Origin of the sequence: Vibrio sp. 1-2 (7-a), from assembly GCF_013048515.1 — a bacterium.
Taxonomy (GTDB): domain Bacteria; phylum Pseudomonadota; class Gammaproteobacteria; order Enterobacterales; family Vibrionaceae; genus Vibrio; species Vibrio diabolicus.
In genome coordinates this window covers 115,343-230,152 of record NZ_VHSQ01000004.1, presented here as the reverse complement: position 1 = coordinate 230,152, position 114,810 = coordinate 115,343, and the positions used below count along the sequence as shown (strand labels likewise).

123 protein-coding genes and 1 riboswitch (2 of these 124 only partly in view) are annotated in these 114,810 nt (G+C 43.5%); of the genes, 38 read left to right on the top strand and 85 right to left on the bottom strand.

The window, feature by feature from the left end:
- The 4 genes from pdxA to apaH all read left to right on the top strand — a co-directional run.
- Window positions 1-516: the 3' portion of a 4-hydroxythreonine-4-phosphate dehydrogenase PdxA gene (pdxA, locus tag FKN08_RS13640; protein WP_047009044.1), read on the top strand. The gene continues 483 nt to the left of window position 1, outside the view; the window shows 516 of its 999 coding nt (coding positions 484-999); its start codon lies off the left edge, out of view; the stop codon is at window positions 514-516.
- A complete protein-coding gene (gene rsmA / locus FKN08_RS13635) occupies window positions 513-1,322 on the top strand; it encodes a 16S rRNA (adenine(1518)-N(6)/adenine(1519)-N(6))-dimethyltransferase RsmA (protein ID WP_170892325.1) in 810 nt (269 codons plus the stop codon). The genes pdxA and rsmA overlap by 4 nt, the downstream gene beginning before the upstream one ends.
- Before the next feature lie 75 nt (window positions 1,323-1,397).
- Window positions 1,398-1,778 (top strand): Co2+/Mg2+ efflux protein ApaG, encoded by a 381-nt coding sequence (gene apaG, locus FKN08_RS13630; RefSeq protein WP_005379668.1) that lies wholly within the window; start codon window positions 1,398-1,400, stop codon window positions 1,776-1,778.
- Window positions 1,779-1,793: 15 nt separating this feature from the next.
- On the top strand, window positions 1,794-2,600 hold the full coding sequence (apaH, locus tag FKN08_RS13625; protein ID WP_170892324.1) for a bis(5'-nucleosyl)-tetraphosphatase (symmetrical) ApaH: 807 nt from the start codon (window positions 1,794-1,796) through the stop codon (window positions 2,598-2,600).
- A 268-nt stretch (window positions 2,601-2,868) separates the two neighbouring features.
- Here apaH and folA read toward each other — a convergent pair whose 3' ends face one another.
- From folA to rplU, 6 genes are all read right to left on the bottom strand, one after another.
- On the bottom strand, window positions 2,869-3,348 hold the full coding sequence (folA, locus tag FKN08_RS13620) for a type 3 dihydrofolate reductase (RefSeq protein ID WP_124007407.1): 480 nt from the start codon (window positions 3,346-3,348) through the stop codon (window positions 2,869-2,871).
- A 9-nt stretch (window positions 3,349-3,357) separates the two neighbouring features.
- A complete protein-coding gene (locus tag FKN08_RS13615) occupies window positions 3,358-3,831 on the bottom strand; it encodes a threonine/serine exporter family protein (protein WP_005392295.1) in 474 nt (157 codons plus the stop codon).
- Window positions 3,831-4,631 (bottom strand): threonine/serine exporter family protein, encoded by an 801-nt coding sequence (locus FKN08_RS13610; protein WP_005392296.1) that lies wholly within the window; start codon window positions 4,629-4,631, stop codon window positions 3,831-3,833. Before FKN08_RS13610 ends, FKN08_RS13615 begins: the two co-directional genes overlap by 1 nt.
- 195 nt (window positions 4,632-4,826) lie before the next feature.
- Entirely contained in the window at window positions 4,827-6,002 is a 1,176-nt protein-coding gene (gene cgtA, locus FKN08_RS13605) for an Obg family GTPase CgtA (protein WP_005383091.1), read from the bottom strand.
- A 206-nt stretch (window positions 6,003-6,208) separates the two neighbouring features.
- Window positions 6,209-6,466, bottom strand: coding sequence for a 50S ribosomal protein L27 (rpmA, locus tag FKN08_RS13600; RefSeq protein ID WP_005383095.1), 258 nt, complete (start codon window positions 6,464-6,466; stop codon window positions 6,209-6,211).
- A 20-nt stretch (window positions 6,467-6,486) separates the two neighbouring features.
- On the bottom strand, window positions 6,487-6,798 hold the full coding sequence (rplU, locus tag FKN08_RS13595) for a 50S ribosomal protein L21 (RefSeq protein ID WP_005383096.1): 312 nt from the start codon (window positions 6,796-6,798) through the stop codon (window positions 6,487-6,489).
- 256 nt (window positions 6,799-7,054) lie between these two features.
- Between rplU and ispB the strand changes: the two genes are divergently transcribed.
- A complete protein-coding gene (ispB, locus tag FKN08_RS13590) occupies window positions 7,055-8,026 on the top strand; it encodes an octaprenyl diphosphate synthase (protein WP_005392297.1) in 972 nt (323 codons plus the stop codon).
- Window positions 8,027-8,115: 89 nt separating this feature from the next.
- Here ispB and FKN08_RS13585 read toward each other — a convergent pair whose 3' ends face one another.
- Window positions 8,116-8,307 carry a hypothetical protein gene (locus tag FKN08_RS13585; protein ID WP_005392299.1) on the bottom strand — a complete coding sequence of 64 codons (192 nt, stop codon included), beginning with the start codon at window positions 8,305-8,307 and terminating at the stop codon, window positions 8,116-8,118.
- A gap of 113 nt (window positions 8,308-8,420) precedes the next feature.
- The gene (gene mdh, locus FKN08_RS13580) at window positions 8,421-9,356 is read right to left on the bottom strand and encodes a malate dehydrogenase (protein ID WP_170892323.1); all 936 of its coding nucleotides are present in this window, start codon (window positions 9,354-9,356) and stop codon (window positions 8,421-8,423) included.
- Window positions 9,357-9,715: 359 nt separating this feature from the next.
- Between mdh and argR the strand changes: the two genes are divergently transcribed.
- The 4 genes from argR (at window position 9,716) to FKN08_RS13560 (ending at window position 14,917) form a co-directional block, all read left to right on the top strand.
- Entirely contained in the window at window positions 9,716-10,186 is a 471-nt protein-coding gene (gene argR, locus FKN08_RS13575; RefSeq protein WP_031780246.1) for a transcriptional regulator ArgR, read from the top strand.
- A gap of 405 nt (window positions 10,187-10,591) precedes the next feature.
- Entirely contained in the window at window positions 10,592-11,560 is a 969-nt protein-coding gene (locus FKN08_RS13570; RefSeq protein ID WP_005392302.1) for a TAXI family TRAP transporter solute-binding subunit, read from the top strand.
- 295 nt (window positions 11,561-11,855) lie between these two features.
- Window positions 11,856-14,435: a TRAP transporter permease gene (locus tag FKN08_RS13565; RefSeq protein WP_170892322.1), complete on the top strand. Its 2,580-nt coding sequence runs from the start codon at window positions 11,856-11,858 to the stop codon at window positions 14,433-14,435.
- A gap of 44 nt (window positions 14,436-14,479) precedes the next feature.
- A complete protein-coding gene (locus FKN08_RS13560; RefSeq protein WP_005392306.1) occupies window positions 14,480-14,917 on the top strand; it encodes a universal stress protein in 438 nt (145 codons plus the stop codon).
- A gap of 63 nt (window positions 14,918-14,980) precedes the next feature.
- On the opposite strand, the gene FKN08_RS13555 is transcribed toward FKN08_RS13560, so the two are convergent.
- On the bottom strand, window positions 14,981-16,057 hold the full coding sequence (locus tag FKN08_RS13555; protein WP_170892321.1) for an alkene reductase: 1,077 nt from the start codon (window positions 16,055-16,057) through the stop codon (window positions 14,981-14,983).
- A 92-nt stretch (window positions 16,058-16,149) separates the two neighbouring features.
- Here FKN08_RS13555 and FKN08_RS13550 point away from each other — a divergent pair, with 92 nt between their 5' ends.
- Window positions 16,150-17,097 (top strand): LysR family transcriptional regulator, encoded by a 948-nt coding sequence (locus tag FKN08_RS13550; RefSeq protein WP_054867221.1) that lies wholly within the window; start codon window positions 16,150-16,152, stop codon window positions 17,095-17,097.
- A gap of 18 nt (window positions 17,098-17,115) precedes the next feature.
- On the opposite strand, the gene thiQ is transcribed toward FKN08_RS13550, so the two are convergent.
- The 5 genes from thiQ to mpl form a co-directional block, all read right to left on the bottom strand.
- Entirely contained in the window at window positions 17,116-17,820 is a 705-nt protein-coding gene (thiQ, locus tag FKN08_RS13545; protein WP_170892320.1) for a thiamine ABC transporter ATP-binding protein, read from the bottom strand.
- Window positions 17,820-19,406, bottom strand: a complete 1,587-nt coding sequence (thiP, locus tag FKN08_RS13540; RefSeq protein WP_170892319.1) for a thiamine/thiamine pyrophosphate ABC transporter permease ThiP — start codon at window positions 19,404-19,406, stop codon at window positions 17,820-17,822. The genes thiQ and thiP overlap by 1 nt, the downstream gene beginning before the upstream one ends.
- A gap of 41 nt (window positions 19,407-19,447) precedes the next feature.
- A complete protein-coding gene (gene thiB, locus FKN08_RS13535) occupies window positions 19,448-20,440 on the bottom strand; it encodes a thiamine ABC transporter substrate binding subunit (protein ID WP_170892318.1) in 993 nt (330 codons plus the stop codon).
- Between the two features lie 71 nt (window positions 20,441-20,511).
- A riboswitch (TPP riboswitch) is annotated at window positions 20,512-20,648 on the bottom strand.
- A 37-nt stretch (window positions 20,649-20,685) separates the two neighbouring features.
- Window positions 20,686-21,321, bottom strand: coding sequence for a flavin prenyltransferase UbiX (locus tag FKN08_RS13530; protein WP_006742964.1), 636 nt, complete (start codon window positions 21,319-21,321; stop codon window positions 20,686-20,688).
- Window positions 21,322-21,325: 4 nt separating this feature from the next.
- Complete coding sequence (mpl, locus tag FKN08_RS13525) at window positions 21,326-22,684, bottom strand: UDP-N-acetylmuramate:L-alanyl-gamma-D-glutamyl-meso-diaminopimelate ligase (RefSeq protein WP_170892317.1); 1,359 nt, start codon at window positions 22,682-22,684, stop codon at window positions 21,326-21,328.
- A 312-nt stretch (window positions 22,685-22,996) separates the two neighbouring features.
- Between mpl and fbp the strand changes: the two genes are divergently transcribed.
- Together fbp and ppa are read left to right on the top strand one after the other, a co-directional pair.
- Complete coding sequence (gene fbp / locus FKN08_RS13520) at window positions 22,997-24,013, top strand: class 1 fructose-bisphosphatase (RefSeq protein ID WP_005392321.1); 1,017 nt, start codon at window positions 22,997-22,999, stop codon at window positions 24,011-24,013.
- Window positions 24,014-24,140: 127 nt separating this feature from the next.
- Entirely contained in the window at window positions 24,141-24,671 is a 531-nt protein-coding gene (gene ppa / locus FKN08_RS13515) for an inorganic diphosphatase (protein ID WP_170892316.1), read from the top strand.
- A 77-nt stretch (window positions 24,672-24,748) separates the two neighbouring features.
- Here ppa and FKN08_RS13510 read toward each other — a convergent pair whose 3' ends face one another.
- From FKN08_RS13510 to FKN08_RS13495, 4 genes are read right to left on the bottom strand one after another with little or no spacing between them, the layout of a single operon-like run.
- Window positions 24,749-25,111 carry a DUF2799 domain-containing protein gene (locus tag FKN08_RS13510; protein WP_170892315.1) on the bottom strand — a complete coding sequence of 121 codons (363 nt, stop codon included), beginning with the start codon at window positions 25,109-25,111 and terminating at the stop codon, window positions 24,749-24,751.
- 49 nt (window positions 25,112-25,160) lie between these two features.
- Entirely contained in the window at window positions 25,161-25,508 is a 348-nt protein-coding gene (locus FKN08_RS13505; RefSeq protein WP_012841162.1) for a gamma-glutamylcyclotransferase, read from the bottom strand.
- Window positions 25,509-25,553: 45 nt separating this feature from the next.
- Window positions 25,554-29,318 carry a translocation/assembly module TamB domain-containing protein gene (locus FKN08_RS13500; protein ID WP_170892314.1) on the bottom strand — a complete coding sequence of 1,255 codons (3,765 nt, stop codon included), beginning with the start codon at window positions 29,316-29,318 and terminating at the stop codon, window positions 25,554-25,556.
- Window positions 29,315-31,027 carry an autotransporter assembly complex family protein gene (locus FKN08_RS13495; RefSeq protein ID WP_046874047.1) on the bottom strand — a complete coding sequence of 571 codons (1,713 nt, stop codon included), beginning with the start codon at window positions 31,025-31,027 and terminating at the stop codon, window positions 29,315-29,317. The genes FKN08_RS13500 and FKN08_RS13495 overlap by 4 nt, the downstream gene beginning before the upstream one ends.
- Before the next feature lie 167 nt (window positions 31,028-31,194).
- On the opposite strand from FKN08_RS13495, the gene msrA reads away from it, so the two are divergent.
- On the top strand, window positions 31,195-31,833 hold the full coding sequence (gene msrA / locus FKN08_RS13490) for a peptide-methionine (S)-S-oxide reductase MsrA (RefSeq protein WP_104971215.1): 639 nt from the start codon (window positions 31,195-31,197) through the stop codon (window positions 31,831-31,833).
- Window positions 31,834-31,919: 86 nt separating this feature from the next.
- Here msrA and FKN08_RS13485 read toward each other — a convergent pair whose 3' ends face one another.
- Complete coding sequence (locus FKN08_RS13485) at window positions 31,920-32,120, bottom strand: DUF1107 domain-containing protein (RefSeq protein ID WP_012841164.1); 201 nt, start codon at window positions 32,118-32,120, stop codon at window positions 31,920-31,922.
- A 214-nt stretch (window positions 32,121-32,334) separates the two neighbouring features.
- Here FKN08_RS13485 and FKN08_RS13480 point away from each other — a divergent pair, with 214 nt between their 5' ends.
- From FKN08_RS13480 to FKN08_RS13450, 7 genes are all read left to right on the top strand, one after another.
- Window positions 32,335-32,886: a YtfJ family protein gene (locus tag FKN08_RS13480; protein WP_005392336.1), complete on the top strand. Its 552-nt coding sequence runs from the start codon at window positions 32,335-32,337 to the stop codon at window positions 32,884-32,886.
- A gap of 236 nt (window positions 32,887-33,122) precedes the next feature.
- On the top strand, window positions 33,123-33,422 hold the full coding sequence (locus tag FKN08_RS13475; RefSeq protein ID WP_005392338.1) for a DUF2607 family protein: 300 nt from the start codon (window positions 33,123-33,125) through the stop codon (window positions 33,420-33,422).
- A 134-nt stretch (window positions 33,423-33,556) separates the two neighbouring features.
- Window positions 33,557-34,222, top strand: coding sequence for a DUF2796 domain-containing protein (locus FKN08_RS13470; RefSeq protein WP_170892313.1), 666 nt, complete (start codon window positions 33,557-33,559; stop codon window positions 34,220-34,222).
- Window positions 34,223-34,274: 52 nt separating this feature from the next.
- Window positions 34,275-35,003, top strand: a complete 729-nt coding sequence (locus FKN08_RS13465) for an ABC transporter ATP-binding protein (RefSeq protein WP_170892312.1) — start codon at window positions 34,275-34,277, stop codon at window positions 35,001-35,003.
- Complete coding sequence (locus FKN08_RS13460; RefSeq protein ID WP_053809471.1) at window positions 35,000-36,259, top strand: ABC transporter permease; 1,260 nt, start codon at window positions 35,000-35,002, stop codon at window positions 36,257-36,259. Before FKN08_RS13465 ends, FKN08_RS13460 begins: the two co-directional genes overlap by 4 nt.
- 4 nt (window positions 36,260-36,263) lie before the next feature.
- Entirely contained in the window at window positions 36,264-36,758 is a 495-nt protein-coding gene (locus tag FKN08_RS13455) for a DUF3299 domain-containing protein (protein WP_012841166.1), read from the top strand.
- A 322-nt stretch (window positions 36,759-37,080) separates the two neighbouring features.
- Entirely contained in the window at window positions 37,081-37,986 is a 906-nt protein-coding gene (locus tag FKN08_RS13450; RefSeq protein ID WP_170892311.1) for a TIGR03899 family protein, read from the top strand.
- Window positions 37,987-38,075: 89 nt separating this feature from the next.
- Here FKN08_RS13450 and cysC read toward each other — a convergent pair whose 3' ends face one another.
- The 5 genes from cysC to cobA all read right to left on the bottom strand — a co-directional run bounded on the left by cysC (window position 38,076) and on the right by cobA (window position 43,987).
- Window positions 38,076-38,693, bottom strand: coding sequence for an adenylyl-sulfate kinase (gene cysC / locus FKN08_RS13445; protein ID WP_065644941.1), 618 nt, complete (start codon window positions 38,691-38,693; stop codon window positions 38,076-38,078).
- Window positions 38,694-38,717: 24 nt separating this feature from the next.
- Window positions 38,718-40,442: an SLC13 family permease gene (locus FKN08_RS13440; protein WP_005392351.1), complete on the bottom strand. Its 1,725-nt coding sequence runs from the start codon at window positions 40,440-40,442 to the stop codon at window positions 38,718-38,720.
- 252 nt (window positions 40,443-40,694) lie between these two features.
- Window positions 40,695-42,125, bottom strand: coding sequence for a sulfate adenylyltransferase subunit CysN (cysN, locus tag FKN08_RS13435; RefSeq protein ID WP_047009026.1), 1,431 nt, complete (start codon window positions 42,123-42,125; stop codon window positions 40,695-40,697).
- Window positions 42,126-42,143: 18 nt separating this feature from the next.
- Window positions 42,144-43,052: a sulfate adenylyltransferase subunit CysD gene (gene cysD, locus FKN08_RS13430; RefSeq protein ID WP_005379592.1), complete on the bottom strand. Its 909-nt coding sequence runs from the start codon at window positions 43,050-43,052 to the stop codon at window positions 42,144-42,146.
- A 59-nt stretch (window positions 43,053-43,111) separates the two neighbouring features.
- A complete protein-coding gene (gene cobA / locus FKN08_RS13425; RefSeq protein ID WP_170892310.1) occupies window positions 43,112-43,987 on the bottom strand; it encodes a uroporphyrinogen-III C-methyltransferase in 876 nt (291 codons plus the stop codon).
- 275 nt (window positions 43,988-44,262) lie between these two features.
- On the opposite strand from cobA, the gene cpdB reads away from it, so the two are divergent.
- Window positions 44,263-46,224, top strand: a complete 1,962-nt coding sequence (gene cpdB, locus FKN08_RS13420; protein WP_170892309.1) for a 2',3'-cyclic-nucleotide 2'-phosphodiesterase — start codon at window positions 44,263-44,265, stop codon at window positions 46,222-46,224.
- 97 nt (window positions 46,225-46,321) lie between these two features.
- Complete coding sequence (locus FKN08_RS13415) at window positions 46,322-46,900, top strand: cyclic nucleotide-binding domain-containing protein (protein WP_012841168.1); 579 nt, start codon at window positions 46,322-46,324, stop codon at window positions 46,898-46,900.
- Window positions 46,901-46,943: 43 nt separating this feature from the next.
- Here FKN08_RS13415 and dbpA read toward each other — a convergent pair whose 3' ends face one another.
- A complete protein-coding gene (gene dbpA, locus FKN08_RS13410; protein ID WP_047009023.1) occupies window positions 46,944-48,323 on the bottom strand; it encodes an ATP-dependent RNA helicase DbpA in 1,380 nt (459 codons plus the stop codon).
- A 142-nt stretch (window positions 48,324-48,465) separates the two neighbouring features.
- Between dbpA and FKN08_RS13405 the strand changes: the two genes are divergently transcribed.
- Window positions 48,466-48,927, top strand: coding sequence for a GNAT family N-acetyltransferase (locus FKN08_RS13405; RefSeq protein ID WP_046874180.1), 462 nt, complete (start codon window positions 48,466-48,468; stop codon window positions 48,925-48,927).
- A gap of 81 nt (window positions 48,928-49,008) precedes the next feature.
- Here FKN08_RS13405 and FKN08_RS13400 read toward each other — a convergent pair whose 3' ends face one another.
- The gene (locus tag FKN08_RS13400; RefSeq protein ID WP_046874056.1) at window positions 49,009-49,605 is read right to left on the bottom strand and encodes a LysM-like peptidoglycan-binding domain-containing protein; all 597 of its coding nucleotides are present in this window, start codon (window positions 49,603-49,605) and stop codon (window positions 49,009-49,011) included.
- Between the two features lie 232 nt (window positions 49,606-49,837).
- On the opposite strand from FKN08_RS13400, the gene FKN08_RS13395 reads away from it, so the two are divergent.
- Together FKN08_RS13395 and FKN08_RS13390 are read left to right on the top strand one after the other, a co-directional pair.
- Window positions 49,838-50,458, top strand: a complete 621-nt coding sequence (locus FKN08_RS13395; RefSeq protein WP_005392370.1) for an FKBP-type peptidyl-prolyl cis-trans isomerase — start codon at window positions 49,838-49,840, stop codon at window positions 50,456-50,458.
- A 153-nt stretch (window positions 50,459-50,611) separates the two neighbouring features.
- Window positions 50,612-51,091, top strand: a complete 480-nt coding sequence (locus tag FKN08_RS13390; protein WP_012841172.1) for a DUF2780 domain-containing protein — start codon at window positions 50,612-50,614, stop codon at window positions 51,089-51,091.
- A gap of 135 nt (window positions 51,092-51,226) precedes the next feature.
- Here the strand turns inward: FKN08_RS13390 and rplQ are convergent, their stop codons facing one another.
- From rplQ to rpmE, 29 genes are all read right to left on the bottom strand, one after another.
- On the bottom strand, window positions 51,227-51,607 hold the full coding sequence (gene rplQ / locus FKN08_RS13385) for a 50S ribosomal protein L17 (RefSeq protein ID WP_005383141.1): 381 nt from the start codon (window positions 51,605-51,607) through the stop codon (window positions 51,227-51,229).
- A 26-nt stretch (window positions 51,608-51,633) separates the two neighbouring features.
- On the bottom strand, window positions 51,634-52,626 hold the full coding sequence (gene rpoA, locus FKN08_RS13380; protein ID WP_005383143.1) for a DNA-directed RNA polymerase subunit alpha: 993 nt from the start codon (window positions 52,624-52,626) through the stop codon (window positions 51,634-51,636).
- A 24-nt stretch (window positions 52,627-52,650) separates the two neighbouring features.
- Window positions 52,651-53,271, bottom strand: a complete 621-nt coding sequence (rpsD, locus tag FKN08_RS13375; RefSeq protein ID WP_005383146.1) for a 30S ribosomal protein S4 — start codon at window positions 53,269-53,271, stop codon at window positions 52,651-52,653.
- Between the two features lie 27 nt (window positions 53,272-53,298).
- Window positions 53,299-53,688, bottom strand: a complete 390-nt coding sequence (gene rpsK / locus FKN08_RS13370) for a 30S ribosomal protein S11 (protein WP_001118870.1) — start codon at window positions 53,686-53,688, stop codon at window positions 53,299-53,301.
- 18 nt (window positions 53,689-53,706) lie between these two features.
- Window positions 53,707-54,063 carry a 30S ribosomal protein S13 gene (gene rpsM / locus FKN08_RS13365; protein ID WP_005383154.1) on the bottom strand — a complete coding sequence of 119 codons (357 nt, stop codon included), beginning with the start codon at window positions 54,061-54,063 and terminating at the stop codon, window positions 53,707-53,709.
- Between the two features lie 149 nt (window positions 54,064-54,212).
- Window positions 54,213-54,326, bottom strand: coding sequence for a 50S ribosomal protein L36 (gene rpmJ, locus FKN08_RS13360; RefSeq protein ID WP_000868186.1), 114 nt, complete (start codon window positions 54,324-54,326; stop codon window positions 54,213-54,215).
- 38 nt (window positions 54,327-54,364) lie between these two features.
- A complete protein-coding gene (secY, locus tag FKN08_RS13355) occupies window positions 54,365-55,699 on the bottom strand; it encodes a preprotein translocase subunit SecY (protein WP_005379562.1) in 1,335 nt (444 codons plus the stop codon).
- Between the two features lie 20 nt (window positions 55,700-55,719).
- Window positions 55,720-56,154, bottom strand: coding sequence for a 50S ribosomal protein L15 (gene rplO / locus FKN08_RS13350; protein WP_005383155.1), 435 nt, complete (start codon window positions 56,152-56,154; stop codon window positions 55,720-55,722).
- Window positions 56,155-56,159: 5 nt separating this feature from the next.
- On the bottom strand, window positions 56,160-56,336 hold the full coding sequence (gene rpmD, locus FKN08_RS13345; RefSeq protein ID WP_005379565.1) for a 50S ribosomal protein L30: 177 nt from the start codon (window positions 56,334-56,336) through the stop codon (window positions 56,160-56,162).
- 7 nt (window positions 56,337-56,343) lie between these two features.
- Entirely contained in the window at window positions 56,344-56,847 is a 504-nt protein-coding gene (rpsE, locus tag FKN08_RS13340; RefSeq protein ID WP_004745894.1) for a 30S ribosomal protein S5, read from the bottom strand.
- 14 nt (window positions 56,848-56,861) lie between these two features.
- Entirely contained in the window at window positions 56,862-57,215 is a 354-nt protein-coding gene (gene rplR / locus FKN08_RS13335) for a 50S ribosomal protein L18 (RefSeq protein WP_005379568.1), read from the bottom strand.
- 9 nt (window positions 57,216-57,224) lie between these two features.
- Window positions 57,225-57,758, bottom strand: coding sequence for a 50S ribosomal protein L6 (gene rplF / locus FKN08_RS13330; RefSeq protein WP_005392377.1), 534 nt, complete (start codon window positions 57,756-57,758; stop codon window positions 57,225-57,227).
- A 13-nt stretch (window positions 57,759-57,771) separates the two neighbouring features.
- On the bottom strand, window positions 57,772-58,164 hold the full coding sequence (gene rpsH, locus FKN08_RS13325) for a 30S ribosomal protein S8 (protein ID WP_005379572.1): 393 nt from the start codon (window positions 58,162-58,164) through the stop codon (window positions 57,772-57,774).
- Between the two features lie 29 nt (window positions 58,165-58,193).
- On the bottom strand, window positions 58,194-58,499 hold the full coding sequence (gene rpsN, locus FKN08_RS13320) for a 30S ribosomal protein S14 (RefSeq protein WP_012841173.1): 306 nt from the start codon (window positions 58,497-58,499) through the stop codon (window positions 58,194-58,196).
- A 17-nt stretch (window positions 58,500-58,516) separates the two neighbouring features.
- Entirely contained in the window at window positions 58,517-59,056 is a 540-nt protein-coding gene (gene rplE / locus FKN08_RS13315; protein WP_005379573.1) for a 50S ribosomal protein L5, read from the bottom strand.
- A 23-nt stretch (window positions 59,057-59,079) separates the two neighbouring features.
- Entirely contained in the window at window positions 59,080-59,397 is a 318-nt protein-coding gene (gene rplX, locus FKN08_RS13310; RefSeq protein WP_005379574.1) for a 50S ribosomal protein L24, read from the bottom strand.
- Between the two features lie 13 nt (window positions 59,398-59,410).
- Window positions 59,411-59,782 (bottom strand): 50S ribosomal protein L14, encoded by a 372-nt coding sequence (rplN, locus tag FKN08_RS13305; protein ID WP_004410450.1) that lies wholly within the window; start codon window positions 59,780-59,782, stop codon window positions 59,411-59,413.
- A 162-nt stretch (window positions 59,783-59,944) separates the two neighbouring features.
- Window positions 59,945-60,199: a 30S ribosomal protein S17 gene (gene rpsQ, locus FKN08_RS13300; RefSeq protein WP_005379575.1), complete on the bottom strand. Its 255-nt coding sequence runs from the start codon at window positions 60,197-60,199 to the stop codon at window positions 59,945-59,947.
- Complete coding sequence (rpmC, locus tag FKN08_RS13295; protein ID WP_005379576.1) at window positions 60,199-60,390, bottom strand: 50S ribosomal protein L29; 192 nt, start codon at window positions 60,388-60,390, stop codon at window positions 60,199-60,201. The genes rpsQ and rpmC overlap by 1 nt, the downstream gene beginning before the upstream one ends.
- On the bottom strand, window positions 60,390-60,800 hold the full coding sequence (gene rplP, locus FKN08_RS13290; protein ID WP_005379577.1) for a 50S ribosomal protein L16: 411 nt from the start codon (window positions 60,798-60,800) through the stop codon (window positions 60,390-60,392). The genes rpmC and rplP overlap by 1 nt, the downstream gene beginning before the upstream one ends.
- Before the next feature lie 11 nt (window positions 60,801-60,811).
- On the bottom strand, window positions 60,812-61,510 hold the full coding sequence (gene rpsC / locus FKN08_RS13285; RefSeq protein WP_005383161.1) for a 30S ribosomal protein S3: 699 nt from the start codon (window positions 61,508-61,510) through the stop codon (window positions 60,812-60,814).
- 18 nt (window positions 61,511-61,528) lie between these two features.
- A complete protein-coding gene (gene rplV / locus FKN08_RS13280) occupies window positions 61,529-61,861 on the bottom strand; it encodes a 50S ribosomal protein L22 (protein WP_005383164.1) in 333 nt (110 codons plus the stop codon).
- Between the two features lie 10 nt (window positions 61,862-61,871).
- On the bottom strand, window positions 61,872-62,150 hold the full coding sequence (rpsS, locus tag FKN08_RS13275; protein WP_004394525.1) for a 30S ribosomal protein S19: 279 nt from the start codon (window positions 62,148-62,150) through the stop codon (window positions 61,872-61,874).
- 21 nt (window positions 62,151-62,171) lie between these two features.
- Entirely contained in the window at window positions 62,172-62,996 is an 825-nt protein-coding gene (gene rplB, locus FKN08_RS13270) for a 50S ribosomal protein L2 (protein ID WP_005383168.1), read from the bottom strand.
- A gap of 15 nt (window positions 62,997-63,011) precedes the next feature.
- Complete coding sequence (gene rplW / locus FKN08_RS13265; protein ID WP_004398471.1) at window positions 63,012-63,314, bottom strand: 50S ribosomal protein L23; 303 nt, start codon at window positions 63,312-63,314, stop codon at window positions 63,012-63,014.
- Window positions 63,311-63,913 carry a 50S ribosomal protein L4 gene (gene rplD / locus FKN08_RS13260; RefSeq protein WP_005379556.1) on the bottom strand — a complete coding sequence of 201 codons (603 nt, stop codon included), beginning with the start codon at window positions 63,911-63,913 and terminating at the stop codon, window positions 63,311-63,313. The genes rplW and rplD overlap by 4 nt, the downstream gene beginning before the upstream one ends.
- Window positions 63,914-63,930: 17 nt before the next feature.
- The gene (gene rplC, locus FKN08_RS13255; RefSeq protein ID WP_005379555.1) at window positions 63,931-64,560 is read right to left on the bottom strand and encodes a 50S ribosomal protein L3; all 630 of its coding nucleotides are present in this window, start codon (window positions 64,558-64,560) and stop codon (window positions 63,931-63,933) included.
- Window positions 64,561-64,574: 14 nt separating this feature from the next.
- A complete protein-coding gene (gene rpsJ / locus FKN08_RS13250; protein ID WP_004410492.1) occupies window positions 64,575-64,886 on the bottom strand; it encodes a 30S ribosomal protein S10 in 312 nt (103 codons plus the stop codon).
- Window positions 64,887-65,341: 455 nt separating this feature from the next.
- Window positions 65,342-65,563, bottom strand: a complete 222-nt coding sequence (gene rpmE, locus FKN08_RS13245) for a 50S ribosomal protein L31 (RefSeq protein ID WP_005379546.1) — start codon at window positions 65,561-65,563, stop codon at window positions 65,342-65,344.
- A 295-nt stretch (window positions 65,564-65,858) separates the two neighbouring features.
- On the opposite strand from rpmE, the gene priA reads away from it, so the two are divergent.
- The 7 genes from priA (at window position 65,859) to rraA (ending at window position 74,661) form a co-directional block, all read left to right on the top strand.
- Complete coding sequence (gene priA, locus FKN08_RS13240) at window positions 65,859-68,060, top strand: primosomal protein N' (RefSeq protein ID WP_152812848.1); 2,202 nt, start codon at window positions 65,859-65,861, stop codon at window positions 68,058-68,060.
- Between the two features lie 304 nt (window positions 68,061-68,364).
- A complete protein-coding gene (cytR, locus tag FKN08_RS13235; protein WP_254901949.1) occupies window positions 68,365-69,393 on the top strand; it encodes a DNA-binding transcriptional regulator CytR in 1,029 nt (342 codons plus the stop codon).
- Between the two features lie 224 nt (window positions 69,394-69,617).
- A complete protein-coding gene (gene ftsN / locus FKN08_RS13230) occupies window positions 69,618-70,166 on the top strand; it encodes a cell division protein FtsN (protein WP_017820300.1) in 549 nt (182 codons plus the stop codon).
- Between the two features lie 115 nt (window positions 70,167-70,281).
- Window positions 70,282-70,833: an ATP-dependent protease subunit HslV gene (hslV, locus tag FKN08_RS13225; protein WP_005383176.1), complete on the top strand. Its 552-nt coding sequence runs from the start codon at window positions 70,282-70,284 to the stop codon at window positions 70,831-70,833.
- A 23-nt stretch (window positions 70,834-70,856) separates the two neighbouring features.
- Window positions 70,857-72,188: an HslU--HslV peptidase ATPase subunit gene (gene hslU / locus FKN08_RS13220; RefSeq protein WP_170892308.1), complete on the top strand. Its 1,332-nt coding sequence runs from the start codon at window positions 70,857-70,859 to the stop codon at window positions 72,186-72,188.
- A 972-nt stretch (window positions 72,189-73,160) separates the two neighbouring features.
- A complete protein-coding gene (locus FKN08_RS13215; protein WP_005383178.1) occupies window positions 73,161-74,078 on the top strand; it encodes a 1,4-dihydroxy-2-naphthoate polyprenyltransferase in 918 nt (305 codons plus the stop codon).
- Window positions 74,079-74,154: 76 nt separating this feature from the next.
- Entirely contained in the window at window positions 74,155-74,661 is a 507-nt protein-coding gene (gene rraA, locus FKN08_RS13210; protein ID WP_005397954.1) for a ribonuclease E activity regulator RraA, read from the top strand.
- A gap of 135 nt (window positions 74,662-74,796) precedes the next feature.
- Here the strand turns inward: rraA and zapB are convergent, their stop codons facing one another.
- A complete protein-coding gene (gene zapB / locus FKN08_RS13205) occupies window positions 74,797-75,039 on the bottom strand; it encodes a cell division protein ZapB (RefSeq protein ID WP_005379536.1) in 243 nt (80 codons plus the stop codon).
- A 348-nt stretch (window positions 75,040-75,387) separates the two neighbouring features.
- Here zapB and glpX point away from each other — a divergent pair, with 348 nt between their 5' ends.
- The 3 genes from glpX (at window position 75,388) to FKN08_RS13190 (ending at window position 77,913) form a co-directional block, all read left to right on the top strand.
- A complete protein-coding gene (gene glpX / locus FKN08_RS13200; RefSeq protein WP_005383180.1) occupies window positions 75,388-76,395 on the top strand; it encodes a class II fructose-bisphosphatase in 1,008 nt (335 codons plus the stop codon).
- 386 nt (window positions 76,396-76,781) lie between these two features.
- Window positions 76,782-77,402: a metalloregulator ArsR/SmtB family transcription factor gene (locus tag FKN08_RS13195; protein ID WP_170892307.1), complete on the top strand. Its 621-nt coding sequence runs from the start codon at window positions 76,782-76,784 to the stop codon at window positions 77,400-77,402.
- A gap of 160 nt (window positions 77,403-77,562) precedes the next feature.
- Complete coding sequence (locus FKN08_RS13190) at window positions 77,563-77,913, top strand: DUF3135 domain-containing protein (protein WP_170892306.1); 351 nt, start codon at window positions 77,563-77,565, stop codon at window positions 77,911-77,913.
- Here FKN08_RS13190 and FKN08_RS13185 read toward each other — a convergent pair.
- The 3 genes from FKN08_RS13185 to FKN08_RS13175 form a co-directional block, all read right to left on the bottom strand.
- Window positions 77,907-78,197, bottom strand: coding sequence for a GIY-YIG nuclease family protein (locus FKN08_RS13185; protein WP_086046481.1), 291 nt, complete (start codon window positions 78,195-78,197; stop codon window positions 77,907-77,909). The two genes, FKN08_RS13190 and FKN08_RS13185, sit on opposite strands and share 7 nt — an antisense overlap.
- A 227-nt stretch (window positions 78,198-78,424) precedes the next feature.
- The gene (locus FKN08_RS13180; RefSeq protein WP_170892305.1) at window positions 78,425-78,847 is read right to left on the bottom strand and encodes a DUF805 domain-containing protein; all 423 of its coding nucleotides are present in this window, start codon (window positions 78,845-78,847) and stop codon (window positions 78,425-78,427) included.
- Window positions 78,848-79,063: 216 nt separating this feature from the next.
- Complete coding sequence (locus tag FKN08_RS13175) at window positions 79,064-79,411, bottom strand: 5-carboxymethyl-2-hydroxymuconate Delta-isomerase (protein ID WP_170892304.1); 348 nt, start codon at window positions 79,409-79,411, stop codon at window positions 79,064-79,066.
- 269 nt (window positions 79,412-79,680) lie between these two features.
- Between FKN08_RS13175 and tpiA the strand changes: the two genes are divergently transcribed.
- A complete protein-coding gene (gene tpiA / locus FKN08_RS13170) occupies window positions 79,681-80,451 on the top strand; it encodes a triose-phosphate isomerase (protein WP_005384863.1) in 771 nt (256 codons plus the stop codon).
- 95 nt (window positions 80,452-80,546) lie between these two features.
- On the opposite strand, the gene FKN08_RS13165 is transcribed toward tpiA, so the two are convergent.
- The 14 genes from FKN08_RS13165 to tviB all read right to left on the bottom strand — a co-directional run bounded on the left by FKN08_RS13165 (window position 80,547) and on the right by tviB (window position 97,346).
- Window positions 80,547-81,713 carry a nucleotide sugar dehydrogenase gene (locus tag FKN08_RS13165; protein WP_170892303.1) on the bottom strand — a complete coding sequence of 389 codons (1,167 nt, stop codon included), beginning with the start codon at window positions 81,711-81,713 and terminating at the stop codon, window positions 80,547-80,549.
- A 152-nt stretch (window positions 81,714-81,865) separates the two neighbouring features.
- Window positions 81,866-83,965 (bottom strand): YjbH domain-containing protein, encoded by a 2,100-nt coding sequence (locus tag FKN08_RS13160; RefSeq protein WP_170892302.1) that lies wholly within the window; start codon window positions 83,963-83,965, stop codon window positions 81,866-81,868.
- Window positions 83,966-84,133: 168 nt separating this feature from the next.
- Window positions 84,134-86,122, bottom strand: a complete 1,989-nt coding sequence (locus FKN08_RS13155; RefSeq protein WP_170892301.1) for a nucleoside-diphosphate sugar epimerase/dehydratase — start codon at window positions 86,120-86,122, stop codon at window positions 84,134-84,136.
- Between the two features lie 281 nt (window positions 86,123-86,403).
- On the bottom strand, window positions 86,404-87,579 hold the full coding sequence (locus FKN08_RS13150; protein ID WP_170892300.1) for a DegT/DnrJ/EryC1/StrS aminotransferase family protein: 1,176 nt from the start codon (window positions 87,577-87,579) through the stop codon (window positions 86,404-86,406).
- Between the two features lie 33 nt (window positions 87,580-87,612).
- Complete coding sequence (locus FKN08_RS13145; RefSeq protein ID WP_170892299.1) at window positions 87,613-88,251, bottom strand: acetyltransferase; 639 nt, start codon at window positions 88,249-88,251, stop codon at window positions 87,613-87,615.
- Complete coding sequence (locus tag FKN08_RS13140) at window positions 88,244-88,840, bottom strand: sugar transferase (RefSeq protein WP_170892298.1); 597 nt, start codon at window positions 88,838-88,840, stop codon at window positions 88,244-88,246. The genes FKN08_RS13145 and FKN08_RS13140 overlap by 8 nt, the downstream gene beginning before the upstream one ends.
- Window positions 88,824-89,948: a glycosyltransferase family 4 protein gene (locus tag FKN08_RS13135; protein ID WP_170892297.1), complete on the bottom strand. Its 1,125-nt coding sequence runs from the start codon at window positions 89,946-89,948 to the stop codon at window positions 88,824-88,826. Before FKN08_RS13135 ends, FKN08_RS13140 begins: the two co-directional genes overlap by 17 nt.
- 108 nt (window positions 89,949-90,056) lie before the next feature.
- The gene (locus FKN08_RS13130) at window positions 90,057-91,133 is read right to left on the bottom strand and encodes a glycosyltransferase (RefSeq protein ID WP_170892296.1); all 1,077 of its coding nucleotides are present in this window, start codon (window positions 91,131-91,133) and stop codon (window positions 90,057-90,059) included.
- 14 nt (window positions 91,134-91,147) lie between these two features.
- Window positions 91,148-92,287 carry a hypothetical protein gene (locus FKN08_RS13125; protein WP_170892295.1) on the bottom strand — a complete coding sequence of 380 codons (1,140 nt, stop codon included), beginning with the start codon at window positions 92,285-92,287 and terminating at the stop codon, window positions 91,148-91,150.
- A 28-nt stretch (window positions 92,288-92,315) separates the two neighbouring features.
- Window positions 92,316-93,362: a hypothetical protein gene (locus FKN08_RS13120; RefSeq protein ID WP_170892294.1), complete on the bottom strand. Its 1,047-nt coding sequence runs from the start codon at window positions 93,360-93,362 to the stop codon at window positions 92,316-92,318.
- A complete protein-coding gene (locus FKN08_RS13115; RefSeq protein WP_170892293.1) occupies window positions 93,359-94,483 on the bottom strand; it encodes an oligosaccharide flippase family protein in 1,125 nt (374 codons plus the stop codon). Before FKN08_RS13115 ends, FKN08_RS13120 begins: the two co-directional genes overlap by 4 nt.
- A 55-nt stretch (window positions 94,484-94,538) precedes the next feature.
- The gene (locus FKN08_RS13110) at window positions 94,539-95,561 is read right to left on the bottom strand and encodes an NAD-dependent epimerase/dehydratase family protein (RefSeq protein WP_170892292.1); all 1,023 of its coding nucleotides are present in this window, start codon (window positions 95,559-95,561) and stop codon (window positions 94,539-94,541) included.
- An 86-nt stretch (window positions 95,562-95,647) separates the two neighbouring features.
- On the bottom strand, window positions 95,648-96,022 hold the full coding sequence (locus FKN08_RS13105; protein ID WP_047009463.1) for a four helix bundle protein: 375 nt from the start codon (window positions 96,020-96,022) through the stop codon (window positions 95,648-95,650).
- A gap of 43 nt (window positions 96,023-96,065) precedes the next feature.
- On the bottom strand, window positions 96,066-97,346 hold the full coding sequence (gene tviB, locus FKN08_RS13100; protein WP_006742489.1) for a Vi polysaccharide biosynthesis UDP-N-acetylglucosamine C-6 dehydrogenase TviB: 1,281 nt from the start codon (window positions 97,344-97,346) through the stop codon (window positions 96,066-96,068).
- An 871-nt stretch (window positions 97,347-98,217) separates the two neighbouring features.
- Between tviB and FKN08_RS13095 the strand changes: the two genes are divergently transcribed.
- Window positions 98,218-99,543, top strand: a complete 1,326-nt coding sequence (locus tag FKN08_RS13095; RefSeq protein WP_170892291.1) for an MBL fold metallo-hydrolase — start codon at window positions 98,218-98,220, stop codon at window positions 99,541-99,543.
- 137 nt (window positions 99,544-99,680) lie between these two features.
- Window positions 99,681-100,763 carry a UDP-N-acetylglucosamine--undecaprenyl-phosphate N-acetylglucosaminephosphotransferase gene (wecA, locus tag FKN08_RS13090; RefSeq protein WP_170892290.1) on the top strand — a complete coding sequence of 361 codons (1,083 nt, stop codon included), beginning with the start codon at window positions 99,681-99,683 and terminating at the stop codon, window positions 100,761-100,763.
- Window positions 100,764-100,824: 61 nt separating this feature from the next.
- Here wecA and FKN08_RS13085 read toward each other — a convergent pair whose 3' ends face one another.
- The 12 genes in view from FKN08_RS13085 to FKN08_RS13030 are tightly spaced (at most 26 nt apart) and all read right to left on the bottom strand, a layout consistent with a single transcriptional unit that may run on beyond the window.
- The gene (locus tag FKN08_RS13085; protein ID WP_170892289.1) at window positions 100,825-102,030 is read right to left on the bottom strand and encodes a glycosyltransferase family 4 protein; all 1,206 of its coding nucleotides are present in this window, start codon (window positions 102,028-102,030) and stop codon (window positions 100,825-100,827) included.
- On the bottom strand, window positions 102,030-103,160 hold the full coding sequence (gene wecB, locus FKN08_RS13080; RefSeq protein ID WP_170892288.1) for a UDP-N-acetylglucosamine 2-epimerase (non-hydrolyzing): 1,131 nt from the start codon (window positions 103,158-103,160) through the stop codon (window positions 102,030-102,032). Before wecB ends, FKN08_RS13085 begins: the two co-directional genes overlap by 1 nt.
- Before the next feature lie 20 nt (window positions 103,161-103,180).
- Entirely contained in the window at window positions 103,181-104,284 is a 1,104-nt protein-coding gene (locus FKN08_RS13075; protein WP_170892287.1) for a capsular polysaccharide biosynthesis protein CapF, read from the bottom strand.
- Window positions 104,285-105,322 (bottom strand): polysaccharide biosynthesis protein, encoded by a 1,038-nt coding sequence (locus FKN08_RS13070; RefSeq protein ID WP_170892286.1) that lies wholly within the window; start codon window positions 105,320-105,322, stop codon window positions 104,285-104,287.
- Window positions 105,323-105,324: 2 nt separating this feature from the next.
- On the bottom strand, window positions 105,325-106,515 hold the full coding sequence (locus FKN08_RS13065; RefSeq protein WP_249373431.1) for a CDP-glycerol glycerophosphotransferase family protein: 1,191 nt from the start codon (window positions 106,513-106,515) through the stop codon (window positions 105,325-105,327).
- Between the two features lie 23 nt (window positions 106,516-106,538).
- Complete coding sequence (locus FKN08_RS13060) at window positions 106,539-107,570, bottom strand: acyltransferase (protein ID WP_170892284.1); 1,032 nt, start codon at window positions 107,568-107,570, stop codon at window positions 106,539-106,541.
- A gap of 9 nt (window positions 107,571-107,579) precedes the next feature.
- Window positions 107,580-108,647: an EpsG family protein gene (locus FKN08_RS13055; RefSeq protein ID WP_170892283.1), complete on the bottom strand. Its 1,068-nt coding sequence runs from the start codon at window positions 108,645-108,647 to the stop codon at window positions 107,580-107,582.
- 26 nt (window positions 108,648-108,673) lie between these two features.
- Window positions 108,674-109,684, bottom strand: coding sequence for a glycosyltransferase (locus FKN08_RS13050; RefSeq protein ID WP_170892282.1), 1,011 nt, complete (start codon window positions 109,682-109,684; stop codon window positions 108,674-108,676).
- A gap of 5 nt (window positions 109,685-109,689) precedes the next feature.
- Window positions 109,690-110,811: a polysaccharide pyruvyl transferase family protein gene (locus tag FKN08_RS13045; protein WP_170892281.1), complete on the bottom strand. Its 1,122-nt coding sequence runs from the start codon at window positions 110,809-110,811 to the stop codon at window positions 109,690-109,692.
- A 1-nt stretch (window position 110,812) separates the two neighbouring features.
- Window positions 110,813-112,546 (bottom strand): thiamine pyrophosphate-binding protein, encoded by a 1,734-nt coding sequence (locus tag FKN08_RS13040; RefSeq protein ID WP_170892280.1) that lies wholly within the window; start codon window positions 112,544-112,546, stop codon window positions 110,813-110,815.
- A 6-nt stretch (window positions 112,547-112,552) separates the two neighbouring features.
- Window positions 112,553-113,614: an NAD-dependent epimerase/dehydratase family protein gene (locus FKN08_RS13035; protein ID WP_170892279.1), complete on the bottom strand. Its 1,062-nt coding sequence runs from the start codon at window positions 113,612-113,614 to the stop codon at window positions 112,553-112,555.
- Window positions 113,614-114,810: the 3' portion of a polysaccharide biosynthesis protein gene (locus FKN08_RS13030; protein WP_170892278.1), read on the bottom strand. It continues 327 nt past the right edge of the window; only the last 1,197 of its 1,524 coding nucleotides appear in the window; the start codon falls outside the window, past its right edge; it ends in the stop codon at window positions 113,614-113,616. The genes FKN08_RS13035 and FKN08_RS13030 overlap by 1 nt, the downstream gene beginning before the upstream one ends.

The window sequence follows — 114,810 nt, the reverse complement described above, 5'->3', positions numbered from 1 at the left end:
GTGGCGCTGGTCACAACACATATTCCTTTAGCATATGTGTCCAAAGCGGTCACCGAAGAGCGATTAGAAAAAATCATCGATATTCTTCATAAAGACCTTGTAGAAAAGTTTGCTATCGCACAACCAAACATCTACGTTTGCGGGCTTAACCCTCATGCTGGCGAAGATGGCTGCTTAGGTCGTGAAGAGATCGAAACCATCACTCCGACACTGGAAAAGATTCGACAAGAAAAAGGTATCAACCTGATCGGCCCTTTGCCGGCAGATACCATTTTCAATGAAAAATATTTAAATGATGCTGATGCTGTTTTAGGCATGTACCACGACCAAGTGTTGCCAGTATTAAAATACAAAGGCTTTGGTCGTTCAGTAAACATTACTCTTGGTCTACCTTTTATTAGAACATCGGTGGATCACGGTACTGCATTAGATCTGGCAGGGACAGGTCAAGCGGATACAGGGAGTTTCCGAACAGCGCTCACGCATGCGATAGATTTGGTAGAGAAGAAACAATGAGAAATGATGTCCATTTAGGACACAAAGCGCGTAAACGTTTTGGTCAAAACTTCCTGAACGATCCATACATTATTGATGGAATCGTATCAGCGATTAACCCAAAACCAGGTCAAAACCTGGTTGAAATCGGTCCTGGTCTTGGTGCAATCACTGAGCCGGTAGGTCGTGAAGTGGATAAATTCACGGTCATCGAACTGGACCGCGATCTGGCAGAACGCCTACGTACTCACCCTGACCTGGCGGATAAGTTGACCATCCATGAGGGTGACGCTATGCGTTTTGACTTCACTCAATTAGTGAAGCCAAACAACAAGCTACGCATTTTCGGTAACTTGCCGTACAACATCTCTACACCATTGATGTTCCACCTTTTTGAATTCCATAAAGACATTCAAGACATGCACTTTATGCTGCAAAAAGAAGTGGTAAACCGCCTAGCCGCCGGCCCTGGCAGCAAAGCTTACGGCCGTTTAACGGTAATGGCTCAGTACTACTGTAAAGTGGTACCAGTACTGGAAGTACCGCCAACGGCATTCGTTCCACCACCGAAAGTGGACTCTGCCGTTGTTCGTTTAGTGCCATATGAAGAGCTACCATGCCCTGCGAAAGATCTGCGTTTGCTGGATCGCGTTTGTCGTGAAGGCTTTAACCAACGTCGTAAAACAGTTCGTAACTGCTACAAATCGTTGTTAAGCACAGAAGTACTAGAAGAGCTAGGTGTTAATCCAAGCATGCGTCCAGAGAACCTGACGCTAGAACAATTCGTCGCGATGGCGAACTGGCTTGCGGATAACCCACAGCACTAAGAACTCAAACGATAAGCCAAACCCTTGCCGGTTTGGCTTATCATTATTGGGATATTACGTTTCTGAGGAGTGCACATGGACGTCATTCAACCTTGCATCAAAATTCAAGTTCACACCAAATACATCGAAGAACAGTCCAATCCTGAGCTACAACGCTACGTTTTCGCCTATATCATCACCATCAAAAACCTTAGCCAACAAACCGTGCAGTTAGTGAGCCGTCGCTGGTTAATCACAGACTCGAATGGCAAGCAAATGACGGTTGAAGGTGATGGCGTGGTGGGTCAACAACCCTTTATTCCAAGCAATGATGAATACACGTACAGTAGTGGAACCGCATTAGAAACTCCTGTCGGCGTTATGCAAGGGCACTACAAAATGCTGGATGAAAAAGGACAGGAGTTCATCACCGAAATTGAACCATTTCGTCTTGCTGTTCCAAATGTTTTAAATTAGTAAATTGGAGATTCAGTGGCTACCTATATTGTTGGTGATATTCAAGGCTGTTTTGATGAATTGCAGCGACTACTAGAACAAGTCTCTTTCTCTGCGAAAAAAGACCAACTGTGGCTCGCTGGTGATTTGGTCGCCAGAGGGCCTAAATCACTAGAAACTTTACGCTTTGTGAAGTCGCTTGGCAAAAGCGCAACCGTTGTGCTTGGTAATCACGACCTTCACCTGCTCGCCGTTGCTCACGGGATAAAAAAGGTCAAAGACAAAGATAGGACCGCACCTATTTTCACGGCACCCGATAAAGAAGAGCTATTGGCATGGCTAGCTCAGCAACCTCTTATGGCCGAGCATGACGAGTTCGTGATGTGTCACGCTGGGATATCACCACAGTGGAATCTAAAAACCGCAAGAAAATGTGCCCGCGAAGTTGAACGCATCATCCAAAGTGAAGAGCTGCCTTGGCTCTTAAAAAACATGTACAGTAATCAACCTGATTCCTGGCATGACTCTCTACAGGGTTTGGACCGATACCGTTATATTATCAATGCTTTTACGCGGATGCGCTTTTGCTTCCCCGATGGTCGTTTGGATATGGATTGTAAACTACCACCACAACAAGTTTCCGGTAACGAACTTATTCCATGGTTTGATGTACCTCAGCGCGTTCACCTCAATAAAACGGTGTTATTTGGTCACTGGGCTGCACTACAAGGCCATGTAGACGAAGAGATCATCGGTCTGGATACTGGCTGTGTTTGGGGCGGAAGCCTAACCATGATCCGTTGGGACGATAAGAAAATCTTTACTCAGGATGCGTTAAGTTAAACACGGAATAATAGTCGATAATCCATCGTAGGGAGAATGCCTGTCACCTAACATCTCCTGTAGGGTCATTCCAGCGAGCCTTAGCGAGACTAGGAATCTAATATCCGCACGCTGCGGGTAGATAGAGATACCTTTGACAACAAAGTACTCGTATAGAAGACCCTGAATCACGCTCCTCCGTCGCTTTCAGGATGATGGCAGGCCGGGATGGCCGCTCGCTGTTATACGAACGGCATTACCGTATTAAATACGCTGTTTTAATCTCGAATTACTTTTCTAACACAGTAAAGCGCATGTTGTAGGCGTTCTTCTCATCCGCTTGATACGTTTCTGAGTAGGTTTCCTTAAATTGATCTCCCCAGTCTGGGAACTGAGTATCACCATCAATCGCGGCTTCAATGTGTGTTACATACAGTTTATTGGCCATCGGCAGACAAGCTGCGTAAATCGCCCCACCACCAATGATCATCACTTCTTCCACGTCACCAGCAACTTCTAAAGCTTGCTCAATCGATGTTACGGTAGTGACACCTTCGATCTTTAGTGTCTCATCTCGGCTGATAACAATATTCAAGCGACCAGGTAAAGGGCGACCAATAGACTCATAGGTTTTGCGTCCCATCACAACCGGTTTTCCCATGGTACAACGCTTAAACCAAGCGAAATCGGCGGGAAGATGCCAAGGCATTTGATTGTCTTTGCCAATGATGCGATTGTCGGCCATCGCGGCAATCATACTAATGATCATGTTAGGTCCTTATACAATTGGTCTGCGGCGATAGAATAACAGCCCTGGAACAGCAAGACCAACAGCCAAACCTGCAATAATAAACATGGCCTTAAGAAAGTTCTCCATACAAGTTGCAACGAGCTCAGGTGAATAACCAATATGGTTGATCTCAACCATGGCTATCATTGCTTTGTAAGCAAACACGCCAGGTACCATCGGGATCAAAGCTGCCACAGTGAACACTTTTGGGTGCGCGAGAAAGCGGCGAGACCAGTATACCCCGATCATCCCAACTAGCGTCGCGGCAAAAAAGGTCGCCCATTCAATGGGAATACCAAACTGCATCATCAAATAACGGCTGCCGTGTCCAATCGCGCCGCCAACAGCGCAATACACTAAAGCTCTTTGTGGCACGTTAAAAACTAGTGCAAATCCAACTGCGGGAATCGCAGCGAAAAACATGTCATTCAGCAGTCCAAGCATCAAATCAAACAAACTCATTAGATTGCCCACCCCCAAATTCCAGTAACGCTCATCGCAGCAACGATGCCCAAACACGTCGCCAACGTCAGTAAGCTGGCCATCACAAACCGGGCAATACCCATGTTAATGTGCCCTTTCAGCATGTCTGCCACCGAGTTAATCAACGGGAAACCCGGTACGAGCATTAATACCGACGATGCCATTGCAACGGTGGGCAGATTACCGATTTGGTAGATTTCAGCTTGCGCAGAAATTAAGGTCGTGACAAAGGCGGTCGCTGCAAAGTTCAGTAAAGGATTAAAGTGACGATGACCAATTTCTTGGCGAACGATCATGCCACCAGCTGATGCTAAAAAGGTCATAACAAATACCCCCCAATCGCCACCAGCCAGATGACTGAATGCCGCACATGACAAGCCAATCATAAACACCACCAGCCAGCGGTTATAACGCTCTGGACTGATGGCGTTCAGCTTTTTCTGCGCCATGGTTGCATCGAGCAGCCCACGCTCCATCATGATGCAGATACGTTGAATTTGCGTAATAACGCGCATATTAATGCCACGATCGGCACAACTTCGGGTAGTGGTGATGCAGTGTCCATCCATTACCGTCGTTACAACCAGTGCATTGGCTGATAGCGCAACCGCAACTTCATTAACCCCACAAGCAAGGCCAATACGGCGCATAATATCGCTCACCAGAGTACTTTCAGCACCATGAGCGAGTAGCATTTGCCCGGCTTGGGCAACAAGGCGAGAAATAGATCGTTGAGTGGATACCGCCAACTCTCCAGACGGTATGGTTTCTAGAGTCATAAATCAGTCTAATTCCTTTTAGGGTGTTGCTCATTCATACGCGAGAGGTCCAAACTAACCCTCAAAAATCACGACGTATCGGCTATTGTGCCGTAAATCACACCATCTAAATATGATTTAGATACAAAAAAAGCCGCAATAAATAATTGCGGCTTAATGAATTATAGACAAACAGGCATTGTTTGACGGTTCTGATTAGTCACGAACGTAGACAACGTGACCGTCATCTTCTTCATCGTCCCAGTCATCCCAATCGTCGTCGTCATCTTCAGTGATAACGTCTTTACCCGCCATCGCATCTTTATGGTAGTCATCCCACATGAAGTTAACTTTATCTTCTTCAGCCACTTCTTCCTCTTCGCGAGGTAGATTATCCATAAAGTCAGCCAGTTTGTAACAAAGCTCTTTAGTGCCGTTACGGTTGATCGCCGAGATCTTAAAGTACTCGTCTTCCCAGCCTAGTGCGTCTAAGATTTCTTGGATCTTCTCATTCGCTTCTTCTTCAGGCATTAAATCAACTTTGTTGAATACTAACCAGCGTGGCTTGCTTGCCAGTTTTTCACTGTATTGCTCTAGCTCATCAATGATCGTTAGTGCATTTTGCACCGGATCAGACTGATCAATTGGCATAATATCGATCATGTGCAGCAACACTCGGCAACGCTCTAAGTGCTTCAAGAATCGAATACCAAGACCAGCGCCATCTGCTGCACCTTCGATAAGACCTGGAATGTCTGCAACAACAAAGCTTTTCTCTGGTACGACACTCACTACGCCCAAGCTTGGGATCAACGTCGTGAATGGGTAATCAGCGACTTTTGGTTTTGCTGCTGAGACTGCGCGGATAAAGGTTGATTTACCTGCATTAGGTAGACCAAGCATACCAACGTCAGCAAGGAGCAATAGCTCAAGGCGAATTTCACGTACTTCACCTTTTGTGCCTAATGTTCTTTGACGAGGCGCGCGGTTTACTGAAGATTTGAAACGCGTGTTACCTAGACCGTGCCAACCGCCTTTTGCGATCATCACTTTCTTACCGTGTTCAGCAACTTCTGCCACGATTTCATTTGTGTGGATATCCACTGCGCGCGTACCTACAGGCACACGAAGAACGATGTCTTTGCCACGTTTACCAGTACAGTTACCACCGCGGCCATTCTCACCACGCTCCGCTTCGTAGAAGCGCTGGAAACGATAATCAATCAGAGTGTTAAGGTTTTCATCGGCTTGGATATAAACATCACCACCGTCGCCACCATCACCGCCATCAGGGCCACCTTTAGTGATGAATTTTTCACGCCAGAAACTCACAACGCCGCTACCGCCGTCGCCAGCCTGAACTTTTACTACCGCTTCATCTACGAACTTCATCTTTTACTCCGACTACTTCGTGCGTGGATTAAATCTACTTTGTCATCTGACAATTTTAGCAGATGACAGATCTAAGCTCCCAGCCCACAAATAAGGTGGAAACGAGAAACTTCGATATGTCGACTGCCATAAATAAAAAACCCCGCCGATTCGGCAGGGCTTTTGAATTCAGCTTAAAGCTATTAAGTAACTTGGTAAAAACCTAATTACTCAGCTTCGATGCTTACAAACTTACGGTTCTTAGGACCTTTCACTTCGAACTTCACTTTACCTTCAGTAAGAGCGAATAGAGTGTGGTCTTTACCGATACCTACGTTGTTACCAGCGTGGAACTTAGTACCACGTTGACGAACGATGATGTTACCTGCAAGTACAGATTCACCACCGAAACGCTTAACACCTAGACGTTTGCTTTCTGAATCGCGGCCGTTACGAGTAGAACCACCAGCTTTTTTGTGTGCCATTGTTAAACTCTCCTAATAGATTAAGCGTTGATACCAGTGATCTTCACTTCAGTGAACCACTGACGGTGACCCTGTTGCTTACGAGAGTGCTTACGACGACGGAACTTAACGATTTTAACTTTATCGCCACGACCGTGTTGTACAACTTCAGCAACAATTTTGCCGCCCTCTACAAGAGGAGCACCAACTTTGATGTCTTCGCCGTTAGCAACAAGAAGAACTTTATCAAATTCTACAGTTGCACCAGTTTCAACGTCTAATTTCTCTAAACGAAGAGTTTGACCTTCGCTTACACGGTGTTGTTTACCACCAGATTGGAAAACAGCGTACATATTTTACTCCGCTTTTTCCGCACAGCCTTTCTTGAGGGTGTGCGCTAAACTAATCATCAATAGGGCGCAGATTCTACAGAATAGATGCTCCTATGACAAGCCATATTTTGAAAAAATTGGCGAAAAGCTAATCGCCAAAGAAAAGTGCGGCAATCATGCCCTTTAGTAATGTATTAATCAACGTTTTTTAGTGTATTATTCGACAATTATATAAATCGAATAAGCCTTGCAGGGTCTAACTTCAGCCGGATATACGATGGATTTTAAAACTATCCAAGCGCTTACTGCCGATGACATGGCAAAAGTGAATGAAACAATTCAAGCCCAACTTAATTCTGATGTCTCTTTAATCAACCAGCTCGGTTTTTATATCGTGAGTGGTGGAGGCAAACGTCTGAGACCGCTTTTAGCGATACTGTCAGCCCGCGCACTTGGTTACCAAGGCAACGGTCATACAATGGCAGCTGCGTTTATTGAGTTCATCCATACAGCGACTTTGCTGCATGATGACGTGGTCGACGAATCAGACATGCGCCGCGGTAAAGCAACTGCGAATGCTGCATTTGGCAATGCTGCTAGCGTGTTAGTTGGGGACTTTATCTATACTCGCTCATTCCAAATGATGACGGAGCTAGGATCCATGAAGATCCTTAAGCTAATGAGCAACGCCGTAAACGTTATCGCCGAAGGTGAAGTTCAGCAGTTGATGAACTGTAACGATCCTGACACGACAGAAGAAAGCTACATGCAAGTCATCTACTCTAAGACGGCACGCTTATTTGAGTCTGCAACTCAAATTGGCGCAATCTTAAACGATGCTCCTGAGCATGTTGAAATCGCAATGCAAAATTACGGTAAGTATTTGGGTACTGCGTTTCAGCTTATTGATGACGTCATGGATTACACCTCTGATGGCGAAGACATGGGTAAAAATGTGGGGGATGATTTGGCTGAAGGCAAGCCAACTTTGCCTCTACTTCACGCTATGCGTAATACCACGCCAGACAATGCCCTCATGATTCGCGAAGCAATTGAGAAGGCCAATGGCATGGATCGCTTAGAAGAAATTCTCGCGGTGATGAAAGAGGCCGGATCTCTGGAATACACGACGCAAAAAGCACTAGAAGAAGCAGACAAAGCAATCGAAGAACTATCAGTATTGCCGGAATCTGAATACAAGCAAGCGCTTATTACTCTGGCTCATGTCGCGGTACAACGCACAAAGTAATCATAGCAACCCATAACGCAAGACTTAAAACAAAAAGGAAGAGCAAGCTCTTCCTTTTTTGTATCTGATACCTAATGCCGTGATAGGCGCTAGTAATATCTGTCACTACCACCATGCAGTTGTGGGTCATCTTCTATTTCATCAAAGCTAACCGCAATCTGCTGATCAGAGCCTTGTTTCGACAACAGTACCGTCTCTGCTTCACGGTCGACCACCAATATCGTACCTACGCCCTGCTGACACTCAACAACCATGCCTTTACGGATTCGACTTGCTTCCATCATCTTCTCCTTCACCACGTTGTTTTGATCAAGTAATTTTACGAAGCAGAGAAGCCAAAGATCAAAAAAGCCGATCATTTTGATCGGCTTTCTTCTTATTCGAGCTTTCTAGATTACTTTGCGAATTCAACACCAATGTTGATGTCGCCATTTAGTGTTTCTAGCATACCGTCTAGTGCAGACTTTTCGTAGTCGCTGAGTTTGCCGTAGCTTAGTACTTCTTCTACGCCTTCTTTACCCAGTTTCACAGGCTGTGCGAAGTAAGTCGCATGTTCACCGTCGCCTTCAACGTATGCACATTCAACTACGCCTTCTTCACCTTGAAGAGCACGAACTAGAGACAGACCAAAGCGACATGCAGCTTGGCCCATTGATAGTGTTGCACTACCACCACCCGCTTTCGCTTCTACAACTTCAGTACCTGCGTTTTGAATACGTTTCGTTAATGCTTCTACTTCTTCAGGTGTAAACTCAACGCCTTCCACTTGAGACAGTAGAGGTAAGATAGTTACGCCAGAGTGACCACCGATAACAGGTACGCGAATGTCACCTGGATCTTTGTCTTTTAGCTCTGCAACGAATGTTTCTGAACGGATAACATCCAGTGTTGTTACACCGAACAAGCGACGCTTATCGTAAACACCCGCTTTTTTAAGTACTTCAGCGGCAATTGGCACTGTTGTATTTACCGGGTTTGTGATGATACCAACACAAGCTTTCGGACAAACAACCGCAATCTTCTCCGCTAGCGACTTAACGATACCAGCATTTACATTGAATAGATCCGCGCGATCCATACCAGGCTTACGAGCAACACCTGCAGAAATCAGCACAACATCCGCATCTTCTAGTGCTGGAGTAGGATCTTCACCCGCGTAACCTTTGATAGAAACTGGCGTCGGGATGTGGCTAAGATCAGCAGCCACACCAGGAGTTACTGGAGCAATATCGTATAGGGCTAAATCAGAACCAGCAGGAAGACGGTTCTTAAGTAGAAGGGCCAGGGCTTGACCGATGCCACCAGCGGCACCAATAACGGCTACTTTCATGTAGTTCTCCTTGAGAGTATTTCTCTTATAAACGTATTCGTAGGGTAGTTTGTAACCAACTTAAATAAAGCTATCGGAATCACAACTTGATTACAATCAATTAACGCTAGCTTTGCGACCTCGCGCAACTCGCTGTTACCGTGCTACAAATGGGGCTTGGATTATTCTTTTATTCTGTTGAAATGACAAGGAATTCAAGAAAACAAAAACAGCCCTACTTCATATAGTTAAAGAATTCCATGTGGTATATAGTTTACAGTGACGTAACTAACATAATACTGGGACTCTTTGGCACCGCATGAATATATATGCGAGAATATGCAAAATTGCTGACCCGTAATAAGAGATTCGTAATGACTATGCGCAATTCAGAAAAACAAGACAACTTAGTCCGCGCCTTCAAAGCCCTATTAAAAGAAGAGAGCTTTGGCTCACAGGGTGAGATTGTTGATGCACTCAAACAACAAGGATTTGAAAGCATTAACCAATCGAAAGTATCACGCATGCTGACTAAATTTGGCGCCGTCCGCACACGCAATGCAAAAATGGAAATGGTTTACTGCCTTCCTGCTGAGCTAGGCGTACCGACTGTAAGCAGCTCTTTGCGTGAACTGGTGCTAGACATTGACCATAACGCGGCATTAGTTGTTATCCATACTGGCCCTGGTGCTGCGCAGTTGATTGCTCGCTTGCTTGACTCACTGGGTAAATCCGAAGGTATTCTTGGTGTTGTTGCAGGTGATGACACTATCTTTATCACTCCAACGATGGCGATTACGACTGAACAGTTGTTCAAATCAGTGTGTGAACTGTTCGAATACACTGGCTAAGTTCTTTCACATTTAGATCAGCTAACTCTTTGTGGGCTATAAAAGAAATCTCATTTTGTAGCCCATGATTTATGTAAATTTTTTGCTTATCCAGACCATTATTCAACCACCTGTTTTGTGATTAACATCACGCAATTGATCTTTTTCACTTCGTTCACTTAATACTTATTAAGTGTTTGTTATAAAAAGAATTAAATCACAAATCTAACGCTATCCTCCTGCACAAGATTCAGACTTATCAACTATAACATTTAACAATTGGATAATTTTCTGCCAATTTTTTGTTATGATTCGCTCGCTTTTTCAAACGATTGGATTGGAAAAGATGCCGTTTCCAAATAGGAAACTCCAGAAGTGATTTATGGTTATTTCCGGGTAAATAATGAATATAAGGAAGGGAAATTCATGGCATTTAACAAACTTCTCAAAGTAGGCGCTATCGCTGCAGCAGTAATGGGTGCAGGCGCAGTTAACGCTCAAGAGTTTATTACTATCGGTACTGGCTCTGTTACAGGTGTTTACTACCCTACTGGTGGTGCTATCTGTAAATTGGTCAATAAAGGTCGTAAAGAACACAACATTCGTTGTTCAGTAGAATCGACTGGCGGCTCTATTTACAACGTTAACACTATCCGTGCTGGCGAGTTAGATTTTGGTATCGTGCAATCGGATTGGCAGTACCACGGCTACAACGGTACGAGTAAGTTTGCGGAACAAGGCCCGTACAAAAAGCTACGTGCAATGTTCTCTCTTCATACAGAACCTTTCAACATCATTGCTCGTGCAGATTCAGGTATCGAAAACGTTGAAGACCTAAAAGGTAAGCGCGTAAACATCGGTAACCCTGGCTCTGGTGACCGTGCAACCATGGGCGTTGTTATGGAAGCGATGGGCTGGACAAACGACAGCTTCAAATTGGCTTCTGAGCTAAAGGGCTCTGAGCGTTCCCAAGCACTTTGTGACAACAAAATTGACGCATTCATTTACATGGTGGGTCACCCGAACGGTTCAATCAAAGAAGCAACAACATCATGTGATGCTAAGCTAGTTTCTGCAACTGGCCCGAAAATCGATAAGATTGTTGCTGATAACCCATACTACGCCTTTAGCTCAGTGCCAGCTGGCATGTATCGTGGCACAGACAAAGACGTAAACAGCTTTGGTGTTGCGGCAACGATGGTTACAACAGCAGACGTTTCAGACGATGTCGCTTACAACGTTGCAAAAGCCGTGTTTGAAAACTTCGATACGTTCAAACGTCTACACCCTGCGTTTGCAAACCTGAAAAAAGAAGACATGGTGAAAGCGGGTCTATCTATCCCTCTTCACCCAGGTGCAGAAAAATACTACAAAGAAGTGGGTCTACTTAAGTAACTTCCTCAGACTCCAAATTCACAGGCAGGAAAAGATGGTTTTCTGCCTGTTTGAGCATGCAGGTTGTAGCACGTGCTAACTGCATGCTTCATTCGCCAGTTTTCTTCCGAAAATTGCGAGTTCATACCCAAGAAAAACTTAAACGCCGCCTAGCAGAGTCTCCAAAATTCAACACTTTGAGTTCAGGCAGCAAAATACTCGAAAGCAAACTTCGCTCCATTCGCTACACTGATAAAGGCGAAGTGTGGTTCTCGATAAAAATCCGACAGGACCATCAATAATAAGGAAAAAGTACATGGCGACGAATCAAGCTCCGTCACAAGATGTGCAAGAAATGGTGGCTCAGGCAGACACAGGTGCACGTAGCCCCTCGGGAATGCAAGGACGAATCCTTTGGTTTGTTCCTCTGTGTTGGTCACTATTTCAATTATGGTACGCATCTCCGCTACCATTTATTTTTAATTTCGGCGTACTGAACGACACGGAAGCGCGATCAATCCACCTCACTTTCGCGATCTTCTTGGCTTTCACTGCTTATCCAGCGATGAAAAATTCCCCTCGCGATCATATCCCTCTTGTCGATTGGATATTGGCGCTAGCAGGTAGTTTTTCTGCGGCATATATTTACCTTTTTTATACCGAGCTAGCTGGACGTTCCGGTGCACCAACAACGGTAGATATCGTCGTTGCTGTCATCGGTATGGTTCTCCTTTTAGAAGCAACACGCCGAGCGCTCGGTCCACCACTGATGGTGGTTGCTGCTGTCTTCCTTACTTACACCTTTGCTGGCCCTTACATGCCCGATGTCATCGCGCATAAAGGAGCGAGCTTAAACAAGGCCATGTCTCACTTATGGCTAACAACGGAAGGTGTATTTGGTGTCGCATTAGGCGTTTCAACCTCTTTTGTGTTCTTGTTTGTATTGTTTGGCGCCATGCTGGAACGCGCTGGCGCAGGTGCTTACTTCATTAAAGTCGCCTTTTCTTTACTGGGTCATATGAAAGGTGGTCCTGCAAAAGCGGCCGTTGTTGCATCTGGTTTATCCGGGCTTGTTTCTGGCTCTTCAATCGCAAACGTGGTAACCACTGGTACCTTTACCATTCCATTGATGAAACGTGTCGGTTTTCCGGGCACCAAAGCGGGAGCCGTTGAAGTTGCTGCCTCAACCAATGGTCAGTTAACGCCACCAATCATGGGCGCGGCGGCATTCTTGATGGTGGAATATGTCGGTATCTCATACGTTGAGGTGATTAAGGCTGCCCTACTTCCGGCACTTATCTCTTACATCGCTTTGATTTACATCGTTCACCTTGAGGCGTGTAAAGCGGGTATGACAGGTCTTCCTCGTCGCCACAACCCAACGTTAGTGCAAAGTTTGCTTTCCTTTACTGGCACAATCTTAGGACTGTGTGTGATCAGCGCATTGGTTTACTACGGAGTGGGTTGGACGAAAGATGTCTTTGGTGATGCCGCGACGCCAATTGTTACGGTTGCCCTGTTAATTGCGTACGTTGGCTTGGTGAAGATCTCAGCAAATCACGTGCAAGATGGCGCAATTGAGATTGATGCAGAGTTAACAGAAGTACCTGATCCTGGCCCAACGGTTAAATCTGGTTTGCACTATCTACTGCCTATCGTTGTATTGGTTTGGTGTCTGACTGTAGAGCGCTTCTCGCCAGGTCTTTCAGCATTCTGGGCAACGGTGTTCATGATTTTCATTTTGCTGACTCAGCGTCCATTGATTGCTCTGTTATCAAGGCAAGGTGACATGATGCAGCAAACCAAAGATGGCTTCGTTGATCTGGCTGAGAGCTTGGTTGCTGGCGCTCGTAACATGATTGGTATCGGCGTTGCAACGGCAGCGGCAGGTACCGTGGTTGGGGTCGTCACCCTAACGGGTATCGGCCTGGTCATGACGGACTTCGTTGAGTTTATCTCTGGCGGTAGCATCATTCTTATGCTGCTGTTTACCGCAATAATTAGCTTGGTTCTTGGGATGGGTCTACCGACAACGGCGAACTACATCGTCGTCTCTACGTTGATGGCACCGGTTATTGTCACGCTAGGTGCAGCACATGGCTTGATCATCCCACTCATTGCGGTGCACTTATTCGTTTTCTACTTTGGTATTTTGGCCGACGACACCCCACCCGTAGGTCTTGCGGCATTTGCGGCGGCTGCGATTGCTAAATCAGACCCAATTCGTACAGGTATCCAAGGCTTTACTTACGATATTCGAACCGCCATTTTGCCATTCATGTTTGTGTTCAATACCCAGCTACTGTTGATGGGGATAGACTCTTGGTGGCATTTAGCACTCACTGTCATCTCATCGATCATTGCGATGCTGATCTTCTCCGCCGCAACACAAGGATGGTGGTTCACGCGTAACAAGTGGTGGGAAACCGTTCTATTATTAGTACTGACATTTTCGTTTTTCCGTCCTGGTTTTTGGTGGGACATGCTGTATCCAGCGAAAGTTCTTTCTCCTGGCGTTGAGGTAGCTCAAATCACGGAAACGCTAAATGTAGGAGAATCATTGGAGCTACGTGTTGCCGGCGAAAACCTTGAAGGCGACTACATCGAGAAAACGGTTCGTCTTCCATTCGAAGACAGTGCGACAACAGCGGAAGCACGTATTTCGTCTATGGGTCTGATGCTGACCGAAAGCGACAACAAAATGATTGTCGATATGGTCGAGTTTGGTAGCCCGGCAGAGTCTGCAGGTATCGACTTTGATTGGGAGATCAAGTGGGTTATCCAAGATGCAGAACGTCCGATGAAAGAATGGGTATTTGTGCCATGCTTAATGATTTTGCTGGGGCTTGCCATGAACCAAAAACGTCGTGCTCGTAAGGAACAATTGAGCGCATAACCGATTTGGCCCCGAGGACAAGGGGCCTTAGTGAGAGACATTGAATGTACAAACAAATTCTTGTTCCGGTTGATCTAAATGACCAAGGCTTTTCAGACCGAGCGGTTGAACTAGCGGTTTGGCAGGCAAAGCAAGCGAATGCGCAAATCCACCTTCTAACAGTACTACCTGGTATTCACATGTCGATGGTTGCTACATACTTCCCAAAAGATGCAGCAGCCAAAATGAAGCAAGACGTGAAGCAGCAATTAAAAGCTTTCGCCAATAAGCATATTGCTGAAGATGTTGTGTACCAAGTGCATGTTGCTGAGGGCAAAGCCTACGCGACGATTCTTGATTATGCAGAGCGCTTGGGCGCTGATCTCATCATTATGCCAAGTCACAAGCGTTCTAAAATCAATAAAGTAATGCTTGGCTCTGTCGCAAGTAAGGTCGTGGAATATTCTCCAATCAATGTGATGGTCGTGAAACCGCAAGGTTAAACAACTAAAGAAACGAAAAAGGACGCTAACATTAGCGTCCTTTTTATATTGAACAAGTAAGGATTATGCCATTACTGGGTAATCGGTATAACCTTCTGCTCCACCTAAATAAAAGTGCTCAGGTTTTGCCTCATTAAGAGGTGCATTTTTCTTAAATCGCTCAACTAAATCAGGGTTGGCGATAAATGGAACGCCAAATGCGACCACATCAACTTGATTTTCTGCAATTGCCGTTGTCGCTTCTTGTGCACTGTAGCCCACGTTCGCCATTAAGTGACCTTGATAGTTTTCGCGTGCTGGCTTGAGAACATCTGCTTTTTGTACGCCCTTTAGATCCGCACGCATCACGTGCCAATAAGCAAGATCGAAAGCATTAAGTTGCTTAGCTAAGTAACGAACCAAGCCAACCGGATCGCTGTCTTTCATATCATTAAATCCATTTAATGGTGATGTGCGCAGCCCTACTCTTCCAGGTCCCCATACCTCGACCACTTCTTTAACTATCTCAAGTAAGAAATGAGCACGATTTTCGACCGAGCCACCGTACTCATCAGTACGTAAATTCGATCCATCACGAAGAAAGTTATCGATAAGATAACCATTGGCGCCATGTATCTCGACCCCATCAAAGCCGGCTTTCTTGGCGTTTTCTGCACCTTGTTTAAACGCCGCAACAATGGAAGCTATCTCATCCACTTCGAGTGCTCGTGGTACCGTATATGCTTGCTTACCCGAAGGGGTATGGACTAATTCATCACGAATGGCCAATGCGCTCGCCGCTACAGGTGTTTTTCCTTCATTCAGATCAGGATGACAAGCTCGTCCCGCATGCCAAATTTGCAGTACAATCTTACCGCCTCTCTCATGAACCGCATCCGTTACCTTTTTCCAAGCTGCAATTTGTTCTTCGTTATAAATGCCCGGCTCTGCCATGAAAGCAGACGTACCTTCCATCACCATGGTGCATTCAGCAATGATAAGTCCGGCACTCGCACGTTGAGCGTAGTATTCAACCATAAGGTCATTAGGAATATGGTCTGCGCCAGCACGAGCTCGCGTTAAAGGCGCCATAATGGCACGGTTATCTAATGCTAATTGACCGAGTTCGATAGGAGAAAATAAGTCTACAGAGTTGGACATGGTGTTTACCTCAAATGACAATAACTTGATGGCTAAGGATGAGGTTCCAGACTATAATCAGATTAATATTGAAACAATATGGATAATTGAAAGTGATTGTTCGCAATTTAGAAACAATTGACTTTAGAACGCTTTCTATCTTTGTCACAAGCTGTCGACTACTGAGCTTAACCAAGTGCGCGCTGGAGTTAAACCTACCAAAATCTACTGTTAGTAAAGCCATAACCAAACTCGAACAACACTTTGAAGCCAAACTTCTAGAGCGCACAACCCGAAAGTTAGTGATCACCGAAGCTGGCCAAATGGTTTTAGAGCGTGCTGCAAGCTTAGTTGAGGAATTTCACTCGATTGGTCAAGACGTTCAGGAAATGGAACAGCAGATCCAAGGTCGGCTTCGCATTGCTGCGCCACCAGCCTTGGACGCGTATATGGCTGAGCACATCTTTTTACCATTTTTAAAACAATGGCCAAAAGTACAAATTGCGTTAGAAGCATCGAACGATTTTGTTGATCTGTTTTCACACGGTTTTGATATGGCAATTCGAGTCGGCCAGATCGTCGATGATCGACTGATTGCTAAAAAATTGGGTTACACCACCCGAGTATTGGCCGCCAGTCCTGAGTATTTAGCTGAGTGTGGCGTACCTAAAACGCCAGAAGATCTGACAACACACAACTGTTTGAGATATCAGTATGTTTCAGAGATAGGCCCTTGGACGTTGATTTCGCAGGACAGCACCGTCAACGTCTCGGTAAGCAGTAACTTCTCTAGCACCACCGTAGAAGCGGTATTAAAAGGCGCACTCAAAGGACTAGGCATCGCTAACTTACCTATGCAAAACATGACGCAAGAGCTAGAAAATGGCTCCTTAGTCAGAGTCTTACCTCAATGGCACACGGTACCAATGCCCATTTATTTAGTCTATCGTCCTGGCGCAAACCGAACGCGACGAGTACAAGCGATGATTGACCATATCATGAGCCTAAGATCTCAGTTTGAATTTGGTCCTCGACATGGTTTGTGTTGCGGTGAAGCATAATCCCGCCACCATTGAGCATTAGCGTGCGGCTCGGATAAATGCCGCAAGCTTCTCACTAGTATGCTGTTCACTCAATGCAGACATACTATCCGCCGCTTCCACTTTGCCATCAGCCACAAACACAAAGTGGCTGGCAATGGCTTTGGCATCGCTTAAATGGTGCGTGACCATCAATACGGTTATTCCCCGCTCTGCCGCCAGTTTTTTTACCAAGCTCAGCATCTCTTCACGTAAAACCGGATCAAGCGCCGAGAAAGGCTCATCCAACAGCCACATAGGATGAGGCTGAACAAAACAACGCGCCAAGGCAACACGTTGACGCTGCCCTCCAGAAAGGTGCTCAGGCAAACGGTCGAGGTACTCAGCAACACCAACCTGCTGCGCGGCTTGTTCAACCTGACGCTTTTGGTCTACAGTGAGCTTCAGCCCTGGGTGTAAACCTAAGCCAATGTTGTCACGCACCGACAAGTGAGAAAACAAGTTATGCTCTTGGAACAGCATGGAGAAAGGACGCTGATAAGGCTCTTTACGCACAATCGACTCACGATCAACCCGAATGTCACCTTGGTCAGGATGGATAAACCCAGCCACCAACGCCAGCAAAGTCGATTTTCCAGCCCCACTTGGTCCCATCAGCGACACTATCTGACCTTGCTCAATCGTTAAGTCAAAACGAAACAGCTCACGTTGGTAGGTGTACTGCACATCATCCAACACTAACATTACGCTCTCTCCTTCGTTTTCAATACTTTCTCAATCAAGGCAAAACAGCCCACACTCAACAACAACAAGGTCACCGATACCACCGCAGCCGCGTCCATCTGATAGCTGCCAAGCAGCTGGAATAAATACAGAGGTAAAGTGCGGAACTCTTGTCCGCCAAACAACGCGATAGCACTTAAATCGCCAATCGCAAACATAAAGCTGATCGCAAACGCATGTGCGAATGGCTTGCGCAGCGCCTGCCACTCCACCACTTTAAAGCGTTGCCAGCCACGCATGCCTAAGCTGGCACACACATACTGGTACTGTTGCTCAATATGCAGCATTGGCTGTGCCAGCGTTTTGATCACGTAAGGCAAAGCCATCAAACCGTTCACCAAAATCACAACAAAAAACGCCAAGCTAAAAACATCGGTAAATGATCGCAACAGCAAGAATAATCCGGTGCTAATCACCAAACCTGGCGTCACCAAAATAATGGTGCCGATTAACTCAATCTGATCAGCTCGCGTGTTTTTGTACTGCAAACGCCAACGACGACTAGTCAACAATATGGACACGCCCGCAGCGACCGCAAGCGCACTGGCTAACCCTGCCACTTTGAGTGAGTTAGATAACGCAGACCAAAAACGTTCATCGGTTAACACCGTCCAAACTTGTTGGTTGATGCCACTCAGTAACACCATCAATAACGGTGGTATCACCAGTAAAAAAGCACCTATGATCCAAAAGCTATCCCAAGCTTTTGACCCCCCATGATCCTTCGTTAAATATTGCTGTACCGATGTGCTGCCAGCACTGATAGAAACAGGCTTTGTTAACTTCTGCACTCCAATGGCAAGCAGTCCACATAACAGCATCTGCCACAGCGCCAATAACGCCCCAGCTTGTAAATCAAAATCAAACTTAATCGCTTGATAAATGGCCAATTCAATGGTGGTAGATTTTGGCCCGCCCCCCAACGCCATTACAGTGGCAAAACTGGTGAAGCACAACATAAATACCAAGCCACAAACGTGGGGAAGTTGCTGCCTTAAACGCGGCCATTCCACCCAACGAAACTTATTCCAATGGTTCATACCTAAATGCGCACACAGCTTATGTTGCTCGGCAGGAATAGATTCTAATGCTTGCAACAGCAAGCGCGCCGCGTAAGGTAAATTAAAGAACACATGGGCGAGTAAAATGCCGTTCAAACCGTAAATAGAAAATGGCAGTTTGCTATCGAAACTCTGTAGCCACTGCGCTAACAAACCGCTGTTGCCATAAATCGCTAACAGCCCGAAAACACCAACCAAAACAGGCAAAACTAGCGTCGATGCAAACAGCTTAAGCAGTAATGACTTACCCCAAAATTGGCGACGTGAAAGCGCGTGCGCAACTGGAATGGCAAAGCCAACACTGAGCAATGTGGAAAGAAAAGCTTGGTAGAAGCTGAACTTGGTGACATGCTGATAATACGGGTCGTCCCATAACACAGACACATCAAGTGAAGGGGCTTGAACAATCAAAGCACCTAGGGCAGAAACAACAAAGGTCGTGATGATCATCGCGACCCCTAAACCTATTTTTGGAACAGAATTCAAAGGTAAAACCTATCTCATTCAGATGAGGGGTGGAACGTCAGCTAAAACGTCAGTGCGCTTTGCCATTCGCGAATCCAAGACTTACGCATTTTTGCCACTTCATCAGCACTAAAGCTCAACGACTTGCTTGGAACGCTCAAGGTTTCAAAACCTTTAGGTAACTCAACGTCAGTAACTGGGTACATCCAGTTGCCCGTTGGCATCGCTGACTGGAACTCATCACTTAAAATGAAATTCATAAATTGATCAGCAAGTTCTGAATTTTTTGCCCCTTTCACTTTAGCGGCGACTTCAACTTGCATGTAGTGACCTTCAGCAAAATTCGCCGTCGCAAACTTTGAATCGTTTTCCGCAATTAAGTGGTACGCTGGTGACGTGGTGTAAGAAAGCACTAAGTCCGACTCGCCGTTAAGGAACATGGAATACGCTTCTGACCAACCTTTCGTGACCGTTACGGTTTTGCTCGCTAGCTTCTGCCACGCTTGCGTCACATCGTCGCCATAGATGGATTTCATCCACAACATCAAGCCTTGGCCCGGCGTTGACGTACGCGGATCTTGATAAATCACTTTCAAATCGTCGCGCGTTTCCACCAGCTCTTTCATGCTTTTCGGCGGATTAGCCAGTTTCTCTGTGTTGTACACAAATGCGAAGTAGCCGTAATCGTACGGTACAAACGTCGTGTCGCTCCAACCGTTTGGTAACACTGTATTAGCCGTATCCACATTGTGCTCGGCAAGCAGAGCGGTTTTCTTCGCTTCGGCCATCAGGTTGTTATCCAAACCTAACACGATGTCGGCTTTGCTATTACCGCCTTCAAGACGAAGACGATTCAGGATCGATACACCATCGTCCAACGCTACGAAGTTAACGTCACAGCCACATTTTGCTTCAAAAGCTTGCTCGATTTTAGGACCTGGTCCCCAATCTGCGGCAAAAGAATCGTAGGTATAAATAGTTAGTGGGTTTTCAGCAGCAAACGCTGAAGTTGAAGTAATTGCAGCTAAGGCAATCAGACTTGAAGTGGTTTTCACTGCTCGCTCTCCATGAGTATTTCAGAGAAATAAGTTGAGCGGCACAGGGTTGAGGCGGCTATTAAGGACTTCCAATATCCAGACTCAATTCCTACGCCAGCATTATCTGGTTCAGGTAATACGGGTCCCTAGTAAAGCACTTAGGTCTCAGCGCCCAAATGCATTGATTGACTCAATGCTAAATAGGTTTGCTCCCCGATGAGTTGGGTGGATTGTAAAGGTATTTGAGTGGTTACACAATCAGCTCACGAACGCTGGTCATAACCCCAACGAGGCACTAAACCTTGCTCAATACCTAAGTGGTCGAGAATTCTCGCCACCATAAAATCCACTAAGTCTTCAATGCTCTTTGGCTGATGGTAGAAACCCGGAGCCGCTGGCATGATGGTGACGCCCATTTGCGATAGCTTGTGCATGTTCTCCAGATGCAGCGTTGAAAATGGTGTTTCGCGAACGACGAGCAACAACTGCCCACGCTCTTTCATCACCACGTCAGCGGCGCGCTCAATCAAGTTATCCGACATACCATGCGCGATCGCCGCAACACTTCCTGCTGAACATGGGCAAACCACCATTTGCTTGGGTGCCGCAGAGCCAGACGCTACCGGTGAGAACCAGTCATCTTTACCACAAACGGTGATGTTATTTGGGTCACAGTTGAGGTGTTCCACCAACGCTTGCTTTGCGGCTTCTGGCCCACTTGGCAGCTTAAGGTTGTGTTCGGTTGCCATCACGACACGAGCCGCCGAAGAGATCAGAACGTAGACATGATAATCCGCCGCGACCAAACATTCTAAAAGTCGCAGACCATAAGGCGCACCAGATGCTCCAGTTAACGCTAAAGTGATGGCTTTTTCTGCTTGCTGCTGTTTGTTTTGCATAAAATCAGGCTTTTTGTTTAAGTTGCTCGAGAATCTTGCCGTGAATACCGCCAAAGCCACCATTACTCATCACGAGGATTTGGTCACCTGGCTGCGCACGTTCAACGATTTTCGCTACAAAGTTATCGATGTCAGCGTCAACAAAAGCAGGTTGCTGACATTGTTCCGCGATATCTTGCACCGACCATTCGATGTTGTCTGGTTGGAATAAGAACACTTCATCTGCACTGTGTAGCGAATCCGCGAGTGTGTTTTTGTGCACGCCGCGCTTCATAGTGGCAGAACGAGGTTCCAACACGGCAAGAATGCGTTTTTCGCCTACCTTGTTACGCAAACCACCGACGGTGAGTTCAATTGCCGTTGGGTGATGCGCAAAATCATCGTAAACCGTCACACCTTGCTCTTCACCTTTGAACTCAAGACGGCGCTTGGTGTTAATGAAACGGCCCAGAGCCTGACACGCAAGCTCCGGCGTTACGCCAACGTGTCGCGCCGCGGCAATCGCCATTAACGCATTATCAACGTTATGATCACCCACCAAATCCCACTCGACGGTACCGACCTTCTCGCCTTGTAGAGCAACTTCAAATTTTGAGCCATCGACCACTAATTTGTGCGCTTGCCAGTCGCCATCAACACCTGAAAACTGCTTTTCTGTCCAGCAACCACGCTCTAATACATCCGCCAAAGCTTGGTCTTGCTTCGGAGCTAAGATTAAGCCATTGCCGGGAACCGTTCGCACTAAATGATGGAATTGGCGCTTGATCGCCTCTAGATCATCGAAGATGTCAGCATGATCAAACTCAAGGTTGTTCATGATTAAGGTTCGAGGATGGTAGTGCACAAACTTAGAACGCTTATCGAAAAAAGCACTGTCATATTCGTCCGCTTCAACGACAAAAAACATGCTTTCTCCCAAACGAGCAGAGACTCCAAAGTTACCAAGAACTCCACCAACTAGGAAACCAGGTTGATAACCGCAGTCTTCGAGTATCCAAGCCAGCATGCTCGACGTGGTCGTTTTACCGTGTGTACCCGATACCGCCAATACCCAGCGATCGTGCAGCAAAAACTCGTTGAGCCACTGCGGACCAGAGGTGTAGCGCATGTTGGTATTGAGCACATGTTCAACACATGGGTTACCACGGCTCATGGCATTACCAATCACCACAAGGTCTGGTTGAGGGTCGAGTTGAGACGGGTCGAAGCCTTCAATAATTTCAATACCTTGAGACTCAAGCAACGTGCTCATCGGTGGGTAAACGTTGGCATCAGAACCAGTGACTTTATGCCCTAATTGGCGCGCTAAAATCGCAGCGCCGCCCATAAATGTGCCACAGATACCCAAGATATGAATGTGCATAAACTAAACCTTGTAATGCGTTCTTTAATGCTTTCATTATCGCGATCACAACCAGAAAAGCGAGAGACTTTAGCCTTCTTCTTGCAGTCCCTTTCACAAATATGACAAGGTTGAACACAGACTGTACAACCTCTTGCTTACTGATGAATACCTCAAACAAGTCTACAAATAAATTGAGATCTCAAACAGTTACTTCATTACCATTAAAAAGATCTGCGACTTAAACTTACATCCAGCGCAATCGTTTAACATCCATAAAGAGATGCTCACTTGCGCACTACCCCCAATGAAATGAAAATGTAAGGATTAACCATGTCAGGACTGCGCACCCTAGGCGAGTTCATTGTCGAAAAACAAGCGGATTTCCCCCACGCTAGCGGTGATCTATCATCCCTTTTAGCCTCCATTCGTTTAGCTGCAAAAATCGTTAACCGCGAAATCAACGCAGCGGGTCTCGGTGATATCACTGGTGCTGTAGGCACGGAAAATGTCCAAGGTGAAGACCAGCAAAAGCTCGATGTTTACGCGAACGATAAGTTCAAAGCCGCGCTTGAAGCTCGTGACCAAGTGTGTGGCGTTGCCAGTGAAGAAGAAGACGAAGCGGTTGCTTTCAACAAAGAGCTCAACCAAAACGCCAAATATGTGGTACTGATGGACCCACTTGATGGTTCTTCTAACATCGATGTGAACGTCTCTGTCGGTACTATCTTCTCTATTTATCGCCGTGTTTCACCTATTGGCACACCAGCGACAGAAGAAGATTTCCTTCAGCCTGGTCATAAGCAAGTTGCCGCTGGTTACGTGATTTACGGTTCATCAACCATGTTGGTTTACACCACGGGTAACGGCGTAAACGGCTTTACTTACGACCCATCTATCGGCAGCTTCTGCCTTTCTCATGAAAACATGATGATTCCAGAAGAAGGCAAGATTTATTCGATCAACGAAGGTAACTACATTCGCTTCCCTCAAGGGGTGAAGAAGTACATCAAGTACTGCCAAGAGAATGTGCCAGAAGACGGTCGTCCATACACTTCTCGCTACATTGGCTCATTGGTTGCAGATTTCCACCGCAACTTACTGAAAGGTGGTATCTACCTTTACCCAAGCACACAAAGCCACCCACAAGGCAAGCTACGTCTGCTTTATGAATGTAACCCAATGGCGTTCTTAATTGAGCAAGCGGGCGGTATTGCATCAGACGGCGTCAATCGCATCATGGATATCAAACCAACCGAATTGCACCAACGTGTGCCTTTCTTTGTTGGTTCTAAGAACATGGTTCGCAAAGTTGAAGAGTTCCTTGAACTGCACCGCGACGAAGAATAATTTCAGACCTTTGTCCAACGCGGCAGGTGTTTACCTGCCGCGTTTTTGTCGCTAAAGTGAAACGCGAATTTATCATCAGATGAAGCCGCTTCTGTGTGACTCATCGTTAATGAAAAGGAATATTCTAATGAGCTTAAACCATGTGCCAGCAGGCAAGTCGCTGCCTGAAGATATCTATGTCGTGATCGAAATTCCTGCAAATGCAGATCCAATCAAGTACGAAGTAGATAAAGACTCTGGTGCGGTATTTGTCGACCGTTTCATGTCTGCACCGATGTTCTACCCATGTAACTATGGCTACGTGAACAATACCCTGTCTCTTGATGGCGACCCAGTCGACGTACTGGTACCAACACCATACCCACTTATGCCAGGTTCAGTGATTCACTGCCGTCCTGTTGGCGTTTTGAAGATGACGGATGAGTCAGGTGAAGACGCAAAAGTGTTTGCGGTTCCACACACCAAAATCTCGAAAGAGTACGATCACATCCAAGATGTGGACGATATCCCAGAACTACTGAAAGCGCAGATCACGCAATTCTTTGAGCGTTACAAAGAGCTTGAAGCAGGTAAATGGGTGAAAGTGGATGGTTGGGCAGATGTTGCTGCCGCTAAAGCTGAAATCCTAGAATCTTACGAGCGCGCTCAGAAAAAATAAGCATCACTGCTGCTGATACAAAATTAAAAAGAGCAGCTTTAGGGCTGCTCTTTTGCTTTTCATCTTGTGTAAGTCAACTAGATAGGTGCGCCTGCAGATGACATTCGGCCGGCGTCATAGTCATGCTGAAAGAAGGGGTCTAGGTCATCACAAATACCAAAATACGGACGCCCGATAACACCAAGCATATACGCGCTTTGTTCACAATACTCTTGCTTCCCTTGCTGATAACCCGTTTGATAGGCCATGATCAGTTCAGGCGTAGCATGATTAGTACCATCCAGTGCAGCGATACGATCTTCAGATAAAACTCTTAATCCATCTAAGGCAGACTGCTTACCAAACACTTGCCAGTCGGTAGCATTACTCGAGGTCGGCAGGGTTGTTTGCGCGCATGCGGCAAGAATCAACGCCATTGATCCAATTACGAATACCTTCATCATGACTCCTTAGTGACCAGCTCGTCGCTATTGATAATGTCAGTATAGCTCACACCTTTTGACACCAATCTCCGGAAGCGATTTCTTCGGTCAGTTGTTCGGTATCTTGATACAAGTAGATCCAAGCTTGGCCAAACGGCGTGACGATACTCTCTCGACGATACTCTACTGGCACATCTTCCAACTTATCTAGCTCGGATAAGGTTTCATCATCAATCAGATACACTTCACCTTGTATCGAGCGCTGCCCGACAGACAACGCGGGATAAGGACCTAAGTCATAAAGTGCGAACTGAGCATCCGTTTCATGCTGACCAAGAAACTGGGCCGAGCTCAGAAAGTGATGATTACACTCTCCTTTACGCAAGGTCCCATATACAAAAACTAAATGCTGCATAACCACTCCTTAGTCATGAACTTTATGTACGCAGACGAACAAGCTCTAATCGAACTCAAATTGATAGAGTAGGTCAACCGCACTATCTACACCAGAAACCGCCTCTAAATACAGATCTTGCATCAATCGATAACGCACAGTGAACTCGCCTAGTGAGTTAAAGATGCCGACGCCGTATTTCACCTGTAATCCCGGCAGAATGTAACCACTGACGGTCACTTGAGAATCATCGCCCGACCCCGCCGTATCCAATTGTAAATCTTGAACCCCAAAGGCTTCACCGATTTCACCAACCACGCGTCCACTCTTTGCCAAACTTAGGCCAATCAACGTGGTCGTCATAGCATTGCCTCCCGCTTCGCCATCAATGTCTTGACCGCGAAGTAGGTAAGAGAGCGCATTCGCTTGAGGCATCGCTGGCTCAGAGAATATCTCCACATTTGGATCCGATGCTGGTCCTGTTACACGCACACCAGCAATCACGTCATCTTGGGTATTATCTGGGTTTCGAATCGCCTTAATAGAAACGTACGGCTGATCTGCCGGACCATTCATTAAGATCTTACCTTCTTCAATCACCAAATCCTGACCAAAAGAACGGTAAGAACCGTCGACGATATTAACCTCACCAACGATGAACGGACCTTTATCTTTCTGTGTCACATTGAGGTTACCTTTCAGACCACCTTTCAAGCCAAAGGCGGCCAGTTGGAAGTCATCACCGATCTTAATGTTGATATCCGTTTCAACATCAAATGGCATTGGCTCGATATCACTCACAGGCTGTAAGTTCTGGTCCAAAATCACGGTGTCGCTTGAAACACCAACCGCACTTGGTGGCAGCTCTTCAACCACAACTCGTCCCCAAGGCAGATTAATATTACCTTCGACCTTAGCAAGCTGCGGTGTGACATCAATAGTCATGTCCGGCTCAACTTTGATTTTTACCATTGGTGGAAGATCCACCTGAAGCTCTTTCGCAAATACGCGCGCTTTGGTGTGCCAATTTTGTAGATCCTGCCAATCGGCCTCACCGGTCACTTCCAACTCACCATCTGGCGTCATGATACCCGCATCAAGATCCGCTTGGTGACCTTTAAAGTTGATCGCGACCTGACCGGAGTTAATGTCTATCGGCGTGACTTCACCTTGTAGCTTCATTTGATCAATCAAGAACTGACCGTTGACTTTAGGGTGCATAACATCACCAGATATCGCCAAATCAGTATTCATGTTCGCTTTGAATAGGCTGTACTCACCTATCAACGGCGCTAAGAAATCCAGATGGAATGTCGATAGCGAGACCTTACCGTCAATCTCAGGCTGCTCAGACGTTACATCGACTAAAGAAACCTGACCTGATAAGTCACCGTTGTCTCTCACATCAAATAACCACTCAGCATCTAACTTGTCTTTTGCCAGCGCCGCTTTAAAGCTAAAGCTTTCCCAACCAAGAGTTATCGGCTGCTCTAGTGCTTGCTCTACTTGACCTTTAGGCATATCAACGTTCACCGTGACTTCCGGCTTCATCTCTGGTGCCCATTTTGCTGTTGCTTGCGCGTTGACCGACCCTTGTAATTTCGTCTCTGGCGGCAGGAACTGCTTGATTTGTTCAAAGTCAAAGTCGTTCACGGCTAACTTGGCTTCGCCACTTTGACCAACACTAATATCTTCGGTCAAACAAACACTCGAATTGGCTTGCAGCCAACAATGTGCTTGAACATCAGCGATTTGTTTATCAATGTTGACTTTAACCGCCGTCGATTTCTGCAACGCCCAAGGTCCCTGCGGCGTGCTCAAAGTAAGACGACGCAATGCACCATCCCAGATCATTTGCGGCTTCTGTATGAATGAGCCTTCAATTTCTAAGCTGGTTGATACAATGTCAGACACCACATCTAGCGTCAGTTGGTGCAATTTTTCATCCCCAGAGACTTCAAGGTCTGCACTATCAACTTTAATGTCGTCGTAGGTAATGTTGTTCGCAATGAGGCTTAAGTTCGCTTTCTGTGCTGGCAGAGGCGTCACATCCCCCTTCAAAGTTATGTTTTCGACGTTCGCTTGCTGCTGCCAGTTCACTTGATTTAGCGCTAGGTCTAATTTGATGTCAGGCTCTTTCAAGCTACCACGCAGCGCCACGTTGCCTTGCATCTTACCCGCTAGATCCGGAACACTTTTAGCAAAATCGGGGAAGTTAACCTCAACATCCATTAATATCTGCTTATCAATTTTACCCTTGGCACTCAATTGGTTAGGGCCATGAGAAAGCGCTAAACCTTGCGTGGTAAGCTGAATGTCTTCACCTTTGCCATTCTTATCAGACGCTTCCAGTTGGCCTTCAACATTCAGCGGATAACCGCGCAAAATGCCATCGATATCTAACTTAGGTAAACTGACTTGCCAACCTCCTTGTTCTGTTAAAGAACCTGAAGTCGAGAGGCTACCACTGATATCGCCTTCCGCTTCTTCCCATTGAAGCCCTGGTTGAATATGTTGCAAATTAAGGTCAGCTTGCCAGTTGATTGGCGCAGCCCAATTCGTCATCACCTGACCGGATAGCTCACCGCCCAATGTTTTGACTACCAGGCTTTCAAGATCGATTTGCTCTAATGTGCCTTTGCCGTTTAGTGCAACATCTACAGCAGGAATATCTTTACCCGAAGCTTGTGTTTCTAGTGCCACGGTGTATCCGTCCAGGGAACCTTTTGCAGATAAACTTGGTACCGATACTTGATAATCACTTTGACCGATTAACGGCCATTGCGCTTGCACATTTTTGATTGCAACATCAAAGGGTAACTGCGCTTTCAGGGGCTGAAGTTCACCTTTGATCTCCGCTTCGACTAGTTCAGATAAGGTCGCAGTGAGAGAAAGGTCTCCCACCGAACCAGCAGCTGACAGCGACAGCTTTTGCCCTTTCGCATCCGCTTGCTTCACCAGCGCATCGAGCTGAGCTTTGAGAGGATAGTCGGCAGAAAGCGTTACTTGCGTGCTTAACTTACCTTCCACTTCAGGCATATCGAGCTCTAATGTTTTCACATCAACACGGTCGCCCCCCGCTTTCGCTACAACACCAAGGTGGTGAACGATCACCGGCTTCTCACCTGCAAGCTTGAAGTTATGAATATCGAGGCGTCTTGCTTCCACAGTGAGTGGAATCCACACCTCAGGTAACACAATATCTTGCGGCGGAGCGTCAGCGTCTTTCGGCTCGTCTGTGGCCGCTTCAGATTCAGCTTCACTTGGAGCCAGTGCAACATTGATGTCTTTTAATGCCGTCGGCGCAATCACTAAACGGTCGCCTTGCATAGAAAGCCCGGTAGAGAAATCTTGCCAGTCAATTTGGTTGCCTAAAATGTTTAAGTTAATGTCATCAAAACTGACCTTATTAACAAAAATAGGGACTGGTGTACTGACTGTACGTAATGGCGGTGTCTCCTCTGGCTCTTCGCCTGCCGGAGGGAGCTCTGGCATCTGAAAGTTAACACCTTGCAGGGTTAGCTCATCGACACAGACTTTAGGATCAAAGAAACAACGGAAGTTAACCGCTAACGCTAGACGATCGACTTTTGCGTCGATGTTCAAAGATTCGTCGACAAAACTGACGTTCTGTAGCTCAAAACGAGGAAATAATGAGCCCTGAACTTTCTCTATCTGTAGTTGCGGTAAAACCTTTTCTGCTCCCCACAACGCGAGCTTAAGACCAGGGTGAGTAAATAGCACTGTCGCAACAAAAATGATGAGCAACAGCAATAGACCAATCAAACTTAGCGACAGCCATTTGGTCCACTTAAACATCATTTTGATCATAACTCAGGCCCCAATGAGAAGTGGATGCGGAACTCTCTTTCTGGTTTTTCATCCAGTCCCCACGCAAAATCAAAGCTAACTGGTCCAACCGGAGACGCCCAACGGATACCCACACCAGCACCCGATTTCCATTCAGGTGTTTCGTTAAATGCATCACCAATATCATAGAAGGTGGCTGCCCACCAGTTTCCATACACGCGATATTGATACTCTAATGTGCTGCTGACGATGTATTTACCACCCGTCAAGGCACCACTTTCATCCACAGGTGAAATAGATTCGTATCCATAACCACGAATGTTGTTATCACCACCAGCGAAGAAACGCAGGGAAGGTGAAAGCTTTTCAAATTCGTCAGTGATGTTCGCACCACCTTCTAAACGGAACAAACCACGATGATTATCACCGATCCCGCGGATCCAAGATGATCGCCCTAATAGGCGCAATACTCGCGTTTCTGACAGCAAAGCAGGATCACCATATTCGATCGTTACACTTTGCTTATCCCCCCACATTGGCATGTTGCCACCACGGACACGAGTTCGTGAAAAAGTGGCTCCGGGTAACACAAATTGCACCCCATCATCTTGCAGACCTTGAGAGAAGTTTTCGTACAAGTGACGAACATAAATGGTTTTATGCCAGCCGCCATCAGTTAGCCAATGTCGTTCAACTGCCAGGTTGGATTCCAAACTCTCCGTATCTCGGTTATCAAGGTGCTTTAAACCAAATTGCAGTTGGTAGTATTCACGCAACACATCATCAAGCGGGATTTTGTATCCTGCCGTGATCGTCTGTTCTGGCTTTGATAGTGATAACGCCGTATTAAAGCTGTGACCACGTGAACTAACCCATGGTTTTTTCCATTTTAACGTGCCACGCACACCAGTATCGGTCGAGTAACCAAGGCCGGTTTCTATTTGGTTTTTTGACGCTGGCGCGAGCGAGACCTTAATTGGCAATTCGCGTCCCTCATCCAATTTACTTAAATCAGGCTCAACAAAAACCGATGAAAACCAATCGGTATTAGACAGGTTTTGGTTGTACTCTCCCACTTGCGAAACCAAGTAAGGTTCACCAATTTCAAAAGGTCGCATTGATTCAACACGGTTTTCCCAAATCTGACTACCAGTAATGTTAATCGGACCAAAGTGATAACGAATACCACTGTCATAATGCAAACGCACGTTCGCTTCATTGAAGTCAGGAATCACTTCAAGTTTGCTGAGCTTGTAATCACCATTGAAATAACCACGCTGCAACGCCAAGTTACGAATACCCGATTTCAGGCTATCGTATTCGCCTTGATTCAATACTTTGCCGACTTTAAGCGGTGAACGTTCAATAAGTTTGGCGAACTCTTCATCGTCTTTTGCTTCACCTGTGATCACCACATCCATGACTTTCACTTTCACAGGTAAACCCGGCTTGATGCTGACGATCAACTCATCATTCCCTTCCGGAATAGAGTATGAAATTTTTGCATGATAATACCCAAGCGCATTAAGAGCTTCAGTGATACTTTGATCTAATCTCGCTTGAAAGCGCAGAGAAGTGGAGTAGTCCTTCGCTGGAATGGACGACAGGTACGCACTGACATTCTCTTCTAAAGCGCCATCGATGCCTTTTAAAGTCAAAGAAACATCGGCATAGGCACCATGAGAAAAGGCAAACAGGCCAACAATGGTGAGGAGAGCTTTTTTTATCATGCTTTTTTGGCTGAATGAGGTTAAGTAAACGTAAATAATGATAACGCCAATTAAAGTCTAAGTCTGTAATATTAATAGGTTTAACGCGGTCTATGTCATCACAGCATCAGATACAGACGAAATGAAAAAGTTCGCAAATTTAAGACACGTATTGAAGGACAAATACCATGCTCAACAAACAAACATTGATCAGTATAGAAGATGCCTTGCCAGGTAGAGATCAACCGATGCAGGTTGAAGATCATCATTTTGTAAATAAATCTAACTTAAAGGCACCATTGGAGCCGCATCAACAACAAATTCTGCTGGGAATGGGCTGCTTTTGGGGCGCTGAGCGCGTATTTTGGCAACTGGATGGGGTTATCTCCACTTCGGTTGGCTACGCCGGTGGATATACACCCAATCCTACTTATGAAGAGGTGTGTACGGGTAAAACAGGCCATACAGAGGTAGTACGAGTCGTCTTCGATGAACGCGTGATTTCCTTAGAAAAACTACTGGCCGTTTTTTGGGAGAAACATGACCCAACCCAGGGGATGCGTCAAGGTAACGATTTGGGCACACAATACCGTTCGGCTATTTACACTTATTCCGCGAAGCAGCAAGAGAGCGCAGAAAAATCGAAGCTCTTGTATCAACAAGCACTGCAAGAGGAACTACGCGCGAATATCACCACTGAGATACAGCCAGCGGGCCCGTATTATTTTGCCGAAACTTACCACCAGCAATACCTGGCTAAAAACCCTGACGGTTACTGCGGTATCGGTGGCACAGGTGTTTGCTTTCCACCCAGCTTACAACGTTAGTTCCTACGACTAACTGAAACCAAAAAGAGCGACCGAATAGGTCGCTCTTTTTTGAAATCGAAAACTAAATTCAAGCCAACGGGCTCTTAAACAGACAACGAAGCAATCACTTGGTTGACTTCTTTAAAGATGGTGAGTCTTTTCTGATCGTTGACGTCAGGGAGCAAAACTTTGCCATTGTCGAACTGAAAACATCCAACCCCAGCAATAAAGAATTGACCTTTGAACAACGTTTTAACGAAACGTGCCACTTGTAATGGTCGGTATACAGCAAACTCACGTAGCATAACTCACCTCAATTCCTTTGAGAAAACACGGATTGCTTATTTATCCTCTGCAATCTTAATGCGCAATCTGCGACGAGGTTCATTTTAGCAAATTCTAAATATAACGCAATATTACACCACCCCATACGTTAAATAAATGTTATCAACAGTTCTACAAATTTCCTAGATCTGGATATATACTGGAAAACTTCCAACTCGTACGGAATATAACAATATGAAAACTAAGACTCTCCTACCTCTACTATTGGCTATAACGCCAAGCTTTGCGTTTGCACACAACCTATCTGTCGGTGAGACCGTTCCTTCTGCCAAGGTCGCGGCTTATGGCGAGATTGTTTTGCAAGGTGAGGGCGTGGCATACCAACCATGGGCAACCCAGCATATGCAGGGTAAGGTTCGTGTTATTCAAGCAATCGCAGGTCGTAGCAGTTCAAAAGAAATGAACGCTCCTTTGATGTCAGCAATAACCGCCGCGCAATTCCCGCAAGAAAGCTACCAAACAACTACGATCATTAACCAAGATGATGCAATCTGGGGGACAGGTTCGTTCGTGAAATCTTCAGCCCAAGACAGCAAAAAAGAGTTTCCTTGGTCATCTATGGTTCTGGATGAAAATGGCGTAGTCGCCAACACTTGGGATCTTAAAGAAGAAAGCTCTGCCATTATTGTTCAAGACAAAACAGGCAAAGTGCTGTTTGTAAAAGAAGGCGCACTTGAGCAAGATGAAATTGCAAAGGTGATCGAGCTAATTAAACAGAACATCTAGTCTCGTTGCTTGGCTCCTTAATATCCGTAGTACGCAGTATAAGGAGCCATGCGACCAAACTTAAAGCTTGAGATTTCTGTTGCCCCTAGTTTAACGCTCAGTGATTCCACCAAAGAGACTGTCTCAGATTCGGCGACATCGCATGCGTTGACGTAAATTTTCCCACTAGCCAACAAAAGAGTGAACTTTTACTCATTATGGGTGTTATATTATAACAGTCGGTAAGAGGAGCTCAGATGTACCACCACCAGCAAAAGATACGGAAGCATTGGCATCGCACTGTTTTGTTTTTCAGTGTCGCGTTGCTGATCGCTTGGAACTTTGCGGTAATCCTTCATCAAGTTGATCTGACTCCCGAACACCACACACACCATCATTGCCAGCTATTTTCTGGGGTTCAGCACGGCATAGCCAAAGCTCAACCGACCCTATCGACGCCAACATTTACGCGCATCCAATACCATGATGTCTTTCAGCGCCTTGTTAATAGTGAAGACATTCGTGGTGCAGCTCGTGCCCCGCCTTATTTTGCTTAATTTCCAAACTATTCCACACTCAACATAATTTGTGCGTATTCCTGCACCTAACGTGTCAGCGAATCGCACCTTAGTAAATACAAATCTGATCCGGTATTGCTCGGGTTAGTGCCAGCAAAATTAGGAAACACAAAATGTCATCGAAACATGTTTTAGCGCTTGTCATTGGTCTCTCTTTATCGACAGCAGCAAATGCGGACGAATACCGCCAGCACGGTGCTCATGTGCATGGTCACGTCGAATTTAATATCGCCCAAGATGGAAAGGATCTGTTAGTGGAGATTACTGCTCCCGGAGCCGATGTGGTCGGTTTCGAGCATGCTCCAGAAAATGAACTGCAAGAGCAAGCACTTAAACAAGCCATTGCCACCCTAGAAGACAGCAACACACTGTTTGCTATTAACGCGCAAGCCAATTGTGATATTGAAGAAGCTTACGTAAACCATAACCTCAGCACCCCTCATGAAGACCATGATCATAGCGAGCACGACCATGATGACCATGCAAATCACGATCATGAAGGGCACGAACACCATGATCACCACAATGAACATCATGATGAACATGAGCACCATGACGGTCACGATGCTCACCATGAGGAGCATGAAAATGGTGGACATGGTGAGTTTTCGGTGCAATATCGCTTCAGCTGTGCCCAAGTTAACCAACTCAGTCACATTCAAACCGACTGGTTTAATCAATTTCCAACGACTGAGTCAATCAACGTCAATATATTCACTGACACCATGCAATCAGCCATCAAACTGAGCAAAGATGACTCCCAAATCGTAATCAAATAACACGAGTGGCGTGTAAGTACACACTTACACGCCAATGCTTTGGTGATTTAGTATGACTGAAATCATGTCAAACGTTGTTGAGCTAAATAATGCCCAGTTTGTCTGGCCCGGTTCAACACACGCAACCATTCATATTCCACAGTTACATATTGCCCAAGGTGAGCACGTATTTATCAAAGGTCCCAGTGGCTGCGGTAAATCTACGCTGCTTGCCCTACTAACTGGCATCAACACATTAACATCAGGCTCTCTATCCGTACTGAACACTGACCTTGTTAGTTTAAGTGCAAGTCAAAGAGACAAATTTCGCGCCGATCACATTGGCTATATCTTTCAGCAGTTCAATTTATTGCCTTATTTAAACGTACTTGACAACGTACTACTGCCTTGCCAATTCAGTCAAACACGACGTGGCCGCGCGCATTCAAGAATGTCATCTCAAACGTTAGAAGAGCAAGCTCAAGCTCTGCTTGAAAGACTCCACCTACCCAGCGAGCTTCATGCTCGTCCGGTATCGGAACTGAGCATTGGCCAACAACAACGTGTTGCGGCTGCACGAGCACTCATTGGGTATCCGGGGTTAGTGATTGCTGACGAGCCAACCTCCGCTTTAGACCATGATAACCGTAAAGCGTTTATTGAACTCCTGATGGAGCAAACGAATCAAGCCAACGCTACGCTGATCTTCGTCAGTCACGATCCAACGCTTGAGCCCTTATTTGACCGCACACTTAACCTACCAGATATTAACCAAGCATCTAACCTAGGAGCCGCATCATGAGCGCTGTTGCAAAGCTCGCGTGGAAGAGCTTAATCAATCGTAAGGCGACGGCAATATTAACCATCATGACAGTCGCGATTTCTGTCATACTCCTTTTAGGAGTAGAACGCATTCGTACTCAGGCAAAAGATAGCTTCGCCAATACAATTTCAGGCACCGACCTCATCATTGGTGGCCGTTCTGGACAAGTGAACTTGCTGCTCTACTCTGTGTTTCGCATTGGCAATGCCACCAACAACATTGACTGGAAGAGCTACCAAGAGTTTGCCAATCATCGAGCAGTAGATTGGGCGATTCCAATCTCACTTGGCGACTCGCACAAAGGATTCCGAGTCATGGGAACCAACCACAGCTATTTTGAACACTATAAATTCGGAAGTAAGCAATCACTAACCTTTTCAGAAGGCCAAGAATTCAATGGTTTATTTGAAACCGTGCTCGGTTCTGATGTCGCAAAACAGCTGGGGTATCACGTCGGTAGTGAAATCATCATTGCCCACGGCATTAGTGATGTAGGCTTTAGCCGACATGACAACCTGCCATTCAAAGTTGTCGGGATTCTTGCGCCCACAGGCACGCCAGTCGACAAAACCGTTCATGTCTCGCTAGAAGCCATCGAAGCCATCCACGTCGGATGGGAAAGCGGTGCACGTTTAGGCCCAACACCCAAGGCACAAGACCTCAAAAACAGAGACTTTCAGCCCAAGCAAATTACCGCGATGCTGGTCGGTTTGAAATCTCGTATTCAGACTTTCGCCCTACAAAGGCAAATCAACACTTATCCCAAAGAACCGCTTAGCGCGATTATGCCCGGGGTTGCGTTGCATGAACTGTGGGGAATGATGTCTGTTGCCGAGCAAGCCTTAATGGCAGTGTCTGGCTTTGTGGTGATTGCAGGATTACTCGGCATGCTAAGCAGCTTATTAACCAGCTTGCAGGAGCGCCGCCGTGAAATGGCGATTTTGCGCGCTATGGGAGCAAGACCTCGTCATGTTTTCTCATTGTTGATCAGCGAAGCCAGTCTACTTACTGCTGCCGGAATCGTGACCGGAGTGGCAGGGCTGTATGCCATTCTCGCCATCGTGCAACCCATCATTCAACAGCATTATGGAATACATCTGACTTTAAGCCTCTTATCGCCCTATGAATGGATGTTATTAGGTTTCGTACAATGCGCTGGAATTGTAATTGGTTTCATCCCGGCTTTTCGCGCCTACCGACAGTCACTAAGTGACGGAATGACAATAAGGATTTAATAAAATGTGGAGAAAAATACTCGCAAGTTGCTTGCTGATCGTCTCATTTATAGCACCAGTACTCGCAAGCGAGGAGCCATTAACGCTCGACTGGATTGATCTAGTACCTGAGAAAGAACGCAAACTGTTCGACAGTGTGGGCATGCCAGCTTCTGATCACAGTGGCGGCGCAGCGCAACAGTCTAAAATTGGTAACGTTCGACCAGAGCTAAATGGAAGCCAAGTTAAAATCCCAGGCTTTGTCATCCCACTTGAAGGTGACGCGAATACCGTCACCGAATTTTTGTTGGTGCCATACTTTGGAGCTTGTATCCACGTACCACCACCGCCACCAAACCAAATCATTTACGTGAAGTTTCCCAAAGGCGCACCCGTTCAAGAACTGTGGGATGTCATATATGTGGTTGGAGAGTTGAAAACCGAGACGATAAGCCACGAGCTGGCTGAAACGGCTTACGTTATTGAGGGATCGAAAATAGAAGCCTACGACGATATGTAGTTTAAGTCGTTGACATGCATCGGTACACCTAAGGCGTCACATCGGCGCCTTTTTTAGTTCTGTGTTACACGATATAACGAGACAAATACGCTAATACGCCAACATAAATAACCAAAAGAAACGCTATCGACAGGTGCTTTTTGAGTTTACCTGCTTCTGAGAACTTCATTGTCCCTCCAAAATAACGATAACAATTTTAACAACTCATTATCATTTTGGATAGCCCTATTCGTTCAAAAACTGAGAACTCCTATCTGGTCGCCTGGTTAGATAAGGTGTAAATTTAAACAAGCGAACAGCGCAGTTCTTGGTAGGAAAATTAATGGCAGAACCGACAAAGCAACCTGTTGTCATCGAACATCAGTCAAACGCACAAAAAAATACGCAACAAGAAAAGAAGCAGGGCTACATCAAAGACAGTGCCAGCAAGGTAAAAACCATTGCCCAAATACACGGTCTTGATGCCTTACTGCAAACCGAACCACCAGCCAAATCCGCGCTTGAAAGAGCCCAACTGCGTGAACAGAGACGCCAAGAACAGCGACAAAAAAACCTAGAGCAGATTTTAAAGCTAGCACACTGTTCATGCCGAGATGAAACTGCCGGAGAGCCCGACCAAGACTGGTTGTATCGTTTTTTTGAAATGGCTCAAGACATCCATAACAGCGCGATGCAAAAGTTATGGGCTCAAGTGATGAAGCGTGAAGTGACAAACCCAGGCTCGACGTCTATGAAAGCGCTCAAAGTCCTCAAAGATATGTCACCAAAAGAAGCACAAACTCTGCAAAGAGCCGCCTCTCTGGCGTGCAGTTTTGGAGGGGATCACAGTCGCAAGCTGTTAATTGGTTATAAAGCGCAAGGAGGAATATTTAGCTTCGGCAAACGAGACATCGCCAACAGCTTAAACATGGGAAGTTTTCAGCTGCCCTATTCAAGTTTGTTGCTGTTGATTGAACTAGGGTTACTGCATAGTACCGAGCTTGAATCTGGCGAAATTGGTATCGAGACGCCATTGATCCTCACCTACCAAGGTAAAAACTTGTCGCTGAACGTGAACAGCAAAGGCGTCCGCCTTTTATATTACCGCTTCACGCCAACAGGCAATGAGCTCTGTACCTTGCTCGGTAACAAACCACATGCCGACTACTACGACCAAATGCTTGCGCTTTTAAATCATAGATTTAGTGTCCATAGTGACGCTAAAAGTACGGTTCATCATACCGTGTAGGCAGTTCGAGAAGCATTTGACCACCCATGATCTAAATGCTTCTTAAGCCGCTCAAAGAGCTTGAGGTCACCAATGATCCAAATGCTTATTTATCGGATCACTGCACGCGACTTAAGCGCTTCCAAGCACAAGTCCACCAGCTCATCGACGCTTTTTTCGCCCGCTGGTAAATCGACTTCCGGATTCTTCGGTGCTTGATATTCAGAATCAATACCAGTGAAGTTAGGAATTTCTCCCGCACGTGCTTTGCGGTACAAACCTTTAGGATCGCGACCTTCGCAGACTTCTAGAGATGCATTGACGAACACTTCGATAAACTCACCTTCTGGCAATAAGTCGCGCACTAGCTGTCGCTCTGCGCGATGCGGTGAAATGAACGCCGACAACACAATTAAGCCTGCATCCGCCATCAGTTTAGCCAGTTCACCAATACGACGAATGTTCTCGCGGCGATCCTGTTCAGAAAAGCCCAAATCGCTACACAAGCCATGTCGCACATTGTCACCATCCAATAAATAGGTGTGGTAACCCAATGCTGCAAGGCGATTTTCCAACGCCCCCGCTATGGTTGATTTACCCGCTCCAGATAAGCCAGTAAACCACAATACGGCAGGTTTTTGCTTCTTTAATTCAGCACGAAACTGTTTATCGACCGAATGCTGGTGCCAAACAATGTTTTCATCTTTTACCGTCGTTTCGGCAGTCATAACGTATCCTTGTAAATATCGGAATTAAAACGGGAAGAAGACCGGAATCAAAGTAAGTACTAATACAGAGTACACAATCGAAATCGGTACACCAATTCTCACATAGTCGGTCAATTTATAATTTCCTACGCTGTACACCAGCAAGTTGGTTTGATAACCGTAGGGAGAAATAAAGCTCGCACTGGCGCCAAACAAGACCGCCATAATGAATGGCATCGGATCAACGCCATAACCGACCGCCATGCTATAGCCAATAGGAAAAGAAAGCGCAGCCGCGGCATTGTTCGTCACCAGTTCAGTAAGAACTAATGTCATGATGTAAGTTGCGACCAAGGCTCCAAACACGCCCCAGCCATTGAACGCTTCAATAAACATCGCTCCCATTCTCTCTGACAAGCCGGAAGAGATCATCAATTGAGCGATGGACAAAGCAGAGCCGACAATCACAACGATATCAATTGGGAAACGGCGGCGCAGTTCTGAAATCTGTACAATGCCAAACGCGATAAGTGCGATAAGATACGCGGCAAGGCCTTTAATAATCGGTACTAGCTCTAATAGCGCACACCCAATTACGGCAGCAAAGCCCAGTAGCACGATGGAGGATTTATTTGTATCAAGCCGAGCGCTAGAGTCCAAATCATGCACTAAAACAAACTCTTTACGATGAGCTCGGCGCTCCGATTCAAAACGCTTCCCCGGAACCAGAACTAACGTGTCACCTGGCGCTAAGGTAATGCTACCCAAACCGCCCTCTAGGCGCTCATGACCACGACGAATAGCGACAACAACGGCATCAAAGCGGTCACGGAATCGGCTCTCTTTAAGTGTTTTATAGCAAAACGTCGCGGATGAGCTCACCACAACTTCAATAAAATTTTGCCCATTCAAGTGCTGCTGACCAAACAGCTTGAGGCCCGGAATTTCTTGCAGGGTCGCGACGCTCTCAACATCACCACAAAACAACAAACGGTCTTTCGCATTGAGTACGAAATCCGGTCCTACAGAGGAAACCGTCACGCCATCTCGTACAACCTCCGCAAGAAACAGTTTGCGCAGCGCACGTAAATTATTCTCGCTGACCGTGCGCCCAACTAACGGTGAACCAGGCTCTACGCGAGACTCAAGAAAGTACGGTAAATCTTCTTGGCTTTGATCATCGTAGTTCGGCAGTAAGTAACTGAGCGGGATAAGAATCAGCATTCCTCCCACCAGCACCGCCAAGCCAATCATCGTGGGTGTAAAAAAGCTCAGGCTCGGCAAACCGGCATCTTCAACAAAGCTGTTGATGATTAAGTTAGTCGACGTACCTATCAAAGTTAATGTGCCACCAAAAATGGCCGCGTAAGACAGCGGGATGAGTAATTTCGAAGGCGCATGCTGCTGATTACGCTTAATCGCCCCAATCAATGAGACAACCACGGCGGTATTATTCGTGAATGAAGAGAGCAAGGCCGTTGATACACCGAGCTTAGCGATCACACTGCCTAACTGGCCTTCAGAAATACTTCGGCTCACCCAACTGATCAGTAACGTTTTTTCTAAAGCACACGATGCAAGAATCAACAGAACCAGAGTCAATAACGAAGAGTTGGTAAAGTTGGATGCGATCGTGGCTGAATCCATCATTCCCGCCATAAATGCAATAAAAGCGGCACCCGCAAAGACATAACTAGGCTTAATTTTTGTGACAAGCAAACAAGTGATAATGCCAAGCAAAATCGCTAATACAAACCCTTGTTCCCACATAGCCTTTCCTTACCAAATCGCCCAAAGGGCACAACAACGGCTCATTTATCCGTGAGACACCAGAAAAACGAGTAAACAGACCAAAATCAGCGTAAGCGAAAAGAACATCAGAATGCTCGGTTTTCTTGGGCTTCAACGAAGCATTCTGGTATTAGGAGAATAACCTAACTGCATTTCGCAACTCAGTTAGGCAGCGACGCCCCAAGCACAACAACAGATAGAATCAGAGCTTATCGTGCTCGGGCGCGCCAATTACTTTTTCAGCAATTGGCTGACGTCTTTCGCTTCCCAGTGAGGGAAGTGTTTACGCACAAGTGCATTCAGCTCAACTTCAAACGCAGAGATGCCCGTCAAATCGCGCTCAACAACCGCGAGGCTTTCTTTGACCATGCCTGCACCGACCGTCACGTTCGTCAGACGATCGATAATGATGAAGCCGCCGGTATCAGCACAATCTTGGTAATTGTCCAGCGCAACTGATTCATTGAGAGACCATTCACACAAGCCAATACCATTCAATGGCAGCTCTGCCGCACTATGATTTGATAGGTTGTTGATATCATATTGGTGACGAATCGCTTCAACATGGCCCACAGTTTTCTTACCCGCGATTTTGATGTCGTAGTCACGGCCCGGTTGCAGAGGTTGCTCTGTCATCCATACCACATCGGCAAGCAAGTGGTTTGTGGTTTCCACTTGAGCATTGTCTAGGACAATCAAATCGCCACGGCTAATATCGATCTCATCGCTTAGCGTCAGAGTGACCGCCAACCCAGCACGAGCTTCCTCAATATCACCATCAAACGTAACAATGCGTGCCACGGTTGACGTTTTCCCCGATGGCAATGCTTTGATGGCATCACCGACTTTGATCGAACCTGAAGAAATCGTCCCCGCAAAACCACGGAAATCGAGGTTAGGACGGTTAACGTATTGCACAGGGAAGCGGAACTCACCCGCACCTTTTTCTTGATCCACATCGACCGTTTCAAGAAGTTCAAGCAATGACGGGCCTTTAAACCAGCTTAGGTTTTGCCCTTTATCCACCACATTGTCACCTTCAAGCGCCGAAATCGGGATGATTTGAATATCAATATCCCCGGTCAGGTTCTCAGAAAACTTAAGATACTCATCGCGGATTTCTTCAAAGCGCTCTTGCGAGTAATCCACTAAATCCATCTTGTTGATCGCCACAACAAAGTGTTTCAAACCCAGTAGGTTGGAAATAAAAGAGTGACGACGAGTTTGATCAAGAATGCCTTTACGTGCGTCGACTAAGATCACCGCTAAGTCACACGTCGATGCGCCTGTCGCCATATTGCGCGTGTACTGCTCGTGCCCAGGAGTATCAGCGATAATGAACTTACGTTTCTGCGTCGAGAAATAGCGGTAAGCTACATCAATTGTGATCCCCTGCTCGCGCTCAGCTTGTAAGCCATCGACCAACAACGCAAGGTCAGGCTTTTCACCCGTGGTGCCCACACGTTGGCTGTCTGAGTGCACTGCCGCTAGCTGATCTTCATAAATTTGTTTTGAGTCATGGAGTAAGCGACCGATTAGTGTACTTTTACCGTCATCCACCGAGCCACAAGTCAAGAATCTAAGTAACGACTTGTACTGGTGTTGTGTTAAATAGCCTTCGATACCAAGCTCGGCTAATTGAGCTTCAACTGCACTGTTCATTATCTTTCCTTAGATCCTTTAGAAGTAACCTTGACGTTTCTTAAGCTCCATCGATCCTGACTGATCGTGGTCGATCGCTCGGCCTTGGCGCTCACTCGACGTTGCCACCAGCATCTCTTCGATAATGCCGGTCAAAGTGTTTGCTTCAGACTCGATAGCCCCAGTCAATGGATAACAACCAAGAGTACGGAAGCGCACACTCTTCTCTTCAATCACTTCACCCGGTTGAAGCTCCATACGATCATCATCAACCATGATCAGCATGCCATCGCGTTCAACAACTGGGCGTTTGTCCGCGAGGTAAAGCGGCACGATCTCGATGTTTTCTAAATAGATGTATTGCCAGATATCAAGTTCAGTCCAGTTAGACAGTGGGAATACACGAATGCTCTCACCCTTATTAACCTGGCCGTTGTACGTCTTCCATAGCTCAGGACGTTGGTTTTTAGGGTCCCAGGTATGGTTCTTGTCACGGAACGAATACACTCGTTCTTTTGCGCGTGATTTTTCTTCATCACGACGAGCGCCACCAAAAGCAGCATCGAAGCCATATTTGTTTAGCGCCTGCTTAAGACCTTGCGTTTTCATGATGTCCGTATGCTTTGACGAGCCATGAACAAACGGACTGCAGCCCATGGCTAGACCTTCTGGGTTCTTATGTACCAAAAGCTCAAAGCCGTATTTGGCAGCGGTGCGATCGCGAAACTCAATCATCTCGCGGAATTTCCAGTCGGTATCGACATGCAAAAGTGGGAATGGAATTTTGCCCGGGTAAAACGCTTTACGCGCTAGGTGCAGCATCACTGATGAGTCTTTACCAATCGAATACATCATGACTGGGTTATCAAACTCAGCCGCAACTTCGCGGATAATATGGATACTCTCCGCTTCGAGTTGTTTAAGGTGAGTTAAACGTTGTTGGTCCATGTTTTGTATTTCCTTTTTAAGCTTGAAGGCGCATTACGTCTCTAATCTTTGGTCTGAAATTATATGGAGTTGGCAATAGCACTTTTGTTGAATTCAGTACTAGACAAAAACCAGTCTAACTTTTGAGACAGTCGCACTACCTCTCCGACAACAATCAAAGATGGCGATTGAGCTTCCTTCGATAAATCAGAGAGTTGGGAGAGCTCTCCCGTAAATACTTTTTGTTGAATCTGCGTACCACGCTCAATAATAGCAATCGGAGTCGACGCAGAACGACCATGCTTAATGAGTTGATTCTGAATATAGTGTGATTTCATCAGCCCCATGTAGATCACTAAAGTCTGATTCCCACGAGCCAACGTTGACCAATCCATCTCATCGCTTTCTTCTTTCAAGTGGCCGGTCACAAAGATGGCCGATTGCGCGTAATTGCGATGAGTCAGTGGAATCCCAGCATAGGCCGTTGCGCCAGCTGCCGCGGTAATGCCAGGGACGACCTGAAAACGGACGCCTGCATCAGCAAGCACTTCCAGCTCTTCACCGCCACGACCGAATACAAATGGATCACCACCTTTAATGCGCACTACTTTGTAGCCCTGCTTGGCAAAGTCCACCAATAGCTGGTTCGTCTTCTCCTGCGGCACACTGTGATGCCCAGCTCGTTTCCCAACGCACACTAAAATCGTATCGCTAGGGATCAAGGCCATGATTTCTTCAGACACCAAGTAGTCGTACAAAACCACATCGGCTTGCTGCAAACAGTTCAGTGCTTTCACTGTCAAAAGTTCAGGATCACCCGGCCCCGCCCCCACTAAGGCGACTTCACCAGGCTGTAGCGATTGCTTTGCAAAACGAGTAACACCAGCTACTGAGTTGTCAGAAACTAACCGGGGCTTTGGTTTAGGAAAAGAAGTGACTGAATCGTTCGTTGCCATGTGCTTGCTCATCGTCCATTGATATCGTTATGCAAGCATTATGGCGGGGCGTTTATATTACCTGAAATTCTAAAATTTCATTTTTTATTCAAAAATCTGCTAAGAAGTTTTTGTTTGGTCTCATTCAAAAGCGTGAAAAAGTCGGCGGTTAATATGAATAAGGTTCAGTAAACTGATTTCTGTTCACAGTTTTCTGTATCTTTATCATTAAGTTGCACCAGCGTTTGATACATTACGCGGTACGATTCCCCCTTCCCATTGAATTGGAGCACCAAATGAAAGTGGCAGTTCACCCTATTTCCCTCGCAGTGTTAAGTGGCATGCTAACGCTTGCGGGCCCTGCGATGGCCGATACCATCAAGCTTCGTATTATCGAAACCACCGACATTCACACCAACGTGATGGATTACGATTACTACAAAGACCAACCATCACAGCAAATTGGTTTAAGTCGTGCTGCGACCATAGTGAAACAGGCTAAGTCCGAGGCAGAAAACACGGTATTAGTAGATAACGGCGATTTAATTCAGGGCAGCCCAATGGGCGATTACATGGCGGCGAAAGGGATTAACACTGGCGATGTCCACCCAGTCTACAAGGCGATGAACCAACTAGACTACGATGTGGGCAACATTGGCAATCATGAGTTCAACTATGGCTTAGATTTTCTACAAAAAACGTTGGCGGGCGCTAACTTCCCTTACATCAACGCAAACGTATTTGATAAAAAAACCGGTGAGCATTACTTCAAGCCTTACCTCATCAAAACCCACACCTTTAAAGATACAAACGGCGAAGCGCATCAAATAAAAGTGGGTTATATCGGCTTTGTACCACCACAAATTATGGTGTGGGATAAGAAGAACTTAGAAGGCAAAGTCTTTGCTAAAGACATTAAGGAAACAGCAGAGAAACTGATTCCTCAAATGAAGAAAGAAGGCGCAGACGTGATTGTGGCGATTCCACACTCGGGCATTTCTACTGACCCATACAAGCTAGGCGCTGAAAACTCAGTTTACTACCTCACAGAAGTTGAAGGTATTGATGCGATTGCTTTTGGCCACTCTCACGCGGTCTTCCCAGGGAAAGACTTCGCAAACCTACCTGATGTTGATACCGAGAAAGGGACCATCAATGGTGTAACGTCAGTGATGCCGGGCCGCTGGGGAAGTCACGTAGGTGTGATGGATTTGATGCTGAAAGAGAAAGACGGCAGATGGCAAGTAGTTGAAGGCCAAGCAGAAGCACGCCCTATCTTCGATAAAGTAAATAAGAAGTCATTAGCTAAAGCCGATGAAGGTATTGTGAAAGCGTTAGAAGAGGATCACAAAGGCACTCGTGAATTTGTAAACCAACCAATCGGCAAAGCAAATGATGTCATGTATAGCTTCTTGGCATTGGTGCAGGACGACCCAACCATTCAGATCGTTAACCTTGCTCAGAAAGATTACGTGGAACGCTTTATTCAAGGCGACCCAGATCTCGCTGACATTCCAGTATTGAGTGCCGCAGCACCATTTAAAGTCGGGGGGCGTAAGAACGATCCGAATAACTTTACAGAAGTAGAGTCCGGTCAGCTCACCTTCCGTAATGCTGCCGATCTTTATTTATATCCCAACACCTTGGTCGCGATGAAAGTGAAAGGTAAAGAGGTTCGCGAATGGCTAGAGTGCAGCGCGGGTCAATTCAACCACATCGACATCAACAATCCTGAACCACAATCTTTGATTGATTGGGACAATTTCCGTACGTACAACTTCGATGTCATTGATGGGGTGAACTACCAGATCGATATCACCCAACCGCCCAAATACGATGCGAGCTGCAAAGTGATTAATCCAGATTCTCAGCGTATTGTGAATCTGACATTCAATGGTAAGCCAGTTGATCCAAAACAAGACTTCATCATCGCAACTAATAACTACCGTGCTTATAGCAATACCTTCCCTGGTACGGGCCCAGACTTTATTGCGTTTGACGCACCAGATGAAAACCGCTCTGTCGTCGCCGCTTATATTTCTCGCGTGAGTGAAGAAAAAGGTGAAGTGACACCAAGCGCTGACAACAACTGGTCTTTCGCACCGATTAAATCCGATAAAAAGCTAGATATTCGCTTCGAAACATCTCCTAGCGATAAAGCGGCGCAATTCATTAAAGATAAAGGTCAATACCCAATGAAACGTGTCGCGACTGACGACATTGGTTTCGCGATTTACCAAATCGATCTGAATAAGTAAGGCTGATTTGACAACAACGCTAAGCGGCTCTCATGAGCCGCTTTTTTGTTATCAATAAAACCCGTTAGAATAAAGAAAACCGTTTCTGAGTTATCACATGCACAGCGATCTTTTTTCAGACTTAGTCAATCATGGCTTCTTAGACACAGAAGCAAACCAACTTATCGAAAATGGTGAGTTACTCGAACTGCCTACGCGCCACATTCTTAACCACCAAGGAGAGTTTAGCTCGCACCTTTACTTCATTATTGAAGGGTTATGCCATGCAAGCTATCTCACTGAGCAGGGCAAAGAGTTCAGTAAAGAATTTTATTGGGAGAAAGACTGGGTTATCGGCTTTGAGAGCATAATTAAGAACCAACCTTCGCCTTACTTATTGGAAACGCTGAGCGCTTGTCAGCTATTTTGCTTACCAATTGAAACGCTGCATCAATGGCGAGCAGAAAAACACGCCATTTACTTAAAGCTACTCGAAAACCAACTGGTTAATAAAGAGAACAAAGAACGCTTTATGCTGCTCTACTCCCCAGAGGAACGATATCAACTATTTTGCGCCCATTACCCAGACTTAAAGCTACGTATTACCGATAGCCAAATAGCTGCTTATCTTGGGATCACGCCTATCAGTTTGAGCCGAATTAAAGCGCGCTTAACTAAAGATCACACATCCAAGTAAACTCGAAAAAGAAAAGGCTCTTCAAACGAAGAGCCTTTCTATGCTATTTAAGAAGCCGCGCTCGGAACTGACGCCCTTTCATCTTGCCATTACTAATGGTTTGTAGAGCCTTTTTGGCAGCTGACTTCTCGACCGCAACGTAGGCGCGCATCGGGAAAAGGTGAATCTTGCCAACTTGAGAGCCTGGGATACCATTTTTTCCAGTCAGACATCCTAAGATATCACCCGGTCGTACTTTCTGTTTCTTACCGCCATCAATGTTAATCGTCACCATCTTCGCTTGGTATGGCTGCTGATTTGATTTGGCAGGCAATGTTGCTGGTACCACGTCCATGTCCAGGTATTCTTCAATACGAGCTACACGCAAACCGTCTTTCTCTCCAAAGAAGCTGAACGCCAAACCTTTACTACCTGCACGGCCTGTACGACCGATACGGTGTACATGAACCTCAGGATCGCGCGATAGCTCAAAGTTAAAGACTGCATCAAGGTTATCTACGTCCAAACCACGCGCCGCGACGTCTGTTGCGACAAGGATAGAAACACTCTTGTTAGCAAACTGCACCAATGCTTGATCGCGTTCACGCTGTTCTAAGTCCCCATGGATATCGATAACGCTGAACCCTTTGCGATGCAACTCATCTGCGACACTTTGCACTTCTTTTTTGGTATTGCAAAAAACCACAGCGGACTCTGGTTGGTGAGTCAGTAGCAAGTTCGCCAACGCTTCATCACGCGCTTCCGAACCTTCAACTTTGTAGAAATGCTGAGCAATGCTTGAGGTATCATGAGTCGATTCCACCTTAATGACTTCAGGCGTCTGCATAATACGCTGCGCAATTTGCTCAATTTTCTCTGGGAAAGTAGCACTGAAAAGTAGAGTTTGACGCTGCTTTGGCGCTGCATCAATAATCGCATCTAATGCGTCTTGGAAACCCATGTCCAACATGCGATCAGCTTCATCTAGCACCAAGGTATTCAGCTCGCTCAGGTTAATTCGGCCTTTCTCAAGGTGATCCAAAATACGGCCAGGTGTGCCGACTAAGATATGCGCGCCATGCTCCAGAGAACCAATTTGTGGCCCCATTGGCATCCCACCGCAGAGAGTAAGCACTTTAATATTATGAATGCCACGACCTAAAGTACGAATTTCCTTCGCGACTTGATCCGCAAGCTCACGAGTTGGACACAATACTAATGACTGGACACGAAAGCGTTTGACGTTAAGGTTCGATAAAACACCCAAACCAAATGCAGCGGTTTTACCTGAGCCCGTTTTACCCTGCCCGATGACATCACGATGTTTTAGGATTGCAGGCAAACTCAAAGCTTGAATTGGCGTCATGTGGGTGTAGTTCAGGGAATCAAGTGTGGCGAGTAACGCTGGGTTTAGCCCGACTTGATCAAAAGTTTGTTTGCTCACGGGAATATCCTCAGGTGAGATGAAAAGAGGGCACATTATCACCAGATTTGGTGGGAAAACCAGTGATAATTAACCTTTGTTAATGAGTATGAGTACAAAACAAAGTAAAGTCAGTCACTCTACTCTCATGACGGATGACAACATGCTCACTTGGATTACTTTGCCCTTTGCTCAACTGACAACCACACAATTGTATACAATGATGAAATTACGTGTGGATGTATTCGTCGTTGAACAAACCTGCCCTTATCCTGAACTGGATGGCAAAGACACACTGGAAGGTGTTTATCATCTAATAGGTTACCACGGTGATGAACTTGTTGCTTGCGCACGATTGCTACCCGCTGGCACGACGTATGACAATGTGAGCATTGGTCGAGTCGTCACCAAACAAACTGCGCGTGGTGATGGTCTGGGACATAAGTTGCTGAAAGAGGCATTAACACAGTGTGAAATATTGTGGCCAGGACAGACGATTGATATAGGAGCTCAAGAGCATCTCATCCAGTTTTATGCGAGTCATGGATTCAAAGTTATTTCTGATCGCTACCTAGAGGATGGTATTCCTCATGTGGATATGCGAAAAGAAGCCGTAGCGATATAACGCGTTCATTGCTAGGTTAACTAATTTATAGATAAACTAAAAAGACGCGATACCTTCGCGTCTTTAGTTCATTTGAAGCATCTACTTGTTGCGCCCAAAGGTCCCATCCGATAAGCGGAAAAACATGACGGACCGGCCGCTTTTTTCTAGTTGCAGCATATCCAACTCGCCTTCATCGCTAAGCTTAAAGCGAATCAATTGTCCTTGTTTAATTTGGCTCAGCGGCTTATCACTGCCTTCGATTTTTACTAGAGCGCTAAGATCCGCCATCGAGAGCTGATTACTTCTGAAAACCTGCGCTAACGTGTCGCCATTTTTAACCGTGTACTCTTTCCAGTCTTCGGATTTCGGCCCAGAATTCTGAGAGGTTCTTTGCTGGCTTAAACTCTGTGCGTTCAGCTGAATCGCTACGCGCTGATGATCGACCTCAGCTTGCTCAACTGATTGTTCTGTTTTATTCGGCAAAGGAATAACAAGGAGTACCAGAATCAATGGTACTAAAACCATCAAAGCTCGTTGATGGAATTTCGGTAGGCGCAGCCAAAACTGCTTAACAGGCTGTATACGCTCCAACCACTGCTCTTTGTTGAACGGCTGCTTCCAGTCGATAGCAGCGAATTTTTGTTTAACCAATTCGACATAGTCGACTTGCTGCTTTTTCTTTCTGCGACGATTCATTTTAATGAGTCCCTTAATACTTCTACTGCCAGTATAAAAATACCGACGCGGAGAGTATATGTTTTTCACTAAACTAAAATGGAATTTGGATTAAATTAGCAGAAATTTCACTTGGAGTAAGAGATAAGTCACACCCTGGCCGCCTCAATTAAGCATTCAGTCGCAATCATTTAAACCTAAGCTCGAAACTGATATCCTGTTGCCTTTATCACTCCTAACAAGAGCGACATTCATGTCTGAAATTAAATTTGAAACTGCAGAACAAAAAGCAAGCTACGGCATTGGTCTGCAAATGGGTCAGCAACTTGCAGGTTCTGGTCTTGAAGGTCTTAGCGTTGATGCTATCGCAGCGGGTATTGCAACAGCACTAACTGGTGACATGCCATCAATCGAAATTGATGAAATCAACAAAGCACTACAAGAACTTCACACTCGTGCAGAAACCGCTCGCCAAGAAGCAGCGAAAATTGCAGCAGCAGAAGGCGAAGCGTTCCTAAAAGACAACGCACTACGCCCTGAAGTTAACGTTCTAGACTCTGGCCTTCAGTACGAAATCATTTCTGAAGGTACTGGTGCAGTTCCAACAGCAGAAAGCTCAGTTCGCGTTCACTACCACGGTGAGCTAACTGACGGTACTGTATTCGATAGCTCTGTATCTCGCGGTCAACCAGCTGAATTCCCTGTTACAGGCGTAATCAAAGGCTGGGTAGAAGCACTACAACTAATGCCTGTTGGTTCTAAGTGGAAACTATACGTACCACAAGACCTTGCGTACGGTGAGCGTGGCGCTGGTGCAGCTATCCCTCCATTCGCAGCACTAGTTTTCGAAGTAGAACTACTAGATATTCTTTAATTGAAACCATTTTCAATTATGATTTAATAAAACGGCGCATTAGCGCCGTTTTTTTGTCTAAACTGAATAGACTTTCTCACCTCTAAACCTTTCATTCTGATAGCCTTTAAAACAATAAAATCACGTTAAAAACGCTCAACCTTCGGAGGTACTATGCGTAAAACACTCCTGACTCTGGCACTCTTATCAATGAACATTGGTAGTGCACACGCATTCTTAGATTCCGTCACGCAAAAAAGTAAAGAAAGTGGCCTAATGGATATGGTAGGTAGTAGCCTGAACACTGAATCATCTCCATTGACAGACATGCTAACTAGCCAATTACCTGTATCTACAGAACAAGCGGCTGGAGGTAGTGGCGCACTACTCGCTTTGGCTCAAAGCCAGCTTTCACAAGAAAATAGCAGTGAATTACAGTCTTTGATACCTGGGCTTTCAAACTTGCAAGGAGCACAAAGCTTACTGGGGAATATTGAGAATATTAGTGCAGTAAAAAGCGCTTTTGATACGCTGGGTTTAGATCCCTCTATGATCAGTCAGTTTGCTCCAGTAATCTTGGATTACTTGAACAAGCAAGGCGCTAGCGAGGGACTTCTAAGTTCGTTGGGCGGGTTGTGGAATACTAGTAAATAAGCGCAAGTGATAATCACTTTTTAAATTGCCAGTCTGCATGGAGTAAAATAAATGCAGGCTGGATATAAAGATTTACTGAATCGCAGATACAAAAAAGCCGAGCTAACGCTCGGCTTTCTCGTTCTTACGAACTGATTACTCAGCAGCTTCTTCAGCAGCTGGGCGATCTACAAGCTCAATGTAAGCCATTGGAGCTTTATCACCAGCACGGAAGCCAGCTTTTAGGATACGAGTGTAACCGCCCTGACGAGCAGCAAAACGTGGACCTAGTTCGTTAAATAGTTTTGCAACTACTTCGTTGTCACGAGTACGTGCAAATGCTAGACGACGGTTAGCAACACTGTCAGTCTTAGCTAGTGTAATCAAAGGCTCAACTACGCGACGTAGCTCTTTTGCTTTTGGCAAAGTAGTCTTGATAACTTCATGACGTACTAGAGAGCTAGCCATGTTGCTGAACATCGCTTTGCGATGTGAGCTGTTGCGGTTGAGTTGACGACCACTCTTACGATGGCGCATGACCTAATCCTTCTAACTAGTATCGATTAATCTTCAGCGATTGATGCAGGTGGCCAGTTTTCTAGGCGCATGCCCAGAGACAGACCACGTGACGCAAGTACGTCTTTAATCTCAGTAAGAGATTTTTTACCAAGGTTAGGCGTTTTAAGTAGCTCAACCTCAGTACGTTGTACTAGATCACCGATGTAGTGAATCGCTTCTGCTTTCAGACAGTTAGCAGAGCGAACTGTTAGTTCAAGATCGTCTACAGGACGCAGTAGGATCGGATCGAATTCTGGCTTCTCTTCTTTCTCCTCAGGAACTCGTACATCACGAAGATCTACGAATGCATCCAATTGTTCAGCTAGGATTGTAGCTGCACGACGGATTGCTTCCTCAGGTTCTAGAGTACCGTTTGTTTCCATATCGATAACAAGCTTGTCTAGATCAGTGCGCTGTTCTACACGAGCTGCTTCTACAGCGTAGGCAATTTTGTCTACTGGGCTGTAAGTAGCATCTACTAGTAGGCGACCGATTGGACGCTCGTCTTCTTCGTTATGGATACGCGCAGAAGCTGGAACATAACCACGACCACGTTCTACTTTAATACGCATTGCGATTTCAGCGTTGTCATCCGTTAGGTGACAAATAACGTGTTCAGGGTTAGCGATCTCTACATCACCATCATGGGTGATGTCACCTGCAACCACAGGGCCCGAGCCTGATTTGTTCAAAGTAATGAACACTTCATCTTTGCCTTCAGCAACACGCACTGCCAAACCTTTAAGGTTTAGAAGGATTTCAAGAATATCTTCTTGTACACCTTCTTTAGTGCTGTACTCGTGAAGTACGCCTTCGATTTCTACTTCTGTCACTGCACAACCAGGCATAGAAGATAGAAGAATGCGGCGAAGTGCATTACCCAGAGTATGACCAAAGCCACGCTCTAATGGCTCAAGAGTTACTTTTGCGTGAGTCGAGCTGATTTGTTCGATGTCAACTAGACGTGGCTTAAGAAATTCTGTTACAGAACCCTGCATTGTGTCCTCTCTTTAGTTTAAACCTTACTTAGAGTAAAGCTCGACGATCAATTGTTCGTTGATGTCAGCTGATAGATCAGAACGCTCAGGCATACGCTTGAATGTACCTTCCATCTTGCCACCATCTACTTCAATCCAAGTTGGTTTTTCACGTTGTTCAGCAACTTCTAGAGCAGCTTTAATACGAGCTTGCTGTTTAGCTTTCTCGCGAATAGAAACAACGTCATTAGCCGCTACTTTGAAAGAAGGAACGTTTACAACTTTACCGTTTACTAGGATAGCTTTGTGGCTAACTAGCTGACGTGCTTCTGCGCGAGTTGCACCAAAGCCCATGCGGTAAACTACGTTATCAAGACGACCTTCAAGAAGCTGAAGTAGGTTTTCACCAGTGTTGCCTTTTAGGCGAGCAGCTTCTTTGTAGTAGTTACGGAATTGTTTTTCTAGAACGCCGTACATACGACGTACTTTTTGCTTCTCACGAAGCTGAACGCCATACTCAGATAGACGACCGCGACGAGCGCCGTGTACACCTGGTGCGTTATCAATTTTACACTTGGTATCGATCGCGCGAACACCAGACTTAAGGAATAAGTCAGTGCCTTCACGACGGCTAAGCTTCAGCTTAGGACCCAAATATCTTGCCATGATTCTTCTCCAATTGTCCTAGAAACGTTATACGCGACGTTTCTTAGGTGGACGACAACCGTTATGAGGGATTGGTGTAGCATCAACGATGTTTGTGATGCGGAAACCAGCGGCGTTTAGTGCACGAACAGTAGATTCGCGACCTGGACCAGGACCCTTAACCATAACTTCCAAGTTCTTTAGGCCGTATTCTTTAGCCATTTCAGCACAACGCTCAGCAGCAACCTGTGCAGCGAACGGAGTAGACTTACGAGAACCACGGAAACCAGAACCACCTGCAGTAGCCCATGCAAGAGCGTTACCTTGACGGTCAGTAATGGTTACGATTGTGTTATTGAAAGAAGCATGGATGTGCGCAACGCCATCTGCAACTTGCTTGCGTACGCGCTTACGAGCGCGAGTTGGTTGTTTAGCCATTGTACTCTACCTTCCCGATTATTTCTTGATCGGCTTACGCGGACCCTTACGGGTGCGAGCGTTGGTTTTAGTACGCTGTCCACGTAGTGGTAGACTGCGACGATGACGAAGACCACGGTAACAGCCAAGGTCCATAAGACGCTTGATGTTCATAGATACTTCACGACGTAGATCACCTTCTACAGTGTACTTAGCTACACCATCACGCAGTTGATCGATCTGCTCTTCAGTTAGTTCACTGATCTTAACATTTTCAGCAATACCCACTTCAGCTAGGATAGCTTGAGAGCGAGTTTTACCGATGCCGTAGATCGCTGTTAGAGCGATTACTGCATGTTTCTGATCAGGAATGTTAATGCCTGCTATACGGGCCATTATTCACTCCTAAGTGTTTCTATAAAAGAATTAGCCGCAGCAAAGCCCGTTATGGATACGCTGCGGAATACTACTTCTTTTGCACGCAAAAGGTAGGCCGAGGAATATACTCGACCCAACCTTCATTTTCAAGTAAAAATTTCTGCTAATTAGCCTTGGCGCTGTTTGTGCTTTGGCTCACTGCAAATCACGCGAACGACACCGTTACGCTTGATTACTTTACAGTTACGGCAGATTTTTTTAACGGAAGCACGAACTTTCATTGCTAAACTCCGTAAATGAAACTGAGTCTACCGCCGGATTAACGGCCGTAGCCTTTCAGATTCGCTTTCTTCAACACAGAATCATACTGTTGAGACATCAGATGAGTCTGTACCTGTGCCATAAAGTCCATAATTACAACAACTACGATTAGTAGCGATGTACCGCCGAAGTAGAAACGTACGTTCCACGCGACCATCATGAACTCGGGAATCAGACAGATAAAGGTAATGTACAGTGCACCAGCAAGGGTTAAACGTGTCATTACTTTATCAATGTACTTCGCTGTCTGCTCACCTGGGCGGATACCGGGTACGAATGCACCAGACTTCTTCAAGTTATCTGCTGTTTCACGCGGGTTGAAAACCAACGCCGTGTAGAAGAAACAGAAGAAGATAATTGCTGCTGCATAAAGCATTACATACAACGGTTGACCTGGGCTAAGAGCCAAAGACACGTCAGTTAACCAACCGAACGCGCTGCTCTCGCCGTTTTGACCAAACCACTGAGCCAATGTTCCTGGGAACAAGATAATGCTTGATGCAAAAATCGCTGGAATTACACCTGCCATGTTAATTTTAAGAGGCAGATGCGAGCTTTGCGCAGCAAATACTTTACGACCTTGTTGACGCTTCGCGTAGTTAACGACGATTCGGCGTTGACCACGTTCCATGAAAACAACGAAGTAAATGACTGCAAAAGCTAATACCGCGATTAGCAACAGAAGAAGTACATGCAATTCACCTTGACGCGCTTGCTCGATTGTTTGACCGATTGCAGAAGGCAATCCAGCAACAATACCTGCAAAAATCAGTATCGAAATACCGTTACCAATTCCTCGCTCTGTAATTTGTTCACCTAACCACATTAAGAACATAGTACCGGTTACTAAACTTACGGTAGCAATTAGCGTAAACATGGTTTGGTTGATAACAACCAGATTGTCGACCATGTTTGGTAGGCCAGTTGCAATACCTATAGCTTGGAAGGTTGCAAGTACAAGCGTGCCGTAGCGTGTGTATTGGCTGATCTTACGACGGCCTGCTTCACCCTCTTTTTTGAGTTCAGCTAACGCTGGATGAACTACAGTTAGCAATTGGACAACAATAGATGCCGAAATATACGGCATGATGCCCAATGCTAATATAGATGCACGCTCAAGAGCACCACCGGAGAACATGTTAAACATTTCAACGATGGTACCTTTTTGCTGTTCGAACAAATCGGCAAGTACAGCAGCGTCAATACCAGGAATCGGCACAAAGGAGCCGGCTCGGAATACTAAAAGTGCACCAATTACGAATAACAAGCGCGACTTCAGTTCACTTAAGCCGCTCTGAGCACTACGAAAATCTTGTCCTGGTTTCTTAGCCATCTGTACCTCGTTCCTCGAGATTATTCCTCGATTTTACCGCCTGCAGCTTCGATTGCAGCTTTAGCGCCTTTAGTCACACGTAGACCTTTCACAGTCACTGCTTTGTTGATTTCACCAGAAAGAACAACTTTTACAAATTCGATGTTCTTAGTGATGATGTTAGCAGCTTTAAGACTGTTTAGATCAACTACGTCACCAGAAACTTTCGCTAGCTCAGCTAGACGAACTTCAGCAGACACTAGGCTCTTACGAGAAGTGAAACCGAATTTTGGTAGACGTTGTTTCAGAGGCATCTGACCGCCTTCGAAACCTGGACGAACACTGCCGCCAGAACGTGATTTTTGACCTTTGTGACCACGGCCACCAGTTTTACCTAGGCCTGAACCGATACCACGACCTACTCGCTTCGCAGAAGTTTTCGCGCCAGCAGCCGGTGCTAGAGTATTCAAACGCATTCTGATTACTCCTCAACTTTAACCATGTAGTAAACCTTGTTGATCATACCGCGAATACACGGAGTATCTTCAAGTTCTACTGTGTGGTTGATTTTACGAAGACCTAGACCGCGCAAAGTAGCTTTGTGCTTTGGCAGACGACCAATTGAGCTTTTAGTTTGAGTTACTTTAATAGTTGCCATGGTGTTCTTACTCCGAAATAGATTCAACAGTTAGACCACGTTTAGCAGCAACCATTTCTGGTGACTTCATGCTACCTAGTGCATCGATCGTTGCACGAACGATGTTGATAGGGTTCGTAGAACCGTACGCTTTAGATAGTACGTTGTGTACACCAGCAACTTCTAGTACTGCACGCATCGCACCACCTGCGATAACACCAGTACCTTCTGCAGCAGGCTGCATGTAAACTTTAGAGCCCGAATGGCGACCTTTCACTGGGTGGTGAAGAGTGCCTTCGTTTAGAGCGATCGTAGTCATGTTACGACGCGCTTTTTCCATTGCTTTTTGAATCGCTGCAGGTACTTCACGAGCTTTGCCGTAACCGAAACCTACACGACCATTACCGTCACCAACTACTGTTAGTGCAGTGAAGCTCATGATTCGACCGCCTTTAACCGTCTTAGATACGCGGTTAACTGCGATTAGCTTTTCTTGCAAATCATTCGCTTGAACTTGTTGTTCTTTAGCCATCTTCCAACCCTACCTTAGAATTTCAGACCAGCTTCGCGAGCAGATTCTGCTAGCGCCGCTACTCGACCGTGGTATTGGAAACCAGAACGATCAAATGCAACTGCAGTTACGCCCTTCTCAAGAGCGCGCTCAGCAATAGCTTTACCCACTGCTTTAGCTGCATCAACGTTACCAGTGTATTTCACTTGCTCACGGATCGCTTTTTCTACAGTAGAAGCTGCTGCGATAACCTCAGAGCCGTTAGCCGCGATAACCTGTGCGTACACGTGACGAGGAGTACGGTGTACAACTAGGCGAGTCGCACCCAGTTCTGCAATCTTACGACGTGCACGTGTAGCACGACGGATGCGAGATGCTTTCTTATCCATAGTGTTACCTTACTTCTTCTTAGCTTCTTTAGTACGCACATTTTCATCTGCGTAACGAACACCTTTGCCTTTGTATGGCTCAGGCTCACGGTAAGAACGAATGTCAGCCGCAACTTGACCAACTAGTTGCTTGTCAGCACCAGTGATCACGATTTCAGTTTGGCTTGGACATTCAGCTTTAATACCCGCTGGCAACTCGTGCTCAACTGGGTGTGAGAAGCCTAGTGTTAGACCTACAGCGTTGCCTTTGATAGCAGCACGGTAACCTACACCTTTAAGAGTTAGCTTCTTAGTAAAGCCTTCAGTAACACCAACAACCATGTTGTTAACTAGAGCGCGAGCAGTACCTGCTTGAGCCCATGCGTTAGCAACACCTTCTTTAGGACCGAAAGTCAGGTTATTTTCTTCCTGAGCGATTACAACTGCATCGTTAAGAACGCGAGTTAGTTCGCCTTTCGCACCTTTTACAGTGATTTCTTGGCCGTTTAGTTTCACCTCTACGCCAGCTGGAATAGCGACAGGTGCTTTTGCAACACGAGACATAGTCTACTCCTTATTAAGCTACGTAAGCGATGATTTCACCACCAAGACCTGCTTTACGTGCAGCGCGGTCTGACATAAGACCCTTGGAAGTTGAAACGATAGCAATACCAAGACCACCCATTACAGAAGGAAGTTCATCTTTCTTCTTGTAAACACGTAGACCTGGACGAGAAACACGTTTAAGTTGCTCGATTACTGGTTTAGCTTGGAAGTACTTAAGTGTAACTTCTAGCTCAGGTTTTGCTTCGCCTTCAACAGCGAAGTCAACGATGTAACCTTCAGCTTTTAGTAGTGCAGCAATTGCAACTTTAAGCTTTGAAGAAGGCATTTTTACAGCAACTTTGTTTGCTGCCTGACCGTTACGAACGCGGGTCAGCATATCCGAAATCGGATCTTGCATGCTCATATGATTTACTCCAAATGATTAAGTGGCAATTACCAGCTAGCCTTACGAAGACCCGGAATCTCGCCTTTCATGCAAGCTTCACGAACCTTAATACGGCTTAGACCGAACTTACGTAGGTAACCGTGTGGACGACCAGTTTGGTTGCAACGGTTGCGCTGACGTGATGCACTTGAATCACGTGGAAGAGATTGCAGTGTAAGAACCGCGTTCCAACGATCTTCTTCAGATGCGTTTACATCGCTGATGATAGCTTTTAGCGCTGCACGCTTTTCAGCGAACTTAGCTACTAGCTGTGCACGTTTAGCTTCACGTGCTTTCATTGATTGTTTAGCCATAACAGTAACCCTTCACCTTACTTACGGAATGGGAAGTTAAAGGCAGCCAGCAGAGCACGGCCTTCCTCATCAGTACCAGCAGACGTCGTAATAGTGATGTCTAAACCGCGTACACGATCAACTTTATCAAAGTCGATTTCCGGGAAGATGATTTGCTCGCGAACGCCCATGCTGTAGTTACCGCGACCGTCAAAAGACTTAGCGCTAACACCACGGAAGTCACGTACACGTGGAAGAGCGATGTTAATTAAACGCTCAAGAAAATCCCACATACGTTCGCCACGCAAGGTTACTTTACAACCGATAGGGTAGCCTTCACGGATTTTGAAACCTGCAACAGATTTGCGCGCTTTTGTGATAAGTGGCTTTTGACCAGAGATCGTTGCCATATCAGACGCTGCATTTTCTAGCAGTTTCTTATCGTTGATTGCTTCACCAACACCCATGTTTAGGGTGATTTTCTCGATTCTAGGGACTTGCATGACGCTTGTGTAACCGAACTGTTTGGTCAGTTCAGCGACTACAGACGACTTGTAGTAATCATGCAGTTTCGCCATAGTAGAACTCCAAATTACTTCTATTAGTTAGAAACGGTTTCGCCGTTAGACTTGAAGAAACGAACTTTTTTGCCGTCTTCAAAACGGAAACCGATACGGTCAGCTTTACCAGTAGCTGCGTTGAAAATCGCCACGTTAGAAACGTCGATTGCTGCTTCTTGCTCTACGATACCGCCTTGGATACCCATAGCTGGAACAGGTTTCTGATGCTTCTTAACTAGGTTGATACCTTCAACGATAACTTTACCAGTTGCTAGAACCTTAGTTACTTTACCTTTCTTGCCTTTGTCTTTACCAGCAAGAACGATTACTTCGTCATTACGACGGATTTTAGCTGCCATTTCTACGTGCTCCTTACAGAACTTCTGGAGCCAGTGAAACGATCTTCATGAACTTATCGCCACGAAGTTCGCGTGTCACAGGACCAAAGATACGTGTACCGATTGGTTGCTCAGTATTGTCGTTTAGCAATACGCAAGCATTTCGGTCGAAGCGAATGACAGAACCGTCAGGACGACGTACGCCTTTACGGGTGCGCACTACCACCGCCTTCAGAACATCACCTTTTTTAACTTTACCGCGAGGGATTGCTTCCTTCACAGTAACTTTGATGACGTCACCGATATGTGCATAACGGCGGTGAGAGCCACCCAGAACCTTAATACACATTACGCTGCGTGCGCCTGAGTTATCAGCTGCGTCCAGCATACTTTGCATTTGGATCATGTTAGTGCTCCGCTAAATATTAATAACTAGACCCATCACGGGTCGGGCTGCCTCTTTAAAAGGGACGCGAATTGTACCACCCTTTTTTGTGATTGGGTAGTCAAAAAATAAACGGCTCCAAAAATATTTTGGAGCCGCTTTAGTTTCATAGAATTAACGAGATTAAATCTTCGCCTTTTCTAGAACTTTTACCAAAGTCCAAGACTTAGTCTTAGACAGTGGACGACACTCTGCGATTTCAACTGTGTCGCCTAGGCCACACTCGTTGTTCTCGTCATGTGCGTGTACTTTAGTCGTACGTTTTACGTATTTACCGTAGATTGGGTGTTTTACGAAACGTTCGATAGCAACAGTGATAGACTTGTCCATCTTATCGCTAACAACACGACCTTGTTGAGTACGTTTTACTTCGCTCATTATGCGCCTGCCTTCTCAGTCAAAACAGTTTTCACACGTGCGATATCACGGCGTACAGCTTTCAGAGTATGAGTTTGCTGTAGTTGACCAGTCGCAGCTTGCATGCGCAAGTTGAACTGTTCACGTAGCAAATTCATTAGCTCAGCGTTAAGCTCTTCAACGCTTTTCTCGCGTAGATCTTGTGCTTTCATCACATCACCTGCTTAGTTACAAATGTAGTTTTGAAAGGCAGTTTACGTGCCGCAAGACGGAACGCTTCACGTGCCAATTCTTCAGGTACACCACCCATTTCGTACATAACCTTACCAGGTTGGATTTGGGCTACCCAGTACTCAACGTTACCTTTACCCTTACCTTGACGAACTTCAAGTGGTTTTTCTGTGATTGGTTTGTCTGGGAACACACGGATCCAGATTTTACCTTGACGCTTAACGTGACGTGTCATTGCACGACGTGCCGCTTCGATTTGACGAGCAGTTAGACGACCACGGCCAACAGCTTTAAGACCGAATTCGCCGAAGCTTACATCAGTACCTTTAGCTAGACCACGGTTACGACCAGTCTGAACCTTACGGAACTTAGTACGTTTAGGTTGTAGCATCTGTCGACTCCTTACTTACGGCCTTTACGCTGCTTCTTAGGCTTGTCGCCTTTAGGCTCTACAGCGTTAGCTGCTGGCATACCACCTAGGATTTCACCTTTGAAGATCCAAGTTTTAATGCCGATCACACCGTATTGAGTGTGAGCCGAAGAAGTTGCGTAATCAATGTCAGCACGTAGAGTGTGTAGAGGCACACGGCCTTCACGGTACCACTCTGAACGTGCGATTTCAGCGCCGCCTAGACGACCGCTTACTTCCACTTTGATACCTTTAGCGCCTAGGCGCATTGCGTTTTGTACTGCGCGCTTCATAGCACGACGGAACATAACACGACGCTCTAGCTGAGACGCGATGCTGTCACCAACAAGTTGCGCATCTAGTTCAGGCTTACGTACTTCAGCGATGTTAATTTGCGCTGGTACACCTGCAATTTTAGCTACAGCTGCGCGTAGCTTCTCAACGTCTTCACCTTTCTTACCGATAACAACGCCTGGACGAGCAGTGTGAATAGTCACACGGATGCTCTTAGCAGGACGCTCGATAACGATACGTGATAGAGACGCTTTTTTCAGTTCACTTGTAAGGAACTGACGTACCTTGAAGTCGCCGTCTAGGTTGTCAGCGAAATCTTTGGTGTTAGCAAACCATGTAGCATTCCAAGGCTTAACGATGCCTAGACGAATACCATTTGGATGTACTTTTTGACCCATTGCTTACTCTCCTAGTCTCTAGCGATCTGCTACAACAACAGTGATGTGGCTTGAACGCTTCAAGATACGATCCGCACGACCTTTAGCACGAGGCATAATACGCTTCATGGTTGGGCCTTCATCTACAAAGATTTTTGCGACATTCAGATCGTCAATATCTGCACCTTCGTTGTGCTCCGCGTTAGCGATAGCAGACTCTAGAACTTTCTTAACTAGTGCAGCAGCTTTTTTGTTGCTGAACGTTAGGATTTCTAGAGCTTGGTCAACAGATTTACCACGGATTAGATCCGCAACTAAGCGAGCTTTCTGAGGCGAAATGCGAGCAAAGTTATGTTTAGCAATTGCTTCCATTATTTACTCCTTAGCGCTTCTTAGCTTTCTTATCCGCAGCGTGACCGCGGTAAGTACGTGTTGGTGCGAATTCACCCAGTTTGTGACCGATCATTTCATCAGTTACAAATACTGGTACGTGCTGACGACCATTATGGACAGCGATGGTCAAACCGATCATCGTAGGGATGATCATTGAACGACGGGACCAAGTCTTAATAGGCTTTTTGTCTCCGCTTTCCACCGCTTTCTCTACCTTCTTCAGCAAGTGTAGGTCAATAAAAGGACCTTTCTTGAGAGAACGTGGCATGGCGATTCCTCTTTATATAGATTACTTGTTACGACGACGTACGATGTACTTGTCAGTGCGTTTGTTCTTACGAGTCTTGAAGCCTTTAGTAGGCATACCCCAAGGAGATACTGGGTGACGACCACCAGAAGTACGGCCTTCACCACCACCGTGTGGGTGGTCAATCGGGTTCATTACAACACCACGAACCGTTGGACGGATACCGCGATGACGTGATGCACCTGCTTTACCAAGTTCACGTAGCATGTGCTCAGAGTTACCAACTTCACCGATTGTTGCACGGCCTTCAGAAAGAACTTTGCGCATCTCGCCAGAACGTAGACGGATAGTTACGTACGCACCGTCGCGAGCAACGATTTGAGCGTAAGCACCAGCCGAACGAGCTAGCTGACCACCTTTACCAGGCTTAAGTTCAACGTTATGTACTGTTGAACCTACTGGGATATTACGCATTGGTAGAGTGTTACCAGCTTTGATTGGTGCATCAACACCAGACTGAATAACATCACCAGCTACAACACCTTTAGGTGCTAGGATGTAGCGACGCTCACCGTCTTTGTAAAGAACTAGAGCAATGTTTGCGCTACGGTTTGGATCGTATTCAAGACGCTCAACTGTCGCTGGAATACCATCTTTAGTACGTTTGAAGTCAACTACACGGTAGTGGTGCTTGTGACCACCGCCGATGTGACGTACTGTGATACGACCCTTGTTGTTACGACCACCGTTCTTAGAGTTTTTCTCTAGAAGAGGTGCGTATGGCTTGCCCTTGTGTAGGTCAGCGTTAACAACTTTAACAACGTGACGACGACCAGGGGAAGTCGGCTTACATTTAACAATAGCCATTTTTAACTACTCCTGTTATTCCGCGCCGCCAACGAAGTCAAGATCTTGACCTTCTTTCAAAGTAACGTACGCTTTCTTAACGTCGCTGCGGCGACCTTGGCGTAGACCTTGACGTTTGGTCTTACCCTTAGTGATAAGAGTATTTACAGACTTAACTTCAACTTCAAATAGCTTTTCTACAGCTGCTTTGATCTCTTTTTTAGTCGCATCTTTAGCTACTTTGAAAACGATAGTGTTCGCTTTCTCAGCTGCCATAGTTGCTTTTTCAGAGATGTGCGGTGCACGTAGAACTTTTAGGATACGCTCTTCAGTGATCATGCTAGCATTTCCTCTACTTGCTTAACTGCTTCTGCAGTCATTACAACTTTGTCAAACGCGATTAGAGATACTGGATCGATACCAGCAACATCACGTGCGTCAACTTTGTATAGGTTACGAGCAGCTAGGAATAGATTCTCATCTACTTCGCTAGTCACGATTAGAGCGTCAGTTAGCTCAAGCTCTTTAAGCTTAGCAACTAGCTCTTTAGTCTTTGGTGCTTCAACTGAGAAGTTATCAACAACGATTAGACGCTCTTGACGAACAAGCTCAGAAAGAATGCTCTTCATAGCACCACGGTACATTTTTTTGTTTACTTTTTGGCTGTGATCTTGTGGTTTCGCAGCAAAAGTAACACCACCTGTACGCCAGATTGGGCTACGGATTGTACCAGCACGCGCACGGCCAGTACCTTTTTGACGCCATGGCTTAGCGCCACCGCCAGAAACTTCTGAACGTGTTTTTTGAGCACGAGTACCTTGACGAGCACCTGCTGCGTACGCAACAACTACTTGGTGTACAAGAGCTTCGTTAAACTCACGTCCGAAAGTAGTTTCGGAAACAGTTAGTGCATCGGCACCTTTAACCATTAGTTCCATTACTTACTCCTGAGACGTTATGCTTTAACAGCTGGTTTAACGATCACGTTGCCGCCAGTTGCGCCTGGGACTGCACCTTTAATAAGAAGCAGGTTGCGCTCAGCGTCAACACGTACGATCTCTAGGTTTTGAGTCGTTACACGCTCAGCACCCATGTGACCTGCCATTTTCTTGCCTTTAAATACGCGACCTGGAGTCTGACATTGACCGATAGAACCAGGAGCACGGTGAGACAATGAGTTACCGTGAGTCATATCTTGAGTACGGAAGTTCCAACGCTTAACAGCGCCTTGGAAACCTTTACCCTTAGATGTACCAGTAACGTCTACTTTCTTAGTTTCGTTGAATAGTTCAACAGTTAGTTCTGAACCAACTTCGAACTCTTCGCCGTTTTCTAAACGGAATTCCCAAAGACCGCGACCAGCTTCAACGCCAGCTTTAGCAAAGTGACCTGCTTCAGCTTTGTTTACGCGGTTAGCTTTCTTAGAACCAGCTGTAACCTGGATTGCTGCGTAGCCGTCAGTTTCAAGAGTTTTCACTTGAGAAACACGGTTAGCTTCAACCTCAACAACAGTTACTGGGATAGAAACGCCTTCTTCAGTAAATACGCGGGTCATGCCCACTTTACGACCGATTAGACCAATCATACTTCTAATCTCCCTTAACCTAGGCTAATTTGAACGTCAACGCCCGCAGCAAGGTCTAGACGCATTAGAGCATCAACAGTCTTGTCTGTTGGCTCAACGATGTCGATTAGACGCTTGTGAGTACGGATTTCGTACTGGTCACGTGCTTTCTTGTTAACGTGTGGAGAGATAAGAACTGTGAAACGCTCTTTACGAGTTGGCAGTGGGATTGGACCACGAACCTGTGCGCCAGTGCGCTTAGCTGTTTCAACGATTTCCGCTGTAGAAGCATCGATTAGTTTGTAATCGAAAGCTTTTAGGCGGATACGGATACGTTGGTTCTGCATGAGACAGAGCTCCAAATTTAATAAATTACACAAACAATATCGCCACTCAAACTCGTCAAGACGAGAGAATGCCGATTGATTTATGTGAAACCGTAGCATCCAAGATTAGGACGCATTGTCAGTTAATTTTCGATTAACTATCCCTATATGCCAAAGTCACCTTTGAGGATAGTTTTTCCGAAGAAAAGATAGCTAATTGTATTAACCGCGAACATAAGCTGAGTATACATTACCTCACAAATCCTTAGATTTGCTCGCTCCTCACTGCTCATTGGTTCACAACTGGCTTAACCAGTGCGCTGCATTATACAGATCACACTTTAGGTTGCAAGCGCTGAGTGAAAAATAATCGGGAATATTCCAAACCCCATACATTCCTCTTCGCTTGGTAGCCATTAAACAAAAAGGACGCCGAAGCGTCCTTTTCTAAACTGTAATCGTAATAGCGGCTGCTATTATTTCTTACCGCTTGATAGTGCACCGAAACGCTTGTTGAAGCGATCAACACGGCCGCCTGTATCAACGATACGTTGCTTACCAGTGTAGAATGGGTGACACTTGTCACATACGTCTAGGTGGATAGACTCTTTACCTAGAGTAGAGTTGAACTCAAAAGAGTTGCCGCAAGAACAAGTCGCTTTTACTGCTTTGTATTCTGGGTGGATACCAGCTTTCATGGGATAACCTCAATAGTAGGCCGTGTCGCTATACGAATCTAAGCCGCACACCACACGCAATTAATAATAAAATGGGATACCGCATCAACTAATTGCCGAAGCCATATCTCAAGGCGCGATATAGTAAAGAATCACATTGCTCGGATCAACATATTTGGCAACTTTTTCGCCACTTTTTTAGCCAGACTAATCATAGAGGCACGATTCACGCTGAATCACATAGCTTTACTCGAATTTCCATACCGATTTTAATAGACTCTCATTTCCTTTCCCTCTTTTTAATAGCTAAGAATTTATGCGTCCAACCATTGCTAGAGTGGCATTACCCGTTCCGCTCGACAAACAATTTGATTACGCCATTCCGGGGCACCTGTTTCCGATCATTGGTGGACGCGTTTCCGTACCTTTTGGACGCCAAACCTTAGTCGGCATCGTCACCGCAATGGTGAACCACTCCGACTTTCCTAAAGAGCAGCTTAAGCCAATCAAAGCGGTATTAGACTCCCAACCGATATGGCCAGAGACGCTTTATTCTCTGCTAAATTGGTGCAGCCAGTTCTATCAGTACCCTCTAGGTGACACTCTACACAATGCAATGCCTGCCGCGCTGAGGAAAGGCAAACCGGCCGACTTTGCAACGCTACAAGAATGGCAACTGACAGAAGCAGGAAGAAATAAGCTCATGCAAGGGCTTGGGCGTGCCGTAAAACAACAGCGTGCACTCCAAATGATGGTCAACGGCCCAATCTCGCATCAAGAACTCTTGGATCAAGAAGTAAACTCGACCATCTTAAAAAATCTCGAAGAAAAAGGTTGGGTCGAGCGTATCGAGAAAAAGCCGGTTATTACGAAATGGAGTCAAAATGTAGAGTGCACGGTAGAGAAACCAAAGCTTAACCATGAACAAGCACTCGCTATTGCAAGCGTAAATAGCCAAACAGGCTTTGCTTGCTATTTATTAGAGGGGGTAACTGGCTCTGGTAAAACAGAAGTTTACTTAAACCTTATCAAGCCCGTCCTAGAGCAAGGGAAACAGGCATTAGTTTTAGTACCTGAGATCGGTCTAACGCCCCAAACCATCAACCGCTTTAAACATCGATTTAATGTCCCGGTAGATGTGATTCATTCCGGTTTGAATGAAACAGAGCGTTTGAACGCCTGGTTATCGGCTCGCGATAAAGCCGCGGGGATCATCATTGGTACGCGCTCAGCCCTACTGACACCTTTTGCTGATTTGGGGATTATTATCGTTGATGAAGAGCATGACTCCTCTTATAAGCAACAAGACAGCTTGCGTTACCACGCTCGTGATGTTGCTGTCATGCGCGCCCATAAAGAGCAAGTGCCGATTGTCCTTGGCTCAGCGACGCCAGCGTTAGAAACCCTACATAATGCACTGTCTGGTAAATATCACCATTTAACACTCACCCAACGAGCTGGCTCTGCCGTGCCAACCACCAATAAAGTGTTAGATGTAAAAGGTCAGTATTTAGAAAGTGGCTTATCCGCCCAACTGATTGCCGAAATGCGCAAACACTTAAAAATGGGCAATCAGGTTATGTTGTTTCTTAACCGCCGAGGTTTCTCGCCCGCTTTGATGTGCCATGAATGTGGTTGGATTGCAGAATGTAAACGCTGTGATGCGTACTATACGTTCCACCATTACAGCAACGAAATACGCTGCCATCACTGTGGTTCACAACAACCTGTCATTCATCAGTGTCAGGGGTGTGGTTCAACTCAACTGGTTACCGTCGGCGTAGGAACGGAACAGCTCGAACAACAATTGGCTCAGTTGTTTCCAGAATACAAAGCCATTCGCATCGACAGAGACAGCACACGTCGCAAAGGTAGCTTGGAAGATGCCCTTGAGTCGATTCGTAAAGGTGAATACCAAATACTGATAGGCACTCAAATGCTGGCTAAGGGGCACCACTTTCCAAATGTAACGCTCGTAGCTCTTTTGGATGTTGATGGCTCTTTGTATAGTAGTGATTTTCGCGCTTCGGAGCGATTAGCTCAGCTGTTTATTCAGGTCGCAGGTCGTGCTGGCCGAGCAAGTAAACCTGGCGAAGTGATCCTGCAAACTCACCATCCTGAGCACAGCTTGCTGCAAGCCCTACTTCAAAAAGACTATCGTCACTTTGCTATGACAGCTCTGGAAGAACGCAAACTGGCTCAGCTTCCGCCTTATAGTTTCTTGACTCTGTTTAAAGCAGAAGCAAACCAAAGTGAGGTAGTTGAAGACTTCCTGCGTCAGGTTCGCTTTACGTTAGAATCACACCCTCTGTTCGATGATTCCTGCATGGTGTTAGGCCCCACTCCTTCACCTTTGGCCAAGCGGGCTGGTAAATACCGCTGGCAGCTGTTACTTCAAACCCAGCATCGTTCATTGATGCAAAAGTTATTAACCAGTGCCAAACCTGCTATTGAGTTGTTGCCAAATGCCAAGAAAGTTCGCTGGAATTTAGACATAGAGCCACAAGATCTCAGCTAGCAAACGTTTAACTATGTAATGAATTACCATTTAATGTGACGAGCATCACGACGGGATTGCAATTTTTGTTAAACAGACCGTAACTTTCACTTTAGAAATGAATAGACTATCCAAATTAGAAAAGTCTAAAGTGACTTGTTCGCACAGGCTTAGATTAAAACAATGACTATTCCCACAAATTGATGTCGCAGTGAAGAATCCATTTTTCCACTTGTTAACACGAACTGAGCGAAGAGCAAACGCTGCTCTAACTCAGCGTGATTACTATGATTTCAAACCGGAATAACGTCACCTTGGCAAAAAAATAAACGAGAGGTTAAAAACTATGGCGACAATGAAGGATGTTGCCCAGCTTGCGGGAGTGTCTACGGCTACGGTATCTCGAGCATTAATGAACCCAGAAAAAGTATCTTCTTCAACGAGAAAAAGAGTAGAAGATGCCGTACTTGAAGCGGGTTATTCTCCAAACTCATTAGCGCGTAACTTACGTAGAAACGAATCAAAAACCATTGTTACTATCGTTCCCGACATCTGTGATCCTTATTTTTCTGAAATTATTCGCGGTATTGAAGATGCAGCCATGGAACATGGCTATCTAGTCCTGCTGGGTGATAGCGGACAACAGAAGAAACGCGAAAGCTCTTTCGTTAACCTCGTATTTACTAAGCAGGCAGATGGAATGCTACTGCTTGGTACAGATCTACCATTCGATGTCAGTAAGCCAGAGCAAAAGAACTTACCTCCGATGGTAATGGCGTGTGAATTTGCGCCAGAGCTAGAGCTTCCGACAGTACATATTGATAACCTGACCTCTGCATTTGAAGCGGTGAATTACCTGACTCAATTAGGTCATAAACGCATTGCTCAAATCTCTGGACCAGATACAGCAATATTGTGTCAGTTCCGCCAGCAAGGCTACCAACAAGCCCTGCGCCGTGCCGGCATCAATAAAGATCCACAATATAGTGTCATTACTGAGTTCTCTTTTGATGGCGGAGCAAAAGCCGTTCGTAAACTGCTCGAATTGCCAGAACCACCAACGGCTATTTTCTGTCACTGTGACACAATGGCCATCGGCGCAATTCAAGAAGCGAAAAAGCTTGGCTTACGAGTACCGCAAGATCTCTCTGTTGTGGGCTTTGATGACATTAACTTCGCTCAGTACTGCGATCCACCGTTGACCACCATCTCTCAACCTCGCTATGAGATTGGTCGACAAGCGATGCTAATGATGCTCGAGATGTTAAAAGGCCACGACGTGCATTCAGGCTCGCGTCTGCTTGAAACTAATCTCGTCATTCGCGGAAGTGCAGCGCCACCACAGCGCCCTTAACCTAAATATTAGGTATTCATCCCCAAAGCGGTGCTAAGGCGCCGCTTTTTATTTACCCCTCCTGCTTTTTGTATATCCCCGAATAAATATAAGCGAGAACAGAAACACACTCCTACACTCGGGCGTTGTCGCGCTTTAGCTATCAAGATTCTATCAATAGGGTGTTTTCTCAACTCGTTCTGGATTAACATATTTGCAAGAATCCTTGATGACCAGAAATAACCGTGGCAAATAGAGATTATGTAAGACGGGGGCGAGGCGCCCCAAAAAAGTCGACAAAAAAACAGCCGCCGAGAAGAAAAAAACCTTGGCGCAGTGGCCTGCTCGCTATCTTGCTCGTGGGCGGTTTTGGCTATGGTCTTTACCTTTTGAGTAGCGACCCAGAACCTAAACAACCCGTCGTGAAGCAGCCAACAACCACTGTCAGCAAACCAAAGCCGAAAAAAGACTTGCCGCCACCACCAGAAGAAAAATGGGAATATGTTGAGTCACTACCGAAACGTGAAGTTGAAGTTGTGGCCAAAGAAATTGAAGTTTCTAAAATTCCTTACATCATGCAGTGTGGCGCGTACAAAACCCAGGCACAAGCCGAAGAGCGTAAGCTTGCAATCGCGTTCCAAGGGATGTCGAGCAAGATTCGTAAGAAAGAAGGCAGTTCATGGTATCGCGTGGTGCTAGGTCCGTATAAGTTCAAACGTGATGCAGAACGTGACCGTCATAAACTGCAACGCGCGAAAATCGAGCCGTGTGCGATTTGGAAAGAAAATCTTTAAACTCAGGCCCTAGGAGCTAAGATCCTAGGGCCTTTCTTTTTGCCCCCTTGAATCCCCATTTCTCCTCCCCCATATACTGAATTAAATCCAAAGAGAAATAATCAAGAGGTCGACTGTGACTACCATTGTATCTGTACGTCGAAATAATAAAGTCGTCATCGCGGGTGATGGCCAAGTATCTCTAGGCAATACCGTAATGAAAGGTAATGCGCGCAAAGTTCGCCGCCTATACAACAACCAAGTACTAGCGGGCTTTGCCGGCGGTACTGCGGATGCCTTCACCCTTTTTGAGCGCTTCGAAAGCAAACTGCAAATGCACCAAGGTCACCTAACCAAAGCGGCAGTTGAGCTAGCCAAAGACTGGCGTAGCGATCGTGCTTTGCGCAAGCTCGAAGCCTTACTTGCCGTTGCCGACGAAACCGCATCGTTAATCATTACCGGTAATGGTGATGTCGTACAGCCAGAACACGACCTGATTGCGATTGGCTCTGGTGGTGCTTACGCACAAGCTGCAGCAACCGCCCTACTAGAAAACACAGATCTAGATGCTCGTGAGATCGCGGAAAAAGCCCTCAACATCGCGGGTGATATTTGTGTCTTCACCAACCACCACCACACAGTAGAAGAGCTAGACTCAACGGTAGAGCCTGAAAAACCAACCGCGTAATCGTAACGAAGTAAGGAAAGAATATGTCTGAAATGACGCCTCGCGAAATCGTTCATGAATTGAACCGCCACATTATCGGTCAAGAAAAAGCCAAGCGTTCGGTTGCGATTGCACTTCGTAACCGCTGGCGCCGTATGCAGCTTGAAGAAAGCTTGCGCGCCGAAGTGACGCCAAAAAACATTTTGATGATTGGTCCTACTGGTGTTGGTAAGACTGAAATCGCACGCCGCCTCGCAAAACTGGCAAATGCCCCTTTCATCAAAGTTGAAGCGACAAAATTCACCGAAGTGGGTTACGTTGGTAAAGAAGTTGAAACCATCATCCGTGACCTAACAGATGTCGCGGTAAAAATGACGCATCAACAAGCGATGGAAAAAGTAAAATTCCGCGCTGAAGAGCAAGCGGAAGAACGCATTCTTGATGCGCTACTGCCACCAGCACGTGATAGCTGGGGTCAAGCAGAACAAACGGAAGAGTCTTCTCACACTCGCCAGATTTTCCGTAAAAAACTGCGTGAAGGCCAACTAGACGATAAAGAAATTGAAATCGACGTAGCCGCACCACAAATGGGCGTAGAGATCATGGCGCCCCCAGGTATGGAAGAGATGACCAACCAGCTGCAAGGCATGTTCCAAAACCTGGCTGGCGATACTAAGAAAAAGCGTAAGCTGAAAATCAAAGACGCGATGAAAGCGCTAGCGGAAGAAGAAGCAGCGAAATTGGTTAACCAAGAAGAGCTAAAAGAAGCAGCGATTTTCAACGTTGAAAACAACGGCATCGTATTTATCGATGAGATTGACAAGATCTGTAAACGCGGTGAGAGCTCAGGCCCAGACGTTTCACGCGAAGGTGTTCAGCGCGATCTACTTCCATTGATTGAAGGCAGCACGGTATCAACCAAGCACGGCATGGTAAAAACAGACCACATTCTGTTTGTTGCATCTGGTGCATTCCAAGTGGCAAAACCATCTGACTTGATCCCAGAATTGCAAGGTCGTCTACCAATTCGCGTTGAGCTAGAAGCACTAAGCAGCAACGACTTCAAACGCATTCTGACAGAGCCAAAAGCCTCTCTAACAGAGCAGTACGTTGCGTTGATGAAAACGGAAGATGTGGACATCGAGTTCACAGAAGATGGCATCACGCAAATTGCGGAAGCGGCATGGACGGTCAACGAAAGCACAGAAAACATCGGTGCTCGTCGCTTACACACCGTTATGGAACGCTTAATGGATGAAATCTCTTACGACGCGGCGGAGCAATCTGGCGCGAAGTTTGTTATTGATGCCGCTTATGTGAAAGCGCGCCTAGGCGACACGATTGAAGATGAAGATCTAAGCCGCTTTATTCTTTAATCGTAATCTATCCCACCAAAGCCCAGAGCCTTGTTTCTGGGCTTTTTGTTTAGAATGGCGGTGACTTTGACTACGCCTAAATCAAAAGATCTCGTCATTCTAGCGAGCTCAAGCGAGACTAAGAATCTAGTAACAGCACACCCTATTCTTTCCCACTAACCTTAACCACCACACAATCGGATGATAGATTCTGAACCACCTCGTTCCTCGTTATTCAGAATGACGGTTACTTTGACAACAGCTAAATCAAAGGCCTGGTCATTCTAGCGAGCTCAAGCGAGACTAAGAATCTGCTAACAGCAGACGTCTACTCTTCATCTCTCACCTTAACCACCGCACAATCGGATGATAGATTCTGAATCACACTCGTTCCTCGTTGTTCAGAATGACGGTCACTGTGACAACACCTAAATCAAAAGGTCTGGTCATGCTAGCGAGCTCAAGCGAGAGTAGGCGTCTGCTAACAGCAGACGCCTATTCTTTCCAACTCACCTTCACCACTGCACAACCGGACGATAGATTCTGAATCACACTCGTTCCTCGTTGTTCAGAATGACGGTCACTTAAACAACATCTAAATCAAAAGATCTGGTCATTCTAGCGAGCTCAAGCGAGACTAAGAATCTGCTAACAGCAGACGCCTATTCTTTCCAACTCACCTTCACCACTGCACAACCGGACGATAGATTCTGAATCACACTCGTTCCTCGTTGTTCAGAATGACGGTCACTTAAACAACATCTAAATCAAAAGATCTGGTCATTCTAGCGAGCTCCAGCGAGACTAAGAATCTAATAGCAGCGTTCTCCGCACCTTCACTTTCCAAAAAGAGTGCTATTTTATCGCCTCAAATATCGAAACTGCTTTCCTTCTCCTTCACCCTTTGACTTTTAGTTGAGTTGTTTTAGGTCAATAGCGTATCTGCCTCTTTGTGCTTATACTGGGCACATTGGTTACTAGCACGAAATTTCCATGAAACAATCTCTACAGATCTGGCTTGAAGCCGCTCGCCCAAAAACACTACCTCTGGCGTTAGTCTCTATCTTAACGGGTAGCGTGCTCGCCTACTCGGCGGGTCATTTTTCACTGACAATTGCCATCATGGCTTTCGTAACCGCGACGTTGCTGCAAATTCTGTCCAACCTGGCAAACGACTACGGCGATGCCGTTCAAGGTACAGATAACGACAAACGCCTTGGCCCATTACGAGCGATGCAGTCTGGCGCGGTAAGTGCGAAACAAATGAAACAGGCGATTATCTTTAACATCGTTCTGACCGCCATTTCTGGCTTAGTGTTAGTTTTCTATTCACTAAGCTCACTAGAAAGCATTGTCACTTTTATCGGGCTGGGAATTTTGGCCATTCTCGCAGCCATTGCTTATACCATGGGTAGCAAACCATACGGTTACGTGGGGCTTGGCGATATTTCAGTTTTCTTGTTTTTTGGTCTACTCGGCGTATCCGGTACCTATTTCTTGCATACTGGTCACGTAGATACCACGCTATTCTTACCTGCTCTAGGCTGCGGTTTACTCGCCGTTGCAGTACTCAACATCAACAATATGCGTGATATAGAGAACGACCGAGAGTGTGGTAAACGCACGGTCGCAGTACGCTTGGGTCAACGTAAAGCTAAGCAGTACCACTTTATCTTACTTGGCGGAGCTATCCTTGCCTTTGCGGCTTACTTGTTAATTCAAGACAAACCCGTTTGGATTAGCTTGCCATTTTTACTTAGTATTTATTTCGTGGCCGATCATGGTAAAGCGGTTTGGCATACACAAAAGCCCGCTCAGATAGCACCAATGATGCCAGTCATCGTGAAATGCTCTTTAGTCACCAACGTTTTGTTTGCAACAATTGTGGTAGCTCAAACTCTAGTAAGTTAAAAAAGGATTGTCATTGCATTGACTTAATGCCTAGATATACTCAAAGACAACCAATTTCTGTTTAGAAAGGTACGCTATGGAATACAATACCTCAGCACTCTGTGATATCTACCTCGATCAGGTAGATGTGGTTGAACCAATGTTCAGTAATTTTGGCGGTCGCGCTTCATTTGCCGGGCAAATCACCACCATCAAGTGTTTTGAAGATAATTCGTTGATCCGCGAGACATTAGAGCAAGATGGACTTGGTCGCGTTTTGTTAATTGACGGTGGCGGTTCCCTACGTAAAGCCCTTATCGATGCAGAAATCGCAACCATTGCGGAAGAAAACGAGTGGGAAGGCATTGTCGTTTACGGCTGTGTTCGTGAAGTAGATGAACTTGAAGATATGAACTTAGGCATTCAAGCCCTCGCCTCTATTCCTGTTGGAGCGACCAGCCAGGGTATCGGCGAATTAGATGTACCAGTCAACTTTGGCGGCGTCAGCTTCTTACCTGAAGATTATATTTATGCTGATAGCACTGGGATCATCCTGTCGCCTGAGCCATTGAATATTGATTTAGAGTTGGATGAAGAAGAATAACGAGTCTTAGGTACCTAAGTTATAGGACCTTCTCTTGGCTATCAGAATCGAGCTTGTCCCAACGATTTTCAACTTGCCCAAAACACAAACACCCGCTTAACGCGGGTGTTTTTAATTTGGAATGAAGAAGCCGAATTATTCCACTTCGTCCATTTTGCCAAGTAGTGCACGAATGCGCTCTTGCCATTGCGCGTGCTCTTGTTGTGCTTGCTGTGCTTTTTGCTCTAGCTCTTCACGTTGAGAGCGAAGCTCGTTCGCTTCTTCCGCAAGTTTTGCTTTATCTTCTTTCAGCTCTTCGACTTCCATCTGAAGAAGAGTGATTGTGTCAACTGCAGTTTGAATTTTCGATTCTAGTTGTTCTAGTACTTCAAAAGACATCTTGGCCTACCTATTGTTATTCCGTTGGGACGATGCGCGAGCATTCGCTTGCACCTTACCTATGAGGTTCATTCTACTCAGCGTCGCGATGAGAAACACTCACTATATTCGATATTTCGCATCATTCGGTCAAAAAATCGGCGCAATCTCACTAAACGCTGACTTTTCTTATCGCCGAAGCATTTTTGAGCAAGGATTTTGCCTCCCGCCACGCTGAAAATCGCCCTAAGTATTGATCAAATTCAAGTTAGATAAAGTAAAAGCTCCGCAAAAAGGCAAACGTTTACCCTACGTTGTGATAGAATCGCCGCGCAAATTCTTCTTCCCTCTTGCTTACTTGGAGACATCATGAAACGCGATTTAGCTATGGCATTTTCCCGTGTGACTGAAGGTGCAGCTTTGGCTGGTTACAAATGGCTTGGCCGTGGCGATAAAAATGCAGCCGATGGCGCAGCTGTTGAAGTTATGCGCACCCTACTGAACAAAACAGATATCAGTGGTGAAATTGTCATTGGTGAGGGTGAAATCGATGATGCTCCAATGCTATACATTGGTGAGCAAGTTGGTATTGGTGGTGATGAAGTAGATATTGCAGTCGACCCGATTGAAGGGACGCGTATGACGGCAATGGGACAATCAAACGCACTAGCCGTACTTGCCGCAGGTGAGAAAGGCAGCTTTCTTAAAGCGCCAGATATGTACATGGAAAAACTGGTTGTTGGCCCTGGTGCAAAAGGCGTGATTGACTTAGAAAAGCCGTTAAAAGAGAACCTAGAGAACGTAGCAAAAGCCCTGAACAAACCACTTGATACCTTAGTCGTTATTACCCTTGCGAAACCTCGCCACGATGACGTTATTGCAGAAATGCAAGCAATGGGCGTACGTGTCTTTGCGGTGCCTGATGGTGACGTGGCTGCCTCTATTCTGACTTGTATGCCAGACAGTGAAGTGGACATGATGTACTGTATTGGCGGCGCGCCAGAAGGGGTAGTATCAGCAGCGGTAATTCGAGCACTAGACGGTGACATGCACGGTCGCCTGCTTCCTCGTCACGAAGTAAAAGGCGATACTGAAGAAAACCGCATTTACGGCGCAGACGAACTAAAACGCTGCGATGAAATGGGCGTAAAAGCGAATGTTGTCCTCAAAATGGAAGACATGGCCCGTAGCGACAATGTGGTATTCTCAGCAACAGGCATTACTAAAGGTGACTTGCTAGAAGGCATCTCTCGCCAAGGCAATATCGCAACCACAGAAACGCTTCTCGTACGTGGTCGATGCCGTACTATTCGTCGCATTAAGTCGACTCACTACCTAGATCGTAAAGATCCAGAAGTGCGTGATATTATTCTTTAAGCATTGTGTGAGGCTCTCGCTCAATCTGAGTGTGAGCCTTTCTTTCCGCACAACCAAGCAATAGATCCTGAATCACACTCGTTCCTCGTTGTTCAGAATGACGGTCACCACAGCAAGCTCAAAATCAAAAGAGCTCGTCATTCTAGCGAGCTCCAGCGAGACTAAGAATCTAATAACAGCAAACTCCTATTCTCTCCCTCTCACCATAATCATTGCACAACCGAACGATAGATTCTGAAGCACACTCATTTCTCGCTGTTCAGAGTGGCGATATATATTGGTTCGCATGAACATAGACCCAACAGATCCCCACTCAAACTAAGTCAACACTTTTCTTTACTAACCCTATCGCGCATAATATGTACTGACGTATAAATGGTGGGTATATGAAGACCGTAGATAGGATATTGCAAATCGTTAAGCGTGATGGGTCCGTCACTGCAAAACAACTCTCTTCTGAGCTAGGTATGACAACCATGGGGGCGCGTCAGCACCTACAAAGTTTAGAAGATGATGGCATCCTGTCTATTCATGACGTCAAAGTCAAAGTAGGTCGACCTGCTCGTCATTGGTCTCTCACTCAAAAAGGTCATGAGCAATTTGCTGACCGTCACGGTGAGCTGACCATTCAGTTTATAGAAGCTGTCGAACATATTTTTGGCAAAGATGGACTGGACAAAGTCACATCGGAAAGAGAAAAACTCACGTTACAAAGTTATCGGCAGCATCTTGAGCAATGCGACTCTCTGCAAAGCAAACTAGAAACTCTTGTGATACTAAGAGAACAAGAAGGCTATATGGCCGAGCTTGAGCAAGATGAGAACGGATTTATCTTGATCGAAAATCACTGCCCGATTTGTAAAGCCGCAACTCGCTGCCCAAGCTTGTGCCAATCGGAATTGAGCGTTTTTCAGTCTTTACTTGGACGTGACACCAAAATAGAGCGCACCGAACACATCATTAGCGGTCAAAGACGCTGCGTGTACCGCATCCAACAACTGCAGTAACCACCACAAACAAACATCGACATGCCGCACTTATTCAGTCTCAAGCCTGAAAGCTTCTCTTATAAATGAGACGGCTGAAGAAATCATCCTCTCTCCTCTTTCTAGTGGTATAGGCTTTTAGTAACTAAAAGCAATTTCCATAAGGATTTGGAGAACATTGATGTCTACTCTACGTCACTACTCTTCTCAAACGCTTCCGCCATTCGATGAAATGGTTCGAATGGCAGAGCGAGATCCAGAAGCTTTTGAGCAATTTCGTCATGACATGGCAAAAGAGATGATCGAAAGCGCATCAGAAAACATGCAAGAAAGGCTGTGGGCTCAGCAAAGCCACATCGATAGGGTCATCAGCACGTGTAAAAACCCTCACCACACCAATGTGGTATTGATGAACGAATTACAAAAGCAGGTCGTGAAGTTCAGAGCTGCGCTACAAGGGGAAACGGCACCGACTCAAAAAGCAGATGTGGTTAGCTTAAATGCGTTTAAAGATAGGGACGATTTTTACTGATACTCAGTAGATAGATCGAGAAAGTTAGGGTTCGTTTCTCTTACCAAGGCTAACTTCCACTCACGCTTCCACTGCTTGAGCTGCTTTTCTCGGTTTATGGCAGTTGCCATATCTTCGAATAACTCAAAGTAAACGAGCTTATGAACGTTGTATTTCTTGGTAAATCCCTCAACTACTCCGTTTTTATGCTGCCATATTCTTTGAGGCAGCTGACTGGTAACACCAATGTAAAGAACGGCGTTGTTGTTTGACGTTAGGATATAAACGCAAGGTGTCCTATCGATGATTCATTCTCCTTCATGATTCGCTGTTACTTTTCCATTGTAATTCGCAAGCTCAGGCAGTTTATTTCAAACTCGGAGCACTCTGCGCGTAGATTCTGAATCACACTCGTGCCTCGTTGTTCAAATGACGGTGACTTTAATAAGCTCTAGGTCAAAAGCGTTCGTCATTCTAGCGAGCCTTAGCGAGACTAAGAATCTACTTTCAGCACGCACGATACTTGAAGCGATTACTCCGGCTCAGGGCCATATTGGTTTGGTCCTGATGTTCCTTTTAAGAAGCCACATTCAATTAGAATCCATAAACCACAAATCAGAGAAATGGATGCAACGAACATTTGCGGTGTCGACGGCTCTTGTGCAACAGGGCTGGTCATTGGCGTAGCGATTCGTCCGATAATCAGCGGAATATTAAGTGCTAGCCAATAGATTGATTTGTTGCGGTCATGCCAACGCTTGGTGGTGATCGCCAAATCAGGGATTAACAAAATCACCAAGAAAATAGGGAGAAGTAAATAGGAGAAAGTAGGAAATAGCTTACTGATTCCAGAACCAAAACCTAGAATAGAGACATAGTAAATGACGTTCCAAATCCAGTAGGTTTTACGGTTTATACGTCCTTGAAAAGAAAACAGTAACTCTTTAGTCGACATCAAATTTTACCCCAAAATAGAAAGGTTATAGATTAGCCGAGTCGATATGGTTTGGAAAGTACACCTGCAGTGTAAGCGCCAATAGTGCCGTTATAACAAGCAGAGCGAGACTAAGCTCAAGCAACGATAAACGCTCGATAAGGCCTATTAGCTTTCAGTACCCTGCATCTAACGATACTTAACCCTGCTCACTGCTCTCAAGAAACTCGGTTCAACCTAATTCACTACCTTCTGGAAGCTGTCTACGTCCATGTCTCGGATATTGACCGTTAAGCTGTGCACGTGACTGGCTTGCTCTTGAAGTGTCGCCATCAAGGCTCGTGACAGCTCTCGCTTTTGTTCTTGGGAGCGGCCAGATAGCAAATCAAAGTTGATATGGATAAAGTCGAGGCTATCGCCCTCTTCCCCAATTAACCAATTGTGGCACCTGAGCGTTCTAGATTTCACTGACGCGAGCTCAAAAAGACCACTCTCTAACGCCGTTTTATGTAAATCCTCCAGCAATCCCTGAATGTTGACGCGCTCTTCCACCGAGTTTGAATACTCTAAAACGAGATTTGGCATTTTGATTCCTTTCTACAACAATTAATTCCAGCGCGTAGTAATACCAATCTCAGCAGCAATTTCCGAGGAATGAACTATCATTCTGTCTACGTGATCACCAATCGATTGCTTTTGACAAAAATAACAGGATCGATGCTTGGTCGAATCAGTAAAGAAAGCCGGACAAGACATGACGCCAATCATGATCTGTTCACATTATTCTGTTATATTCCTACGTAGATTTTTTACATTAATTGACTATTTACATTAAAGATAAGGGAGATATTCCTATGCGTCGTCCTGTAGTGATGGGTAACTGGAAACTAAACGGCAGCAAAGCAATGGTAACTGAGCTGCTAACTGGTCTTAACGCTGAGCTTGAAGGCGTTGAAGGTGTTGACGTAGCAGTCGCTCCACCAGCACTTTACATCGACCTAGCAGAGCGCGTAATCGCTGAAGGCGGTAACAAGATCATCCTAGGTGCTCAAAACACTGACCTAAACAACAGCGGTGCGTTCACTGGCGATATGTCTCCAGAAATGCTGAAAGATTTCGGTGCTACTCACATCATCATCGGTCACTCAGAGCGTCGTGAATACCACAACGAATCTGACGAGTTTATCGCTAAGAAATTCAACTTCCTAAAAGAAAACGGCCTAACACCTGTTTTCTGTATCGGTGAATCTGAAGCGCAAAACGAAGCTGGCGAAACTGAAGCTGTATGTGCACGTCAAATCAACGCAGTTATCGACACTTACGGTGTTGAAGCTCTAAACGGCGCAATCATCGCTTACGAACCAATCTGGGCTATCGGTACTGGTAAAGCAGCAACAGCTGAAGATGCACAACGCATCCACGCTTCTATCCGCGCACTAATCGCAGCGAAAGACGAAGCAGTTGCAGCACAAGTAATCATCCAATACGGTGGTTCTGTTAAGCCAGAAAACGCTGAAGCTTACTTCTCACAACCAGACATCGACGGTGCTCTAGTTGGCGGCGCTTCTCTAGACGCGAAAAGCTTCGCGGCAATCGCTAAAGCAGCGGCAAAAGCAAAAGCTTAATCTCGTTTTTACTCAGAGTCGAAATAACAAAGGGATGCATCATGCATCCCTTTTTGTTTGTGTATTAGATTACACACTATCATCGTAACTAAAGTCTAATCACTACCAAATAGATCTCGCGTATAAACTTTATCAGCAACATCAGCAAGTTCTTCAACCATACGGTTAGAAACAATCACATCTGCACTTTGTTTAAACTCATTCAGATCGTTGATTACACGTGAGTTAAAGAACTCGTCTTCCTGAAGTACTGGTTCATACACCACCACTTCAACGCCCTTTGCCTTGATACGCTTCATGATGCCTTGAATTGAAGAAGCTCGGAAATTATCCGAGCCGGCTTTCATTATCAAACGGTAGATCCCTACCACTTTAGGTTCTCGTTTGAGAATAGACTCAGCAATAAAGTCTTTACGAGTTCGATTGGCTTCCACTATGGCCCCAATAATACTGTTTGGGACATCTTGATAGTTTGCACGAAGTTGCTTGGTATCTTTTGGCAGACAATAACCGCCATATCCAAACGAAGGGTTGTTGTAGTGGTTACCAATACGCGGGTCCAAGCCAACACCTTCTATAATTTGGCGAGAATCAAGATTATGTGCCTCAGCGTAAGAGTCTAGCTCATTGAAATAAGCTACGCGCATCGCAAGGTAAGTATTTGAGAATAACTTAACCGCTTCTGCTTCTGTAGAGTCAGTAAACAGGACTGGGATATCTTCTTTTATCGCTCCTTCAACGAGAAGGTTGGCGAATGTCTCAGCACGCGCACTGCGCTCACCAACAATAATACGAGAAGGATACAAGTTATCATAAAGTGCTTTGCCTTCGCGAAGAAACTCTGGCGAGAAAATAATGTTTTCACAACCAAACTCTTGCTTAATACGTGCAGTGTAGCCCACAGGTACCGTAGATTTAATCACCATGACTGCGTTCGGATTAATGGTCATCACGTCCTTAATTACCGCTTCAACAGAAGCAGTATTAAAGTAGTTGGTTTGTGGGTCATAATCCGTTGGCGTTGCTATAACAACAAAATCGGCCCCTTTGTAGGCAAACGCTTTATCCGTGGTAGCAGTAAAGTCTAGTTTTCTATTAGAAAGAAAATCTTCAATTTCTTTATCTACAATAGGTGAGCATTTGTTGTTAAGAAGCTCAACTTTTTTTTCTATAATATCAAGTGCAACAACTTGGTGGTTTTGGGCTAACAACATCGCATTAGAGAGCCCGACATACCCCGTACCGGCAACCGCTATTTTCATTCCAATACCCTAATCTTTAGTTCTTATATCAGAATATCAATAGTTTTAATTTTTGGATAGTGAAACAATATTGTGCAACCTAAGCTTCATACATTAGAAAATAAAAAAGCGGCTCATTGGCCGCTTTTCGCACATCGTATTACTCTATGGGTTTAGTCTAACTGAGTTGATAGGTAACGCAGGTAGGCATTACGTAAGCGAATCTTATTCTCTTCAAAGTAATCACTACCATAGCGACCACGGTTGAAGTAACGACGTAGCATACTGTTGTCCATGATAAGCTCATCACCTTGCCCATCACTTAAGTAATTCACATCATTGCCTACTCGTGTCATCACATTAAAGTCATAGGCCTCGTTGCCTCTAACCTGCAACAAACCAGGAGACATATCGCGCCAAGGTGTTAGTGGTAACTTGACTGAAACAGCCACAAACTGCTCTTCATCAGTATCTTTGTACTTAGTAACCTGATAAGTAGCGGAAACCTCAATATCCTCAAACCAATGAGAGGTTGTTAGCTTGGCACCGACATCACCTCGCCAAAACTCACCCGCTGTCGCGTTAAACTGCCAATCCCATTCAGGCATTGAGAAAGTATAGCGAGCTAGCGAAGTTTGACGATCGAGAGTCTCGTAGCCATTTTCATCTTTCTCATCGACATGCTGGAAATAACTCATTTCTAAGCTAAAGGCATGCGCACCGGACTGAGAAAACCATGTTGATTCACTTCTCGCGCCAATATAATCTGTTTTCGCCAAACCGACGGATACTTGGTTCGCGATATCGACATAAGGCAAACGGAAGAATTGATGCAACATTGCACGCTCAATATCATTTTTGTACGCGCTATCCTCAAAGTATCCCCATTTTTCATAATCGTCACTTTCCGCTAACGGCAGAATATGGCGAACATCGACAGCGGCACCAGACCAAAGATACGTATATAAGTTGCTCGACATGGCAAAGGAGTAGTCATAGACCCCAAACTCTGTCGCAACGGCATGGCGAACCATAGGTGAAAAAACAAGTTGAGAGTCTAGTACACCGCTATTTACGCGCTCTGTTTTCCAATTAACCAGCTCAAGTTTCTCGGCTAAATCTCGTGTCGTGAACTTAATATCCTCGCACGCAGCAGAACCATTGATAAAACTTTGATAACAAGACGAATTCGCTTGCACACTAACAACGGGCTTTTGGTTTGCGAGCATAATTAGCTCAATGCGCTCCGACTCACCGCCCACTTCTGATACGGCGTTTTGACCTAGGTGGCTAGAGATGATCCCCATCGCAACACCTAAACCGTCAACTTGGTTATGGTTATAACGACGGTTTTCTAGCGCAACTACCGTCGTTTGGTCCAACAGACCGATTTGAATATTCACAAAACCTTCATTACGAAGCGTGCTCACCAAAGCAGAGATAGAAGCCTCTTTGGCTTTCTTCTGCTCCAAAGACAGCCTTTCCATCAATGTGACATTATTGCGAGAGTAATCGCGAGAACGCGTGTACCCGGTGACTAACGGTACTGAAAGTGCTGCGTTCCAGATATTTTGCTCATCTGTATTGTGGCCTGAATATAGCTGATAACTGAGCGAAGCTGTCACATCATAAGGCAGTGTGCCTTGTGGGGTAAAAAGTTTCACCGATGAGTTGAACTCCACAGCATCGTATTCCCCACTGACCTGTAAAAAGCTCAATGGTTGATACTCAATACCACCGAATGGGCCATCCATCACACCCAATTCGATATCAGAAAGCCCGTAACCTGCCGACACTCGAACTGGAGCAAAGTCGAAAGAGTAGTCCGCGACCGCATATTTAGTACTGAACTGGTTACCAGCCCCTCCCAAGTCCTGAATACCTAAAGCAAAGTCTAGGTTCTCCGCCCCCCAAAAGTTAGGAACCTGATATTTGAAAGACATCGATAAATCACGAATGTCTCCACAATCGTAAAAACAGTTTGAGGTGTAATCATCAGTGACAATTCTTCCGTGGGCCTCTAACCCCTCAAACATGCCAAACGAAAACTTAAGAGAATCCAAATCTTGCACTGCCGTTCGAAATGGCAAGCCTTGCGCATACGTAAATGAAAAGTCACCATAGTTTAACGACTGCGCATTAGGCGTAAAGGTTAAACCTGTAAAGCTTTGATTCGAAGGTAGCGTCACCAACTCCTGAGCGGTAAGAGAGGTACTTACCAGTAGCGGCAGCGATAATGCTGCTATCCCTATTTTAATCGTTTTCTGTGCCATCAGTTTTAGCCACTGTTAATGTATTGAATACAGAAAAAGGCACTCAGAAGTGCCTTTTTGAGATTGTAATATGCCGATACTGGGCTCGTCATAGGTAAATCTCCACAGCGAGCATCACGAAAGCATATCTTATTAATTTTTCTATTATTTACCAATCAAATAAAAGCATCAAGTTTCACTTGCATTACTTTGCTTTGGTTCAAAAGTATATAACTCCGCAGTGCGAGTATTTTGCTTCCATACAAGATCTTCAATGCCATCTACTGGGTTAAAACCTGTAGGGGCCTCGAGCAGTAAACGACGAATCACTTCGTGTTGGAAGTTGTGGCAAGCAACATCGAGCTTGTCGATCAAGGTCTCATACTCTTTCAATGGCAAGTAACTTTCTTGGGCTGTCATAATGCGAGCATGTGCCGTTTCGGAAACATTATCATCCCCAATCAACAGCTCTTCATATAACTTCTCTCCAGGCCTCAAACCAGTGAAGAGAATTTCTATATCGCCATGAGGATTGTTTTCATCTTTAACTTCAAGGCCTGACAGGTAAACCAAATTCTTCGCTAGATCGACAATCTTAACTGGCTCCCCCATATCGAGAACAAATACATCGCCACCTTTACCCATTGCCCCAGCTTGAATGACCAACTGAGCAGCTTCCGGGATCGTCATAAAGTATCGAGTAATGTCTTTATGGGTAACCGTAATAGGCTCTCGCTTTTCAATTTGTCTTTTGAATACAGGAATTACCGAGCCTGACGAACCCAGTACATTACCAAAGCGCACCATACAAAAGCGCGTGCCAAGGTTTGGGTTGCTCTCACGAATTCGATTTTGTTGCTCCGCCAACGCTTGTAACCCCAACTCAGCCATGCGTTTAGTCGCACCCATGACGTTCGTTGGTCTAACGGCTTTATCAGTAGAAATGAGAACGAAATTCTTCACACCAGCATCAATCGCTGCTTGTGCGGTGTAGTAAGTGCCAAATACGTTGTTTCGCACACCCTCAACAACGTTATACTCCACCAGCGGAACATGTTTGTACGCTGCAGCATGGTAAACTGTGTCCACTTCAAACGCCTTCATGGTGGTTTCTAAACGATTTTGTCGCTGCACAGAGCCAACTAGAGGCACGACTACAATGTTTAGCTTCTTAGCCTTGATGATTTGGCTTAGCTCACTGTGAACCTGATACAAGGCAAACTCAGACAGCTCAAATAAGATCAATGATTTTGGTGAGTAGTTCAAAATCTGACGACATAACTCAGAACCAATTGAGCCACCAGCTCCCGTCACCATGACCACTTGGTTCTTGATGTTTGCTTCCATCAAAACTTGTTGCGGCTGAACAGGATCACGACCTAACAAATCACCAATCGGAACCTCTTTCAGTTCATCAATTTTCGCCTTACCCGTAAGGATATCTTTCATATCAGGAACGGTTTGGATTTCAACCGGAAGTTTAGAGATTCGATCCAAAACCTCCTTACGGCGTTTATTCGAAGCGCTAGGAATGGCAAGTAAGATTTTTTTCACTTCATGCTTTCTGAGCGCCTTTATCGCATTATCTGCGGTATAGACTCGATAACCCATTAACATTGTGTTTTGCAGGGTTTTATCTTCATCCACAAAGCCGATAACTCGGTAGGTTTCTGATTGTCGCAGCGCAAACGCAAGCTCACGACCAGCACTACCTGCACCATAAATGAGGACTGGATCTCCGGCCTTATGTACCGATTGAGCAACCAAACTTCTTACTAACAGACGGCTAGTCCCTACCCCTATTGCTAGAAAAGCGGCATAAATAAAAGGAATCGAGCGTGGTAATTGGGCATCGAATGCGAAAGCAAAACTGGCCACACAAAGCGCAGATAGAATAGTACCTAACCCGACGACTGCCAGCACATGAAAGCCTAAATAGCGTAATACCGCTCGGTAGAGGCCAAACGCGACAAAGACAGCAAGGGTACAAACAACGGTGGCAAGCAATACGTAGTGACTGCTTGTATCTGGAAGTGAACGGAACTCACCAATACGAGACCAATAAGCAAACATAAAAGCAGCAGAGATAATAAAGAAATCCACTCCGATACTAATAAGGCGCTTTTGATATCTCGGTAAAGACCAAATGACGTTAAGTTTGGAATTATTTTCAATCATGACAGTATGTAAGCCTCATTACCCCAAGTTTATTTTTTAAGAGTTTGGTGGTAATGCTAGTTAATGTTATGAGATAGCCTGAGCAAAGATTATACAACCTGATGATTATGTATAGAACCATTATTTGCATATTATCTCGCTGCATCGCATCTTTTAAGCAATATGCGTAACAGACGTTTTACATTTTTCATCAAGTGGTGGGACGCATTGGTAGGAAAAAATTATAGATAACGATGCGTTAAGGCATTGTTATTTATGCATCCTACTCAGACTGAACAGGTTTACTTCTGCGCCTCTAACAACACTTCACGGATCACGCAGCTGGTTTTAGCAACTTCTTCTGGTGTTAATGTCGGATGGACCAAAAACATCAAACTAGTCTCACCTAACTGCACCGCATTTGGTAGGCGTTTTTCTGGTCGCCATGGCGTATTATCAAATGCTTTTTCTAAATACACCTCAGAACAGCTCCCCTGATAAGCCGGAACGCCACGTTCTACAATGGTTTCCACAATGCGATCTCTCGTCCAGCCCTCTGCCAAATGTTCAGGCTCAACAAATAGGTAGTGTTTGTATTCTGCGTGCTGCGAATGCTCAGGCACGTGAACACGTCGAACAATATTGAGATCTGCAACTGCCTCATCGAGTTGTGCCGCATTGGCTTGACGTTTTGCCGTCCATTCTGACATGCGAGTCAATTGAATACGACCAACCACGGCTTGTAGCTCAGTCATACGCCAGTTGGTTCCAAAGCTGTCGTGCAACCAGCGAAAGCCCGGTGGATGTTGACGGTTATAAATCGCGTCATAGTTTTTACCATGATCTTTGTAAGACCACATTTTTGACCACAAATCTTTATCATTTGTAGTCACCATGCCACCTTCACCGCCTGTGGTCATGATCTTATCTTGACAGAAAGACCAAGCACCAATGTGACCAATTGTGCCTACACTGCGCCCTTTGTATTTTGCGCCATGTGCTTGGGCACAATCTTCAATAACAGAAAAACCATGTTTTTCTGAAAGTGCCATAATGGCATCCATTTCTGCAGGCATGCCAGCTAAATGAACAACGATGACCGCTTTCGTCTTAGGGGTTAGCACCGCTTCAATTGACTCTGCCGTGATGGCTTGGCTATTGAGATCCACATCCGCGAACACAGGATTGGCGCCAGCCGTAACAATAGAAGAGGCAGAAGCAAGAAACGTTCTAGGCGTCGTAATGACCTCGTCCCCTTCACCAATCGCTAACGCTTTAAGCGCGACATCGAGTGCAAGGGTACCGTTGCTTAGTGCAACAGCATGATCACATCCAACCCAAGCTGCGAATTCTTTTTCGAACTCACGGCACTCACTACCCGTCCAGTAGTTTACTTTGTTTGACAGTAGTATACGACTAACTGAGTCGGCTTCTTCTTGAGTAAAAGAAGGCCATGGAGAAAATGGAGTATTAAGCATTGAGACTTCCTGACGAGTTATAGGATATATAAACTAAAACGGAGATATTTCTTTTACTTTTTTTGCTGGAGAACCGAAATAAAGACTATTTGAATCGACATTTTTTACTACTGTACTACCCATTCCAATCACAGAGCCTTCTCCTAAACTAAGCCCTTGACGAATAGAAGATGAAGCACCTATTTCAGTACCAGTTAAAATATTAGAGTTTCCACCTAACATTACTTTTGGTGAGATAGTACAAAAATCGTTAATGGTTACGTCATGACCAACTGAAACTAATTTATTGACTATTACAAATTCGCCAATGATAACATCTGCAGTTACAACTGAACCTGCGCAAATAATGGACCCCAAGCCAATATTATCAACTTCTTCAATAATAACGCTTGGATCGATTAGTGTCACAAACTTTGGCTCGCCCAATAACCTCATTTTTTCTACTATTTTTTTTCGCACTCTAGGTGATGCTATAGCTACAGAAAAATAACAGTTTTTATATTCACTCCAATTAGATACAGTACTCAAAACTGGATAATGATAGAAACTACGCCCAATAATTTCCTCGCTATCATCTAAAAAACCGAGAATATTAATACCTAATCGCTTTGCTAACCAAGCAACTTCTTTACCTAACCCACTGGCCCCTACAATTATTAGTGACTTACTCATTTATTTCACCCTTAAACTTGGGCATTGTAATATTATCGGAGCTATTAACCCCTTCTCTAATAAATACTTTTTTTATCGTTAATAAAATAATCTTGCAATCTAAAAGCAGGTTCTGGTTGTCTACATACCATACGTCAAATTTGAACTTCTCTTCCCAAGAGATTGTATTTCTACCATTAACTTGAGCCCAACCGGTAATACCGGGCCTAACCTCATGACGCCTAGCTTGTTCTTTACTGTATAGCGGTAAGTACTCCACCAATAAGGGACGAGGACCTACTAAGCTCATATCTCCCTTCAGAACATTAATTAGACCAGGAAGCTCATCTAGACTAGTCGACCTTAATTTATTACCAAAACTTGTCATTCTCTGTGCATTTGGTAACAGCTGCCCTGAATCATCTTTTTCACTTGTCATAGTTCTAAACTTGAACATCTTAAAGATCTTTCCATTTTTTCCAGGACGATCTTGTGTAAATAAGATGGGTGAACCTAAATTCTTACGTATTTTCCAAGCAACGAGAGCGATTATTGGTGAAAGTAAAATGAGGGTGCATAGGGAAGCGGTGATATCAAATATCCTTTTCATTATATAGTCCCATTATTCTTAAAATTTCCGCATTGACTTTGTGAACATCAAACTTGTCATAAGCCATATCGTGACTGTTTTTTGCCATGTTTTTCCATTGGTCTTGGTTCTCGATAAACCAGATCATCCGCTCAGCAAGTTGCTCCATATTAGCTTTTTCAACTAACCAACCATTCTTACCATTGACTACCGTTTCTCGACAACCTGGCACATCCGTAGTCAAAATAGGTCGACCCATCGCCATCGCTTCTAGAACGGTTCTTGGCATACCTTCATGGTAAGAGGGCAAAACATAGATAGAGCAGTTTTCGATAAATGGGCGAACGTCGTTGGTAGCACCGCTGTAAACGATTGTACCTTTATCACACCACGCCTGAATTTCTTCCAACTTGATTCCATCTGGAGAAGGGTCTTCTGGCCCAACTAGCTCAAACATCGATTCAGGATACTTTTGCTTAACTAACTCGGCTGCTTGAGCATATTCTCTTATCCCTTTATCGCCTAACAATCTAGCAATAAGAAGAAAGTGAGGTGTAGGAGGTAAAGGAGATAAATTGTAGTGACTTAGATCCACACCAGAACCATTTACAAGAAAGCATTTCTCTTTAGGAACAATACGTTTATCAATAAAGACTTGCATATTGTCTCTGTTTTGAAAGATAACGCCTTTAGACTTCTTCAAAGCTGAACGGTACAAGAACTTAACAAGGGTATTGAGTAAGTTTTTTGCTAATCCACCTTTTTGAAATGCATAACCTAGCCCAGTAACCATTGCATAAAAAGAACAAGAATTAAAAGACCGAGTAGCTATACCTCCCCATATAATTGGCTTAATTGTATATGAAAGTATTACTTTAGGCTTATCTTTCTTAAATAACTCCCTTAAAGACAAGTATGTTTTAAGATCGTAAAGTGGATTTAAACTAGTCCTAGCTATATATACTTCATTATATTCTGAGCCGAGCTCTTCAATTTTTCCGACTTCAATCCCAGATGCTCCTGAAGCAATAGCTTTAACCGTATACCCACAGGAAACAATTTCTTTAATGAGGTTACCTCTGAAATTATATAAAGAAGATGGCTTAGCTCCTATAATAAACAACTTCATCAATTAACACCCTTTACGTCATTTAAAAACAATAAAATTTAATATTCCCATAGTAAATTTCAATAAGGTTAAAAAATATAAAGATCAATTAAATAATAAATGCAGGCATTAATCATTATAAATAGACTCCCACATTGAAATAACATAATTTATTGAAAAAAAGTTAATTATCTTTTCTCTGTTCATACAAGAAATATACCTCATTTCATTTTTATCTAGATTTAGTTTATTTTCTAAAGCATTTGCTAGATAAGCTGAATTTTTACATTTAACAGCAGATTCTAAATCTGTCAAATAATCTTCACAACTACCGGCATTTGTAGTAACAATATTACAACCACAAGACATAGCTTCACCAATAACCATGGGAAGTCCTTCTCTTTCTGAAGAAACAACTAGAATATCTGATCCTTGCATTAATTCTTTCACATCGGATCTTTGGCCAAGAATAGTAATATTATCATTCAAGCCTAGCTTAGAGACTAAATCTTGAAATTCCTCAGTTCCTTTTCCCGCTATGAATAAGTGATAATCATCTCTTTTCAGGATAGAAAATGCCTCTAACATATTAGGATAGTCTTTAGCTTTGTGAGCTCGTCCAACAGCCAGGAATATTCTTTTGTTATAACTAATATCATAGGTATCTTTAAGCCAATCATTATTACTATCATCAGGTCTAAAAATATCCACATCAATTCCGTTGACAACTGGAAATATATTATTTTCCTTAGCAGCCTTCATTCTTATATAGTTTTCAACCGATGCTCTACCTACATTCGTAAATGTTTCACATAATGGATTGGTTAATCGATAAAGCATCATACGAAATCTTCCTCCTTCATTTGAGCTGTGCGCAGAGCACACTAACTTATTTACTTTTGTGAAGGGCCTAACGATTCTTGATAAGATGTTAGCATGCCACATATGACTATGCATAACATCAGGATTAAAATGAGATATTAATTTTATTAGGTTAAAAATTGAAAAGAACAAAGAAATCGGATTACGAGTTAATTTCAAACTAATCAACTCTATTGACTCGTTTTCCGGTCTAACCGAGATATTACCGAATAAATAAGCAATCTTTACTTCATTGCCTTTATCCATAAACTTATCAGCGAGCTTACACACCTGAACTTCAGCGCCACCTAGACCAAGACCAGTAATAACATATAAAATTTTCAAACTCATTCACCAAATTAATTGATTTTATTACAATCGAACTTTAAACTTGAAACTATCAACCCAAACCCTATCCACTCCCACCCCCAAAACATAGGTTTCGCAATTATCATTAATATTACGAAATAAGAGAATATAATTATAATTTCATTGCTTATTTTATTATTAAAATAAAAATAAAATGGAGATAACAATAAAAACAAGTATAATATAAAACAAGGTAAGCCTAGCTGTCTATAAATAGATATAAAGTTATGTACATACAAACCTTCATAGCCTAAAATCATTTGACCAGCCATTTTTCCTGTTAGAATATTGTTAGATATGTCATTTAAGCCATGATAAAACAACTCCTCCCTAGAGAAAAAACTGCTCATGTTAAAATTAAAATCTATAGTAATAGATAATGCTGCGCATAATAAAATAATGAAATAGGGAAGTACCTTTAAATATCCATTTGGTATAACTTTATGGAAAGAATAGAGAATCAAGACCCCAAAAACGAAGATGCTAGCTCTTCCACCTAACATTAACGCAAGAATCATGCTTGAAATTATCAACAATGACTTAACTATAAGTGATGACTTTATATGGAAATATAATATACAAAAAGAAATTATAATGAATGTATCAGTCAAATGATGTCTATATATAGGGTATTGGTCGGTGCCTACCCCAGCTTTGATAAAAAAAATCTCGTAATATGGAAAATATAAGCCTGAGTAATTAAAATTCAATAAAACAAATAGTGCAATACAAATCCATGTAACAAAAAAAACATACTTTAAATGTTTCTTATTTGAGTTAATTAGTTCATACAAGCCTACTCCCGATATAAAAAATGCAAGCATCCTAGCAAAGTTACCCATCATATATGATTTATAATCGATATCAACATCATTTAAAGCAACAGATACACCATAAAATAAAAGATAAAGAAAAATAGAAAAATAATAGTAATAATAATATCTCGTTTCTATTTTAATTAATGAAGAATTCAAAAGACAAACACTAACAACTACTAAAGGAGAAATAATAATTAACAATGGAATTTCAAGCCGACCTAAATATGGAGAAGCCATTATTGAAAAAGTTGGATAAATAACCCAACAAAAAAAAACAAACAAACAAAATGTTATTCTTATATTACCAATCATAAAAACTGCACACCAAAAATTGTATTGACTATAATCTCTCTAATATTTCCAGTCTTTCTCTTACATTATTTTTTAGTGAAACAAGATTTCGCTCACTATCTTTCATATTTATATTTCTTGATTTAACAACAAAGCTTTCTAATTCTGAAAGGTTGTCAAAAATAAAGTCACCTTTATTAGAAATTTTTAAGATAAATCTTTCTTCAAGATTAGGTACTGATGTTTCTATATAGTTGATAACAGTCGGAATACCATGAGCTATATACTCACAAAACTTCAAAGATGAGCAAGTTGTCTCATGACGACGAAATAAGGCAAGTGTTGAGACGGCACAATCACATGACAGCATAATTTTAGAATAGTCATCATATAAAAGAGTTCCATATTGATGTACATTATTTAGATTAGTTTTTGTTCCAACAGGGCCGACCAAATGAAATTCAATATTAGGGGATAATTCCGCCCACTTTAAAATTAAATCTAAACCTTGCCAAGTGTGATGATTAGAGTATATAAAAAACACTTTATATTTTCCAGATAGACATTTCACATCTCTAGGAGTTATATTCTCCAAATCATATGCATTAGGAATTTGAAATACTTTCATGTCTTTTGGAATATTTCTTTTATTTACACCACTACCTACGGATAACAATCCGTTTAACGCCTTGTAAGCCACTCTAGACGAAAAATTTTTAATTATTTTTTTTATATAGTTATTATTGAATAATACATCGCCATTTATCTCCATTATAGACTTACTTCTTTTCAATAAAAACCATAAAGAGACTGTCATTCTCATTTCTCGAAGATAAACAAAGTCATAATTGATTTTAAAAAGATTAATAAACGTTAATTCTTTATTTATATAGCTTCTTATAAAATTACTTCCAATACCTATAACTGTTGATCCCTCGAAAAATTCATTATATTTACTTTCCAGTTCCTCCCTAGTAAACACAATTAAATCTACATGATAATGAACTCTCATTTCTTTAACTTGACTTGATATTTTTTTTATTACCCCACTGGAAATATCTTCAGTCAGATAACAAGCATACAATATTTTCTTCATAACAAAATTCTATTTCTATATATAAAAAACAATGATAAAAAGCAGGCTAATAGCTTAGATAAAATACCAATTAACACTATATCTTCAATAGTTGCGCTGTTACTTAACTTAAGGCTAAAGACAAAAAACAAAATTAGTGAAGTCAAAGATGTCAATATAATAAACTTAACTTTGTTCATAATGTTTAATGCTATATCAATACAATTACTTTTTAAAGATGACAATACGACATTCAAAGTAATATAAACAAGAACAATAGAAGTTAGTGAATATCCATCTCCGAGAGCAAGCGAAACAATTTCTTTCCCAAAAAAATGGACAATAGCTATGAGCATTACACCTAGAAACGACATGCAGTTAATGTACATAGCAATCAAATTTAGTATAGACTTGCTATCATTTCTTTTTTTTACCAACTCTGGATATACTATTGAAGATATTAATGAAAAAATGGCAACTACTGCAAATTCAACAAATTGGGAATTTGCCACATAGGCACCAAAAATTTCAGATTTAAGATGTTTAGATACAATAAGCTTATCTAAATTTAAATTAATCACCGTTACACCAGTAGCAATGCCCGTCTGTAAACCGAAGCTGATGTACGTTTTGAATCTCAAAACCAATTCACGACTTATTCTATAGTGTTTTATTACGCTTTTTATTGTAATTAGAGACACTATAACACAAGATGTAATTAAGGATATTACAATGTAGTTATAATCTTTATAGTGCTTAAGGAGTATGTAGACAAGAATCACATAAATAATTGATCTTGACAAGTTTTGATATAAAAATAGAATATTATAATCATTGACTCTAGCGTATGTGTTACTTAATAACGCAAACCCAAGAGCATGGGCAATAAATAATATCTTCCAATCTAAATCAAACAGATAAAACACTATCAAAGATAATATAAGGTTAAATGCAACTATATATAATGAAAACTTTATGCTTTCGTTATTTCCGTAAAACCACCTTGAATAGGCACCATTTACAGTAGCATACATCAAATTTGAAAAAATACTTGCGGGAATAAATAGCTCTTGATATTTTGCGTATTCATTAGGTTCTAAAAATCGAGTGATAACCATCAATGCTATAACAGAACTTAACATCTGTATAAGCCTTGATGATACAACACTAAGAATTTTATATATCATAATTATTCAATCACATAGACTTATTAATAAACCATTGCACGGTTAAATCAACTCCTCCTTTAATTCTTATTTGTGGTGAATAATTGAGTAGTGTTTTTGCAAAATCTATACTGGCCTGTGAATGCCTAACATCACCTGCACGAAACTCACGATAAACAGGTTCACCCTCTACTTTTATACCATTTTTATTTAGTGCATTTTTAATTGCATAGTACAGTTCATTTAATGTCGTTCTGTCACCAACGGCGACGTTATACACCTCGTCTTTTGCATCTTCTTTTGCCGTTGCTGCTAACAGGTTCATTTGAACTACGTTATCGATGTAGCAAAAATCTCGGCTTGTTTCGCCATCACCATTAATGTAGACATCTTCGCCATTGATCATTGCTGCTGTCCATTTTGGAATTACCGCAGCGTAAGCGCCGTTAGGATCTTGTCGACGACCAAATACATTGAAATAACGAAGCCCTATCGTTTTAAAACCGTAAGTGCGGGCGTATACACCGGCATAAAGCTCATTTACGTATTTAGTTACCGCATAAGGAGAAAGCGGGTTACCGATGTTTTCTTCCACTTTTGGCAGTGCTGGATGGTCACCGTATGTCGAGCTGCTTGCAGCATAAGTAAAGCTGCTTACCCTTTCTTCTTTTGCGGCGTCCAGCATATTTAAAAAGCCGGTGATGTTCGCTGCGTTTGTCGTTAGTGGATCAGCGATAGAGCGAGGTACAGAACCGAGTGCAGCTTGGTGTAGTACGTAATCAACACCTTTTACGGCTTGTTGGCATGTTTTCGGCTCTCGGATGTCTCCTTCAATAAAGGTAAAACGATCCCACTGTGCTTCACTTACTAGGCCTTTTACTTCATCTAAGTTGTGTTGATGGCCTGTCGCGAAGTTATCTAAACCCACTACGGTTTGATCAAGCTTGAGTAGTTTTTCCAGTAGGTTTGAGCCAATAAAGCCCGCAACACCCGTTACTAACCACGTCTTTGGTGATTCAACTAGTTCTTGTTGGATTTGTTCGTATTTGGTCATTGTGTTTTCCGTGTGGGGAAGGTCTAGGGTCTAGGGTCTAGGGTCTAGGGTCTAGGGTCTAGGGTCTAGGGTCTAGGGTCTAGGGTCTAGGAAACATAATCTCCCTTTTCTTCCCTAACAAAACCTTTCCGGATTTTAATCAAAGCGGCGATCATTGCTGCTATCTCTTTGCATTCTGCAACAATGAATAAGCCACTTTCTTTATCGATGTAACCTATATCGATGCCAATATAGGTTTGCGTAAGGAGTTCACCTAACGAGCCTTTTGCGTAATAGAGAAACCTTGATTCTTCTTTCGCAGTTTCTCTTTCAAGACCTTCTGCGATATTAGAGGGAACAGATAAAGCTGATCGCGTTATTTGATCTTTAAAGCCATAATCTTGGCAATCTCGCATGAGTTTATAGACGTTACTCGCCAAACGTGATGAACGCTTCCAAACGTCTAATTGCTCGAATTTCATGGCTCGGCTCTGAGGTTATAGCTTCTAGGCCCTAGGACCTTCCTTACAAACGCATATCTACGCTTTCTTTATCTAGAACGTATTTCAGGTCGTACAATACGTGTTCTGGTTTACCCAAAGTACGAATTTTCTCAACACCCATTTCTTTAAATTCGTTATGAGATACCGCCATGATGATCGCGTCGTAATGGCCTTGCTTTTCTTTTTCGCAAAGTGTTAAGCCATATTCATGCTGCGCTTCATCATTTGAACACCAAGGGTCCATAACATCGACGTTGATGTTGTACTCTTTTAGCTCAGAGATAATATCCACCACTTTGGTATTGCGTAGGTCTGGGCAGTTTTCTTTAAATGTTAGGCCCATAACAAGTACGTTTGCGCCTTCTACGTGAATACGTTTTTTCAGCATTTTTTTCACCAGCTGAGAAACAACGTATTGCCCCATACCATCGTTTAGGCGTCGGCCAGCCAAAATCATTTCAGGATGGTAGCCTACTGCTTGTGCTTTATGCGTTAGGTAGTACGGATCAACACCAATACAGTGACCGCCTACCAAGCCTGGACGGAATGGTAAGAAGTTCCATTTAGTGCCTGCCGCTTCTAACACTTCTAGCGTATCGATACCAAGCTTGTTGAAGATGATTGATAGCTCGTTGATTAATGCAATGTTTACATCACGCTGTGTGTTTTCAATTACTTTGGCAGCTTCGGCCACTTTTATAGATGACGCTTTGTGTGTACCTGCAGTGATGATGGTTTTGTATAGCTGGTCGACAAATTCTGCGACTTCTGGCGTTGAGCCACTTGTTACTTTAAGAATGTTCGTGACTCGGTGTTCTTTATCACCCGGGTTGATTCGCTCTGGAGAGTAGCCTGCGAAAAAGTCTTGGTTAAACTTAAGGCCAGAAACACGCTCAACAACGGGAATACAATCTTCTTCTGTTGCACCTGGGTATACGGTTGATTCATAAACGATGATATCGCCCTGATTTACTACTGTACCCAACGCTTCTGAAGCTTTAATAAGAGGCGTTAAATCCGGTTGTTTGTGTTCGTCAATTGGAGTAGGAACGGTAACAATGTAAACATTGCACTCTTTGAGTTCTTGAAGAGAGGAAGTATAAGAAAGGTATTTTGCTTCTGCTAATTCATTATCGCTGCATTCTAATGTGCTATCGCGTCCAGCAGAGAGTTCATCGATACGGTCTTGGTTGATATCGAAGCCAATCGTTGGTGACTTTTTGCCAAATTCCACTGCGAGTGGTAAACCAACGTAACCTAAGCCAATGATGCCAACTCTGGCGTTTTCTAATGAAAAGTTCATTTTTAGTTCCTAGCAAGTTTAGATTTTTAGAACGCCTTTAGGTCTGGTTAGGGTAACCAAAGGCGTAGATAGACGAAGGACGCACAGGGCATCCCTTGAGAAATTCTTAATACTTGTAAGAGTGATTTGTATTCGAATAGCGAATATGGATGTTTTAGGCATGCCGTAGACACGTTGATAGAGCACATGAGTATATGTGCAACGAGAACACTCTACGGAACTAGATACGTGGACGGTAAATAGAAGGGAGGAACCTTATGCCTAGCCAATTATCACTCAAAAACTGTCATCGCAGCTTTGAATTGCCCCTCTGACGTAATGGGACATTTAGTTAATTATTTGTTTAGGTGCACTTTTTATAAAAGCCGACCTTGCCAGAAATGCAACTATGTGCTTAATTGTATTTATATTTATCTGGTGACATTTTTATGTCACTTAGAGAGCTTTGTTTTGCTTTTTGGCACGCTACCGCCCTTAGGTCTGGCTCCTAAAGGCAATGCATTTGGTTTTTTATCATTTGTGCTCAAGGCAAAGGATTGTATAGCAAACAGGTTGCAACGAAAAGTACAAGACTGACAAAAAAATGGCTTTTTTATGACAACCAACCAAGATATAAGGTGTCAGTTTAATCAGAAAATCGTAAATTCTGCCTACCTAAAGCGCGTTTTATAATACGCATTTATTCGTTTATATTTATTACAAAATGCAAAAAGTTGCCTATGTGGAATATGCATCACAATTTAATGCAACTTAAAACACCGTTTAACACTCCCCTAGCATTTTGACTCCTACTTTCGTGTTTATCTGGTCGGTTACCCTCCCTCTTCTCTCTTCGATTCATTACATTGATACCTATGGAAAGGAGATAGCTATGGAAGTACTTCATCATGGTGGGAAGGATACGGTGACAGGCTCTTGTCACGAACTGCGACTTGAGCAAGGGAGCATTTTGATCGACTGCGGGTTATTTCAAGGTAAAGATGCATTGGTAGGTCGTCATGATCGTTCGCTGGCGATAGAGTTTTCTTTAACCAAGGTAAAAGCGGTGGTACTGACCCATGCTCATATTGACCATATAGGCCGATTACCATGGCTACTCGCTGCTGGTTTTAAAGGCAAAATCTACTGCACACAAGCAACTGCTGAGTTGGTCCCTCTTATGTTAGAGGACGGATTAAAGCTACAGCTGGGTTTAGGCAAACATCAACGGCAGCATATATTAAATCTAATTAAGCAACGATTGGTGCCATGTCAGTACAATACATGGCTTCCTCTTAAGGGGTTGGCTTATATACGCTTTCAACCTGCGGGCCATATTTTAGGTTCTGCTTATTTGGAATTTAAACTCTCAAATAATGACGTAGTGGTATTTTCTGGTGATCTCGGTCCAAGTGATACGCCTTTACTCCCAGATCCGAAACCTCCTGAAAAAGCAGACTATTTGTTTATTGAGTCGACCTATGGTGATAAGCACCATGAAAGCGTAAAAAATAGAAGCACTCGATTGCTCTCTATTATCGAACATGCGCTGGAAGATGGTGGTGTGATTGTTATTCCTGCTTTTAGTGTCGGTAGGACACAAGAACTGTTATTCGATATCGAACAACTTCTGCACCAGGAGTCTTTACATGGTGCCCTACCAATTATTCTTGATTCGCCTTTAGCACGAAAAGTGACAAAGACTTATCGGCGCTTTAAAAAGCTTTGGGGTAAAGAAGCAAAAAGGCGTTTAGAGCAACATCGTCATCCTCTCGGGTTTGAACAATGTATTACGATTGAGACTCATGCTGAACATATGAGATTGGTGAATCGTCTGGCGAGCACTTCTGAACCGGCTATTGTGGTTGCTGCTTCTGGGATGTGCGAAGGTGGTCGAGTGATAAATTATCTTAATGCGTTGTTACCCGATAGTCGTAATGATGTGCTGTTTGCTGGCTATCAAGCTGAGGGAACGCTAGGGAGAGAAATTCAAGAGGGTGCGAGTGAAGTTGATATCGAAGGAAAGAAAATTAAAGTGAAAGCTCAAGTACATACGATGTCTGGCTATTCTGCTCATGCAGATCAATCCGATCTAATTCGCTTTGTAGAAGGAATTAATCCACCACCGAAAGAAGTGCATTTAATTCATGGTGAAAGTGTTGCAAAAGCAGAGCTGTATCAACATTTTGCCAGGAAAAAAATGAACGTTGTGCTTTAATTTACTGATAAGAAAATCAGGAGAAATTGGGTAAAAGTATCGTTTTGCTACCATTCTGTTACTTATTTTCTCCTTGAGATAGTTACCTTGTCGGTTAAAATAGCCGTCGAATAATTACAATGGCAGTTGGCACTATTATGTTTCTGGAACTTCTATTTATCTTCTTTTCTTCGTTTGCCACTTTGTTTCTCATGCGTAAGGTTGCTAAGTCGGTAGGCTTAGTTGATAAACCGAACGAAAGGAAGTTACATGACGGTGCTGTTCCACTTATCGGTGGGATCTCTATCTGTATTGTCCTTATCCAATTTCTGACCTTTAAACCAGAAGTTATCGAATATAGTTGGCTGTATGTATGTTCTATCGCACTCTTAACGCTTATCGGTGCCATTGACGATAAGATCGACTTGAGTTTCAAAATACGCATGGGAGTTCAAGCTGGGTTATCTTTGGTGATGGTTCATATTGCCGGTATTGAATTGCACAGCTTAGGTAACATGTTCGGCTTTGGGGATATAAATTTAGGCTGGACTGGCATTGTGATCACAGTGCTAGCGGTCATCGGTGCAATCAATGCTTTTAATATGGTAGATGGTATTGATGGTCTGCTAGGTGGGCTTTCTATTGTAACCTTTGGCGCTCTAGCCTATTTATTAAGAGTAGACGCCCAACACGGCTTAGCTTATCTCTGTGTGGTTATTATTGTTGCGATGCTGCCTTACATTTTCATGAACTTGGGGATTTTGGGACGCGCTCGAAAAGTATTTATGGGTGACGCTGGCAGCATGATGATTGGTTTTACTGTGATCTGGCTATTGCTGGGTGTTAGCCAAGCGGAGAGTAAACCACTGATGCGCCCAGTGACGGCATTGTGGCTAATTGCGGTTCCGTTGATGGATATGGCGGCTATCATGATTCGCCGAGTTCGCCGAGGGGATTCGCCATTCAAACCCGATCGTGAACACTTACATCATATTTTCCAACGTATGGGCTTAAGCCCTAAGCAGACCCTAGTAGCAATCTGCGGTATTGCAACTCTTTATGCTGCTTTTGGTATTTACGGTGAGCTGGCGGGTATTTCTGAACCAGTGATGTTCTATACCTTCATTGCCTGCTTTGTTGTGTATTCCATTTTACTTGCTTATGTATGGCGAATTACGAGTTTTGTTCGAGCGAAGATCGAAGCCAAGTCAAACCGAGAAACATCAGCTAACATAACCTAATAAATAAAAAGCCCTGTCATTAATAACGACAGGGCTTTTTTGAGCAGTAAGTCAACTGATATTAAATGGCAACATTGAGTGAATTTATTATCATTCTTGCTGCCGACTCTACAGAAAACTCTTTTTCTAGCAAAGAATAAGCAGCATGACCAATCTCACCTCTTAATTGCTGACTTTCATATAACGCAACAGCATTATTAAGTAGTTCACCATCATTACCATTGATCGAAATAAAACCAGCGTTATTACTGTTAACAATATCCATCAAATCATTACCAGCGTTAACACTGCCAAGAATAGGAATTGATTGCACCATATAACCCAATAGCTTCCCAGGAAAGTTATGCGCTGTATGCTCGGCTGATAGTGAAAATAGGCCGACATCTATCTCAGAGAGAATAGCTTTAAACTCTTCCTGATCGACTGAAGGCAGATAGGAAAAATTGTCAAGTTTCCATTCTTGAGCAAGCTCATTAATTAAATCGACTTCGTCACCTTGTCCTACATAAAGAAAATGAGCATTAGTTTTACTACTCATACTCTTTGTGAGGCGCATTAGGTTTGCCATATCTTGAGCGTGGCCAATGTTACCGCCGTAGAAGAAAATAACTTTGCCATCTAATTTAAGTCGCTTTCTAATACTGTCACTTCTAAGATCTGGCTCATGTGGGCGCAGCTCCGCCCAGTTCCGCAATATTTCAGTGGAGTAGCGGACTTTAGTCATATCATTGAATATTACTCTATTTTTCTCTGACATTAAGCCAATCATATCTGCTTGTCGGTATGAGTGGTCTTCAAAATAGCGAAAATATTTTTCTATCAATGAGCCAGATCTGATCATCCCCGCATCAATGACCCATTGGGGAAAGAGATCACGCAAGACTAAATAAGACTTACAATTACAACGGCGTTTTATTTTACTCACTAGACTGCCAAAAAATATCGATGGTGAGTAATAAACCACGCCATCAAATGTGTCTTGCTTGACTTCATTAGATATTGCGCGCCATGCTCGTGTAGACAGCAGAGTTTCATTAATAGCCCTTTTTACTTTGGATATATCCTTAATTGGACCACTAGAGAATCGCCAAATATCAACCCCATCCAAAGTATCTTTAGTCAAGCTTTCCTTTTGCCCTTCTGATGGCGTAATTACCGTCACTTGATGACCAGTAGAAACCAAGTGCACCGCTAGTTCGTGAAACATTTTTGCTGCCACACGTGTACTGTGTGGCAGATAATCATCGATAATCAGAGCTAAACGCATCAATACTCTTTCCAGACAACACGGCGTACATAATCTGTGTAGGAGTGAATAATACGAACAACCTTATCGGATACATTCGGCATGCTGTAATCTTCCACTCTTCTCAGTAAACGGGTCTCGCCACTTGGCTGACTTTCTAGTATCTTCAATCCCTGCACGATGCGCTCGACATCTAACCCAACCATCATTACCGCGGCTTCTTCCATTCCCTCTGGACGCTCGTGCGCTTCTCGCAAGTTCAACGCCGGGAAATTCATAATCGATGACTCTTCATTGATTGTGCCACTGTCAGAAAGCACCGCTTTCGCATTTTTCTGAAGGTGGTTGTAATCATGAAAGCCTAGCGGCTTCAGAAGCTGAATATTGGCATGAAACTCAATGCCTTGAGCTTCGATTCGGTTTCTTGTTCGAGGGTGCGTAGATACGATAACCGGGTATCCATACTTCGCCGCCACTGTATTCAAGCTCTCCGCCAATTTAGCCAGTTGTTTTGGTGAATCGACATTTTCTTCTCGGTGTGCACTGACAACAAAGAATTCACCTTTCACCAAGTCAAGGCGGTCAAGAACATCTGAGCTGTCGATTCGAGGCATGTAGTGATTTAAAACCTCGAACATTGGACTACCCGTTTTAATAACACGATCGGCAGGAAGGCCTTCCGCTAACAAGTAGTCTCGTGCGATCGTGCTGTAAGTAAGGTTGATATCTGCAGTGTGATCAACAATACGACGGTTGGTTTCTTCAGGGACTCGTTGATCAAAACAACGGTTACCTGCCTCCATATGAAAAATTGGCACCTTACGACGTTTGGCAGGAATAGAAGAAATGCAAGAGTTGGTGTCACCTAAAACAAGCATCGCTTCTGGTTTTATCTCTTCCAGCACTTCATCCACTTTGATGATAACCTGACCGATGGTCTCAGCAGCGTTCTTACCCGCTGCATTGAGAAAGTAATCCGGTTTACGAACTCCTAGATCGTTAAAGAATACTTCATTAAGTTCGAAGTCATAGTTCTGACCGGTGTGCACTAGAATATGTTCACAGTGCTCATCCAACTTTGCCAACACACGAGATAGCCGAATAATCTCAGGACGCGTGCCAACCACTGACATGACTTTTAATTTCTTCATTTGTGTTTTCTCTTCAATGTTTACAGTGGGAACGCAAAAGTATCTGGCGCTTCACGGTCAAAAATCTCATTAGCCCAAAGCATAACGATCATTTCTTCATCACCGGTATTCGTAATGTCATGTGACCAACCTGGCACAGTCTCGACGATTTGAGGAGCACTGCCTTCTGTCTCCAGCTCATAACGCTCGCCCGTCCCAATGTGTTCAAACTTAAAGCGAGCTTTACCCTTTAAGACAAGGAACTTTTCGTTCTTGCTGTGGTGGTAGTGCCCACCTCGAGTTATCCCTGGGTGCGCTGTAAAGAAAGAAAACTGACCTGCCTGTTTTGTTTTTAGCATTTCGCTAAACACACCACGCTCGTCACCATAACTAGGGATGGTGTAGCTGAATTGGTCAGGTGACATATAACTTAAGTAAGTTGAATACAAAGCGCGAGCCAGTCCAGTACCTACATCTTCAGTCACTAAATTGTCACGGCTTTCCTTAAACGCTTTAAGTAAATCTGCAACCTCACCCACTGTGGTTGGGTATTCTGGTAAAACAGCTTTAAAACCACTCTGCTCAGTATTGTCTAGCAAAGCAATTAAGCTTCGGCAAACATCGTCTATGTAGACCAGCGTTACCGGAGCTTTAGGATCGTTTATGATAATGTCTAGGTCATTGAGTGTGTTGTAACAGAAAGTGGCAACAAATGAGTTATAGTTTGGGCGACACCATTTCCCGAACACGTTAGGAAAACGATAAATAAAAAATGGAGCGCCGCACTCTTGTCCATATCGCTCAACACTTTGTTCAGCAGCTCGTTTACTTTGTCCATATGCATTATTTTGAAGCGCTTGGGTAGAAGAGCTTACAACAAGAGGCGTCTTTTTACCGCTGCCTTTGAGCTGTTCAACAACGAAGTCAGTAAAGTCAGCATTACCCTCTTGAAATTCCGCTTCTGTTTTTGGGCGATTAACTCCAGCCAAGTGATAGACAAAGTCTGCTTCAGCTAAAGCGTGAGCTGCTTGTTCACGTGAAGTATCACGACCGATTTCAACAAGGTCTTCGTGGCCATGTTCACGAAGCATGACGCAAAGGTTTTTCCCAATGAAGCCCTTGGCTCCTGTTACAACAATCTTCATTTATACCCCCTCTGGTACTACTAAGCTTCCCGCTTCAATGTCGACAATGAAGTCAAGTTTACGCAATAGCTTAACCATGCCGTCCACATCTAAGCGCTCGGTGTTATGAGAGTTGTAATCCTCAATGAGAGATAAGTCTTTCTCACCTTCTTCATGGTATTTTGAGTAGTTGAGGTCTCGATTATCTGATGGGATACGATAGTAGTTGCCTTGATCTTGAGCTACAAACATTTCTTCACGACTACACAGTGCTTCGTACAATTTCTCTCCATGACGAGTACCAATGACGTTAACTTGATGTTCACCCTTGTGAGTGATTCGCAAAAGCGCTTGGACTAATACATCAATAGTCGCCGCAGGAGCTTTTTGTACAAAGATATCGCCATTGGCTCCGTTGACAAATGCGTGCAATACAAGGTCGACAGCATCGTTGAGAGTCATCATGAAACGAGTCATGTTAGGATCCGTGATCGTGATGGGCTGACCATTAATAATCTGACGTAAAAACAGTGGGATAACTGAGCCACGAGAAGCCATGACGTTACCGTAACGAGTTGCACAAATAGTAGTGTTGGTATGCTCAAGGTTTCGACTCTTGGCAACAATGACTTTCTCCATCATCGCTTTTGAAATGCCCATCGCGTTGATAGGGTAAACTGCTTTATCTGTACTCAAACAAACCACGCGTTCCACATTATTTGCAATCGCCGCTTCTAGTACATTTTCAGTACCTAATACGTTGGTTTTTACCGCCTCTAAAGGGTAAAACTCACAAGAAGGTACTTGTTTTAGCGCTGCCGCATGGTAAATATAATCAACACCGCGAGTAGCATTAAGGACACTTTGATAGTCGCGTACATCACCAATATAAAACTTGAGTTTATCGTTGTTGTACTTCTTGCGCATGTCATCTTGTTTTTTCTCATCACGAGAAAAAATTCGGATTTCTTTGATATCAGTATTGAGGAATCGGTCTAGGACAGCATTACCGAACGAACCTGTACCACCTGTAATTAATAGGGTTTTATTTTTAAACATTATCAACTATCTCTAGAATTCATAATTAAATCAAATATTCTCTTGCAGTTCCCATCACCAAATTCATGAAAACTTTCTTTTGCAACTTTCAGCTCGCCTTTATCATAATTCCCAGAAAGCCCTTCGGTAAATGCTTCTTTGAACGCTTTAAAGGTCTTAGGTTTATGACCAGGGGTTACTTCATAGTAATCAAAGTTAAAACCAGGATTCTTCTTGTAATCTTCAATATCATATGGAAGGAAAATGATTGGTTTTTCGAGGTGCAAAAAGTCAAAATAAATACTAGAGTAATCAGTAATCAATAGTTCAAAAGAATTTATATAGTCCATAACATCAGGAAACTTCTCTTGATCAAATGAAATTACATTGGGTAATGACAGGATCCTTTCATTACTTTGACTATCCAGCAAATGAGCTCGAACAAAAACAAAAGCATTTTCTTCTTCTAGGTATGCTTGTAATTCAGCCAAGTCGAGATCTTCAAATGGAAAGAAAGTTGTAGATGGTCTCTCATCTGAGTACGTCTTAAAGGGATTTAAACTGAATGATTTTTGCTGAGAATTACGCCAAGTTGGAGCATACAAAACCAGCTTAGAAGATTCGTTTATATGGCTATTGAGCGCATACAATTCGCTTCTTCTACTTTCATTAAAAATAGCATCGTTCCAAGCTTGTCCAGTAACAAAAACTTTACATCCTTTGGTTCTAAAGCTATCAACTAATACCTTTGAAACAACCTTTGATGTACTGGTAACAATATCATATTTTGGGTATACCGAAGAAAAGAGCAGTCTTTTAATCATGTTAATACTAGTATCTTTGTATAACACTCTTTTCAAAGGAATACCATGCCACAAATTAACACAGAGACGACCTATATAAAAGAAGGGAACTTTAATAGGTAGGCCTGTGGAGGTAACCCATACTCCAGAAGACATAATAATCTCAATATTATGTCTTCCCTTGTTACTGATAAAATAATTACCTATTGAATTATTTAATTTATTTCTTAATTCATCATTATTTATTATATATCTACAATCTAGATTAGAATTATTAATACAGTATTCGAAAAGATGCTTAGAATTCTGATTAAAACTACAACCAGAAGCAGAATAAAAAATTATTCTATTTTTATTTTTAGAAAAAAAAGTATAAAAAACTAGATAGTAAAACTTCCAAAAAGTATCCATCATCAATGTAGAACCATTTACGTTTAGCGTTTAAAAGACAAAACCGGACGCTCAACTATGCGCCATGAAGCAAACCCAGATAATACTGTAAATAGAATCACAGCCCAAAAGCCAATATAATTTTCAAAACCAATATAGATAAATAAATTAACCCATAGCATATGGTAGATGTATATCCCATAAGATATATCATTACCTTTAAGCGTCATAAATGAAAAATCTGTTTTCGTATAGGCAACACAAATAACGAGCATTGCTAAAGGAATCAAAAGTAGTGGCGTAATAAATGAGCCATACGTTATCAAACCTAAGTTGTCGCAGATAATTGCCAGTACCATATAGGAAAAAGTTATGATTATCAGTTTTCCTGATAGCAACCGTATGATGTAATCTCGATATTTTTGCAAGATACAACCTAATAAGAAATAGCAAAAATAAGGAATAAAAGTAACACCAAAAAGCTTACCTAGTATGCTGATCTCATCACTGTCATGAACAAACCCGCCATATACTTGGTTTATTATAAGAAAAAATAAAAAAAGGAAAATAAGGGCATAGCCAGATTTCTTTGAATTAAACTTTTGGATAAAAAAATAAAGAATAGGCGTCATCAAGTAAAATTGAATTTCTACAGGAATAGTCCATAAACTACCATTTATTACACCTACACCAAAAGACCTAAGAAAGTCAGGGTTGTAGAATTGACCAATTGTAGCCTGTGCAAAAATCCATTGAGTAAGCTCTATTAATGAAAAATCCGCTTTAACAACAAAAATCACCATAATGACGGTGAATGATAAGCAAACCCAAAGCGCTGGAAATATTCTGACAAATCTATTAAAAGCATAATGCCTTAAAGTCGGACTTCGCTGATACGCTGAAGATATCAGGTAACCGCTAACCAAAAAGAATATTGGCACACCAGGAAAAAAACGTAGGAAATAATCATAAGGAATGAATTTTACATCAAGGTGATGGACACTATGCCCTATAACTACTTGCAAAGCAGCAAACAATCGAATGAGATCAAAGTTGTTAATTTTTGAATATTTCAAAGTTAGACCTTAGATGTTACCGTTAAATTGTTGTACTGAGTAGTATGAAAAATAGAAATAAAGCACTGCATATACAATAGGCAATAATCCCGTGTATATTCGTCTAACATTAATCATCTTTAACGTTAGATAAGCCAATAAAAATGCTTGAAAGAACGCAAGATAGTAAAGCACTCGATTGAATATTGGACTAGTATAAAACAACATACCTAATAAATAAGTCACAATCCCTAAGTTACAGAACAATCTTAACCTATCATCTACCTCTCTAGTCAGAAAAAAAGAGGCTATTAAGCAGATAATAAGATTAACAAACATACCTAACTTCATGCCACCTATATATGAATTCATATGCTCGGAGACCAAATAAAATTTATATGGTACATTTGGAGGCAAAGTATTGTATAGCCATTTTGCAAGTTCTCCAACAAAATTAATCTGCCCTAAAAAAAAGAAAAACAAAATAATTAAAGAGAAAATACCAAATGGTATCTTTCTATCAAAAATGAAGACTAAAAAAGGAAATAAGATAAAGATAAGTACAGTTGGATGAAAGAGTGCACCAATTAAAACAAATAGGATATACTTACCCCATTTACGGTATAAGGCATGGTTAATAAATGAACAAATCAGTACAAGTGATGCAACATGCGACCGCAATATATTAAATCCACTTAGAAAAGTTAAGCAAAAGAATGCTAACATGAAAACAATAAAAAACTCTTTCCGACTAAATACTTCCATAAATGATGAAAATACTGACCAAAAAAGTATAAATTGTAATACAGACACTACAACAAAAAATAATCTTGGATCATCCGTAATCAAGTTTAACACATAAAACAAATAGTAGAAAAAGACACTATTTGTAATCTTAAACTCAATATCACCTGTATATAGTGCTATATATGATGGGTAATCAGTACCAATATTAACTTGCGAAGCCATCGTAATAAGTATTGGAGTAAGCAAGAAAAGCAGTGCTAACGATTTGTTTTTTTCGACACCTTTAAAAAACAAAATAGGATAGATAAAGAAAATGTAAACAGAACAGAGTATGGGATAAATAATATTCATAAAGACTAACTTATGCTAAGCACCCTCTATCGAACATGCTTAACTGTCAGCTTGCTTTTAAAATTTGAGATGAATTTTCTTACACAAAATACTATTAATAACAATTTTTCGTTACTAACAAGGTATGCAGAGTTTATTATTCCAATTTTTCTAGCCAATCTAAAGTATCCGTTGTATTTTAGATCTAGGTTTTTCCTTAAGTCTAAATAAGCGCTTCTAATTTCTTCATCAGTTTCGAGCTTAAGCTTATTACGATGATCATTTAGTAACGCTCTCATATGACCTAACTTTTTCAGAGCACAGTTACTATTTAATAAACTATTTGAAGTTAAAAACTTAATATAATCTAAGATTACAACTCGCAAAGCATTATAGTGCTCTGTTGTTATTTTTCTTCTTGTTGTTGAATTTTCATTATTGCGATACGCTACACATTCAATATTGATATTTGCAACTCTCTTTGCATGAAAAAGACCTTTTAATACAGGAAGTTGGTCTTCATAATAAAACCCAGAGAACCCAGAAAGCACATGATTGATATAAAAGTCTCGTCTCCATATTTTATCCCAATTATATGCAGTGTACATATTATCACTGAGAAAGTCTTTTCCTAGATATATTTTATCCAAAGCTATATCTTTATTTTCACATAAGCCTGTTAGATCTATATTCTCATTAAAAACCTTATAGTTATAGATACCTATATCTAAGTTGTTAGCTTTAGCTAAGTTATACAATATCACCAAACTATTTTGATAGATCAAATCATCTCCATCTAGAAAAACTAGGAACTCACCTGTAGCTCTTAAAGCTCCAACTTCTCTCGCTTTTGCTGGACCTTCATTATCTTTGTTAATAATATGTAAATTGTGATTTTCATCTGCTATCCGAGCAAGAATTTGGCCTGTATTATCTGTCGAACCATCATTAACAACTATTACTTCAAAATCAACCAAAGATTGATCCAGAGCTGAATAAATACTGTCTGCTATGTAACTTTCACCATTAAACACTGGCATTATTAATGAAATTTTCATTTTAATCACATGCCTTTATCTTCAAGAACTTCCCTAAGCAAGTTTTGGGAAAGCTGTATTTCCTGAGCTCGGACTTTATTTACTCTGTCAAAGTCTATTTTACCATGAATTAATTCTTTAGAAATATCATTGACACTAGTTACAAGTCGTTCTATTAGATCAAACTTTGACAATATAGATGTAAATCTTGCGAGCCCTCGCTCTTCGTTACCGATAGCTATAAATGGAATATTAAATATGATACAAAAAGCTACACCATGAAATGAATCAGTTACGACATACTTTGCATCCATAAATGCACGGACCCACTGTGTTACTGCAGGATATGTTTCATAAGGCGTTTCCGGAAGGACTGTAAAATCTTTCAATTGCGTCTCTTTTTTCACAAAATCAATAACTTCTTTTTTGCTATCACCCTGGTCAAGAACATAAACAAACAGCTCCCCTTCAGACTTTGGAGTTTGATCAAACTCAACTAACTTAATATAGTCATTTTTTTTCAACAAGAGGGTTGGGTCAACAACATGCTCCGCGTGAACACCAAACGCTGATTCGCATATCTGAACACCTGAACTTTCTCTTACGGTCACAAGATCAAACTGCTTCAAAAGCTTAGATACACGAGGGACTAATTCATTAGAATACTCTGATGCACTATCGATTCCAAATGAAGCCGCGTAAGACAAACGCTTTACATCATCTCTTCCTTCAAGAAAATCAAAGAAATAACTCAAAATACCTGGAGAATATAGTGGTCTCCAAACTTGATCACTACCTACAACATATGCATCAAAGCCGTAAGCACTCAGTTTATCTATACTTGACGTACTTTTAATACACTCCGTCAAAACCAAGTTGTCTCTGATAAATCTATCCGTTTCTTTTTGAATGAAGGATTTTTCTTTTTGAGATAGTGGCCAAAGCCTTGATACTTGCTGTTTAAGAACATAACGCTTGATACAAGAGCGTATAAATGACGGCAGACCTAGCAGCTTCGGTTTTTTGAAAGGTATATCGGCAGTAAAAACATCGTGACCCATCTCAATAAGAACTTTTTGCAAAGCATAAGCTTGAAGAAGCCCCCCATAATTTTTATGGAGAGGTTGAGTGAGAATACAGATTTTCATTTTAATGACCTTTTACTATTTTACGGATAGTACTCATACCTTTATGACCTATCATTTTTTTTGCTTTTCCCTTAAATAAAAGCTTTGAGTCTTGCTTTATATTAAGAACTTTCTCTAATGCTTGACTCTCCAATTCGCTATCGGTAAATATCTCAAAAACGATTGATTGTTCAATAGAATCTGTAGACAAAAATTCATTTTTCTGAGAATCAAACTCTGACTTACTCGATGCACTTAGATATCTAAAACCAAGCCCTTCCGCATAGTTTTTAACAAGGCTAGTAGATTTGTTGCCGAAGTGGTTAGCCGCCGCAATATATTGGTCAGCTTGTTCGCTAAAATATGCAGCATGGTGATTATATTGCCTAAATTCAGTTCCTTTACCATTGTTGATCATGAGTATTCTAAGATTCTTTCCTACATGTCGATTACCAAGTGCATTCATGTCATAAAAGAATGCGAGGTCACCTAATACGCAGAAATAAGGAGTGTTTTCATTGGCAAATGATGCCCCAAGTACTGTAGAGAGTATCCCATCAATGCCAAATCCCCCTACATTACACCACACAGATACGGATTTGGGTGTCTCAAAAAAGTTCCATGAGCGTAGGCTATTCAGAATACCTAAATGCAGAACTGAACCTTCGGGGATTTGCTCTGATAATTGAGATGCTACCCATATGTTTGAAAATGGGAGGTCAGGTATATTTTCTTGTAACGAAACTAAATACTCTCGGCACAACTTAAAGTAGCTATCTTCCGAAGGTGTTGCTTTTGTATATTTTTTGAAGAACGATAGCTCCGACATTTCAAAGACATGCTTCAGTTTTCTGAAGGTATCTCTGATTTCTCCATCTGGACTAACTCTCCAAACTTGCCTCCCAGACATTCTCAAACTTGGATAATCACCACTGATTTCACCGATGTGTATGGATACATCTGGTTTCAACGCTGAGTTATCCATAAATTCTTGACCAGCAGCAAGCGAAAACAACAGACGGTATTTCCCTTTGTAACCACTTGTATGATCACAAAAGACAACTGCGTTATTCGATGCACAGAAATCATCTAATGCTTGAGTTTCCTGTCTTGACCATGGCGCATGTGAACCGATAAAAACAGCAATTTTGCCATTTAGGCTAGGAAGGTCTTCACTCTCAAATGTATGCCGATGTATTGCTCGAGCAACAGGCAAGTCTTTGCAATCAAAGGGGAGGTTGTAGTTTGTGAATAAATTTATATGTGCAGGCCCTCCCCCAGATCGAGATAGTTCTAATATTGCTTTATTTGCACTAATTTCACATGCCCATACATCATCTGTGTCTTTTACAATGGGCATAGATACACTAATTCTGGAGATATCGTTTTGAATATTACTTCTGTCAATCACTTGCGCAACTAAGTGACCAACTTTTGAGGTATCTTGTGTTGAAGTGACAGCTAATACAGGTAGTTTTCTATAATATGCTTCTGTTAAGCCAGGCAGATAGTTTCTTGATGCCGTTGCTCCTGTACAACTAATTACAACAGGCTCTAATGTCTCAGCAGCTAAGCCACAAGCCATGTAAGCAGCGGAGCGTTCATCCACCGCAGAATATATTTCAAAATAAGGGTCATTTTGTATGCTGCCAATAAATGCTACGTTTGTATTTCCTGGGGACGCAATTACCTTCTTAATACCATGTTGTTTCAGTAATGATATTAATATCTGTGCATTTCTTTCTCTTGTATACATAAATTCCTACCTGTTACAAACGTATCTGTACAGTAAATATTTCACTTTATTTTTAATACCTATAGGTTCAATAATCGAAGTATGATTTCCTGCTTGCTTGTCTTTTAAGGCTTCAACTTTCCAATCTATATATCTAAATTTAGGGTTATCAAGAAACTCATTTAAACACATGTCTAGCCCTACCTCTGGAGGCAAGAAACTCTCAGTATCAATATATTGATTGATTTTATTATTATCGAACCTACGATTGTAAACCCTATCATAATCTATTTGATACTTGGCACTGTGCCATTGCTTAATATCTGACACGCTCTTTGCAGTAATATTTAACTTGATGTTTTCCCTATGATTAAGTGTATTAATATATAAATCTAACACTTTCTTCCACGTGATGGCATGTGGAGATGTAATATTAAACACTTCACCCATTGTGCTTTCCTTCCCTAGCAAGGAAGAAATGCCACGAGCTACATCTAAGCCATAAGTTAAGGTGGTGAATTTTTGTAAGATTTCATCGCCAATAATAACTTTCCGACCATTTATTGCTCGATATAACCATCCTTCTTTTTCTAATACACCAAGTTGAAAACGATCTTCACTATATGTTATATAAGGGCGAATTATAGTCCAGTTATTATTTTTAGATTCCAAGAGGATATTTTCTTGTCGAGCCTTACTTAATGCATATTCATCTGTATGTAAATATTTTCCATCTTTACATACATCCAATAAACGAGGAGACTTCTCTGTTATAACTTGCGAGCTGTTAGCATATACTCGAGCTGAGCTAATAAATACATACTGACTTGTTGAAGATAAGAGTTTATCAACTCTACCCTCTAGCTCTTGTGTTTTGTAGATCATGAAGTCAACTATGACATCCCACCTGTGCTCCAATAATGACGTGATAAAGTCATCATCTTTTGCGTTACCAGTGATATACTTAACACCTTCACCGTTGGGTCTAGAACTTCTAGTTGTAACATAAATATTGTTTTCATTGCTCAAAAGACAATCCACTAAGTGCTTACCCATAGCACCAGTACCGCCCAATATCAATATATCCATTAATCTGAGCCTAATTTATTTTTTATTTTATTACTAATCAGGTGCATCATCTTGTTCCTAGTACTCAAATCAAAACCAATAAAAACTATTGAAAAAAGTGTAATAATAAACACACATACAACATAAAAGTACGCGTTAATATCCAAGCCTAAACTAACAAATAAAATTGGTAAAGAAATGGCTTTAATAACAGGAATTAAAACCTCTTTTGTATATTCTAATATTGGAAGACTTATTAAATAAGACACTAACTTTAGTCTTACTAAAAACATAATCAAATTCGCAATAATAGCAATAATAAAAACACTGTACGCAGGATAACCTAAGCTTAAGAATAAATAACAAACAAGAATAATTGATATTTGTATTGTTCCCAGAATAAGTTCATATGTTTTTATTTTCCCCGGAGCCCTTGCAGCAGCGGTAAGAGGCAAACTAATCGACATAATCAACATTTCTATCATTGTTAACTGTGTAAATAAAACTGCGTGTTCCGGAGGTTGATGTAACCACAAGCCTAAAACTAATTCCATACCAGTTACTAAAGGTAGAGTAAGCATCCACATGAGAAAGAAAGAAAGCTTCGAGCCAGTAAAAACAATGTCATATAGTTCTTGACTGTTTCCTGATGCATAATTTTTTATAATTGAAGGATAAAGCCCAGTGTTGAATGCGTTAGAGAATGCATTCACCTGTGTCGATATAGATATCGCGATAGCTCTAGAAGCAGCAGTTGCAGGGTTAAAGAACTGATTTATTAGAATAGTTAACCCTTGTACTCTTAGTACCGTGGTAAACTGCCCAAATAAAGCCCACCCAGTGAATAAAATAATATCAATAAATAGTTTTCTATCCCAATACCACTCCCTAAACTGGCACTCATTAAACTTTTTACAACAAATGATTAAATACAATGAAAAAACAACAATTGAAACGCTTAAAAGTAAGCCTCCATAATATTCAAGTTTATCCCCTTGATAATAGGTTATAGCCACAGCAACACCCAATTTCAAGATTGATTCAAATATTGATATCAATGCAAAGTAATGCATTTTTTCGTGGGCAATTATAATCGCTAAAAAAGGAGATGATAGAATACTAAATATCAGAGTTGTGATTGAATACTGATAAAGCGTTAACGCTACAGAGTATTTTTCCAAAGGAATATTAAGGTGGTTTTTTACGAACCACAAACC

Excerpts from the sequence above, each read along its gene's own strand:
- FKN08_RS13460 (WP_053809471.1), top strand. The coding sequence starts at position 35,000 with ATGAGCGCTGTTGCAAAGCTCGCGTGGAAGAGCTTAATCAATCGTAAG.
- FKN08_RS13455 (WP_012841166.1), top strand. The coding sequence starts at position 36,264 with ATGTGGAGAAAAATACTCGCAAGTTGCTTGCTGATCGTCTCATTTATA.
- thiQ (WP_170892320.1), bottom strand. The coding sequence starts at position 17,820 with ATGTTAGTGTTGGATGATGTGCAGTACACCTACCAACGTGAGCTGTTT.
- mpl (WP_170892317.1), bottom strand. The coding sequence starts at position 22,684 with ATGCACATTCATATCTTGGGTATCTGTGGCACATTTATGGGCGGCGCT.
- rpmA (WP_005383095.1), bottom strand. The coding sequence starts at position 6,466 with ATGGCACACAAAAAAGCTGGTGGTTCTACTCGTAACGGCCGCGATTCA.
- rplQ (WP_005383141.1), bottom strand. The coding sequence starts at position 51,607 with ATGCGCCATCGTAAGAGTGGTCGTCAACTCAACCGCAACAGCTCACAT.
- argR (WP_031780246.1), top strand. The coding sequence starts at position 9,716 with ATGCGCAATTCAGAAAAACAAGACAACTTAGTCCGCGCCTTCAAAGCC.
- FKN08_RS13215 (WP_005383178.1), top strand. The coding sequence starts at position 73,161 with ATGAAACAATCTCTACAGATCTGGCTTGAAGCCGCTCGCCCAAAAACA.
- FKN08_RS13495 (WP_046874047.1), bottom strand. The coding sequence starts at position 31,027 with ATGATAAAAAAAGCTCTCCTCACCATTGTTGGCCTGTTTGCCTTTTCT.
- priA (WP_152812848.1), top strand. The coding sequence starts at position 65,859 with ATGCGTCCAACCATTGCTAGAGTGGCATTACCCGTTCCGCTCGACAAA.
- FKN08_RS13585 (WP_005392299.1), bottom strand. The coding sequence starts at position 8,307 with ATGGAAGCAAGTCGAATCCGTAAAGGCATGGTTGTTGAGTGTCAGCAG.
- FKN08_RS13075 (WP_170892287.1), bottom strand. The coding sequence starts at position 104,284 with ATGAAGATTGTTGTAACAGGAGCCAAGGGCTTCATTGGGAAAAACCTT.
- rplW (WP_004398471.1), bottom strand. The coding sequence starts at position 63,314 with ATGATCACTGAAGAGCGTATCCTAAAAGTTCTACGTGCACCGCACATC.
- FKN08_RS13065 (WP_249373431.1), bottom strand. The coding sequence starts at position 106,515 with ATGGATACTTTTTGGAAGTTTTACTATCTAGTTTTTTATACTTTTTTT.
- fbp (WP_005392321.1), top strand. The coding sequence starts at position 22,997 with ATGTCAGGACTGCGCACCCTAGGCGAGTTCATTGTCGAAAAACAAGCG.
- FKN08_RS13110 (WP_170892292.1), bottom strand. The coding sequence starts at position 95,561 with ATGACCAAATACGAACAAATCCAACAAGAACTAGTTGAATCACCAAAG.
- secY (WP_005379562.1), bottom strand. The coding sequence starts at position 55,699 with ATGGCTAAGAAACCAGGACAAGATTTTCGTAGTGCTCAGAGCGGCTTA.
- FKN08_RS13055 (WP_170892283.1), bottom strand. The coding sequence starts at position 108,647 with ATGAATATTATTTATCCCATACTCTGTTCTGTTTACATTTTCTTTATC.
- rpsS (WP_004394525.1), bottom strand. The coding sequence starts at position 62,150 with ATGCCACGTTCTCTCAAGAAAGGTCCTTTTATTGACCTACACTTGCTG.
- FKN08_RS13610 (WP_005392296.1), bottom strand. The coding sequence starts at position 4,631 with ATGACTCTAGAAACCATACCGTCTGGAGAGTTGGCGGTATCCACTCAA.
- rpmE (WP_005379546.1), bottom strand. The coding sequence starts at position 65,563 with ATGAAAGCTGGTATCCACCCAGAATACAAAGCAGTAAAAGCGACTTGT.
- cysN (WP_047009026.1), bottom strand. The coding sequence starts at position 42,125 with ATGAACAGTGCAGTTGAAGCTCAATTAGCCGAGCTTGGTATCGAAGGC.
- FKN08_RS13475 (WP_005392338.1), top strand. The coding sequence starts at position 33,123 with ATGTACCACCACCAGCAAAAGATACGGAAGCATTGGCATCGCACTGTT.
- FKN08_RS13395 (WP_005392370.1), top strand. The coding sequence starts at position 49,838 with ATGTCTGAAATTAAATTTGAAACTGCAGAACAAAAAGCAAGCTACGGC.
- FKN08_RS13135 (WP_170892297.1), bottom strand. The coding sequence starts at position 89,948 with ATGAAGTTGTTTATTATAGGAGCTAAGCCATCTTCTTTATATAATTTC.
- cgtA (WP_005383091.1), bottom strand. The coding sequence starts at position 6,002 with ATGAAGTTCGTAGATGAAGCGGTAGTAAAAGTTCAGGCTGGCGACGGC.
- FKN08_RS13510 (WP_170892315.1), bottom strand. The coding sequence starts at position 25,111 with ATGAAGGTATTCGTAATTGGATCAATGGCGTTGATTCTTGCCGCATGC.
- cobA (WP_170892310.1), bottom strand. The coding sequence starts at position 43,987 with ATGGCAACGAACGATTCAGTCACTTCTTTTCCTAAACCAAAGCCCCGG.
- rpsM (WP_005383154.1), bottom strand. The coding sequence starts at position 54,063 with ATGGCCCGTATAGCAGGCATTAACATTCCTGATCAGAAACATGCAGTA.
- rpsH (WP_005379572.1), bottom strand. The coding sequence starts at position 58,164 with ATGAGCATGCAAGATCCGATTTCGGATATGCTGACCCGCGTTCGTAAC.
- FKN08_RS13155 (WP_170892301.1), bottom strand. The coding sequence starts at position 86,122 with ATGATTGAAAATAATTCCAAACTTAACGTCATTTGGTCTTTACCGAGA.
- FKN08_RS13165 (WP_170892303.1), bottom strand. The coding sequence starts at position 81,713 with ATGAAAATAGCGGTTGCCGGTACGGGGTATGTCGGGCTCTCTAATGCG.
- FKN08_RS13485 (WP_012841164.1), bottom strand. The coding sequence starts at position 32,120 with ATGCTACGTGAGTTTGCTGTATACCGACCATTACAAGTGGCACGTTTC.
- apaG (WP_005379668.1), top strand. The coding sequence starts at position 1,398 with ATGGACGTCATTCAACCTTGCATCAAAATTCAAGTTCACACCAAATAC.
- FKN08_RS13500 (WP_170892314.1), bottom strand. The coding sequence starts at position 29,318 with ATGATCAAAATGATGTTTAAGTGGACCAAATGGCTGTCGCTAAGTTTG.
- FKN08_RS13555 (WP_170892321.1), bottom strand. The coding sequence starts at position 16,057 with ATGTCCAACTCTGTAGACTTATTTTCTCCTATCGAACTCGGTCAATTA.
- FKN08_RS13125 (WP_170892295.1), bottom strand. The coding sequence starts at position 92,287 with ATGATTGGTAATATAAGAATAACATTTTGTTTGTTTGTTTTTTTTTGT.
- rplV (WP_005383164.1), bottom strand. The coding sequence starts at position 61,861 with ATGGAAGCAATTGCTAAACATAACTTTGCTCGCATTTCGCCTCAGAAA.
- FKN08_RS13505 (WP_012841162.1), bottom strand. The coding sequence starts at position 25,508 with ATGCAGCATTTAGTTTTTGTATATGGGACCTTGCGTAAAGGAGAGTGT.
- mdh (WP_170892323.1), bottom strand. The coding sequence starts at position 9,356 with ATGAAAGTAGCCGTTATTGGTGCCGCTGGTGGCATCGGTCAAGCCCTG.
- FKN08_RS13180 (WP_170892305.1), bottom strand. The coding sequence starts at position 78,847 with ATGTCGACTAAAGAGTTACTGTTTTCTTTTCAAGGACGTATAAACCGT.
- rplN (WP_004410450.1), bottom strand. The coding sequence starts at position 59,782 with ATGATCCAAATGCAAAGTATGCTGGACGCAGCTGATAACTCAGGCGCA.
- rplO (WP_005383155.1), bottom strand. The coding sequence starts at position 56,154 with ATGCGTTTGAATACTCTAGCACCGGCTGCTGGCGCGAAAACTTCTGCG.
- cysC (WP_065644941.1), bottom strand. The coding sequence starts at position 38,693 with ATGACTGCCGAAACGACGGTAAAAGATGAAAACATTGTTTGGCACCAG.
- FKN08_RS13115 (WP_170892293.1), bottom strand. The coding sequence starts at position 94,483 with ATGTTAAGTTCTGTTATAGCATTGATGGTTATCACTCGATTTTTAGAA.
- rplB (WP_005383168.1), bottom strand. The coding sequence starts at position 62,996 with ATGGCTATTGTTAAATGTAAGCCGACTTCCCCTGGTCGTCGTCACGTT.
- rpmJ (WP_000868186.1), bottom strand. The coding sequence starts at position 54,326 with ATGAAAGTTCGTGCTTCCGTTAAAAAAATCTGCCGTAACTGTAAAGTA.
- rpsC (WP_005383161.1), bottom strand. The coding sequence starts at position 61,510 with ATGGGTCAAAAAGTACATCCAAATGGTATTCGTCTAGGCATCGTTAAG.
- FKN08_RS13035 (WP_170892279.1), bottom strand. The coding sequence starts at position 113,614 with ATGGATATATTGATATTGGGCGGTACTGGTGCTATGGGTAAGCACTTA.
- tviB (WP_006742489.1), bottom strand. The coding sequence starts at position 97,346 with ATGAACTTTTCATTAGAAAACGCCAGAGTTGGCATCATTGGCTTAGGT.
- FKN08_RS13145 (WP_170892299.1), bottom strand. The coding sequence starts at position 88,251 with ATGAGTAAGTCACTAATAATTGTAGGGGCCAGTGGGTTAGGTAAAGAA.
- FKN08_RS13045 (WP_170892281.1), bottom strand. The coding sequence starts at position 110,811 with ATGAAAATCTGTATTCTCACTCAACCTCTCCATAAAAATTATGGGGGG.
- FKN08_RS13095 (WP_170892291.1), top strand. The coding sequence starts at position 98,218 with ATGGAAGTACTTCATCATGGTGGGAAGGATACGGTGACAGGCTCTTGT.
- FKN08_RS13195 (WP_170892307.1), top strand. The coding sequence starts at position 76,782 with ATGAAGACCGTAGATAGGATATTGCAAATCGTTAAGCGTGATGGGTCC.
- rplR (WP_005379568.1), bottom strand. The coding sequence starts at position 57,215 with ATGGATAAGAAAGCATCTCGCATCCGTCGTGCTACACGTGCACGTCGT.
- cpdB (WP_170892309.1), top strand. The coding sequence starts at position 44,263 with ATGAAAGTGGCAGTTCACCCTATTTCCCTCGCAGTGTTAAGTGGCATG.
- hslU (WP_170892308.1), top strand. The coding sequence starts at position 70,857 with ATGTCTGAAATGACGCCTCGCGAAATCGTTCATGAATTGAACCGCCAC.
- wecB (WP_170892288.1), bottom strand. The coding sequence starts at position 103,160 with ATGAAGAAATTAAAAGTCATGTCAGTGGTTGGCACGCGTCCTGAGATT.
- msrA (WP_104971215.1), top strand. The coding sequence starts at position 31,195 with ATGCTCAACAAACAAACATTGATCAGTATAGAAGATGCCTTGCCAGGT.
- rpsK (WP_001118870.1), bottom strand. The coding sequence starts at position 53,688 with ATGGCTAAACAACCAACTCGCGCTCGTAAGCGCGTACGCAAGCAAGTT.
- rplC (WP_005379555.1), bottom strand. The coding sequence starts at position 64,560 with ATGATTGGTCTAATCGGTCGTAAAGTGGGCATGACCCGCGTATTTACT.
- rpsN (WP_012841173.1), bottom strand. The coding sequence starts at position 58,499 with ATGGCTAAACAATCAATGAAAGCACGTGAAGCTAAACGTGCACAGCTA.
- FKN08_RS13565 (WP_170892322.1), top strand. The coding sequence starts at position 11,856 with ATGGCGACGAATCAAGCTCCGTCACAAGATGTGCAAGAAATGGTGGCT.
- rplU (WP_005383096.1), bottom strand. The coding sequence starts at position 6,798 with ATGTACGCTGTTTTCCAATCTGGTGGTAAACAACACCGTGTAAGCGAA.
- FKN08_RS13450 (WP_170892311.1), top strand. The coding sequence starts at position 37,081 with ATGGCAGAACCGACAAAGCAACCTGTTGTCATCGAACATCAGTCAAAC.
- FKN08_RS13190 (WP_170892306.1), top strand. The coding sequence starts at position 77,563 with ATGTCTACTCTACGTCACTACTCTTCTCAAACGCTTCCGCCATTCGAT.
- rpsE (WP_004745894.1), bottom strand. The coding sequence starts at position 56,847 with ATGGCTAAAGAACAACAAGTTCAAGCGAATGATTTGCAAGAAAAGCTA.
- FKN08_RS13085 (WP_170892289.1), bottom strand. The coding sequence starts at position 102,030 with ATGCGTTTAGCTCTGATTATCGATGATTATCTGCCACACAGTACACGT.
- FKN08_RS13390 (WP_012841172.1), top strand. The coding sequence starts at position 50,612 with ATGCGTAAAACACTCCTGACTCTGGCACTCTTATCAATGAACATTGGT.
- FKN08_RS13150 (WP_170892300.1), bottom strand. The coding sequence starts at position 87,579 with ATGCTTAATACTCCATTTTCTCCATGGCCTTCTTTTACTCAAGAAGAA.
- rpsJ (WP_004410492.1), bottom strand. The coding sequence starts at position 64,886 with ATGCAGAACCAACGTATCCGTATCCGCCTAAAAGCTTTCGATTACAAA.
- rpsQ (WP_005379575.1), bottom strand. The coding sequence starts at position 60,199 with ATGAGCGAAGTAAAACGTACTCAACAAGGTCGTGTTGTTAGCGATAAG.
- rpsD (WP_005383146.1), bottom strand. The coding sequence starts at position 53,271 with ATGGCAAGATATTTGGGTCCTAAGCTGAAGCTTAGCCGTCGTGAAGGC.
- rplP (WP_005379577.1), bottom strand. The coding sequence starts at position 60,800 with ATGCTACAACCTAAACGTACTAAGTTCCGTAAGGTTCAGACTGGTCGT.
- FKN08_RS13120 (WP_170892294.1), bottom strand. The coding sequence starts at position 93,362 with ATGAAGAAAATATTGTATGCTTGTTATCTGACTGAAGATATTTCCAGT.
- rpmD (WP_005379565.1), bottom strand. The coding sequence starts at position 56,336 with ATGGCAACTATTAAAGTAACTCAAACTAAAAGCTCAATTGGTCGTCTG.
- FKN08_RS13160 (WP_170892302.1), bottom strand. The coding sequence starts at position 83,965 with ATGGCACAGAAAACGATTAAAATAGGGATAGCAGCATTATCGCTGCCG.
- rpmC (WP_005379576.1), bottom strand. The coding sequence starts at position 60,390 with ATGAAAGCACAAGATCTACGCGAGAAAAGCGTTGAAGAGCTTAACGCT.
- FKN08_RS13530 (WP_006742964.1), bottom strand. The coding sequence starts at position 21,321 with ATGCAAAACAAACAGCAGCAAGCAGAAAAAGCCATCACTTTAGCGTTA.
- rsmA (WP_170892325.1), top strand. The coding sequence starts at position 513 with ATGAGAAATGATGTCCATTTAGGACACAAAGCGCGTAAACGTTTTGGT.
- FKN08_RS13070 (WP_170892286.1), bottom strand. The coding sequence starts at position 105,322 with ATGTTTAAAAATAAAACCCTATTAATTACAGGTGGTACAGGTTCGTTC.
- rplD (WP_005379556.1), bottom strand. The coding sequence starts at position 63,913 with ATGGAACTAATGGTTAAAGGTGCCGATGCACTAACTGTTTCCGAAACT.
- wecA (WP_170892290.1), top strand. The coding sequence starts at position 99,681 with ATGTTTCTGGAACTTCTATTTATCTTCTTTTCTTCGTTTGCCACTTTG.
- ppa (WP_170892316.1), top strand. The coding sequence starts at position 24,141 with ATGAGCTTAAACCATGTGCCAGCAGGCAAGTCGCTGCCTGAAGATATC.
- FKN08_RS13040 (WP_170892280.1), bottom strand. The coding sequence starts at position 112,546 with ATGTATACAAGAGAAAGAAATGCACAGATATTAATATCATTACTGAAA.
- glpX (WP_005383180.1), top strand. The coding sequence starts at position 75,388 with ATGAAACGCGATTTAGCTATGGCATTTTCCCGTGTGACTGAAGGTGCA.
- tpiA (WP_005384863.1), top strand. The coding sequence starts at position 79,681 with ATGCGTCGTCCTGTAGTGATGGGTAACTGGAAACTAAACGGCAGCAAA.
- FKN08_RS13570 (WP_005392302.1), top strand. The coding sequence starts at position 10,592 with ATGGCATTTAACAAACTTCTCAAAGTAGGCGCTATCGCTGCAGCAGTA.
- FKN08_RS13400 (WP_046874056.1), bottom strand. The coding sequence starts at position 49,605 with ATGAATCGTCGCAGAAAGAAAAAGCAGCAAGTCGACTATGTCGAATTG.
- zapB (WP_005379536.1), bottom strand. The coding sequence starts at position 75,039 with ATGTCTTTTGAAGTACTAGAACAACTAGAATCGAAAATTCAAACTGCA.
- FKN08_RS13415 (WP_012841168.1), top strand. The coding sequence starts at position 46,322 with ATGCACAGCGATCTTTTTTCAGACTTAGTCAATCATGGCTTCTTAGAC.
- FKN08_RS13175 (WP_170892304.1), bottom strand. The coding sequence starts at position 79,411 with ATGCCAAATCTCGTTTTAGAGTATTCAAACTCGGTGGAAGAGCGCGTC.
- FKN08_RS13140 (WP_170892298.1), bottom strand. The coding sequence starts at position 88,840 with ATGAAAAGGATATTTGATATCACCGCTTCCCTATGCACCCTCATTTTA.
- FKN08_RS13050 (WP_170892282.1), bottom strand. The coding sequence starts at position 109,684 with ATGAAAATTTCATTAATAATGCCAGTGTTTAATGGTGAAAGTTACATA.
- rraA (WP_005397954.1), top strand. The coding sequence starts at position 74,155 with ATGGAATACAATACCTCAGCACTCTGTGATATCTACCTCGATCAGGTA.
- FKN08_RS13405 (WP_046874180.1), top strand. The coding sequence starts at position 48,466 with ATGCTCACTTGGATTACTTTGCCCTTTGCTCAACTGACAACCACACAA.
- rplE (WP_005379573.1), bottom strand. The coding sequence starts at position 59,056 with ATGGCGAAACTGCATGATTACTACAAGTCGTCTGTAGTCGCTGAACTG.
- FKN08_RS13465 (WP_170892312.1), top strand. The coding sequence starts at position 34,275 with ATGACTGAAATCATGTCAAACGTTGTTGAGCTAAATAATGCCCAGTTT.
- FKN08_RS13615 (WP_005392295.1), bottom strand. The coding sequence starts at position 3,831 with ATGAGTTTGTTTGATTTGATGCTTGGACTGCTGAATGACATGTTTTTC.
- rpoA (WP_005383143.1), bottom strand. The coding sequence starts at position 52,626 with ATGCAGGGTTCTGTAACAGAATTTCTTAAGCCACGTCTAGTTGACATC.
- FKN08_RS13470 (WP_170892313.1), top strand. The coding sequence starts at position 33,557 with ATGTCATCGAAACATGTTTTAGCGCTTGTCATTGGTCTCTCTTTATCG.
- ispB (WP_005392297.1), top strand. The coding sequence starts at position 7,055 with ATGGATTTTAAAACTATCCAAGCGCTTACTGCCGATGACATGGCAAAA.
- FKN08_RS13480 (WP_005392336.1), top strand. The coding sequence starts at position 32,335 with ATGAAAACTAAGACTCTCCTACCTCTACTATTGGCTATAACGCCAAGC.
- rplX (WP_005379574.1), bottom strand. The coding sequence starts at position 59,397 with ATGGCAGCTAAAATCCGTCGTAATGACGAAGTAATCGTTCTTGCTGGT.
- FKN08_RS13440 (WP_005392351.1), bottom strand. The coding sequence starts at position 40,442 with ATGTGGGAACAAGGGTTTGTATTAGCGATTTTGCTTGGCATTATCACT.
- FKN08_RS13105 (WP_047009463.1), bottom strand. The coding sequence starts at position 96,022 with ATGAAATTCGAGCAATTAGACGTTTGGAAGCGTTCATCACGTTTGGCG.
- FKN08_RS13560 (WP_005392306.1), top strand. The coding sequence starts at position 14,480 with ATGTACAAACAAATTCTTGTTCCGGTTGATCTAAATGACCAAGGCTTT.
- folA (WP_124007407.1), bottom strand. The coding sequence starts at position 3,348 with ATGATCATTAGTATGATTGCCGCGATGGCCGACAATCGCATCATTGGC.
- rplF (WP_005392377.1), bottom strand. The coding sequence starts at position 57,758 with ATGTCTCGTGTTGCAAAAGCACCTGTCGCTATTCCAGCTGGCGTAGAG.
- cysD (WP_005379592.1), bottom strand. The coding sequence starts at position 43,052 with ATGGACCAACAACGTTTAACTCACCTTAAACAACTCGAAGCGGAGAGT.